We start from the raw sequence: 115,343 nt of genomic DNA, 5'->3' as shown, positions 1-115,343 counted from the left end.
CAGCGGCAAATACGAGAGAAACAACCGCTAATACGTTTCCAGCATGAGAAGCAATACGCTCTTTCTGTTGTTCTAAGTTCGGATAGTTAAGCATAACAGCAATAGCGAAAGCGATTGTAAATAAAACAGGTAACGGCATAACTTCTAGTATAAGACATACAAGTAAGGTAGCAGTTAATAAAAAGTTAATCCATAGAAGTTTAGGGCGTTTATGAACAGCAGCTTCTACTGTTGCAGCTTGCTCATCTGTTGTTTGCATTTGTTTTAAATATTGTACATCCATAATTCCTAAACGTTTTCTCTCTTTTTTCCCAAGATAGTAAGCAACGAAAACTACCCAAAGTGCACCAGCAATCATTCCTGGTATAAGTGGTGTAAAGAGCTCTGATGCGTCTAGTCCAAGTGCACTCATAACCCGAGCTGTCGGTCCACCCCACGGTGTAAGATTTGTCACCCCTGCACCTAACATAACAACACCGGCTAATATAAGTGGATTCATTCCAAGGCGTTTATACAGTGGGTACATTGCGGAAACAGTAATCATATACGTTGTCGTTCCATCCCCATCTAATGAAACGATAATAGTAAGAATTGCTGTGCCAACAACAATTTTTAAAGGATCTCCTTTTACAAATTTCAAAATCCTACTAATGACAGGATCGAATAAACCGCTATCAATCATAATTCCAAAATATAAAATAGCAAACATAAGCATAATACCAGTAGGTGCTAGTTTTTGAATTCCCTCTAACATCATAGGCCCCATGTCTGTATAAAATCCTCCAATTAAAGCGAAAGTAATTGGAATTAATATTAATGCTACTAGTGCTGACATACGTTTTGTCATAATTAAAAACATAAAGACAAATACCATTGCAAATCCAAGTAGTGCTAACATGTAATCTCCCCCTCAAAAATGATTACGCTTTCAAAATAAAATAAAAATTCAGAAAAAGGTTTTTTGTTTATCATAAAAGCATCTATTTGAATGGTAAATAATTTGAAAAATAACATCATTAGAAGCATAATTTTTATTTTGGTCATTTTGTTTACGGTAGTTAATTTGAATTTTTAAAAAGTAAGCTGCTCTCCATAAGAATGGTAGAATAAGATGACAATATTGAAGTGTGAAATAGGGAGTAGATTTATATGAAAACAAGAATGGAAGAGATTTGTAGTTCTTATGAAGGAAAAGTAGAAGAGATTTTTGTTAATGAATCTTCTTACGTATATGAGTGGGAAAAATTAATGATGATCCGAAAAAATAACGGTGAGCTTGAAAAGGTTGCAGTCGGCATCAGTGGAAATATAAGATTAGTAAATGTAGTTGTTGGGCAGCAAATTCATACAGATACATTATTAGTTAGGTTGGAAGATGATTTATTAATTACAGGTTGTGAATAATGAGAGATGTGTAGATATGACTACACATCTTTTTTGTTCTATATATTGCAAAAGACACATTGTTTTTTCACAAATCGCACACAAGTTTTTGATATGCTCCTTGTAGAAGATAGGGTTAGGGAGGAAATAATACAATGAGAACAAAGTATGTGATGTTTGCTATATGCTTATTCTTTGTCTTTACAATTGTAGGATGTGGTAAGAAACAAGCAGAGGCAGTGGCAATTGATGAGAAGCATGATAAGTGTGATATTTGCCAAATTGGAGTAATGGATAATCAATTTGCAACGGAAATTATTTTAGAAAATGGAAAAGCATTAAAGTTTGATGATATCGGTTGTATGTATAAATGGATGGAGATTAATCCAGGCGAAAAGACGAAAGAAAAATTTGTTCGAGATTATGATTCGAAAGATTGGGTTTCGTTAGAAGACGCTACTTACGTATATGATAAAACAATTACAACACCAATGGCTTATAATGTCATTTCATTTAAAAACAAAAAAGATGCAGAGAACTTTGTATCTAACTATAAGGGGAAAGTTCTTTCGTATAAAGAGCTAGCAGAGCATAAATGGGAAATGAATAAAGAAATGATGGGGAACCCGAAAAAGGGAAATCACGGCGGGCATCATTAATACTAGAAAAAGACAACTGTATGGTTGTCTTTTTCTAGTATTACTCAGGTGTAAATATAGAAAAGGTGTAAAATTTTTAGAAGAACGGTTACAATGGAATGTAGTGACCTAAAGCAATCATTTACCCCGTATTAACGGGCAGTAAAACTCCCACCTCAGAATTAGGCAGGAGCAAAGAAGTCAGGTGGGAGATCAACAGCCCGTAAATACCCGATTGGTTCAACTAATAATCAGTGGGGTGAACCCTCCCACTGATTAAAGTTTCACTTTATGTACTTTTTAGAAATGTATACAAATGCGGTGAAAACGTGCTAAACTAATTGCTTCATAATGTTAATGATGAGGCCATCAGGCGTATCATTCCAATAGGTTGAGAAACATCATATAAGTTTAAGATAATCCAATTAAAGAAGGAATATAAAGTGCTTATGGATAAATGTACTCAAGAAGAGTTATTGTATGTGATGGAGGAATGGTTAAGAAAACATTATCTTTCATAGGAGCTGTAGTTGTGAGAAAACAAAAAATTTTATTATGTATGTTATTAGGACTTTTAATGACGGTAGTGGCTTGCGATAAGCAAGAAGAGCCAGAATCGAAACCGGTTCATGTGAAAAACGAAAAGAAACAAGAGAAGCATAAAGAACAGGAAGAATCTAAAGAAGAAAAAAGTATAAATTTAATGGACAAACAGTTGCTACTTTCTGCCACTCTTGGAGACACAGAAACAGCTATGAAGTTGATTCAAGATGGAGCCAATATAAACGTAGAAGGTGACAACGGAGAAACACCCGTCCTTGCAGCAACGTACCAAAATCATGTAGAGACAGTTAAAGCATTAATTGGTGCAGGTGCTAATATTGAAATTAAAGATGAGAAACAAAGCAATCCGCTTCTTTATGCAAGTAGAGAAGGATATACAGATATTGTAAAGGTATTAATTGATGCAGGAGTTAATACGAAAGAAACGACTAAGTCAGGTGGAACAGCACTTATTTCTGCATCTGAGCGTGGTCATGTAGAGGTCGTAAAAGAATTGTTAGAGCATACAGATATTGATGTCAATTATAAAAATGCTCGTGGTGGAACAGCTTTAGTAGAAGCAATCGTATTAGGAAATGGTAGTGAAAATCACAAGAAAGTAATTCAAATGCTTATTGACCACGGGGCAGATGTAAATACGGCCAATAAGGAAAATATTACGCCAATGCAATTTGCTGAAAAAAGAGGTTTTAAAGACATTGCAAATATGTTGAGGGCAGCTGGTGCAAATGAAGTAGTACAACCACAACAACCAGTAGAATAAAAAGTGAAAAATAATCCCATTTAGATAGACAGAATGAAGAAATCAGTGAGTATGATGGATTCAGTAATGTGTATTTGAATGGGATTTTTGTTTTGGAAAAATCATTTGAAGAGAGGGATAGATAAGGAGTTTTAAGGTAATAGTGCAGGTATTGTTGCATTATGGACAATATTAATAAGAAAAGAAACATACTTCTGAAAATAACTTTAATTCAAAAAGTGATAAGAAAATTAAACAACCTTAATTATAGAATATGAAAGGTAGTTGGGAGTTTGTTTGTACTATTCCTATGTAATGATTAGTGTAAAAAGGAATAGGTGAATATTAACATTCGATTAACAGCTAATTAACAATCTATCAAAACTGACTTAATAAATGCGTAATATAGTAAAGGTAACAAAATAACTAGGGTAGAGAACATTTGAGAACACCCGCTTACATATAACGTGCCACTTTCTTAGGTGTGCTCTATTCCCTAGAGTTCAAATAAGGAGAAAGGTGTTCTATGTAAGTAGGTGTTTTTAGTTTGGATAAAAATAGAAAAGCTAGGTGGAATGAATGTTTAAGGAACCTTATATTGCGATGATAAAAGATTGGAAAGGATATAACACATACAAAAAGCTACCGAAAACAGTTTTTCTTATGACCGGTTCAATGCTGGAATTACCAGAGCGTGTATATGAATTACAGAAACATGGACATGATGTCTTTCTTCATTGTGATTTTATACAAGGTTTAAATACGAATACAGAGGAAGCACTTTCGTATATTCAAGACGTTATCGGAGCACAAGGCATTATTTCAACAAAAGGATCGACAATTCGAAATGCCAATAAAATTGGATTAAAAACGATCCAACGTATTTTTATTGTCGATACTTTATCTCTTACAAAATCAATTGAAAATTGTAAAACGACTAAACCGAATGCAGTAGAGATTATGCCTGGTATTATGCCTTCAATTATTAAACAGTTAGCAGAGGAAATAGAATTTCCTATCATTGCAGGCGGATTGATTCAAACGCGAGAAGATGCAGAAATTGCTATTCGTTCGGGAGCGAGCGCGATTTCGACGAGTCACTATGAAGTATGGATACAAGAAGAAAAAAGGAGTGCAATCTTGTGATTGAATTGAAAAATATTTCAAAGGTATATCAAAATGCAGAGGAGACAGCGGTTAAAGGTGTATCGGTTCATATTAAGAAGGGAGAATTTTTTGTTTTAGTTGGCCCTTCAGGATGTGGAAAAAGTACATTATTAAGAATGATTGCTGGTTTAGAAGAAATTTCTTCGGGGGATTTAATTATTAATGAACGTGTTGCAAATGATTTAGAGCCGAAAGATCGTAATCTATCAATGGTATTTCAAAATTATGCACTATATCCACACTTATCTGTAGAAGAAAATATTTTATTCGGACTTAAGGTAAGGAAAGTACAAAAAGAAGAGCGACAAAAGAGATTAATGGAAGCTGTGGAAATGGTAGGACTGAAAGAGTATGTGAAAATGAAACCAGGCCAATTATCAGGTGGACAAAGACAGCGTGTTGCGCTTGCTAGGGCGATTGTGAGTCAAGCGCCGATTTGTTTAATGGATGAACCACTTTCGAATTTAGATGCGAAATTACGTGCGCAAATGAGGATTGAAATTAGAGAAATTCAGCAGCGTTTAGGAATTACAATGATTTACGTTACTCACGATCAAATAGAAGCGATGACTATGGGAGATCGTATTATGGTCTTAAATAAAGGGAGCGTACAGCAAGTTGGAACACCGCTTGATATATATAACAAACCAGCGAATGAATTTGTTGCAAGTTTTATAGGGTCTCCTTCGATGAATATGAATGATGGAGAAGTAGACAAAGAAAAAGGTGTATTACATATAGGGCAATTGCAAATCCCATTATCTATTGGACAATTAAAGCAATTACCAGCAGGAACTGTTCGAGTAGGCATGCGTCCAGAACATATTGCATTGTCCGAGGAAGGACAAGAAGTTACATTGCAATCTGTAGAAGTGTTAGGGAATGAATCTATATTAAACTTCGTGATAAACGGAACAACTTGGAGTGCGAAAGTCATCGGACAGTTACTCCTGAATAAAGGTGACAAAGTAAAATTATTATTCTCGGAAGAAAAGTTATGCTTCTTTCATCAAAATACGAATGAACGCTTAAAAGTGGTAGCTGAAGAAGAGCTGAAAGTGGTGGCGAAATAATGATCGAAGTGAGTAAGTTACCGGTTCAAACAAAAGTGTCAAAAAAGAAAAATTTATGGGGGAGAACAAAAGATTTAAGAATAGGATTATTGTTTTTAGCGCCATCTATTTTGCTATTTTCAATTTTTCTGTTCTATCCATTGTTTAGGACGATTTACTATAGTTTTTATTTAACCGATATACATGGAGAAGCTAATCTTTTCGTTGGCTTAGAAAATTATCAATATTTATTCTCTGATCCTGCCTTCTACAAAAGTATAAAATCAACTTTACTATTTGTTTTATATACAGTGCCTACGAGTATTATATTTGCTTTGTTTCTTGCATTGATTGCAAACGGAAAGGTAAGAGGTATTGGGTTATTTCGAGTTCTGTTTTCTTCGACAATGGGAATATCAGTAGCTGCTAGTGCAGTGATTTGGTTATTTTTATTTCATCCAAGTGTCGGGTTATTCAATAATATATTAGCTTCTATGAATCTTCCTGCAATTGCATGGTTAACGAGTCCGGACTGGGCACTATTCTCTGTATCAGTTACAACGGTTTGGGTGAATACAGGATTTGCATTTTTAGTTATATTAGGTGGTTTACAAAATATTGATACGTCTTTATATGAGAGTGCATCTATAGATGGTGCAAGTTATCTATATAAGCTTCGTCGTGTTACATTACCGATGCTATCACCAACTTTATTCTTTATCGTGACAGTAACGTTAATTAGTGCGTTCCAAAGCTTTGGACAAATTGATATTTTAACGCACGGTGGACCGAATGATGCAACAAATTTAATTGTATATTCGATTTATAAAGAGGCATTTGTAAATCATCAATTTGGGACAGCAAGTGCACAAGCGATGGTACTATTTGTTTTCATTTTCATTGCTACATTACTTCAATTTAAGTTTGCTGAGAGAAAGGTGCATTATAAATGATTGTTAAACAGTGGAAACAAAATTTCCTGCTATACATGCTGCTCATAATTAGTGCAGTAATGGTATTTTTTCCTGTGCTGTATGCGTTTTTAATAAGTTTTATGACACCAGACGATATTCAAATGAGAAGGATATTTCCAACTCAATTTACTTTTGATAATTTCATTAATATTTTTCAAAAAGTACCACTTTTTACATATTTATATAACAGCTTAGTTGTATCGACAGTTGTTATGATTGGACAACTTATCGTGTCAAGCTTAGCGGCGTATGCTTTTGTCTTTCTTCAGTTTAAGGGAAGAAATCTTATTTTTTTCCTGTTTATTTCAACGATGCTTATTCCGTGGGAAGCAACGATGGTACCTAACTTTTTAACGATTCAAAACTTTGGCTGGATCAATAGTTTCGCTGGGATGACAGTGCCGTTTTTTGCAACAGCTTTCGGTATTTTCTTGTTACGCCAACATTTTATGACACTTCCAAATGAACTGAAAGAAGCTGCTTTTATTGAAGGGATTGGAAATGTAAGGTTTTTATTCAGCGTTGTAACTCCATATTGTAAAACGAGTTTTATTACGCTTGGCGTATATAGTTTTTTAACAACATGGAATATGTACTTATGGCCACTTTTAGTGACCACTGATGAAACGGTAAGAACAGTTCAAATTGGTGTGAAGCAGCTTCAATCTCAAGAAGTTGCAACTGATTGGGGAAGCGTAATGGCTGGCGTTACGGTTATCGTTATACCAACATTGATTCTATTATTTTTAGGGCAAAAGCAATTACAACAAGGATTAACAAAAGGTGCAATTAAATAACTAAGAGAAGGTGAGATTAAAATGAGTCTAGTTAAAAAAGGTGCTGCTCTATTAATGGTAGCAACAATGGCATTATCTAGTGCTGCTTGTTCAAATAGTAAAACAGAGGGAAAACCTGAAGTACAGGCAAAAGTAGCACCAGTTGAAAAAAATGGTGATAAAACTGTAATTCGTTTTTGGCATGCGATGGGTGGAAAAACACAAGGCGTACTAGATGGGCTTGTTGCAGACTATAATAAGTCACAAAATAAATATGAGATAAAGGCAGAGTTCCAAGGGACATATGAAGAGTCTTTAACGAAATTTAAAACGATGTCTGCTACGAAAGAAGCACCAGCTCTTGTTCAGTCGAGTGAAATTACAACAAAATATATGATTGATAGCAAAAAGATTACGCCAATTGATAGTTGGATAAAAAAAGATAAGTATGATACTTCAAAATTGGAAAAAGCAATTACAAATTATTATTCAGTTGATGGAAAAATGTATTCTATGCCATTTAATTCATCTACACCAGTATTAATTTATAATAAAGATGCTTTCGCAAAGGCGGGCTTAGATCCAGAGAAAGCTCCGAAAACGTATGCGGAATTACAAGAAGCAGCGAAAAAGTTAACGATTAAAGAAGGCGGAAATGTAAAGCAATATGGATTCTCAATGTTGAACTATGGTTGGTTCTTTGAAGAATTGTTAGCGACACAAGGCGCTTTATATGTAGATAATGAAAATGGTCGTAAAGATGCTGCAAAGAAAGCAGTATTTAACGGTAAAGAAGGACAGAAAGTATTTGGGATGCTAGATGAGTTAAATAAAGCTGGTGCATTAGGAAAATATGGAGCAAGTTGGGATGATATTCGTGCTGCGTTCCAGTCTGGCCAAGTTGCTATGTATTTAGATTCTTCAGCTGGTGTTCGTGATTTAATTGACGCATCTAAGTTTAATGTAGGCGTTTCGTATATTCCATACCCAGAAGATTCGAAACAAAATGGTGTTGTTATTGGCGGAGCATCATTATGGATGACGAATATGGTTTCAGAAGAAACACAACAAGGTGCTTGGGACTTTATGAAATATTTAACGAAGCCAGACGTACAAGCAAAGTGGCATACTGCAACAGGTTATTTCTCTATTAATCCGGACGCATATAATGAACTATTAGTGAAAGAGCAATATGAAAAATATCCACAGTTGAAAGTAACAGTAGATCAATTGCAAGCGACGAAACAATCTCCAGCAACACAAGGTGCTTTAATTAGTGTATTCCCAGAATCACGAGATGCAGTTGTAAAAGCATTAGAGGCAATGTATGACGGAAAGAATAGTAAAGAAGCGCTAGATGAAGCTGCAAAAGCAACAGATAGAGCAATTAGTATTTCAGCTCGTACCAGTGAAAAATAAGAGAAAGCCGTATCCTTAAAAGGGATACGGCTTTCTCTATAGGGAGATAAGGGATCAAAAAAATGAAGAAGTCTTATCTCTTTTATATGAGTAAAGGGTCTAGAATGAATCTTGTCCTTTTCATTATTTGTTTAACTCCATTGCAACTTGTTTACCATTTACGAAAACCTCTGTCACTGCTACTAAAACTTCCATCACTTTTTTCATTTCTCATCTCTCCTTGTTTTTTGTTTTATTTCTTACTTTTAGTATAAGGAAATATAGCAATTGCAACTATCGAATTGAATGACAAGAGACTTACATTGTTGTAAGGATAATCGCTTTGTTTGTAATAAAAGTGATTTTGAATATGATTTCGGAAATTTCTGTCGTTTTGAACTATAATTATAAAGAGAGTGGTTTAGAAAGAAGGGGATAATATGAAAAGAATTCTTGTTATTAGTGATATTCATGGGGAAATAGAAAAGTTCGAACAGTTATTAGAAGAAGCTCAATACGATGCAAAACAGGATCAACTAATTTTATTAGGGGATTATGTAGATCGTGGTCCAAATGCGCGTGCAGTAATTGAAAAAGTAAAAGAGTTAAAAGAAGATGGAGCCCTCGTTCTAAAGGGCAATCATGAAGATATGATGATCAAGGCGTTAACGACTGATGAGGAACGTTCATGGAACCATTGGGTAAAAAGGAATGGTGGAGATAAGACATTATACAGCTATGGATTTGTAGAAGAAGATATTATGGTTAATGAGAAGGACTTCCGAAAACCGATTTTACAATCTCGTGTATTAGAGGAACATGTAAAGTTTATTCAAAAATTAGACCATTACATTGAAACAGAAGAGTATATATTTGTACATGCTGGTGTTGAGCCATTGAAACGAGTTTCTGAATGTGAACCATATACGTTAATGTGGATCCGTAATGAGTTTCATAGTGAGTATAGTGGTGAAAAGGTTGTTGTATTTGGCCATACGGAAACAAAAACGCTTCATGGAAATGATAATTGTAATGTCTATTTTGGAAATAACCGTATTATAGGAATTGATGGTGGTGCTGTATATGGTGGCCAGCTAAATTGTTTAGAATTGCCGAGTAAAAAGGTGTACGTAGTAAAAAGTTGAAAGAGATAAGGAGAATCTTATTTCTTTCAACTTTTTATTAAGCAAAATTTAAGGAAGAGTTTTTATAATAAGTCTTTCAAATTTTATATCAAAAAAACGTTAAAATGTAATTATAAATAGAATTGAACAATATGGTGGAAGGTGAGAATATGCGCTTACTCGTAGTAGAAGATAATGCTTCTTTATTAGAGTCCATTGTCCAAATATTATGCGATGAATTTGAAGTAGATACGGCATTGAATGGAGAAGATGGATTGTTTTTAGCGCTTCAAAATATATATGATGCAATTTTGCTTGATGTGATGATGCCAGAAATGGATGGATTTGAAGTGATTCAAAAAATACGTGATGAAAAGATTGAAACACCTGTCTTATTTTTGACAGCGAGAGATTCTTTAGAAGATCGCGTGAAAGGGTTGGATTTTGGCGGGGATGACTATATCGTTAAGCCGTTTCAGGCCCCAGAATTAAAAGCAAGAATTCGTGCTTTATTAAGGCGAAGTGGTAGTTTAACAACGAAGCAGACTATTCGCTATAAAGGGATTGAACTGTTCGGAAAAGATAAAGATGTTCAAGTAGATGGACAAAGTATGAAGCTAACATTAAAACAATATGAGCTTCTAGAGTACCTTGTTCAAAATAGCGGAAAGATTTTAATGAGGGAACAAATTTTTGATCGTGTCTGGGGATTCGATTCAGATACGACAGTAGCGATTGTAGAAGTGTATGTACATCATTTACGTAAAAAATTAGAGCCATTCGGTTATCAGAAAGATATTCAAACCGTTCGTGGTATTGGATATATATTAAAAGAACAATGAAAAAGGGAAGTATGTTTCAGAAGACGCGTATTCGATTGACTATATTGAATTCATTAGTATTTATCATTTTGATAGGCGTATTAGGTAGTATCATTTATTCTTACACATATAAGCGTATTTATAGTGGAGTAAATGAATCGATAGAAAAAGCCGTTCAACATAGAAAGAATGCAGATGATAAAAAACTACCTAAAAAAATTAGAGGATATCCTCCAATTGGGGATCCAAGGATAATGGAGTTAACTTGGCTTGGAAACACGGTGGAGATAGATATTGAAAACGGCAAACGTCGTTTTATTTTTGAAGACAATTTGGAAAAGTTTTCTCCAAAGAAATTAGGAACTTTGCAAGATATAGAAGTACAAGGACGATATTTTAGAATATTTGCATTTCAGAAAGATGCAAAAATAGTTCAAATTGCAAGGGATATAACGGCTGAAAAAGAAATGTTACATACTTTATTTTTAATTCTTGTGATAGGGTGTAGCATAGGAAGTCTATGTGCAATAGGAATCGGATTTTTCTTAGCTGGCAGGGCACTCGTACCTATTCAAAATTCATGGGAAAAACAGCAACAATTTGTGTCGGACGCATCACATGAATTAAGGACACCGCTTGCGGTTATTCAATCCAAAACAGATATATTATTTCAGTCACCATCTGCGACAATAGAAGAAAAAGCGATGGATATTTCTACGATTTCAAAGGAGTGTAGACGATTATCTAAGCTTGTAGCTAATTTATTATTGTTAGCACGTTCAGATTCTAATCAAATTGAGATGGATAAGAAAATATTTGAATTGGATAAATTGTTAGAAGAAATAGTAGAGCCATATAAGGAAATTGCTTCCTACCAAGAAAAAGAGATGATATTGAAAGTAGAGCATGACATATCATTTATGGGTGATAGGGAGAGAATTCATCAAATGATGGTCATATTGTTAGATAATGCGATGAAGTATACAAATGAGGGAGGACATATACAAATCGATTGTACGCAAACGAACAGTTCGATTCGTATACGAGTGAAAGATGATGGGATAGGAGTGAAAGGTGAGGACATTCCGAAACTATTTGATCGTTTTTATCAAGGAGATAAAGCGAGAAGTGCGTCAGAGGGAGCGGGATTAGGCCTTTCAATCGCGAACTGGATTGTAGAAAAGCATTATGGGAAAATATCAGTAGAGAGCCAATGGGGAGAGGGCACTTGCTTTGAAGTGATTCTTCCTAAAAATCAAAGAATATAAGTGAGAAGACGACCTTGTTTTTACAAAGGCGTCTTTTTTTAAGGGAAAGTTAAGAAACTATTTATAACATGTATTATATACAGAAAGTTTGTCCCCTAAAGAAGCGATTATAAAAAGGTATTTGAGCAGATTATATCAATCATAATGTTATTTCGATTATGTATAGGGAATGATGGAAAAGAAAGTGTAAGAGGGAGGAATTAATTTTGAAAAAGAAAATGATGATGGTATTCACTATTGGAGTAATGAGTTTAAGTATATTAGGGGGTGCCTCTCCTTCTGAAACATCAAAAGGAAAGACAGATTACAAGCAGCGCAGCAAAGAACAATTAAACAATGGAAAGATACATGCTGTGCATACAGAAGAAAAAGCGGAGAAATTAGGGATTGAAACGGCAGGGAAAGAACAAATTACGCTAGAAAAAGAAATCCATGAGACGGAAGTAGGAAGAGAAGCGAAGCAGCTAGGAATTTCGATTGAAGGAAAAGATGTTGGAACTCTTTCAGAAGAAATCTATGAAACAAAAGTGGAGCAAGAAGCGTTAAAGCTAGGCATATCTATAGAAAATACATCAATTGTAAATTTAATTAATCAAATTAATACGATTAAAATTAATGATGAGGCGGATAAATTAGGTATTTCGACAAATGGAAAAGAGATAGAGGACATTGCAGAAGAAATCTATGGAACGAAAGTAAGAGAGGAAGCAGGGAAGTTAGGTATTTCACCAAAAGGAAAAGAGATAGAAGTGTTAGCGCAAGAAGTGTATGAACAAAAAGTACAGGAAGAAGCAAAAGAATATCATATCGATTTGTATGGGAAAGATATATATCAAGTATTAAGCGAAATTAATGAACAAAAAGTGTTACAAATGGCAGATGAGCTTAATATGGATAAAACGAATATGAACGTTCAAGAATTAGCAGAAAAAATAAAAAAGGATCAGCCTGAAAAAGGAAAAGAACTAAATTTTGTACCAGTGATTCGAACGGATGCGGACGCGTTTTATTCTTATTTAACGAACTAAAAAGGGAGTGAAAGTGATACGGAAGTTTAAGTGGTATATATGTATGGCTTTACTCGGTATAGCAGTATGGGGGATCTATACAAATGGAATTACAAAGTATGTGGAGAAATTAACATTCTTCAATATACAAAGTGGAAAACAAGTGGAGTTTAATCGTGATGAAAAGGTTATCTTATCGAATGTACCTTTCATTCAGCAATTACCAGAGCTAGATAGAGGCTGTGAAGTGACTAGCTTAGCGATGATGTTACAATATGCAGGCATTACAGTGGATAAGATGAAATTAGCAAATGAAATAAAGAAAGTTGATTTTATGAACGATGGTGTACGTGGGAATCCGAATGAAGGATTTGTAGGAAATATTTATACCTTTTCTGAATCTGGATATGGTGTATATCACGGACCACTTTTTCAGTTAGCGAAAAAATATTTACCTAATAAAGCTGTGGATTTAACAGGGAAGAGTATAGAAGAGCTTTATAAGAGTGTAAAAGCAGGACAACCGGTAGTTATGATTACGAATGCAACATTTGCGCCATTAGATGAAGATGAATTTACTACATGGGAAACAAATAACGGAGATGTTTCTATTACATATAATGAACATTGCGTTGTACTTATTGGATATGATCAGGAATCTGTATATATTCGGGATCCACTTAAGGATAGCTTAGATGTAAAAGTGCCGAGAGAAAAATTTGAACAGGCATGGGTGCAAATGGGGAGTCAGGCGATTAGTTATATGAAAAGCTCCAAATGAATTAGTAAGGAAAGAGATGTAAGGAATTGTAAGTAGATTTTTTGTACAGAAATAAGAGAACTTGAGCTTATTCTATAAGCTCAAGTTCTCTTATTTTTTATGATTAAATCTTTAGAAGGAGTGAATATGTAAAAATGCATAATTGACAAAAATATTACATGTTATCATTATATATTGTTTTATATATGTCAATTGTATAAAATTACACAAGTATTCACATTACATAAAGGAGGCTTATTATGCGAAAAATATTTAACTGGGTTAAATGTATGAGTATCAAGAAAAAATTAATCATTTCATTTTTTCTTATTTTAACTATACCAGGACTTATTATCGGTGGTGTTTCATATCAAACTGCCAAAACAAATTTTGAACAACAAATCACAGGTAAAGCAAAGGAAAATATTTCGATTTTAAATACTGTTATTTCTCAAAATATAGAAGAGAAATTTGTTGATGCAGCATACTTTGCGGACATCTTAACAGAGGATACATATCCAAACGGACAAGAAGAAATAGTAAGAACGAAATTAGCGCAATATATAAAACTTCATCCAGAAGTAGAAGGTATTTACATTGGAACGCAGACGGGAAAGTTTATAAGAGAACCATTTATCCAAATGTCTGATGGGTATAATCCAACAGATAGAGATTGGTATAAAGAAGCACATGAAAATAAAGGGAAAGTAATTGTTACTGCGCCATATCAATCAGCATCTACAAAAAATATGGTAGTGACAATTGCTAAAGAAGTAAAAGATGGTAAAGGTGTTATAGGGATTAACTTAAATTTAGATAACATTTTAAAAATCTCCAAAATGATTAATATTGGGGAAAAAGGTTATGCAGTTATTTTAGATCAAAATAAGCAAATTGTTAGTCATCCATCTAGAAAACCAGGTGCAAAAGTTACTGATCCTTGGATTAAACCAATTTATGAAGATAAACAAGGAAATGTTGCTTATACAGAAAAAGATGATAAAAAGAATTTAATCTTTGCAACAAATGAGAAAACGGGCTGGAAAGTAGTTGGAGTCATGTTTGATGAAGAAATTACCCAAGCTGCGAATCCAGTTTTTTATAAGACTTTTATTGTCATTGCTATCGCTATTGTATTTGGCAGTGTATTAATTTATTTCATCACAAAGTCTATTACAAGACCATTAAGAAAAATAGCTGACTCGGCATATAAAATTAGTAAGGGAGATTTGACCGAGAAAATTACAATTCATTCCAAGGATGATATAGGGAAATTAGGGAATTCCTTTAATGAAATGTCTGCCTCTTTACAAGATGTGATTACTCAAATTAGTTTTTCAGCAGAGCATGTCGCTGCATCGGCTGAAGAGTTAACAGCGAGCGTACAGCAAGCAAATGATGCGACAGATCAAATTACAATTGCAATGGAACAAGTATCAGGTGGGGCTGAATCACAAAGTCAAGGTGTTGAAGAAGGTGCGGCTACATTACAACAAGTAAATACAGCAATTCAAGATGTAAACGGAAGCGCGGAATCGATTTCTATCTCCTCATTGCATGCGAGAGAGCGAGCTAAAGAGGGGGAAGACTTGGTTGAACAAACTGCAACACAAATGCAGTCTATTTCTAGGTCGGTATCCGAGTCGGACGCTATTATTAAACTTCTTGATGAGAAATCAAAGCAGGTAGGAGCTATTTCTGAAGCAATTCAAAATATCGCTACTCAAACGAACCTTTTAGCTTTAAATGCGGCTATTGAAGCAGCAAGAGCAGGTGAACAGGGCCGAGGGTTTGCTATTGTAGCAGATGAGGTTAGAAAATTAGCGGAGCAATCAGGAGAATCATCTGGAGAGATTGCGAATTTAATTGCAGAAATTAAGGCTGATATTGAACATACTGTTAAGGCGATGGATAATGTGAATGGAGAAGTTCAACAAGGTCTTGATGTTGTAACAAAAACGAAAGTAAGTTTTACGGAAATTTTAAGTTCTACTACACATATTGTTTCTCAAGTGAATGAAATGGTAGAAACAACGAAGAGAATTGCTGGAGATGCAAATGAAGTGACAAATGCTATTGATGAAATTGCAGCGGCTGCAGAAGAAAATACGGCTAGTATGCAAAGTGTTGCTGCTTCAACAGAAGAACAAGTGAATTCAATGGAAGAAATTAGTTCAGCTTCGCAAAACTTAGCTGAGATGGCCGAAGAACTACAAGCGATGACTAGTAAATTTAAAGTATAATAACAGCAGATAAGTAAGGTGAGAATAATATCACCTTACTTATTTTTCTATTCAGCAATTAGGGGAGTCATTAACGGGATGAAAAAAAGGAAAAGACTATGGAATTTATGGAAAACGATTACATTGTTAGTTTGTACAGTTGTAATTTTTTCTTTACTTGTGACAGATATATTAATTAGTCACAATGTAGAACGGACAACGGAGGATAGCCAAGCAGAGAAAGCAAAAACAATTGCACACATTGTGGCGAATGATTCAATTGTAATCGATGGTTTAATTGGGAAAGCAGATACTTCTGCAATTCAAACGTATACAAATAGAATATTAAAAAACACAGGTGTTCAATTTATTGTAGTTATGGACATGAATGGAATAAGAAAGTCACATCCAAATCCTCAAAAAATAGGTCATCATTTTATTGGGGGAGATGAAGGACCTGCATTGAAAGGAAAGGAACATGTATCGCTGGCAGAAGGAACTTTAGGTATTTCAATGCGAGTGTTTGTACCTGTATTTTCTGAAACAGGTGAACAACTTGGAGCGGTGGCTGTTGGTATTTCAGCAGATAATGTAAAAGAGAGAGTTAAGGAAAGTAGACATATCATTTATATTGGAGTTGGAGTTGGGGTACTAGTCGGAATGATAGGAGCAATATTGCTAGCTAGACATATAAAGAAAAGTTTATTCGGCCTTGAACCTCATAGGATAGCGAAAATTCTTGAAGAAAGAAATACGATGCTACAATCTGTAAAGGAAGGTATTATTGCTGTAGATAAAGAGGCTAGAGTAACGTTAATTAATAATGAAGCGAAACGTCTATTTAAAAAAAGCGGACTTGAAGAAGATTTTATCGGTAAAGATGTTGAGTTGTATATGCCAAATTCACGTATAAAAGAAGTATTGCAAACGGGAGAAGTACAATTAAACGAAGAACAAAATATTTACGGAATTACGATTGTGACGAATCGAGTTCCTTTATATGTAAAAGGAGAAATAGTTGGTGCAATTGCAACATTTCGTGATAAAACAGAGATTAGAAAACTAGCAGAGGAACTAACTGGTATTAGACTATATGCAGAAGCATTACGGGCACAATCTCATGAGTTTATGAATAAGATGCATGTCGTATTAGGGCTTACACATATGAAACAGTATGAAGAATTACAGAAGTATATAAGCGGCATGGTATCAGAGCATCAATATGAAATTGGTGGAGTTATGAAAAGAATAAAAAGTCCAGTATTTGCTGGTTTTTTACTAGGTAAGCTCAGCTATGCTAGAGAGAAAAATATAAAATTAATTATAAGTGAAGATTCTTATATGCCGGAAATAGATGATGAAAGTATTACTCATGAACTTATTACGATTGTCGGAAATTTAATTGATAATGCATTAGAGGCAGTTACGAATTGTGAAAAGAAGCGAGTTGAAGTTAAGATACAACATGAGGATATACTAACTATTACAGTACAAGATACGGGAAAAGGTATACAAGAAAAAGAAATAGAGGAATTATTTACGAAAGGTTATTCCACAAAGGGAGATAACCGCGGTTATGGTTTGTATCTTGTAAAAGAAAGTATACAGCGAATAAATGGGGAAATTCATATGCATTCATTAGTAGGTAAGGGAACAACGATAACAATTGAAATACCTAAAGGTAGGGATGAGAGGCAAATATGATTAAAGTTTTAATTGTAGAAGATGACCCGATGGTAGCAATGCTAAATACGCATTATTTAGAGCAAGTAGGAGGATTTGAACTTGTTCAAGCAGTTAACTCAGTAAAGTCGGCGATCGAAATATTAGAGAAATCACGAGTAGATTTAGTATTACTTGATATTTTTATGCCTGAAGAGACTGGTTTTGAGCTTTTAATGTATATCCGGAACCAAGAAAAAGAAATCGATATTATGATGATTTCAGCTGTACATGATATGGGAAGTATTAAAAAAGCATTACAATATGGTGTAGTAGATTATTTAATTAAACCATTTACATTTGAACGATTTAAAGAGGCATTAACTATATATCGAGAAAAACTTACTTTCATGAAAGAACAACAAAAAATTAGTCAATCGGAATTAGATTCGTTAATTTTACAAAAAGAAAAAAGGGAGCCTACTGTTACTAAAGAGCTTCCGAAAGGATTAACGAAGCAAACGTTGCAATTAATTTGGCAGAAGATCGAGTCGCTGAATGGACGAGCGTTTACAACAGATGAAATGTCACAATTAGTTGGGATTTCAAGAGTTTCTATTCGGAAATATGTAATGTTTTTAACTGACATTGGAGTGTTAGAAAACGAAATGATGTACCAACATGTGGGGAGACCTGTAAGTAAACTAAGATGTGTTGATCAAAAGAAAATAGAGTTTTACGTATAAGCGACTTATTATAAGTCGCTTATACTTTTTTTAATTACAAAATCAATTACAAAACTTACAAAAACTATTTTTACTATTGAAAGCGTTTTAATATTGTTATTAAGAAAACGAGGGGGTGCCATATGGGAATTCAAAAGAATGTGGAAGCGGTATCATTTTCTGGAGGAAATGAAGTACAAAGAGAATCTTTCGCTTCTAAAATTATGAATGTAAAAATCGGTGTTATACCTTTACCGTTATATGTAGTATTGGCTGCTATTATTTATGGGGCATCTGTATATAATAAATTGCCAGCAGATATGATTGGTGGATTTGCAGTTATTATGATCATGGGGATTTTCTTAGGCGATATTGGGATGAGAATTCCAATTTTAAAAAATATCGGCGGTCCAGCAATACTTTCGTTATTTATTCCATCATTACTTGTATTTTTTAACTGGATGAATCCAGCTTCAATGGAAGCTGCGACTATGTTAATGAAAAAATCGAACTTTTTATATTTATATATTTCTTGTTTAGTAGTCGGAAGTATTTTAGGAATGAACCGTAAAGTGTTAGTACAAGGTTTCGTTCGCATGTTTATTCCTTTAGTAGTAGGGACGTTAGCTTCTGTAGCAGTAGGGTTATTGGTCGGTTCATTATTTGGATTTGAAATGAAGCACACATTCTTCTTTATCATCGTACCAATTGTCAGTGGTGGTATCGGGGAAGGGATTTTACCATTGTCGCTAGCTTATAGTGATATTTTAAACGAATCATCAGCAACGTTTGTATCACAGCTTATTCCAGCAGCTATTATTGGGAATATGTTCGCAATTGTGAGTGCAGGGTATATGAAGCGTTTAGGTGAGAAGAAACCGGAGCTTAGTGGTAACGGTGTATTAGTGAAAACAGACAATCAAGCAGAATTATTAAAAGAACAAAATACAGAGAAGCCAATTGACTTCTCATTAATGGGAGCAGGTTTATTAATCGCGTGTACGTTCTTCATCTTCGGAGGATTTGCTTCTAAGTTCATCGGTATCCCTGGGGCAATCATTATGATTTTCTCAGCAGCACTTGTGAAATACTTTAAATTAATGCCCGCAAAAATGGAGCAAGGAGCATTCCATTTATATAAATTTATTTCGAAGAATTTAACTTGGCCGTTAATGGTTGGACTAGGATTGCTATATATTCCGCTAAAAGACGTAGCAGCAGTTCTTTCAGTAGGATATGTTGTCGTATGTGCATCGGTTGTTCTTACAATGGTAGCATCAGGTTTTCTTGTAGGGAAAGTGATGAAAATGTATCCAGTTGAATCAGCAATTGTAACTGGATGTCATAGCGGTTTAGGCGGAACTGGAGATGTTGCTATTTTATCAGCTTCAAATCGAATGGAATTAATGCCGTTCGCGCAAATTTCGACTCGTTTAGGCGGGGCAGCAATGGTTGTAACAGCGACAATCTTATTAAAAATGTTTTCATGATCAAACAAGCTAGCTATATAAATATAGCTAGCTTGTCAAATTAAGGGGAGATTATAAGTATGTTAGAAAATCAAATTAATGAGAGATCATTGTTATTGCATAAAGAATTAGTAGGAAAAATTGAGATTACAAGTAAAGTAGAAGTAAATTCAGCGGATGATTTAAGTCTGACATATACACCAGGTGTAGCGGAGTCTTGCAAAGCAATCGCAGCAGATGAAGAAACAGTGTATGACTATACAGCACGTGGAAATATGGTGGCAGTTGTCTCAGATGGAACAGCGGTACTTGGTTTAGGGAACATTGGACCAAAAGCAGCTATGCCTGTTATGGAAGGAAAAAGTATATTATTTAAAAAATTTGCGAATGTAGATGCTTTCCCGTTATGTTTAGGTACGACTGATGTGGATGAAATCGTTACCCTTGTGAAAAATTTAGAGCCTACATTTGCAGGGATCAATTTAGAAGATATTGCAGCACCGCGTTGTTTTGAAATTGAAAAACGATTAAAAGAAGAAACGAATATTCCTGTATTCCATGATGATCAACATGGAACAGCTATCGTCGTCTTAGCAGCTGTTATTAATGCATTAAAAGTTGTTAGCAAACAAATGGATCATGTGAAAATTGTTATTAACGGTGCGGGTTCGGCAGGAATTGCAATTGGAAAATTATTATTAAAGGCTGGTGCACAGCACATTACATTAGTTAGCTTAGAAGGTATTGTTTGTGAAGGTGAAGCATGGATGAACGAAGCACAAATTGAAGTTTCAAAAAAGACAAATCGAGAACATGTGCGTGGAACATTAAAAGAAGCGATTCATCAGGCTGATATCTTTATCGGTGTATCTGCCCCTAACGTATTAACGAAAGAACTTGTACAGATGATGAATGAGAAAGCAATTGTGTTTGCAATGGCGAATCCAATTCCAGAAATCTTCCCTGAGGATGCATTAGAGGCTGGGGCAGCTGTAGTAGGAACCGGGCGCTCGGATTATGCGAATCAAGTAAATAATGTATTGGCGTTCCCTGGAATATTCCGAGGTGCGTTAGATGTGCGCGCGACTGATATTACAGAAGAAATGAAATTAGCGGCAGCATATGGGATCGCTAACATCATTACGGACGAAGAACGTAATGCGAATTATGTAATCCCGAATCCATTAGATAAAAGAGTTGTTCCAAGTGTTGCGGAAGCTGTAGCGAAAGCAGCCATTGATTCAGGTGTGGCGCAAATTATGAAAATACCAAGTTATTAATAGCTAAAAGCAGTGCCTAAAAGGCACTGCTTTTTTGAGATAAGAAATCAAATAATGAAGAAGTGTAAAATTATTTATTTATGTTTCTTCACTATTTATTTAATTCCATTGCAACTTGTTTACCATTTACTAAAACCTCAGTTACTGCTACGATCACTTCTATCATTTTTTTCATCTCTCATCTCTCCTCGTGTCATTTCTTATTTTAAGTATAAGAGAAGAGAGTTACTTCAACTATCGAAGTACATGACGTAGAAATTACATTGTTGTAAGAAAGTGTTTTAGTTTTGTCACTTTACTCAGCAGTAATTACAAACTGATCATAATATTTTTCATTCACATATATATTTAATACCCATAAACCAGAGGAAGGTAGCGACATAGTAAGCGGGAGTTCGTTTGTAGTAGAATCAATCGTGTTTGAAGTAGTCCAAGTTGGTTCGGAAGATTCTTGTTGAAAGAGTAAGGGTGTTGGAGTTACTGATCCTTGCTTTAGTGCAATAATAGATAGTTTTCCAGTTGGCATTTCTGGATCTAAAAAGTACCACATTATTTCATTTTTTTCGTTTGCGATAATAGGGCTATCAGCCATTGCAATTTTTTCTTCAATTCCTTTTAAAGGTATTTTTTCTTGTATGAAGGAGGGGGTTTCTTCCCAATTTACATCTTTTAAAACGCTAAGGTGAAAGAAGGAAGGTGCATTAACTTGAGTGGATGACGTTGCGATAGCTTCTTTTTTAGGTTTTTTTAAATCAGGTTGCGCTTGTGTGCATCCAGCGATGAGAATGGAGAAAAGTAACATAGTTCCGATTTTTTTCATGGTGCCACACTCCTAATTTTGATTGTTAGTGTAATTGTATTTGCCAGAAAGCGGGACAATTCCTTTAAAACGTCAAAAGAGGTCGTAAGTTTTGTACGACCTCTTTTGACATTTTTTATATTTGTTCAGTTGAAAAGGTAGCTTCATTTTCTTTTTGCGGCATCGTTAAGAAAATAACAGAAAGAACGATACATAGGCCGCCTAGTAATTGATAGGCTCCAAAGGATTCATTCAGCCAAGCGATTGAAACGATAGCTGCTACAAGTGGTTCAATGCTAGATAAAATGCTTGTTTCAGTTGCGGCTAAATATTTCAAACTACCGATATAAAGAAGGAAAGAAAGAGTGCCACTTATGATGATTAGAATAAGCATTGAAAAAGTTTTTAGTGTAAAAGTTTGCGAAAGCTGAGTCCATTCAAACGAGCGATTACAAATAAGCAGGGCAATGCCTCCGATTAACATCCCCCATCCAATTACTACAATTGTTCCACATTCTTTAATAAGAGAAGCTGGATGAAGGGTATAAAATGCAAATCCAATTGCTGTTAATAGGCCAAAAATAATCGCTTCTTTCGATAAAACAATATTTTCAATGGAACCGTTCGTAATAATAAAGTACGTACCCGTTAGTGCAGTTATAATTGCGAGTAGTTGTATGGGAGCAGGGGATTTTCGTTGTTCAAATGCGACATACATGGTAATAAGAACAGGACCTAGAAATTGAAATAGTGTCGCTGTGACCGCATTACTAATATGAACTGTTTCGATAAAGGCATATTGCGCACCGAGCATGCCGAGAATAGAGAAAATAATAAGTTGTATAGAATATCTAGGGTGTTTCCAAATTTGAAATATGTTTTGTTTCTTTATCAGTAAGAAAGATAAAATAAATATTCCTGCAAGCAACAAGCGAATTGTTAAAAAATCAACTGATGATACGTTAGTATGTTGAAATAGCCACTGAATCATAGGGCCAGATAATCCCCATAAGGTAGCTCCTGTAATAATCATAATGAGTCCAATTCGTCTACTGTTGTTCATGATCATGCATCTCCTCTCGAGTATTTGATTTTTTGTGTGTGACATGATAAAAGGAATTATATATAACTTCTGGTACTGTAAAAAGTATCAGATTTTAGTTTTATTAAGGGGTCAGATATTATGTTAGAATTAACGCCTAATTTAAATATGAATAGTAAAAAGGCATTGTACGTGCAATTGTATGAGTATATAAAAAAAGAGATTAAGGATGGAACGATTTCCGCTTTTACAAAATTACCCGCAAAGAGAAAGCTGGCGGGCTATTTACAAGTGAGTAAGAATACAATAGAAGCGGCTTACGAGCAATTACTTGCAGAAGGTTACATTGAGTCGATATCAAGAAAAGGTTATTTTGTATGTGAATTTGAACAAATGATGGATGTAGAAGGAAGTGAAGCAGAAGTAGAAGAAATACCGTTTCGGGAGGGGAACTATACATTCGATTTCACCCAAACAGGGGTTGATACGAATACTTTTCCTTTCCCTACGTACCGCAAGCTTATAAATGATGTATGGCAGCCGCATAATAATGACTTGCTTTTTCTTGGACACCCTCAAGGGGAATTAAGCTTAAGAGAGGAAATTGCGAACTATTTGTATGAATCTAGGGGTGTGCGTTGCTCAGCTAGTCAAATTGTATTAGGGGCGGGAACACAAATATTAGTGAAGTTACTTTTTCAATTGTTGAAGGGAAGTAATTATGCTGTTGAAAATCCAGGGTACCATAGGAAAATGATCGTTTTTGAACAGGGAGAAAAGAAGGTTCAAATGTTGTCTTTAGATAGGGACGGAATTTGTATGGCAGATTTAGAAAATAGCGATGCAAATGTTGTATTTGTAACGCCCTCTCATCAATTCCCATATGGAATGATTATGCCTATTACGAGAAGGACGCAGCTTTTACAATGGGCGAAGAAAGAAGAAGACAGGTATATTATTGAAGATGATTACGATAGTGAATTTCGTTATTCAGGAAGGCCAATTCCGGCACTACAAGGGTTAGATACAGATGGGAAAGTTATTTATATGGGGACGTTATCAAAAGCTTTGTTGCCCTCATTACGGATGAGCTATATAGTATTACCGAAGAATTTAATTAAAAAGTATCAAAAAGAATATTTGTTTTATACACAAAGTGTTTCAAGAATGGATCAAGAAGTGATTAGAAAGTTTTTACATGAAGGTTATTGGGAAAAACATATTCATAAAATGCGTGTTGTCTACCGAAAAAAGAGGGATCGACTCGTCTTTGAGATAGAGAAGTATTTCTCTAATCGTGTTGAGGTAATAGGAGAAGATTCGGGATTACACATTTTATTAAAAGTGCATAATGGAATGCGAGAAGAAGAATTAATTAAAGCAGCTGCAAAATATAGTATTAAAATATATCCTGTTTCGACGTACTACAAAGACGATACTGCACCTGAAAATGTAGTTTTACTTGGATTTGCGATATTATCAGAGGAAGAAATTGCGAAAGCGATTCAATTATTACATAAGGCATGGTTTACAAGAAAGTAAAAAAACATCCTCCAAACATGAGGATGTTTTTTATTATTTATTTTCATCTAAGAATAAGACCATATGCTCTTCGTCCCAATATTGTCCGTTATATTTTAATGAACGTTCTTGTACACCGAATGTTTTAAATCCTAATGATTCATAAAGTTTTTTTGCCCCATCGTTGCCAACAACAACATCAAGCATAACTTGTTCCACCTCTAAAGATTTAGCAAGTTCAAGACATTCTTTAATAAGTGCTTTTCCTGCTCCAAGTCCGCGTGCTTTTGGAGACACATATACAGAACCGATTTTAGCTTTATGTTCTTGTTTTACATATGGTTTCGTTTCCAGCGTTGCAACCCCGATTAATTTTCCATCTTTAAATGCACCTAGCGTATAGTTTTCATCTTGTGCTAATTTTTGTGCTTTATATTCAATCGCACACTCTTTATTAATAATATCTTCATAAGAAGAGCTGAAAGCTTCAGGGTTTTGCTTTAATCCTTCTACACGAAGTTCTAAGTAAATTTCTGCTTCGTTTTTTGTTAATACATGGATATCCAATTATATCACCCTCCAAATCTTTGACAAATGTATCTTTATTTTATATTGAAATAAGAATAATTTCAAAAGCTTAGCTTATATAAGCTAATTTTATGAACAAAATAACACCAGTAGTTTTTACTACTACTGGTGTTTTCACACACATATTATTCAAAAGGTAGCTCGATTATAAAGTTTGTTCCTACGTCTAATTTGCTTGTTACTAGAATGGAACCGTTATGCAATTCTACAATTTCTTTAGCAACAGCTAGCCCGATACCTTTTCCTCCAGTAGCTCTTGTTCTGGATTTATCAACACGATAAAAACGATCAAAAATATGCGGAATATCTCCTTCAGGAATACCTTCTCCTTCATCTTGTACACTTATTGTAAAAGAATTTGTTTCTGCGAGTACGCGTATCGTAATAGTAGTGTTTTCTAGTGAGTGTTGATAAGCGTTGTGTAATAAATTTAACATAACTTGTTCCATACGTCTTTCGTCTATGCAAACTTCTAAATCATCTTTGCAATATACATGAAGTTGCATTTGTTTATTTGTTAATGTTGTTTTTGTTTTTTCAACCATTCGTTCTAAAAATGGTCTAAGAAGTACTTTTTGTTTTTTTATAACAAACTGGTGTTGTTCTAATTGCACCAGCATAAATAAATCTTGGACGAGATCGGTTACACTATCTGTTTCATCCTCGATGATTTGCAAGTATTCTTCACGCTCTTCTTTCGTTAAAGAGTCTCTCTTTGCCACTTTCGCATAACCTTTCATATAGGTTAATGGAGTTAATAATTCATGAGCAACACTAGCGAGAAACTCACCTCTTTCTTTTTTCATATAAGTCAGTTCACTGGATAAATCCTCAATCGTTTTTGCTAAGCTTCCAAGTTCATCATTCCGTTTAATACCCAATTGAATTGGCTTATTTAATTTTGACATTTTTTCTGTTGCCCTCTTCATTTTGATAAGTGGTTCTGTAATGACACGAGAAAAAATAAAGACAGAAATAGTCGTTAAAATAATCGTCAAAACACTAATAATAAGAAATTGCTTCATGAGTTTAAGTAACATGTTTTCTAAGAAAGATGTTTTTAATAACATATATAACTTTCCTTGAAACTCTGTTGTGTGAATTGGGCTTACCGTTGTAATGAATTTTGATTTTTTCCAGTTCTTTTCGACAATTAATCCGTCTTTGGGGATAGGTTCTGTTTTACAAGTAAGTTGCTTTTGCATCGCCTTTGTTACGGGTTCTGAAGTGGAAATGATTTTTCCATTATTGTCCGTTATAATGATTGCTATGTCAGAGTTAGAAATTGATTCTGATTCAACTAAGTGTTCAGCCTCATCCGCGATATCGAAATCTGGGTATATAGGACGATTAGGATTTTTATTGTATTCAGTGCGTTCGATGTTTTTCTTTTCTTGAGCATGTGCACTCCACTTAGCACGTCTTGTAATTTTGTTACTATAGCGATTACCTTTTTCTAAAAGAGCGAGTGTTTCCTCTTCAATGCGCATTTTGGAAATACTTTTGTAAAAAGATACGAAAGCAATTGTTTCAATGCATAAAGCTAATATTAAAAAGTATGTCCCGATTTTAAGTGAAAGTTTACTCATTTTCTCACCATACCTTATTCATAATAAAGGGTCAGTGGTATACTAGTTTCCACTGACCGAAGTGATTATTCACTTTTCCATTTATATCCGACCTTATAAACAGTTTCTAAGTAATTTTCAACTGGAAATCCTTTTTTCCGTAATTTATCGCGGATATTACGAATATGTGAATCGATTGTTCTATATTCAATATCTGTTTCATAGCCCCAAATTTTCTCGATTAAATCATCTCGGCTATAAGCACGGTTTGTATTTTGTAAAAATAGTCCAAGTAACGAAAACTCGATAGGTGTTAGTGAGATTTTCTCATCATAAACTGTGACAGTATGTTTCGTTTTATCCCACTCAATACCATTGAAGCTGACAAATCCATCTTTCTTTGTACGACGTAATATAGCCTCGATTCTTGCGACTAATACATGTTCATCAAATGGTTTTGTAATATAGTCATCTGCGCCCATAGTAAGACCTTTCACCATATCGTAATTTTGATTACGAGCTGTTAGCATTATAATTGGAACGTTGGAGATTTGACGAATTTGATAGCAAGTATCCCATCCATCCATATTCGGCATCATAACATCTAACAAAATAATATCGAAGTCTTTTTGTTCTATTAATTTTAGTGCTTCAAGGCCAGAGGTAGCTTTCATACAAAAATAGCCGCGAGGGCTTAAGAACAGATCTAATAATCGTAACATACGTTCTTCATCGTCTACTAATAAAATTTTTACCATAATCTTGTGCACCCCAAACTGTTCATTCTACTTGTATAGTTTACATGAAAATAATAAAAAACTCTTTTTATGTGATTGAGTGGAGGAGTTATTTTTCGCTCAGAGTAATTGACATAAAAAATGCACTAGTTTTGCACAACTATTTTTTATAATAGAAAACGTAGCGACACAAAATACCCTATGTTGCGACATAACGTCATGTCATTTTATTTATAAAATGACAATTCCATTCTATTGTGTATGTGAGATAGAGAGGGTTTTCGTATTCACCTCGCATCGGATAAGAAAAATTTCCTATCTCACACTTTTTTTAAAAGGAGATCATACACATGAATCCAAAAGAAGAAATTTCAAAAAAAGAAAAGCAAGATCGTAATACGGTTGTCATGTGCATTGCCGTATCTATGGTTATTATTATAAGTTGTGTAAATAAAATTTTGGGGATTTTATAATATATAAAAGCTCATTGCTCCTTAAGAAGCAATGAGCTTTTTTTGATTATTAGGGGAATAGCTCTATATAATGAACCAAGGTAAAATTGCTAATCCAGAAGTTATAATTGCTGTAGTAAATATTAAAAGCATAGCTCGTTTGTTTTGTTTCATGTCACATTCTCCTCTACATATCAAGTACATGCGATCAGCGTGGGATGTAGTTCCCCACTGAGTAAAGTTTCACTTTATATTTTTAGTATAATGAATGGAAAGGTTTGGTACGATCGATAAAGGTGACATGAAGATTACATTGTTGTAATGAAAAAAGTATCTTTCTTAATACAAAGATGCTTTTGGAAAAATGCCCTACTGAGTAAAGTTTCACTTTATATTGAAGTATTAATCATTTAAGAACAGAACCATATGTTCCTCGTCCCAATATTGACCGTTATGTTTTAAGGAACGCTCTTGTACACCGTAAGTTTGGAAACCTAATGACTCATATAGTTTTTTTGCTGCATCGTTACCGACTACAACATCGAGCATAAGTTGTTCTACGTGTAATTTATCGGCATTTTCAATAATTGCTTTAATAAGAGCTCGTCCTGCTCCAAGGCCACGTGCTTTAGGGGAAACAAAAACGGAACCGATTTTTGCTTTATGTTCTTGTTTAATGAAAGGCTTTGTTTCTAAAGTAGCAATGCCGATTAAATCTTTATCTTTGAAGACCCCTAGAGTATACTTATCCGGATTGCTTAATCGTTTTGCCATAGCAGCTACAGGATCCTCATGTTTCAAAACATCTTCATAAGAAGAGCTAAAAGCTTCCGGGTTCTTCGTTAAACCTTCCATACAAACTTTTAAATATATTTCTGCGTCCTCTGTCGTTAATAAGCGAATTTCCATTGTTGTAACCTCCTTGGGTGATTTTAAATAAAATAAATCCATTATTTTTATAAGAATGTGTATGCGTTTTGTTAGCAGTCTCTTTTAATGTGTAAAAGAATGAAAAGATATATGCTACAATATTTGTTTTAATATGTAATGAAATTATATATTAACTTTATTAACTATTCAAGTGTTTAATATATTACATTTTTATAACTAAAATAACTCCTCAACCGAGGAGTTATTTTAGTTATTCGATTGATAACCATCAATTCGATGTGGATGTGTGTAAATATTGCAGGATTCATTTCTAATAAATCCTACGACTGTAATGCCTAAATCATGGGCGAGTTGCAATGCTAGTTTTGTTGGGGCGGACTTAGATAGAACAATTTCACATCCGATTTTTGAAACTTTGAGTAAAATTTCGGATGAAATACGCCCGCTAAATGCAATGATTTTTCCTTTAACAGATATATCGTTACGCAAACAATGTCCGTATATTTTATCTAATGCATTATGTCTTCCAATATCCATTCTTGATAGGAGAATATTGTTCCGATCACATAGCGCGGTATTGTGAACACCGCCGGTTTGGCGAAATGTAGTGGAAGATTGTTGTAAAGTATTCATTAAGTGAAAACATTCTTCAGGAGTAATTGTCACATGTATATTATGTAAATTTTTTGCTTTTGCGGCATCGTTAGCGAAAATAAAACCTTGTCTACCTTTTCCGCAGCAAGAAGTGATGTATCGTTTATTATATAAATTTTGATAGAGCGGATTTACTTTGGATGATGTTACATGGACAATTCCGTTATCTTTTTGAACCCATAGTTCTCCAACATCTTTATAGGAAGAAATAATTCCTTCAGAAATTAAAAAACCAATTACCATATCTTCGATGTAATTTGGTGTACATACGACTGTTACATACTCTTCACCATTTAATTTAATAGTGATAGGAGATTCTGTAACGATTTCATCAATTTGTTTTGAAAATGTACCAGAGTGATAGCGTACAATTGTATAAGTCTCTTGCGTAGGCCCCATATGAAATTCCCCTTTTATATGTATTTTCTCCCACATTCATCATAAAACATTGAAAAAATAAAAACATCTATTAGAAGGAAGGTATCAGATTATTTTGGTTATTATTGTATATATACGATATAATAGAAATGTAGAATAGTGAAATTTTCAAGCTTTCGTATTGATACCTTATAAACATCTAGAATCGACTTCATAAGAAAAGTATTTGGGCAGGGCGTTTCAAAAATATGTACAGTACTCTATTTATGAAAACGGATTCATAAATAGAGTACTGTACAGTTGGTTGTAAGGAGAGGGGAAACTATGGCAGAACAGACAGTCCGTGTAACCGTAGATGGTAAAGAGTTTTCAGCATCAGGTGAAAAGACGATACTACAATTATTTAACGAGAGTAATTTGGAACATCCTCAAATTTGTCATGTACCAGAAGTAGATCCAATTCAAACTTGTGATACGTGTATTGTAGAAGTAGATGGGAAGTTAATGCGTGCTTGTTCAACGCAAATAGAGAATGGTATGCATATTGAAAGACAGTCACAGCGTGCAAAAGAGGCGCAGACTGAGGCGATGGATCGAATATTAGAAAACCACTTATTGTATTGTACTGTATGTGATAACAATAATGGTAATTGTAAGGTCCATAATACAGTGCATATGATGGGGATTGAAGAACAGAAATATCCGTATGAGCCGAAGGTAAGTGCTTGTGAAGTGGATATGTCACATCCGTTTTATCGATATGATCCAAATCAATGTATTGCTTGTGGACAGTGTGTAGAAGTATGTCAAAACCTACAGGTTAATGAAACGATATCGATAGACTGGAGCTTAGATCGTCCGCGTGTTATATGGGATCATGGTGTAAGCATAAATGACTCATCTTGTGTCAGTTGTGGGCAGTGTGTAACAGTATGTCCATGTAATGCATTGATGGAAAAATCAATGTTAGGTGAAGCTGGATTCATGACAGGATTAAAACCAGATGTGTTAGATCCGATGATTGATTTTGTAAAGGATGTAGAGCCTGGATATAGTAGCATTTTAGCAGTTTCAGAAGTAGAGGCTGCGATGCGTAAGACGAAAGTTAATAAAACAAAAACAGTTTGTACATTTTGTGGTGTCGGTTGTTCATTCGAAGTATGGACGAAAGATCGCCATATACTAAAAGTGCAACCTGTTTCAGATGCACCGGTTAATGGTATTTCGACATGTGTAAAAGGTAAATTTGGATGGGACTTTGTAAACAGTGAAGATCGCATTACGAAGCCATTAATTCGCCAAGGAGATATGTTTGTTGAAGCTTCATGGGAAGAAGCACTAGAAGTTGTGGCTTCTAACATGCAGCATATTAAATCAGCATATGGCAGCGATGCATTTGGGTTCATTTCTTCTTCGAAAGTAACGAATGAAGAAAATTACCTTATGCAAAAACTAGCTCGTCAAATATATGGAACAAATAATGTAGATAACTGCTCGCGTTATTGCCAATCTCCAGCAACAGATGGTCTATTTAAAACTGTCGGTATGGGCGGCGATGCTGGAACAGTGAAAGATATAGCTGAAGCAGGTCTTGTCATTATCGTTGGTGCGAATCCAACAGAAGGACATCCTGTACTTGCGACACGTGTAAAACGTGCTCATAAATTACACGAGCAAAAACTGATTGTAGCAGACCTTCGTAAACATGAAATGGCAGAGGGTGCGGATTTATTTATTCACCCGCGCCAAGGTACGGATTACGTATGGCTTGCTGGGATTACGAAATATATTATTGATCAAGATTGGCATGATAAAAAGTTCATAGCTGAAAACGTAAAGAATTTTGATGAATATAGCAAAATGGTAGAAAAATATACGCTGGACTATACAGAGAAAATTACAGGGATTACGAAAGAAAATCTGAAAGAAATGGCTCGTATGGTATATGAAGCAGACGGTACTTGTGTACTTTGGGGAATGGGCGTAACGCAAAATACAGGAGGAAGTACAACGTCTGCTGCAATTTCAAATTTACTGCTTGTTACGGGTAACTATCGTCGTCCTGGTGCAGGTGCATATCCATTAAGAGGACATAATAACGTACAAGGTGCTTGTGATATGGCAACATTACCAAACTGGCTTCCTGGTTATCAAGCAGTATCAGATGATACGCTTCGTGCTAAGTTTGAAAAAGCATATGGTACTACTATTCCGAAAGCACCAGGATTAAATAATATTGCAATGTTACTTGCGGCAGAAGAAGGAAAACTACGTGGTATGTATGTCATGGGTGAAGAAATGGCTTTAGTCGATTCAAATGCGAACCATGTACAACATATTTTAGCGAATTTAGATTTCCTCGTTGTTCAAGATATGTTCTTATCAAAAACAGCTCGTTTTGCTGATGTTATTTTACCAGCAGCACCAAGCTTAGAAAAAGAAGGAACATTTACGAATACAGAACGCCGTATTCAAAGATTATATGAAGTGTTGAAACCGCTTGGTGATTCCAAGCCAGACTGGTGGATTTTACAAAAAGTTGCTCGTGCACTGGGCGGGGATTGGAATTACGAAAGTCCAAGTGAAATTATGGACGAAATCGCATCACTTGCACCGCTATATTCTCAAGCAACGTATGACCGCCTAGAAGGTTGGAATAGTTTATGTTGGGGTAGTCATGATGGTAGCGATACACCTCTATTATATGTAGATGGATTTAACTTCCCAGATAAGCTCGCTCGTTTATCATTAGATGAATGGATACCGCCAGTTGTAGCGCCAGATGAGTATGATCTACTTTTAAATAATGGACGCATGCTAGAACATTTCCATGAAGGGAATATGACGAATAAGTCGGCTGGTATTTTATCTAAAGTATCTGAAGTATTCGTTGAGATTTCACCTGAACTCGCTATAGAACGCAATGTGAAAGATGGTGGTCTTGTGGAATTAGCATCACCATTTGGAAAAATTAAAGTACAAGCACTTATTACTGATCGTGTAACGGGGAAAGAGCTATATTTACCAATGCATGCAACGATAAATGAAGAAGCGATTAATATTTTAACTGGGACGGCAACAGACCTTTATACGTGTACACCGGCGTATAAACAAACGATGGTAAAAATGCGTGTATTACGTGAAAAAGGAAATCGTCCGTTACCACCTTCAAACCCGCGAGATAAAAATCGTAATCCGCAAAATGGTGTTGAAATCGAGCAAAAGTGGCAAAGAAAACAATACGTATCACTTGTGGACTAGGGGGCGGAGATAGTGGCAAAAGAAATTACTTTAATTAAAAAGAAAGTTGTAACAGAGGAAGAACAGAAACAGCAAGTAGCAGATGCACTTCTCAATGAGCTATCTAATAATCGTGAAGCAGTGGAAGAAACGATGCAGCTGTTAGCACAGTTGCAGAAGGCTGGTATATTAGATGCGGCGATTAGTTTACTTGCTGCGAAGGAAGATGTTTCAAAGATCGCTGTGGAGCAATTAAATCGTGAACCAGTTAAAAATGCACTCAACAATATGATGGGGGCAGGAGAAGCATTATCTTCAGTTGATCCGGAAGTAACGAAACAAATTACATCCAGCTTAGTTACGGGATTACAATTTGCAACAGATGAATTAAATAGTGGTAAAAAAACAAAAGTGATGGATTTCTTTAAAGTGTTAAAAGATCCAGATATCAATAGAGCCATTACATTTGGTTTTAGTTTCTTGAAAGCATTTGGACAAGGGTTAGAGAAAAAATAGAGTAGATGAAAAAAGTGATGGGGAGTAACCATCACTTTTTTCATTGTATGTATAAGAGTGTTCATGTTAAGCGGAATATATTATTATTAAAAAGATGGGTTAGAAATGGAAATATGGAATCCATCTCAAATATCGTTTTAGAATGTGGAGGAATATATGCAACACCGTAAAAGACTATCTATACCAGGGGTAATGGGACATTCCTTTCAAACAGTTAAATTTGCTTTTTGGAATGTATTAACCTTTCAACTTGCTTATAAATTATTAGCAGCGATTGTATTCGTCCCGCTATTTGGGATCATTTTTAATAAGTTGTTGTATTTTGGTGGGTATGCAAATGCGACGAATGATGAATTATTAGCGTTTTTAAAGACACCATACGGCATTTTGGCAATCGTAATTTTATCATTGTTAGCGCTGTTTCTTATCTTTACGGAATTTGCGGTGCTTATTATTATTTCGTACTTTGCTCATAAAAGGCAAAAGGTGAGATTACGTCCAATTTTGTATAAAACAGTAACGTATTTACCTACTCTTTTCACATATTGCTTACCGGGATTTATTTTATATGCTGTCGTATTATTACCTCTTTTAAATATGGGATATGAAACAGCATTAATCCCGCAAATTCAAATTCCTAACTTCATTACAGGAGAACTGTTTAAGACAACGATGGGACAAGTGGGTTATTACACATTCTTTGCTGTAGTTGCGTATTTGAACCTTCGCTGGATTTTTGTTCTACCTATTGTTGTTTTAGAACAAAAGCCATTTCGCGTGGCAGCACGTAAAAGTGCAAAGTTAGTAAAAGAAAGCTTTTTTAAAGTACTATTCTTTTTAGTAGGATTTTTTATTTCGATAGGAATTGTCTATGTCCTATTTTTAGGAATATATTTATTATGTCTATGGGGTGTTTATGAATTTACAAACCCAAAAGGGACATTTGCATTATTAGCGGAATCAACAATGTCTGTATTTCTAACGAGTACATTGTATTTATTTAGCTTTATCGTGACACCATTTTATATTATGGCGATTACGAGATTGTATCTACAAAAGGTTCCAGTTGAAGATGTTTTATTAGAAGAAGGATTAGATTATTCGAAAACGAAAGCAGATAAATGTTTCTTCCAAAAACATCGTTGGAAATTTATTGGCGTATATATTGTAGGAATTATTACTGCGGGAATGGTTGTTGCCTTCATTGTGACCTTTATTACAAATACGTATAAAGAACCAATTATTATGGCTCATCGCGGTTATATTTCAAAAGGTGTGGAGAATACGAAAGAAGCTTTGCAGGGCGCTATTGATGCGAAAGCAGACTATGCTGAAATTGATGTACTGCAAACAAAAGACGGTGAATTAGCAGTTATACATGATTTGAAGTTGAAACGCCTTGCTAATGCTAATGTTCAAGTATCAGATTTAACGATGGACGAGTTAAGACAACTTACTCTGAGTCAAGATGGGTTTTCAGGACAAATAAGTACACTTGATGAGATTATTAAGCTGGCAAAAAGCAAAATCAAACTCAATATTGAAGTGAAGCTTCATGGGGGCGAAAAAGACTTTGTAAATAAAGTATTAAAAACGATTAAAGATAATGAATTTGAAAAGCAATGTGTCATTCAAACGTTACACTATCCACTTATAAAAGAATTTAAGCGTGCAAATCCAAATATAAAAGTAGGATATATACTGTATGCAAGTAGAGCTCACTTAAAGAATGTGAAGGCTGATTTTTATGTAGCAGAAGAATACATGCTAAATAAGAAATTAGTAAAAGAAGCAAGGAAGTTAAACAAGCCAATTTATGTATGGACGGTAAATGATATGGAAAGTTTAAAGGGATACTATAAATTAAACGTAGATGGTATCATTACCGATTATCCTGAAGATGCACGTGAAACAATTAAGATGTTAAAAGAGCAAGAAGAGGAAGAAAGTGATCTGTTTGATAAAATTACTGAAACAACAGATGATTTATTTTCCAAGTTATTTATAAGTTATCCAGCTGCTAGCTAAATGCTAGCAGCTGTTTTTTATAAAAAGAATATATCTCTAAAGTATTGTGTAAATTAATAACTGTATATGTATACGACATCATTGGGGTTTCTTACATTGTTACATTATTGTCGAATAATAAATGATTGGTACTTATTTTGAAGGAGTATAATAAAAATAGAGTGATAGATAAGGGGATGAAACGAGAATCCTAATAGAATCAATGTTTTATATATTTACACTATTCTAAATATATAAACTTTAAAAAAATGATATGTTAGCGTTTTCATAACTTTTAAGTTATGCTAGAATAAGGACATAAGTTATTAATTATTACAAAAAGAAAAAAGACTTTCTTTTTTCTGTTAATTATAAGGGGGCATTTCATTATGCGTATTGGGGTACCAGCAGAAATTAAAAACAACGAAAACCGTGTGGCAATGACACCAGCAGGTGTTGTACATTTAATTCGTAACAATCACGAAGTATTCATTCAAAAGGGTGCAGGTTTAGGATCTGGTTTCACAGATGCTCAGTATGTTGAAGCAGGAGCGAAAATTGTTGATACAGCTGAAGAAGCTTGGAACATGGAAATGGTTATGAAAGTTAAGGAACCAATTGAAAGCGAATACAAACACTTCAGCGAAGGTTTGATCTTATTCACATACTTACACTTAGCTCCAGAACCAGAATTAACAAAAGCATTAATCGAAAAGAAAGTTGTTTCTATTGCATATGAAACAGTACAATTAGAAAACCGTTCTCTACCATTACTTGCACCTATGAGTGAAGTAGCTGGTCGTATGGCTGCACAAATTGGTGCACAATTCCTTGAGAAAAACAAAGGCGGTAAAGGTATCTTACTTGCAGGTGTTCCAGGGGTTAAACGTGGTAAAGTAACAATCATCGGTGGTGGACAAGCTGGTACAAATGCTGCTAAAATTGCAGTTGGACTAGGTGCGGATGTAACAATCATCGACTTAAGTGCAGAACGTCTTCGTCAATTAGATGATATTTTCGGAAATCAAGTAAAAACTTTAATGTCTAATCCTTACAATATTGCAGAAGCTGTAAAAGAGTCTGATCTTGTAATCGGTGCAGTATTAATCCCAGGTGCAAAAGCTCCAAAACTTGTAACAGAAGAAATGATTAAATCAATGGAACCAGGTTCTGTTGTTGTAGATATCGCGATTGACCAAGGTGGTATTTTCGAAACAACTGACCGTATTACAACTCATGATAACCCAACTTACGAAAAACACGGCGTTGTTCATTATGCAGTTGCAAACATGCCAGGTGCGGTTCCACGTACATCAACTCTTGCATTAACAAACGTAACAGTACCATATGCAGTGCAAATTGCTAACAAAGGCTACAAAGAAGCTTGCCTAGGCAACTCTGCATTACTAAAAGGTATTAACACATTAGATGGCTATGTAACATTCGAAGCAGTTGCAGAAGCTCACGGTGTAGAGTACAAAGGTGCTAAAGAATTATTAGAAGCAGAAACAGTATCTTGCTAATAGAAGCATTATACAAAACAAAATCGAACAATATATAAACCAACATGATAAGAGCTAAGAGTGAATATCTCTTAGCTCTTCTTGGCAAAAGGGGGCATACATCGTGGCCAACCTATTTAAAAAGAAATCCGTTACGCAATTGTTAGGGGAAAGTAAAAGTAAAACTTTAACGAAAACGCTAGGGGCATTTGACCTAACAATGCTAGGGATTGGTGCGATAATTGGTACAGGAGTACTAGTATTAACAGGATTAGTAGCAGCAAGAGATGCTGGTCCAGCAGTTATTTTTTCATTCATGATTGCAGCGATCGTTTGTGGATTTGCAGCGTTGTGTTATGCAGAAGTTGCATCTACACTTCCAGTTTCAGGTAGTGTGTACACATATTCATATGCGACAATTGGTGAGTTTATTGCCCATCTAATGGGATGGACATTATTATCCGTATATGTCGTAACAACTGCCGCAGTAGCTGGTGGATGGACGGGTTATTTTAATAACTTAGTAAGTGGATTTGGATTAGAAATTCCAACAGAGCTGTTAAAGATTCCATCACAAGGTGGGATTGTGAATTTACCAGCAGTAGTTATTACATTAGTTTTAACTTGGTTACTATCAAGAGGTACGAAAGAAAGTAAGCGTGTGAATAACATAATGGTATTAATTAAAATTGGTATTGTTATTTTATTCATTGCAGTTGGTGCGTTTTATGTACAACCAGAAAACTGGACACCATTTGCACCATACGGTATTAGCGGAATCTTTGCCGGCGGAGCAGCAGTATTCTTTGCTTTCTTAGGATTTGATGCATTAGCAACTTCTGCTGAAGAAGTAAAAAATCCACAACGTGATTTACCAATTGGTATTATTGCTTCGTTAGTTATTTGTACAATTATTTATGTTGTAGTTTGTCTCGTTATGACAGGTATGGTTTCTTATAAAGAATTAGATGTACCAGAAGCTATGGCATATGTATTAGAAGTTGTAGGACAAGATAAAGTAGCTGGTGTAATCGCAGTTGGAGCTGTAATTGGTATTATGGCTGTAATCTTTGCTTACATTTATGCAACGACACGTGTATTCTTCGCGATGAGCCGTGACGGTTTATTACCAAAATCATTTGCGAAAATCAATAAGAAAACAGAAGCACCAGTATTCTCAACTTGGTTAACAGGTATTGGTAGTGCTTTAATTGCTGGATTTATCGATTTAAAAGAATTGTCGAATTTAGCGAATATTGGAGCGTTATTAACATTTGCGATGGTAGGTGTGTCAGTTATTATTCTTCGTAAAACACATCCAAACTTAAAACGTGGCTTTATGGTACCACTTGTACCAACGCTACCGCTTATTTCAATCGCATGTTGTCTATTCTTAATGTTTAACCTGCCATTAACAACATGGATTTACTTCGGTATTTGGTTAGCAATTGGAGTAGTTGTATACTTTGTTTATTCGAAAAAGCATAGTCATTTAAAAGACGATGGAAGTTCGCAGGATAATTTAGAACAAGCTAATTAAAAGCTTAATTAAAAGGGATATAAGTATAGTAAGCCTTGTGCGTCTAGGGAGCGCACAAGGCTTTTTCTTTTGTGCAAAGTGTACATTCTTTTTTGTATGAGAATGTAATGGATGCGGAAAATATGTGTAGATCTTTTAAAAATGTGAACGAAATGTTCAAAAAAATGTATGAGATTTCATTGACACATATGAATAGGCGCTCATATAATAAAAGTATAAGATATATGAATAGTTGTTCATATGTTCAAATAAAGAGGTGAGCTATAATGGCTGGAAATAAAGTAGAAACACCACAAGAGACATGTTCTCAAACGATAATTCATGAAGAAGTTGTGGATCAAGTAAAACAAACAATTCCAACTGATGAAAGTTTAAGTAAAGTAGCAGAATTATTTAAAGTATTAGGTGATCGTACACGTACGAGAATATTACATGCGTTATTTGAGGCTGAAATGTGTGTTTGTGATTTAGCGTATTTATTAGGAATGACACAATCATCGATTTCACATCAGCTTCGTGTGTTAAAGCAAGCGAAACTGGTAAAGAATCGTAAAGAAGGAAAGGTCGTTTATTATTCGTTAGCTGACCAACACGTCATTCATATCTTCGAGCAAGCGTTTGAACACGTAAACGAGGAAGAATAAAAAAGAACGCGAGGAGGGAGAACGATGGCTGAAGCATTAGTGAAAAAGAAACTGATGTTAGAAGGTTTAGATTGTGCGAACTGTGCAATGAAAATTGAAAAAGGCGTTGGAAATATAGAAGGAGTAAATTCTTGCTCTGTAAATTTCGCGACAAAAACAATGGTTTTAGAAACAGCGCAAAATAAAGAAAGTGAAGTTGTTACAGAAGCAAAAAAACTCGTTACAAAATTAGAACCGCATATTAAAGTGCAAGAAGAAAAAAACACAAAAGTAGCAAAAGAAGTGTTTATATTAGAAGGTTTAGATTGCGCGAACTGTGCGATGAAGATTGAAAATAAAGTTAAGGAAATGCCGACTGTTTCAGCAGCAACTGTTGATTTCGTATCAAAGAAATTACGAGTTGAAGTAGCAAATAAAAGAGAATTAGAAGCGACTGTAGCGAATATAACAAATGTCGTTCAAAAGTTAGAACCAGATGTGAAAGTTGTTCGTGAAGAAAAGGGTGGTCATGACCACGGACATAGTCACGATCATGGTGAAGCAAATGTGAAAAAGATGGTAGGCCGATTAGTGGTCGGCGGAATTTTGACAGCAATTGCTGCATTAGCTGGCTTACCACAAATGATAACAATTCCGTTATTCGTCCTTGCATATTTATTAATCGGTGGAGATATCGTTTGGAGAGCGGTAAGAAACATAACTCGTGGCCAAGTGTTCGATGAAAACTTCTTAATGGCAATTGCAACGCTAGGAGCTTTTGCGATTCAGCAATATCCGGAAGCAGTTGCAGTAATGTTATTTTATCAAGTAGGGGAACTATTCCAAAGTATTGCGGTAAACCGTTCTCGAAAATCAATTACTTCATTAATGGATATTCGTCCTGATTACGCGAATGTAAAGATTGGAAATGAAACGAAACAAGTATCACCAGAAGATGTACAAATCGGCGATTATATTATCGTGAAACCTGGTGAGAAAGTACCATTAGACGGAAAAGTAGTTGAAGGAACATCAATGGTAGATACTTCAGCATTGACTGGTGAATCTGTACCACGTGAAGTTGAAGTTGGAAATGATGTACTAAGTGGTTTTGTGAACCAAAATGGTGTATTAACAATTGAAGTTACAAAAGAATTTGGTGAATCAACTGTATCAAAAATTTTAGACTTAGTTCAAAATGCAAGCAGTAAAAAAGCGCCAACAGAAAACTTTATTACGAAGTTCGCGCGTTACTACACGCCAGTTGTAGTAATTACAGCAGCGATCATGGCGTTTATTCCACCACTTATTTTAGAAGGAGCTACATTCTCTGATTGGATTTATAGAGCTCTAGTGTTCTTAGTAATCTCTTGTCCATGTGCGTTAGTTGTATCTATTCCTCTTGGATTCTTTGGAGGTATCGGTGGTGCATCTAAAAGTGGTGTGTTAGTAAAAGGAAGTAACTATTTAGAAGCTTTAAATGATGTGAAATATATTGTTTTTGATAAAACAGGAACATTAACAAAAGGTGTCTTCAAAGTTACAAAAATGGAACCGAGCGAAGGCATTACAAATGAAGAATTATTAGAGTATGCAGCATTTGCTGAAGTATATTCTAACCATCCAATTGCACAATCGATTCGAAATGCATACCGAAAATCAATTGATGAAAAAATAATTGATGATTATAACGAAATTTCTGGTCACGGTACAGTCGTAAAGGTACAAGGGAAAGAAATTTTTGCAGGTAATGCTAAATTAATGAGAAAAGAAAACATTACATTTAAGCAACCAGAAACAGTAGGTACATTAGTTCACGTTGCTGTAGATGGAAAATATGCAGGTTATATTGTTATCTCTGATGAAGTAAAAGAAGATTCAAAACAAGCAATTCAAAAGTTAAAAGAACTAGGTATTAAGAAGACAGTTATGTTAACTGGTGATGCAAAACTAGTTGGTGAAGCTGTTGGGAAAGAATTAGGTTTAGATGAAGTTCACGCAGAACTATTACCGCAACAAAAAGTAGAAGAAATTGAAAAAATTGATGCAGCGAAACATGGAAAAGAAAAAGTTGCTTTCGTTGGTGATGGTATTAATGACACACCGGTATTAGCAAGAGCGGATGTTGGTATTGCAATGGGTGGTTTAGGTTCAGATGCAGCAATTGAAGCAGCAGACATCGTTATTATGACTGATGAACCTTCAAAGATTGCAACAGCTGTAAACATTGCAAAACGTACACGACGCATCGTATGGCAAAATATCATCTTTGCATTAGGGGTAAAAGGTTTAGTTTTACTACTTGGTGCCTTCGGTATTGCAACAATGTGGGAAGCGGTCTTCTCAGATGTTGGTGTGACACTACTGGCAGTGTTAAATGCAATGCGTGTACTACGAGTGAAAGATTTATAAAAAGAGAGGACGCAACCCGCGTCCTCTCTTTTTAGGTTATTCTGTTGAAATTGACTCAATAAAATAATAACAAATCTTATTTTATTAATGAATAACGTAATATTAAAATTTGCAAATAAAATATATTCGTCTTGTTATTTTAATATATTTTTTACAAATATCCATATAGTATTGAAAAAACAGAGAAGGGGAAACTTCTCTGTTTACTTTTGTATGTTTTTTTCAACTTGTTCTCGAACTGTTTGAATGTAATTCATTTTATGATCCCAGCACTCTTGGCTTAAATCGACAGGGTATTCTTCAGGGTTTAAAGTTCGCATATATTCTTCCCAAAATAGAGAGAGGCTCTGTTCATTATATTTTTGAATATCTAATATACTTGGTAGTTCATATGTTCTTTCACCGTTAACGAAAATGTCTTTATGCAGTTCGCGAGCTTCAAAGTTTGTTACAAATTTACTTATATACGTGTGAACAGGATGAAACATTTTTAAGCGTTCTTCTTTTCCTGGTTCTTCATAATCTAATGCAATATAATCGCCTTCAGCATGATCGTTTACTCGATTGATAATGCGATAAATTCGTTTAAGTCCTGGAGTAGTAATTTTTTCAGGGTTAGATGAAATTTTAATTGTATCATTTAATTTTCCATCAGTATCTTCAATCGCAACTAGTTTATAAACAGCTCCTAACGCTGGTTGTTCAAAGGATGTAATCAATTTTGTTCCAACGCCCCATACATCAATTTTTGCTCCTTGAGATTTCAAGTGCATAATTGTGTATTCATCTAAATCGCTAGAAGCAATAATTTTTGTATTTGTAAACCCGGCTTCATCTAGTAGTTTTCTTGCCTTTTTAGATAAATAAGCCATATCACCACTATCGAGGCGAATGCCATAAAAATTGATGCGATCCCCAAACTCTTTCGCGACACGAATTGCATTTGGCACACCAGATTTTAATGTGTCATATGTATCAACGAGAAAGACACATTTTTTATGAGTTTCAGCGTATTTCTTAAAAGCAACATATTCATCGCGATAAGCTTGAACAAAAGAGTGCGCATGTGTACCGGCTACAGGTATCCCAAAGCGTTTTCCAGCCCGTACGTTACTTGTAGAGGAGAAACCGCCAATAAAGGCAGCGCGTGTGCCCCAAAGGGCTGCATCGAACTCGTGGGCACGTCGTGTGCCGAACTCTAAAAGTTCATCGTTATTTGCAGCGTGCTTCATACGAGCTGCTTTTGTTGCAATTAATGTTTGGTAATTCACAATGTTTAACAGTGCAGTTTCAATAATTTGTGCTTCACCAAGCGGTGCATCAACACGTAATAAAGGCTCGTTATTAAACACAACTTCACCTTCTTGCATACTACGAACCGTACCAGTGAATTTCATATTTTGTAAATAATGAAGAAATTCTTCTTCAAATTGTAATTCTGCTAAATAAGCGATATCGCTTTCGGTAAAGCTGAAGTTTTCTAGGTACTCTACAATTTTTTCAAGACCAGCAAAAACAGCATAACCGTTCTCGAATGGAAGCTTTCGAAAGTATAAATCAAACACCGAGCGGCGATTGTGAATACCATCTTTCCAATATGTATAAGCCATATTAATTTGATATAAATCTGTATGTAAGGCATAGCTATCGTCTTTATAATAAGTCATCGCGAAAACACCTCCATAATTTGGTTATAGTATACCAATTTTTCACCCATCGTAGCAAAGAATGGATATAAAAGAAGAGTCAAGAGGGAAAAAAATGAAATAATGCATATTTTTTAGAAAATTAACATTTATCAATTTATATTTCTCAAGATTTTATGTATTATTAAAGTAATGGGGGTAAATGAGAATGGAGGAGGACAATGCAACAAACATTAGAAAAAATAGGCAAACAAGTCTTTTACAAACGGCTACAGCAAAAAATGACACAAGAAGAATTATGTCAGGGCATTTGTTCTGTCTCATACTTAAGTAAAATCGAAAATGGAAAGATCGAAGCATCAGAAGAGATTCTACAATTGCTCTGCGCAAGATTAGAAATTGCCGTGACGGATTTGAGAGATGTAGAAGAAGATGTGAAGGGGAAGCTGGATGAATGGTTAAATGCATTAGTTCATTTGGACAAGCCACAAGTAGAACGCATATATGAAGAATTGCAAGGTGAAATGAAGCATGTTTTGGATTTTGAAATTATAAATTATTATAAACTGCTTTATACGCGTTATTTAATTATGAAACGAGATTTTCCTGCTGTTGAAGAAGAATTAGAGAGATTGAAGAAAGTGTACAAGAAATACTCACCTTTTCAGAAGTTATTGTATACGTACAGTAAGGCATTGTTACTTAGTCTGCAATATAAGCATAAGGAAAGTTTGAAGTATTTAATTGAAACGGAAGAAATGGCTAAAGAGCAAGGTTATTATGAAACTGGTATATATTATAACTTGAGCCTTGCGTATAGTCACCTAAATATACCCCATTTAGCCATGCACTTTGCTAACATTGCCATGGAAGGGTTCCGTAACGAATACAAATTCCGTTATGTAATAAATTGTCAAACGATTATTGCTTTAAGTTATGTGGAAAAAGCACAGTATGAAGAAGCTCTAAAGATTTATGAAAGTATATTAAGAGAAGTGGATTCTTTTGCGGAAAAAGACATGATTAAAGCTATGACTTTAAATAATATGGGAGAATTATACCATTATAAGAATGAGCATGATAAATCAAAAAGCTATTTTCTTCAAAGCTTCCAATTACAGCAGACTGTCAATATGAATTATATTGAAACAATTTATGGTTTGGCTAAACAATCTATTCATCTTAAATGTTATGAAGAAGCACAGAAATGGATAGAAAAAGGGATTGAGTGTTCACGTAGTGATGAAAAATATAATAAAATGATTTATTCATTCTGTATATTTAAGTATAAATATTTTGGCGAATCCCAAGAGTTTAAGAGATTTTTAGAGAATGAGGCTATTCCATTCTTTAAGAGTGTGGGTAGTATGAAAGAATTAAAAAATGCCTATTTAGAATTAGCAATGTACTTAGAGAATGAATTTAAGTACGAGGAAAGCAATAAATATTATAAAGAAGTTATTAAAGTTTTGGAAGAAAGGGAGGAATTGAATTGAAAAAACGTATATATGGTGTAGTAGGGCTTGGGCTAGTAGCAATTCTTTCTTTCGGGGTTAATTATTCAAATCCAGATATATATGGAGTAAAGTCTTTGAAAGAAGGCTCAGTAAATTACTCTAATCCAGATATTTATGGATTAAACTCTTTAAAAGAAGGTAGTATAAAATATTCTAACCCAGATATTTACGGTTTTAATTTTTCAGAAGAAAAGGTTATAAATTACTCTAATCCAGATATTTATGGTTAAGATAATATTGAAAAAACCCCTTTCCAACCGGAAAGGGGTTTTTCAATATTTGTTCCTCAAAATTCTACAAAACTTGAGAAATAAATTAATTGAATTTTTAGTATATTAATAGTGGAAACATAATGCTAATATGAAACTACTCTTTTTCAAAAAAATTTATTAGGGGGAAGGTTCATGAAAAAGAAAAGTTTAGCGTTAGTGTTAGCGACAGGAATGGCAGTTACAACGTTTGGAGGGACAGGCTCTGCTTTTGCAGATTCTAAAAATGTGCTCTCTACGAAGAAGTACAATGAGACAGTACAGTCACCAGAGTTTGTTTCTGGGGATTTAACTGAAGCAACTGGTAAGAAAGCAGAATCTGTTGTGTTTGATTACTTAAATGCAGCAAAAGGTGATTATAAGTTAGGGGAAAAGAGTGCGCAAGATTCTTTCAAAGTGAAACAAGCGAAGAAAGATGCTGTAACTGATTCAACAGTATTACGTTTGCAACAAGTTTACGAAGGAGTACCTGTATGGGGTTCTACGCAAGTAGCTCACGTAAGTAAAGATGGTTCTTTAAAAGTATTGTCTGGAACAGTTGCACCTGATTTAGACAAAAAAGAAAAGTTGAAAAATAAAAATAAGATCGAAGGCGCAAAAGCAATTGAAATTGCGCAAAAAGATTTAGGTGTTACACCGAAATATGAGGTAGAACCAAAAGCGGACTTATATGTATATCAAAATGGTGAAGAAACAACGTATGCATACGTTGTAAATTTAAACTTCTTAGAGCCAAGCCCAGGAAACTACTACTATTTCATTGAAGCAGACAGCGGTAAAGTATTAAATAAATATAATAAATTGGATCATGTAGCAAATGAAGATAAATCACCAGTTAAGCAAGAGGCACCTAAACAGGAAGCGAAACCAGCTGTAAAGCCTGTAACAGGAACAAATGCAGTGGGTACTGGTAAAGGTGTATTAGGAGATACGAAATCGCTTAATACAACGTTATCTGCATCATCTTACTATTTACAAGATAATACGCGCGGAGCAACGATTTTCACATATGATGCGAAAAACCGAACTACATTACCGGGAACGTTATGGGGAGATGCGGATAATGTTTTCAATGCAGCGTATGATGCAGCGGCAGTAGATGCTCATTACTATGCAGGTAAAACATATGATTATTATAAAGCTACTTTTAATAGAAACTCTATTAATGATGCAGGAGCACCATTAAAATCGACAGTTCATTACGGAAGTAAGTATAATAATGCGTTCTGGAACGGCTCACAAATGGTATACGGAGATGGTGATGGTGTAACATTCACTTCATTGTCTGGTGGAATTGATGTAATTGGCCATGAATTAACGCATGCTGTTACAGAGTATAGCTCAGATTTAATTTATCAAAATGAATCAGGAGCATTAAATGAAGCTATTTCAGATGTATTTGGTACATTAGTAGAGTATTATGATAACCGTAACCCTGATTGGGAAATTGGTGAAGATATTTACACGCCTGGTAAAGCTGGAGATGCACTTCGCTCTATGAGTGATCCAACGAAATATGGTGATCCAGATCATTATTCTAAGCGTTACACAGGTACTGGTGATAACGGTGGCGTTCATACAAATAGCGGTATTATTAACAAAGCGGCTTACTTACTAGCGAATGGTGGTACGCATTACGGTGTTACTGTAAACGGTATTGGTAAAGATAAAGTAGGAGCGATTTATTACCGTGCAAATACGCAATATTTCACACAATCTACTACGTTTAGTCAAGCTCGTGCTGGATTAGTACAAGCTGCAGCTGACTTATATGGTGCTAGCTCTGCAGAAGTAGCAGCAGTTAAGCAATCATATAGTGCTGTTGGCGTAAACTAAGGCTTTAAGGGATAGTTATAATAAAATACCTCAAAAATAAAGAAGGAGCATAGGCTCCTTCTTTATTTTTTTCTCCATTTTTTCCACAAATAAAACAACCCAATAGCGCCCGCGATTGTTACAATCCACTTCGCTTCATTTGTTCCATTGATAACATGATATGCCGAATATACTTCAATCAATAAAGCCGGTATTTTACCTATTGTACTGGCAATACTGAAGGATAGTAATGACATTTTACCTAGAGCTGCAAATAAAGTAACGATACTGGATGGGATAAAAGGTATCAATCGGAATGATAGGACGAGTAGAAAGGCCTCTTTACCTTTTACATAAAGGAGGCGTTCTACCTTTGGATACTTATTTACTTTGCTGTGAGTGAATTTCTGAAGGCCTATACGATAAATATAAAACGAGATAATAGCCCCTAATGCCTCACCTGCGATCGAAATAATGGTTCCGTTTGTTACACCAAAGAGCTGTATGTTAATAGCGGTCAAAAAAATACTAGGGATAAAACCTAAAAGACTGATGATGATGTTAATTAAGATACTAAGTGGAATTGCGATTGAATAATAGTCTGTTAAGAAGTTTTGAATTGTTTCAGCCATTGTTTAAAATCCTTTATCTTTTTTTGCATTACACCATATTTCCATTGTGTAGGCAAGTACAAATTTACATAATGTAGAAAACGTTGATAAAACACCATCCGTATACCTTATATAGGTATTGGGTATATGAAATCAGGGGTATATTTTAATAACTTAAAAAACACCAAATGAACCCTTTATTTAAAAGGTTTATTTGGTGTTTTTATAGGTATTTAAACTCGGGAAATAATTATAAAAACATAGGGGTATATTTATAAAAGGTCAAAAATAGCGGTTTTATGAAAAATAGGTGAGGAATTTAAAAAATGTGTATGTTTTTTCAGTGTGAAATTGACTTTTAGTGGAGTTACGATAATAATCATGAAAGAGGTGATATGATGAAACGAATAAGTAGTCTTTTCTTGAGTAGTTTATTGGCACTAGTGCTGATCTTAAGTGGATGTGCAGGAAAAGAACAAAAAACAGAGAAACAAACAGGGAATCAATCGACATCAGTAGAAAAAATTAGTGATAATATTTTAGATGAAATGGAAGGACCACCTAAAAATGGTCATACGATTGAAAGACATGTAGGTAAATCAGAAGAGGATTTGAAGAATCGTTTGAAGACAGATAAAGTATCAGCAGCAAGTACATACTATGATAAGGAAACAGCGACGAAAGCTGTAAAAGATAGTTTGAAGCAGCATGATAAGGAAATTCAAGATTGGTTAAAAAATTCTAAAGAGGCCCGTCTCGTATTGAATACAACTCATTCATTCCCGGTTGGAAAAACGGTAATAAAGAAAAATATGAATGTAAAAGACAAGTTAGTAAAAACAGTTACTGTTTTAGCGATAGATAAGTCAGGAGATTTAGGGTATAAGATCATTACTTCTTATCCATCTGATAAATAAGAAGGGGGAGTAAATATGTATACGACATTACAATATTTTCTCAAATCGTACTGTACGTTAAGTATCCATGAAGATGAAATAGTAGGCGTGATGGAAGAGTTTATAGAGCAAGAAGATGAAGAAATTGTTTTGAAATTACGCGATGAATTATTATATATGAAGAAAAAGGATGCCTGGGAAGAGGCGTGCGTATTAGCTGCTAGGCAAGGAAATCGTATGTGGTCTTTAGAAGAAACGAAAGATCATCTTACAACCTTTTTAGTATTATTGCAAAAGAAAAAGGCGTGATTTACTCACGCCTTTTTCTTTTTTGAAATGTGTTCTTTTAATGGGGGCTTATTGTTTTGGAGCACTTTTATATACGCTTTTTGAAATTTGGCCATTAGATATTACTTCACCGTTTTGTGTTACTTTTTTATACGTAACTGCTGTTATTTTATCATTAGTTCTACTAATTACTTGAGAAGAAACTTCAACATTTTTACCAGTATTTGTACCAAAAATACGTGTAGTAATACTACCTCCATTTGAAAATGCTTGAATATAAATATGATTGCCTGTATTGTTTTTAAATTTTAAATCCGGACCATAATCTGCCACTGCTGCATCTTGCCCAAGTGGTAAATAATTTACGGGCATAGAATGATTGCTTCGAGAAACAATTCCTAAATCTGCTCTTAAAGCTGCGCTATATAAAGTACTACTAACTTGGCAAACGCCTCCGCCTGCACTTTGTATAACCTTACCTTGTGAATATACGGCTGCGGATTTATAACCATGTGCAGCATCCGTTACGCCAACGCGGCCATTAAAACTAAACGTTTCATCAGGTGCGACAATAACGCCACTTAAAGTATTAGCTGACTTATTTACGTTAAAGGATTGATTCCCGTTACGACCAGCCATTGGAGTCGAATATTCAGCGATTACTTCTTTAATTCCCATTTTCTGTATATCTTCTGTAGAGCGTTCAGGTTTTAATAGTGTAACTGGTAACGTAATGTCAGATGTGCCAGAAGTAATGGCCTGTTTCGTTAAATCAGTTAGCTTTCCTTTATCGATTTTTTCTCCATTTTGACTTTGGCTAATATTTACTGTAGTGCCTTCAATACTTAATTCTGCATTAACAGGATTTTTTAATGTTTCATTATATTTATCCTTCATAAAGCTTTCATAAGCAGTTGTATTTAATTGAGGTGTTAATTTATAGTCGCGTTTTAATTCACCGTTTTCAGCCTGCTTCCGCATTTTGTAACGATTTATTGCGTTTCCTTCTTGCTCTTTAAAGATTTTGTCGATAATATCTTTTTCTTTATAATTTATCCCTAAATCTTTCCATGTATAAGTTTGTTTATCATTTTGGAATATGTACGTAAGTGATTTTTGATCTAGTTCAGTTATTTTTTGATTAATAATAGCTTGAATATCTTTTTTATTTTTTCCATCGAGAGAAATACCTTCAAATGTAGTATTTGGTAATGCAGTAGTATCTAATTGATTATTTAGTTTGGATACATATTGATATCCACTAACACCGCCTACACAAAGTAATATGCCTCCAGCAATTGCAGAACCGATCAGTATTTTACTTAGCTTCATTTATTTCCCCCCAGAAATTTTTGTATAAATATATGTATTACATTTTTTGTATAAAAATGATGAAAATAACATTATGTACGTACTAGTATACTATTATTTTCACTATGTGTGTAATGTTTTTATAAAAAATGTTACACTGTTGTAATAATTGTCTCTTTTTGTCACAATATGCATGAAAAATATGTTGAAAATTATAATAAAAAGGCTGTCTAGAAAGTTCTAGCAGCCTTTTTATTATAATTTTTTATGTTCATTTTTATTCGTAACACCGAGATGTTCTTGTAGTGTTGTCGATATATTATTGACGCTTTTTTCATTTGGAACGTAATAATAAATACCACCTATATATTTATCAGTACCTTCTACTTGCAATTTGTCCATTTTTAAGTTTGAACCCATTGAATTTTTTGCAATTGTCATCATATCATCAAAAGTTAAATTTGTTTTTAAGTCTTTATCAACAGCGTCTAATAGACCACCGATTTTATTAATGGAATTAAGAGATAATGCCTTTTCAGCAATAGCTTCTAAAACAAGTTGTTGACGTTGACCTCGCATATAATCACTATCGATATGACGAGTTCTAGCTAGTGCCAGTGCTTCTTCTCCATTTAAATGTTGACGTCCTTTTTTAAGGTGAATTGCATCAGCCTCATCTTTACTATTTTGTTCTGTGAATTCAACTGGAACATCGACAGTAATACCACCAAGGGAATCAACAATTTTGATAAATGATTTAAAGTTGAATTTTACATAGTAGTCAACTGGAACATCTAAAAAGTTCTCTACGGTATCAATCGTGCTGTCCACACCACCGAATACGTGCGCATGTGTAATTTTATCGTATTTCTCACGTGATTTAATGTAGACACGTGAGTCACGTGGAATACTAACAAGTTTAACAGATTTATCGTTTTTATTAATTGTGGCAAGTAATAGTGCATCTGTACGAGTTGCTTTCCCATAATTCTTGTCCCTAATATCACTTTCATCAACACCCATAATAAGTATGGAAATGTTGTCAGTCATAGGTTTAACGGCTTTTTCACGTTTGCTGGATTTATCTCCGCGACCCAGCTCAGAATAGGCATTACTTAAAATTGATTTTGCTTTACTGTATATATGGAAGGAGTATCCCCCTGCTCCAAGTGCTATAATCAGTAATGGAATAAGAAGGAACCAAAGTAGACGTTTTTTCTTTGAGCGTCCTTTTTTGGCTCGAGTATCTTTGTTCATATCGGATTTCATCATTTTTTCTCCTTTAAAACTATCAAAGTGTATACATCTAGAAGCGCATTTAAATACATAAAAAATATTGTACGCTAAATAAAAGCGATTGTACATGTATAAAAAATAGATGTCTTGATTATTTATCCGGTAAATACCCAATTGGTGAAGGCTAATAATGAGAGTAGGGATAGCCGAATCTGATTAAAGTTTCATTTTATAAGACACCTATTCGTTATTGTATACAAAAGATAGGGATAAGAAAATGATAAAATTTTACCTAATTACAACATAATGCTTACGATAATTGCAGATAAAATACTAACGAGAGTAGCTCCATATAGTAATTTAAGGCCAAACCTTGCAACAACGTTTCCTTGTTCTTCGTTTAATCCTTTTACCGCACCTGAAATAATGCCGATAGAAGAAAAGTTGGCAAAAGAAACGAGGAAAACAGAAATAATACCAACTGTACGGGGAGAAAGGCTATTAGAGATTTTACTAAGGTCCATCATTGCTACAAATTCATTCGTTACAAGCTTCGTTGCCATAATGCTACCAGCCGCGACAATTTCAGAACTTGGTACACCGATAAGGAATGCAATAGGCGCAAAGACGTAGCCGATTAATTGTTGGAAAGTAATGCCGAATATAATGAGGAATAGATCATTAATGCAGCTAATTAATGCGACGAATCCGATAAGCATAGCGCCGACAACGATAGCTACGCGAAAGCCATCTAAAATGTATTCTCCAAGCATTTCAAAAAAGCTTTGCTTTTCGCCTTTAATCTCTAAAATATCTTCGTCATCTTTAACGTCGTAAGGGTTAATGATAAGTACGATAATAAAACCGCTAAATAAATTGAGAACGAGTGCGGTTACTACATATTTAGGTTCAATCATTGTCATATAGGCACCTACGATAGACATAGATACGGTTGACATGGCAGATGCACAAAGTGTATAAAGACGGTGTTTTGGAATTTGAGCTAATTGTTTTTTGACTGTAATAAAAACTTCTGATTGACCGACAATGGCAGAGGCGATAGCATTATAAGATTCTAATTTCCCAAGACCATTTATTTTGCTCAGGAAGTAACCGATCCAACGAATGAAAAATGGTAGTATTTTGAAATGTTGTAGTATACCAATTAAGACGGAAATGAAGACAATTGGTAATAAGACAGTAAGGAAAAAGGGCATTTCACCTTTATTGGCAAGGCCGCCAAATACGAAGTTTATACCATCAGCAGCATACTCGAGTAGCTTTGTAAACAAACTGGAGATGACCCGAATAAGTATGAGACCGATTTCTGTATTCAATAATAAATAGGTTAAAATTAACTGTATAAGAAGCATGATGAAAATAGGTTTAAATTTAATATGCTTCTTATTGTTACTAGCGATATAAGCAAGGAAGAAGACGACGATAAGTCCTAAGAAAAAAGTAATAAATTTCATAGTAAGCCCCCTAAAAGAGATATTCTGCTATATATGTTTTTCATTTCAAGGGAGAATATGCATCTTTGGTAAAGAAAGGAATAAAGAAATCATGAATATAAGTAGAGTGCACCACGTTGCAATTATTTGTTCGAATTATGAAGTGTCAAAGGATTTTTATACTAGGATATTGGGTTTTAAAGCGATAAATGAAGTATATAGAAAGGAAAGAGATTCTTATAAGTTAGATTTATGTGTAGGAAAAGAGTATCAAATTGAATTATTTTCATTTCCGAATCCTCCGAAGCGTCCGAGCTTCCCAGAAGCGGCTGGACTTAGGCATTTAGCATTTGCTGTTACAAATATAGAAGAAGCCGTGCAACATTTAAGTCAATGTGGCGTTGAAACTGAGGCGATACGTATTGATGACATAACCGGGAAAAAATTTGTTTTTTTCCAAGACCCTGACGGTCTACCGTTAGAATTGTATGAGGTTTGAAATTGGTGAATTTTATATAGGGTTGCTTTTGAGTAAATGAAGAAACTAAAGTGAAACTTCTTTTTAAAAGGAGGTGTAACTTTAGCTAAGAAAGCTAAAGGGTATATGTGGATATTTTAAAATTACTGATGGTAGCCATCCTTATTGGATTAACAGCATTTTTTGTAGCTGTTGAGTTTGCAATTATTAAGGTGCGTAGCAGTCGTATTGATCAACTCGTTAGTGAAAAACGACGAGGGGCATTGGCAGCGAAAAAAGTAACTTCGAACTTAGATGAATATTTATCAGCATGTCAGTTAGGTATTACAATTACCGCTTTAGGGCTTGGGTGGTTAGGCGAGCCGACTATAAAACATTTACTTGAGCCGTTGTTTTTAAAACTAAACTTATCTCCTGCAATTGCAAGTACCGTTTCATTTATTATTGCTTTTGCAGTTATTACGTTTTTACATGTTGTTATTGGTGAACTTGCTCCCAAAACGTTCGCCATACAAAGAGCAGAGCAAGTTAGCTTATTATTATCGAAGCCACTTATTTACTTTTACCGAATAATGTATCCGTTTATTTGGGCTTTAAATGGTTCGGCAAGGCTTGTAACAGGGTTATTTGGTTTACATCCAGCTTCAGAACATGAAGTAGCTCATTCAGAAGAAGAATTACGATTGATCTTATCTGAGAGTTATGAGAGCGGAGAGATTAATCAAAGGGAATTTAAATATGTAAATAACATTTTTGAATTTGATAATAGAGTAGCAAAGGAAATTATGGTGCCTCGTACGGAAGTTATAGGTTTATATGAGGACGAACCATTTGAAACACATATTAAAATAATCGCACAAGAAAAATATACGAGGTATCCTGTATTTGGTGAAGATAAAGATGAAATCATTGGGATGGTTAATGTAAAGGATTTATTTATTCGTTATATGGATGGTAATCGGGACGAGGAATGCTCCATTACGCCATATACAAGACCAGTTATTGAAGTGTTAGAAAATATTCCTATACATGATTTACTATTACAAATGCAAAGAAAACATATTCCATTAGCTGTGTTGTATGATGAATACGGAGGTACAGCAGGAATTGTTACATTAGAAGATATTTTAGAAGAAATTGTTGGAGAAATCCGAGATGAATACGATGAAGATGAACACCCGCCTATAGAGCATATAAGTGAAGGGTGTAAAATTGTAGAAGGAAAAGTGCTTATTAGTGAAGTGAATGATTTATTTGGCATTCACTTAATCGCTGATGATGTAGATACAATTGGTGGCTGGATTATGGTACAAAAGCAAATCGTTGCTGAAGGAGATATTATTGAGAAACACGGCTTTTCTTTTAAAGTTCTGGAAAAAGATATGCATCAAATTAAACGAGTGGAAATAAAGAAGGTAGAAGAATGATTTTCTATAAAAGTTATATATAGAAAATTAAATGTTTGCGCTTTCAAAAAAGGTGCTATATAGTGAAGGTGGACACTGAAAAATTCTTCTACATGATACTCGTGTTTTTAGAGGGCGAATTTTTTAAATAGGGATTTAGAATGAAAAGTATAGGTGATGAAAATGATAGCAACGAAGGATATACGTATAGAAAAAGACTTTTTAGGTGAAAAGGAAGTACCAAGTATAGCTTATTACGGTGTACAAACATTACGCGCTGTAGAAAACTTCCCGATTACAGGATATCGCATTCATCCGTCACTCATTACGGCAATGGCAATTGTGAAAAAAGCGGCGGCACTTGCAAATATGGATACTGGATACTTAGCGAAAGATATTGGACATGAAATTGCGGAGGCAGCGCAAGAGATTGTTGATGGAAAGTTCCATGATCAATTTATTGTGGATCCAATTCAAGGTGGTGCTGGAACTTCTATTAATATGAATACAAACGAAGTAATCGCTAATCGAGCGTTAGAACGTATGGGATATGAAAAAGGCGAGTATGCAAAAATTAGCCCAAATACGCATGTAAACATGGCTCAATCAACGAATGATGCGTTTCCAACGGGGATTCATATTGCAACTCTTATGATGTTAGAAGAACTTCTTATTACAATGGAAGAACTTCATGCTGCTTTTCGTGCAAAAGCAAAAGAGTTCGATCACGTCATTAAAATGGGACGTACACATTTACAAGATGCTGTGCCGATTCGTCTTGGTCAAGAATTTGAAGCGTATAGCCGAGTGCTTGCGCGTGATATAAAAAGAATTAAACAGTCTCGCCAACATTTATATGAAGTGAATATGGGGGCGACAGCTGTTGGTACGGGATTAAATGCAAACCCTACGTACATTGAACAAGTGGTTAAACACTTGCGAACATTTAGCGGATTCCCACTTGTTGGTGCAGAGCATTTGGTTGATGCAACGCAAAATACAGATGCATACACAGAAGTATCTGCAGCATTAAAAGTATGTATGATGAATATGTCTAAAATTGCGAATGACCTTCGTATTATGGCATCTGGTCCACGTGTTGGATTGGCGGAAATTCAATTACCAGCTCGCCAACCAGGTTCATCTATTATGCCGGGTAAAGTAAATCCTGTTATGGCAGAAGTAATTAATCAAGTGGCTTTCCAAGTAATTGGTAATGATCATACAATTTGCTTAGCGTCAGAAGCCGGACAATTGGAGCTCAACGTAATGGAGCCGGTGCTTGTATTTAATTTAATTCAATCTATTAGTATTATGAATAACGGATTCCGTGTATTCCGTGAATATTGTATTAAAGGAATTACAGCAAATGAAGAATTGCTGAAGCAATATGTTGAGAAAAGTGTTGGAATTATTACAGCAGTTAACCCTCATATTGGTTATGAAGCAGCATCTCGCATTGCACGTGAAGCGATTGAAACAGGAAAATCTGTTAGGGAGTTATGTTTAGAACATGGTGTACTGACAGAAGAAGAATTGGATATTATTTTAGATCCATTCGAAATGACGCATCCTGAAATTGCTGGGGCTTCTTTATTAAAGGATAAGAAGATGTAATGTGAAAAACACCGATCCATTTGGATCGGTGTTTTATTTTTAAAAGATATTAAATACAGCGTTTAATTGAAGTAAGCTAATGATAGCTAAGAAGATTAAACTGTATTTCATTGCTGTTTTAAATAGGGCAGATTCTTTACCAACTAGTCCAACTGCTGCACAAGCAACTGCTACAGATTGAGGTGAAACCATTTTTGCCATTGTACCACCTACTACGTTTAAGGCAACAAGAGTAGAAGGAACGATGTTTAATTGATCTGCAGTTACTGCTTGAAGCGGTGCGAATAATGAACCACTTGATACTACTGATCCTGTAATGAATACGCCGATCCATCCTAAGATTGGAGAAAGAATTGGGAATGCATTACCAGTAGAAGAGAATGCAAGTCCAAGTGTAGATGACATACCAGAGTAGTTCTCTACGTAAGCTAAAGCGATAACGCTACAGATTGTATATACTGGAGCTTTTAGTTCTTTTATTGTTTCAACCATTAATTCTTTAATCATTTTACCTTTAACGCGGTACACGATAAGTGAAACGATAATTGCTAATACGATTGCAGTAGTTGTAGATGAGAATACATCAAATTTGAAAACAGCTGCGAAAGGTGTATCAGCTTTTGTAATTGGTGTAGTTTTCATAACAGCATTATGAAGACCAGGGAATTGAATGTTAAATACTAAGTTTGCTAGTGCACCATCCGGAGCAAATAACGCTTTAATTGGTTTTAAATTAAAGATTGTTACGAATGCAGTTAAGAATACGAATGGAGACCAAGCATATAAAATTTGATTGAATGTATGAGATTCTTTTTCTTCTTGTTTTTCTTCTTTAGTAGAAGATTTTGGCTGCCAAACACGTAAGAATAATGCAAGAGAGATCATACTTACAACGGCTGCGAAAATATTAGTAAGTTCTGCACCTAAGAAGTAAGTTACAACGAACTGAGTAATTGCGAAAGAAATACCACTTACAAGAATACCTTGCCAAGTTTCTTTAATACCTTTAATTCCATCGACCATTGAAACAAGTAAGAAAGGTAATACAATACTAATGAAAGGTAGAATAAGAACAGTTTGACGACCGATAGTTAATGCATCAAGTTCAGTTAATTGTGCTGGTACTGTAACTGGGATACCCATAGCACCCATAGCACCACCAGCGATGTTAGCTACTAAACAAATACCTGCTGCTTTTAATGGATTAAAGCCCATACCTACAAGTAGTGCAGCTGTAATAGCAACTGGAACACCTAGACCAGCTGCGCCTTCTAAGAAAGCACCGAAAGAATAAGCAATTAATAATACTTGTAAACGTTGATCATTTGTAATGCTTGAAATGCTATCACGAATGATGTTGAATTGTTCTGTTTTAACAGTTAATTTGTAAAGGAAAATTGCTGCGATAACGATAGTACATATTGGATAAAATCCAGATAAAATACCGAATCCGGCAGATGCTACAGCTACTGTTGCTGGCATTTTATAAACGAATATAGCAAGAATAATAGCGACAATCACACTGTAAAGACCAGCGATATAACTTTTCATTTTTAGTCCCATTAAACAAATGATGAAGCAGAAAATTGGAAGTGCTGCGATTAGAGCAGATAACCAAATATTGTTTAATGGGTCATAAATTTGTGTCCAAGTACTCATAATAATGACAACTCCTATCTATTTTATGTGAAGAAATTCACATTATTTGTGAAACTATTCACAATCAACTTACAAGCTTAGTATATTCTCCTTCAACACTATTGTCAACGTAAAAAAGTATAATTATTCCATAATAGTGTTAAAAGAAATGCTTTGTTCATAAAGTAGACAAAAAGCCCACCCAATTCTATTTGAGTGGGCGGGATAAATTATTTGCATATTCTTTTCTTTCAGTTGTATATACATTATTGATTCTACAGTTCTATAGTAGAGACCGTCTTTGTATCGAATATGAGAAAGTATGTTGAAGTGTGTAATATTTGCTAGGTTGGTACAGCTTGCCTTATTTGATCAAGTCAGAAAGGGAAAATAAATATATTTAATAGGAAGGATTTCATCACAGTTTAAGTTATTGAATACTATTTAAAAAAGCAATAAGTTAAAATTTAATGTTATGATATCTCTTTTTACTGAAAATTCCTTTTAGCATAACAAAGAGGTTAAATATAACCCCAAAACGTTACGATAGGTTATCAATTATAGACGGTATTTTACAATATAATTACTGTACGTTGCAATGAGGTGAAAATATAACAAAAAGCCTGATAAAACAACGTTTGCAAGCAAAGTATTTGCAGCCCGTTATTTTGCTTTTTCGTTATATCATATAGTATAATATTCAAAATCAGCAAGGAATTTTTCCTGAGTTCTTTGCTGGTTAAGGTGGAAAAAATTTTCAGCTTTATAGGTTGATAAAGTTATGTCGTAACAGGAAATATAAGAACAGATATATAAATAAATAAAAAGAAAATAAAAACGAAAATGAGGGGAACTTTATGAGCCAAAATCAATTCGAATGTCGTATTTCAGAAGAAGATGTACAAATGTTAAGAGCGTTAGCGCATCCGTTGCGTCTACGTCTAGTAATGGAATTAATGCAACGTGGAACATGTAATGTAACACAATTACAGGAAGTGTTAGAAATTCCGCAATCAACAGTTTCACAACATTTAACGAAATTAAAACAAAATAAAGTAGTACGCTTTGAACGACGAGGACTAGAAGTGTATTATCAAATTCATAATGATAAAGTAAGTGAAGTAGTAAAAACATTATTTTCTTAAAATTTGAATATTATGGAAAAAAGACGTGTGGGATATACGTCTTTTTTTATTTGTTAGAAAGGTGATATAAGAAAGAATGTTAATATGTAAGGAAAAAAGGCTAACCATTAAAATGTTGCTATATGGAATATATTCTAAAAGGAAAAGAAAAGATAGAAAGGAGTGTAATAAGTAAAAGGAGGGATAGTAGAATGGATGTAAAACGTGTGAAACAAATTTTATCTTCTTCAAGTAGAATCGACGTTACATATGAAGGCGTACCGGTATGGATTGAGAGCTGTGACGAGCAGAGTGGGGTTGCTCAAGTGTATGATGTATCTAATCCTGGAGAAAGCGTTCACGTGAACGTGACGGCTTTAGAGGAGAAGTAATAGAAAAGACGCTTCTAATTTTAGAAGCGTCTTTTTTGTGTTATTCCATCATACTTGCAACTTTTTTAGAGCAGAGAAGAAGTACAAACCCTAAGACGATAACAATAATACCGATACTTGCAAATACTTCAAGATATCCTAATGATTGTGTAAAGGAAGCCAGTTTACCAGCTAACCAGTTAGCCATACCTGAACCTGCTAACCATACACCCATTAATAATGATGCTAATTTAACAGGTGCAATTGCACTTACCATTGATAGACCGATTGGTGATAAGAATAGTTCTCCAATTGTATGGAACATATAAGTGATAACGATGAATAATAAGTTTGCTTTAACAGTTATATCAGCTTCACTACTTCCAGTTTTTAGAACCGCTAATGTTAAAACAAGGTAACCTATACCTAGTAAAATCATACCAAATGCCATTTTTGTTGGTATTTTTAAATCGCCACGCTTTGATTTAGAAAGTTTTAACCATAGCATAGATACGAATGGTGCAAGTAGTACGATGAACGCTGGATTAACAGATTGGAACCAAGATGTTGGAATTTCCCATCCAAAAATTGTACGATCAACAAATTTATCTGTATAAAGTGTTAAAGAACTACCAGCTTGTTCAAAGCCTGCCCAGAAGAATACTACGAAACAAGTTAAAATTACAATTGCCCAAGTGCGGTTTTTTTCTTGTTTTGTTAAAGGTTTCTTTTCGATTGCAGGTTGATTTTTGTTTTTTTTACCAACAACTGTTGTTCCTGCTGTACCAAGATAGCGAGGAGCTAATAAGTTGAAAACAATTTGTCCAATAATCATACCGATACAAGCTGCTAAGAATCCGTATTTATATCCCATAACCATAACGCCATCAACGCTTGTTTTAAAGAAATCTTCTGCTAAAAATCCACAAATAAGTGGAGCGAAGAAAGCACCTACGTTAATACCCATATAGAAGATAGTAAATGCACTGTCACGACGTGAATCATTTTCACTATACAATTCACCTAACAGTGTAGAAATATTTGGTTTGAAGAACCCATTACCAATAACTAATAGTATTAATCCTAGAAATAGTCCTGTTTTTGTATTCATTGAGAATAGTACAAAGTTGCCGATTGCCATAATAATTCCGCCGAGAGTAATGGCATGACGTCTTGTAATATAATGATCCGTTAGCCATCCACCTATAATTGGCATGAAATATACTGCCGCTGTAAAAGTACCATATAATTGCACTGCAAACGCCTTATCAAATCCTAACCCGCCACTAACAGCAGCAGTCGTTAAATAAAGAACTAAAAGGCCACGCATTCCATAATAACTAAATCTTTCCCACATTTCTGTTAAGAACAACAAATATAATCCTGGTGGATGTTTTTTTGGTGATTGTTGCTCTCCAGCTTTGTCTAATTTTAAAGCTGCATCCATTTTTGTTTCCCCCTAATCCTGTATAACGGATATTTATGTAATCATTTTAATTTACAAAATATTTAGAAGTCAATAGAATTATATGGAAATAGAAAGAAAATTTCTAAAAAAGTTCTATTTTACTTCGACCGTTACTGTATTTTGCCCTGAAAACAAGATGATAAGCGTTTTCAAATGTAATAATTGAATTCTAAAAGAAAATAAAATAGTGATTAATCAGAAAATTTAGATTAAAATATTTATTATGATATAGAGAAAATATATTCTATTTACTTTTATAATATAACATATTGGGAATAAAAATACAAAATGAAATAATGTGACATTTAAGTGAATTGAAAAATAACCAGCTCCATAGAAGGGGAGCTGGTTAGGGAAATATTATTTAACAAAGCGTTTTTCGATATCATCTAATAGTAGGTTAGCAGCCATTACACCACCAGCTGTATTCCAAATAACGTCGTCAACTTTGTATGCTTTACCATTTTTTACTGCATTTAAATTTTTAAATAGAGGATCATTTATATATTCTTTTTCTAATTCAGAGCCTTTTTTCTCGTTTCCTTTATCGAATGTGAAGTAGAATAATACATCACCATCCATTGCAGAAATACGCTCTTTAGATACGTTACGCTCTGCGAAGTCATCTTTATTTTGATCGCCAGGACGTTTAAAGCCAAGTTCTTTTAAAATAACACCAGAGAATGTATCACCATGATAAATACGAACATCACCAGGCATGAAGCGAACCATAGAGATTTCTTGATTTACCTTATCACCTAGTTTAGCTTTTAAATCTTTCATACGTTTATCGTAATCAGCTAAAACCTTTTGGCCATCTTTTTCTTTATTTAATGCTTTCGCATAAAACTTGAAGTTATCTTTCCATTCACCGCGTAATGTTTCAGAGAACACAGTAGGTGCAATTGCTTTTAGTTGCTCGTACACTTTTTCGTGACGCATTTTGTTACCGATAATTAAGTCTGGTTTTAAAGAAGCGATTGTTTCTACGTTCACTTGTCCTTCATCACCAACAACTTTTACATCTTTCATTTTATCTTTAATATGTGGATACCATGGATCACCAGTCCAAGATTTTACAGCCCCAACTGGTTTTACACCTAATTCAAGTAAAGCTTCAGTACCTTCATTTGTTAAAATGACTACACGTTTTGGATTAGCAGGAACTTCTGTTTTACCCATTGCATGTTCCACAGGAATCATTTCTTTTTTCGTATCTTCTTTTGATTCTTCTTTCGTATTTGATTTTCCACAAGCACTTAAAAGCAGTGAAAAGGCTAATAAAAATACAAATACTGTAAACGATTTCTTTCGCATGAAATTCATTATGTACCCCCTACATAGTGAGAATTTTTTTCAATAGCAAGCATGATATTAAGCCTTTATCTTTAGATTGTCAATACATACGGTTGAAAATAATTCTCATTTCCGTTGACAATGAGAATTAAGTTGAAATACACTTACAACGTATCATTATACATTGAAGGGGAAACGCTGCATGTTATTAAAAACAAATCGAGCAAAATGGATTGGATTATTTGTTGGGATCATTGCAGTCATTACTTGTATTTGGGGAAGTATTATTTTCGGATATACAAATACAAGTTGGAAATTAGCGTTAGATGCTTTTTTCCATTTTAATGGGTCCAATGAACATATTATTATTCAAAATGTGCGTCTACCAAGGGCATTAATTGCAGCGAGTGTTGGTGCTAGTTTAGCCATTGCAGGTTGTCTTATGCAAACTTTAACGAAAAATCCACTTGCTTCTCCAGATTTTATTGGATTAAATTCAGGTGCTGCTTTCTTCATAGTTGTAGCAATTGTTATTTTTTCCGTGACATCATTATCAGCTTTCACGTGGATTGCCTTCTTAGGGGCAGCAATTGCAGCTGTACTTGTATTTGCTTCTAGTTCTTTAGGAAAAGAGGGGACAACGCCTCTTAAATTAACGTTAGCAGGGGTCGCAATTAGTGCGTTATTTTCATCATTAACACAAGGATTACTTGTGTTAAATGAAAAGGCGCTTGAAGAAGTATTATTTTGGCTTGCCGGATCTGTGCAAGGAAGAAAGTTAGAAATTTTACAATCAGTATTCCCGTATTTATTAATAGGCTGGATTGCATCTATTATGATGGCAGGGAAAGTAAATACATTAATGATGGGGGAAGACGTTGCAAAAGGACTTGGTCAAAGAACGATTTTAATGAAATCATTCGTACTACTTATTATTGTCCTGTTATCTGGTGGTTCAGTTGCGGTCGCTGGTCCGATTGGATTTATTGGTATTGTTACCCCGCATTTTGCCAGATTTCTTGTTGGAGTAGATCACAGATGGAGAGTACCGTATAGTGGCTTGTTAGGTGCAATACTATTGATTTTAGCTGATATAGCAGCAAGATATGTCATTATGCCACAAGAAGTACCAGTAGGGGTTATGACAGCATTTATCGGGGCCCCATTCTTTATTTATATTGCACGTAAGAGAGGGCTTAGCAAATGAAGAAGTATATTCCGTTCCGTATAGGAAAAGGCGAGCTCTCGTTTTTAATGTATAAACGAGCTTGTCTCGTCTTATTCAGTTTACTAGTTGTTTTAATTGGATTATTTTTTGCGAGTGCAGGTATGGGAGACATGAAAATTGCTCCTTATGATGTATGGCAAGCGATTACTGGAAATGGCGATGCGATGTCAAATATGGTTGTAAATAAGTTTCGTATGCCTCGTATTTTAATTGCTATCCTTGTAGGAATCGCACTTGCTGTAGCAGGATGTATTTTACAAGGGCTCGTTCGAAATCCACTTGCTTCTCCGGATATCATCGGGATTACAGGTGGTGCAAGTGTTGCAGTTGTATTATTTTTAGCTATATTTAGTGATAAAAATAATGCGCTAACTGTAAGCATTCATTATATGCCGTTAGCAGCTTTTATTGGGGCAACGATTGTAGCACTTTTTGTATATTTATTTGCATGGAGAAATGACGGATTATCACCGATTAGTCTTGTTTTAATTGGTGTTGGTTTTTGGGCATTAACGAAAGCGGCAACGACTTTGTTTATGTTGTTAGCGCCAATTTACCAAGCGAGTCAAGCGAATGTATGGATTACAGGCACTGTTTACGGTTCTTCTTGGCAAAATGTCATGGTACTTGCGCCGTGGGTTCTCATTTTAACGGTAATATCGTTTATAGCTGCTAGACATTTAAATGCACAAGAGCTAGGGGATGATATTGCGGTAGGGCTTGGTGTTCCTTTAACGAAGTCACGCATATTTATGTTATTACTTAGTACAGCTTTAATTGGTGGAGCCGTTGCCTTTGCTGGAGGAATTGGATTTGTCGGTTTAATGGCACCTCATATTTCACGAAGACTAGTTGGTTCTTTATACGGTGCATTACTCCCAGTTGCGGCTATTGTTGGTGCAATTTTAGTACTTGCTGCAGATTTAATTGGGCGTACAGTTTTCACCCCACTTGAAATTCCAGCAGGGGTATTTACATCAGCAATTGGTGCACCTTATTTTATTTATTTACTTTATAAAAGTCGGAATTCATAAAGGAAGATGAATATGCAAAAAGCATTGGAGACGAAACGTTTGACGTTGTCTTATGGTGAAACAATTATTATTGATGAGTTGAATTTAGAAATTCCAAAAGGTGAAATTACAATCTTCATTGGTTCTAACGGTTGTGGGAAATCAACTTTATTGCGTTCATTAGCTAGATTATTAAAACCAACAACTGGTGACATTTTGTTAGATAATCAAGCCATTCAAAGTATGCAAACGAAGCAAATTGCTCGTCAAATGGCAATTTTACCGCAAGGACCGCAAGCGCCAGAAGGGCTTACAGTATTACAACTTGTAAAGCAAGGACGTTATCCGTATCAAACATGGCTGAAGCAATGGTCAGAAAAAGATGAGGAAATGGTACAGAATGCACTTGCAGCAACAGGTATGACAGAATTTGCTGAGCGTGATGTGCATGCTCTTTCAGGTGGACAACGCCAACGGGCTTGGATTGCAATGACGCTTGCACAAGATACCGATATTATTTTATTGGATGAGCCTACTACCTATTTAGATATGACTCACCAAATTGAAGTGCTAGATTTATTATTCGAATTAAATGAAACAGAACAAAGAACAATTGTTATGGTACTACACGATTTAAATTTAGCATGCCGTTATGCAGATAATATTGTAGCCATTCAAGATAAACAAATATATGCACAAGGTAAGCCAGAAGAAGTAGTAGATGAGAAACTAGTACGTGATGTATTCCGAATGGAATGTCAAATTAGTACGGATCCGTTATTTGGGACGCCACTTTGTATCCCACATGGAAAAGGAAGACGTGTACGTAAAGAAGTTGCTCATGCAATGAGATAAAGAAAAAGACGATGAGGAATCATCGTCTTTTGTATTTTCGGCAAGAGAATAAGAGAAAGAGGGGAATACGTAAACGACGTTCATATTCTTCCGCGCTTTGAAAATAAGTTTGATTTGGTGTAGCTTCTTTTAAATTTGTAATTGTAAATCCAGCTTGTTGTAATAGTGTAAAATATTCTTCCGTTGTGCGGTGATATTTAATAACTTCTTGATCAATCCAAGGTTCAACGCGTTTTCCTGTTTTAAAATAATCATCGACGAGCCAGCTCGTTCTCTTTCCGCTCGTTTGCAAGCTTTCAAAGGAAGAAGTAATAACAGGGTGTTGGACACTAAAAGTAAAGGTTCCATTTGTTTTTAACGTTTCGTACACATTTTGAAAAATGATAGGAAGATGTTCGATATAATGTAAGGCGAGTCTAGATGTTACTAAATCAAAAGTAGCAGGAGGGTATGTGTAGTCTTTGAGGTTTAAAAAATGGAAGATCCCATTTTTATTTTCTAGTTGTTTTTTAGCTTTTTCATACATAAGTTCGGAGCCTTCAATACCAGTGTAAGAGTGGCAGTCTTTTTCTAATAATTCCTTGCCAAATTTTGCGTCACCGCAGCCTAAATCAAGGATTTTCTTTCCTTTCACATCACCAATGAGTTGAAAGAAGGCTGGTTTTTCTAGTGATTCATTTGGGCTATTTTCTCGGTATCTTCGTTTCATATATTGTTTAAAAAATGCTTCGTTATTATATACATCAGATTCAGTAAATACCATGATTGAAGCCCCCTTACATATTTTTTTAATTCTACCAAATATGAAAAGTAAATGATAGATTTCTTGTAATGAATCGTATATAATCTAGAATTGTAAGCGGTTACTTTAAACTATTTTTCTATAATAAATTCTGAAAACGTGTTAAGCTAGTAGAGGGATTATTAGAACTATTAAGACAATAATTCGCTTACATGAACGATGGGAGGCTTCACGATGTCTAGTAAAACACTTGCGAAATTTTTAGAAGAAAATTTAGAGGATTTAAAATCAAAGGGGCTTTATAACGTAATTGATCCGCTTGAAAGTTCAAATGGACCGATCATTACAATTGGCGGAAAAGAATATATTAACTTATCTTCAAACAACTATCTTGGATTAGCAACAGATAGCCGTTTGCAAGAAGCAGCAATTGGTGCAATTCATAAGTACGGTGTTGGGGCAGGAGCGGTTCGTACAATTAACGGTACTTTAGATTTGCATATTAAATTAGAAGAAACAATTGCAAAGTTTAAACATACAGAAGCAGCGATTGCTTATCAATCAGGATTTAATTGTAATATGGCAGCAATTTCAGCCGTTATGGATAAAAATGATGCGATTCTTTCAGACGAGTTAAACCATGCTTCTATTATTGATGGTAGTCGTCTATCAAAAGCAAAAATTATTGTTTATAAACATTCTGATATGGAAGATTTACGCCAAAAAGCAATCGCGGCGAAAGAATCAGGTCTTTACAATAAATTAATGGTAATTACAGACGGTGTCTTTTCAATGGATGGAGATGTTGCAAAACTACCAGAAATTGTTGAGATTGCGGAAGAATTAGATTTAATGACATACGTAGACGATGCACACGGTTCAGGTGTACTTGGAAAAGGTGCAGGAACGGTAAAGCACTTCGGTCTGTCTGATAAAGTTGATTTCCAAATTGGTACATTATCAAAAGCAATTGGGGTAATTGGTGGGTATGTAGCAGGGAAACAAAACTTAATTGACTGGTTAAAAGTTCGTTCACGTCCATTCTTATTCTCTACAGCATTAACACCAGCTGATGCAGCAGCTTGCATGAGATCAATTGAAATCTTAATGGAAAGCACAGAGTTGCACGATCGTTTATGGGAAAATGGTCGCTATTTAAAACAAGGGTTAAAAGAACTTGGCTTTAACATCGGGGAAAGTGAAACGCCAATTACACCTTGTATTATTGGTGACGAAGTATTAACACAAGAATTTAGTAAACGTTTAAATGAAGAAGGCGTATATGCAAAATCTATCGTGTTCCCAACTGTAGCTAAAGGAACCGGACGCGTTCGTAATATGCCTACAGCAGCTCATACGAAAGAAATGTTAGATGAAGCAATTCGTAAGTATGAAAAAGTAGGGAAAGAAATGGGCATCATTTAAGTAACGACATCTTTTGAATAGCTTGCAAATGAGGAGTGGGGAAAATGAAAAAAATTCTAGTAACCGGTTCTTTAGGGCAAATTGGTTCTGAACTAGTAATGAAACTTCGTGATGTATACGGCGCATCAAATGTTATTGCAACAGATATTCGTGAAACAGATAGTGAAGTAGTAACGTCTGGTCCATTTGAAACGTTAGATGTAACAGATGGACAAAAACTACATGATATTGCAAAGCGTAATGAAGTAGATACAATTATTCATTTAGCAGCTTTACTTTCAGCAACAGCAGAAAAAAATCCGTTATTTGCATGGAATTTAAATATGGGCGGACTTGTAAATGCATTAGAAGCAGCTCGTGAATTAAACTGTAAATTCTTCACGCCAAGTTCTATCGGTGCATTCGGTCCATCAACGCCGAAAGATAATACACCACAAGATACAATTCAACGTCCTACTACGATGTATGGGGTAAACAAAGTAGCAGGAGAATTACTATGTGATTATTATCATCAAAAGTTTGGCGTTGATACGCGTGGTGTCCGTTTCCCAGGCTTAATTTCTTACGTAGCTCCTCCAGGAGGCGGAACAACTGACTATGCAGTTGAAATTTATTATGAGGCGATTAAAAAAGGCACATACACCTCATACATTGCAGAAGGAACATACATGGATATGATGTACATGCCAGATGCTTTACAAGCGATCATTTCATTAATGGAAGCTGATCCAAGTAAACTTGTGCATAGAAATGCATTTAATATTACAGCAATGAGCTTTGAGCCAGAGCAAATCGCAGCATCAATTCGTAAACACATTCCGACGTTTACAATGGACTACGCCGTAGATCCAGCTCGTCAAACAATCGCTGATAGTTGGCCAAACTCTATTGATGCAACAGCAGCAATGAAAGAATGGGGCTTTAAAGCAGAATACGATTTAGACAAAATGACAACGGACATGTTGGCTAAGTTAAAAAAAAAGCTCACAGCTGAGTTAGTGATGAATTAATAGGAAGGGTCGATTCTTAGGAATCGACCCTTTTTATTTGTATTTTAGGAATATACAAATAATTACAAGTGTGATAGAATGAGGTAATTTGTGTGTAAAGGGGAGACTGGAAGTGGAGAAATGGGAGTTAGCAAAGGAAATTTACAATACGTCACGTTTAACGGGAACATTTAAACTTCGATCAGGACAAGTATCAAATCAATACTTTGATAAGTACTTATTTGAATCTAATCCAGCATTGTTAGTAGAAATTGCTAAACAATTGAAAGAGCTCATTCCTCCTGAGATAGAAGTGCTCGCAGGCTTAGAGATGGGAGGAATTCCAGTAGCAACAGCATTATCTTTACAAACGGGTATACCAGTTGTATTTGTAAGAAAAGAAGCGAAGAAGTACGGTACATGTAAGTTAGCAGAAGGCGTTGATATTATTGGGAAAAATGTTTGTGTTGTTGAAGATGTCATTACGACAGGCGGTCAAATATTATTAAGTACGAAAGAGTTAAGAAAACTCGGTGCGAAAGTAAATCATGTTCTGGGCGTAATCGAACGAACAAAAGAGGGAAGAGAAAACTTATTAGAAGATGACTTACAGCTACATTCTTTATTTACAATGGATGAGTTAATTGAAGGAGAAAAGCAACATGCAAAGAGTTGATGTCGTATACGCACTCATACATGACGAAGAAACAGATAAAATATTAATGGTACATAATGTAGAACAAAATGTTTGGTCATTGCCGGGTGGGGCTGTTGAAAAGGGTGAAACGTTAGAGGAAGCTTTAGTAAGGGAAGTAAAAGAAGAGACAGGTTTAACTGCTGTGGCAGGTGGACTTGTTGCGATTAATGAAAAATTCTTTGAAGAGCCAGGGAATCATGCGCTATTATTTACATTTCGAGCGCATGTAGTAAAAGGTGAACTTGTTGCAGCAGATGAAGGAGAAATTTCCGCAATAGAGTGGGTGGACAGAGCAATTGCAAATGAACGATTCCCATTCTACGATGGAGGATTCGATTCATTATTAGAAGTAGCCATTCCATATAAGTTTCAACCAGAAACAAAATGATTAAAAGAAAAAACAGGAGCGTTGTTGCTCCTGTTTTTTCTATTCAATCGTCTTCAGTAATAACTTTTTCAGTAGTGGTTTAATCTTCAAACGTAAATCTTCAGCGTGATTTGCAACTAAGAAGTGATGGTTATAAATGTTCTTCATTAATTGATAAGTTGCTTCTTTCGCTTCGCCTTCTTCGATGAAGATACCGATTACTTCCATTCCGCTTTTACGCGCGAGTTTAACAGCTTCATGCGTATCTAAAATACCGTCTTGTTGATAGTCTAAAGCAGAAGGCTCACCGTCTGTGAAGACAAGTAAGAATTTATGCTTTTCTGGTCTTTTTGCAAGCTTTTCAGAAACGATCCGAATGATATATCCATCGCGGTTATCTTCTTCTTCGCGAAGCTGCATAATTTCGGGACCAACGTTTGGTAACGTTGAGTTTTTATACGTTACAACTTCATGGATAACGTTCGGTTTATCTTCAGGTTTCGCACTAGAAGCATCTTCCCAAAATCCGCTAATAGCGTGCGGGATTTTTAAAGATTTTAACGCTTCATGGAATAGAACCACACTCTTTTTCGTTTCTTCCATCTTGTTATACATAGAACCAGAACAGTCCACTAACAGTTGGAATGCAACGTCAAGCTCTTGCGATTCTTGTCCTTTTTTATAAAACATGCGCGGCTGCTTTTCAGTATAAATACGAAGGAATTTCTTACGAAGTCTTCCGTAATATTTATCACTATTTGCATTCGTCTTATTTTCAATCGTTTTTTCGATAATTTTCTTTAATTCTTTTACATCTTTATTAACCACTGATTTGATGGCTTGGTAATCCTTTTTCTCGTCAGGAGTTGATTTGCGAGCTTCTTTAAATGTATGAGAAGCACCAACGTTATACTTACCGTATGCACCATCATTTTGACTAGAAGCGTGTGAAGCTCTTGCTTCTTCTGTATCAGCACCATCAAAGTTAGATTGTGTACTTTTTTGAGAAGTACCTTGTACAGAACCAAGTGCTTGGTCACCATCTTCTGATTCGCGAGCAGTGTCACCCATCATATTTGTTTTTGTACCGCTTTCTAATTCAAAGCGTAAAAAGTTCTCGTTTTCATTGTTTTTATTTTCACGATGCCATGTCGAGAAGCTTTCATTCATTTTATTTTTATTTTCATCATCAACGATTTGCGTATCATCATTTGCTAATTTTTCAGGACGGCTGTCTTTCTCATCTGCAATAACAGATAAGTAGAGCGGAGCATGTCCGAAATAATTGTTAAGCATATCACTTTCAAGAAGCTCCTCTAAACGATAGCGAATTTTCTCAACGATATACATAATATCTTCTGTATTACGAGCTTGGAATGTTTCATGCAGAATAGCTTCAATTTGCTCGAAATATTCATTATTAAACATTTCATATTTATCGCTCGTTAATGAAAGATAGCATAGACAAAATAGACGATCACCGTGATAGTTACGAACGCGATTGATTTCATTTTGTGAGCTAAAGTAATTGCGATACATTTCTTTTCTTCTTTTAAAAACATGCTTTGTGCCAGGGCGTAAGTTTTTTACGATTTCCTCAACACGTAAATCTTCTAATAGAACAAATAATTGTGTTAAAAACTTTTTTAAGGGTGATTCTTGTAATTCAATTGCATAAGAACGAATTAAAGTCATGTCCGAGTAATGTTTATTACCAAGTGCTTTTAAAAACACTTCGCTTTTTAATCCGATTACTGTATCCTCTTCTTTTCGATCATCCCAAAAGTGACTAATGACAACCTTTTTTTCAATTTCGTCGTAGTATGCTTTATAGCCATACTCAAGGTAGGCATCGTCTTCTTTGAGAAGAGCATACATTAAGTTTTCCATTTGTAGAAACAGCGACGCATCAATTTTTTTGTCACTAAAAATTTGTCTCATAAATTATCCCTCAAAGAAATAACTTTCTGCTAATTCACGGACAGTCATTTGTTCTGTTTCATCGTTTAATTTTGCGATAATACTACGTTCAATTGCACGCATAACAGGAATATATACACCTAAATCACATGCATCGATAATGCCACGAATACTTGCTGCTTCTTCACTTACGCGGCCATCACGAGCTAAAGGCATAAGATCGCTTGCAAATGCAACGAACTTTTCAATTGTTGCAACATCTTTTAGTTTTGATTCTGCTAATAATAGTTCTTTTAATGTATCACCTTGGATGTAAGGAACTTCAATAATAACGAAACGGTTTTTTAACGCTTCGTTTAGTTCACTTGTTCCAACGTAGCCTTCATTAATTGCTGCGATTACACGATACTCATCATCACCGTATACAACTTCTTGTGTAAATGGATTTGTAATCATTTTACGGTAATCTAATGCACCGTGAAGAAGTGGTAACGTTTCAGGTTTTGCCATATTGATTTCATCAATATATAGGAAATGGCCGTTCTTCATTGCTTTCATAAGAGGACCATTAACGAATGTAACTTCAGATGCGCCATCTTTCGTTTGTAGTGTGTTGTATCCTAAAATACCTTCTACATCTAAATCGACAGAACAGTTAATGCTATGCATTGGTTTTTGGAATAAAGAAGAAAGTGTTTCAGCTAGTACTGTTTTACCACTACCAGTCGGCCCTTTTAATAGAATGTTTTTGCCAAGAAGAAGTGCTGTAATGGCATCTTCGATAATGCTATTATCAGATGCTTTATATATTTTTGTACCGATCAAATGTGCATTTTCACCAGCTTCTTGTTTATTCTTTTCGTGAATTGTAGAAAGTTGCTGTTTTAAATCAGCATGTATATGAAATTGTTCTAACATGTATGTCCCACCTAACATTATTTTCATAAAGTAATACATCTTATGATAACTTGTTTTAATATGGTATGCAAAGAAAAGGAGAGGGGACAAATATAAAAGAAAAAGCAATCAATAATACATTGATTGCTTATAGTAAAGGAGAAATGAGCCTCATAAAAGATTCTAATATTCGTTTTTTGATACTTCTCTTTTGGAAAGCGTTCCATTTAATTTCAGTAGAATGCTTAAAGTCATCTTCAAAATCACGTTTAATATCATGAACAGTTTCTGATTCATACAGTACGCTAATAATTTCGTAATTCAATTCAAAGCTGCGTACGTCCATATTTGCTGTTCCGATTGTTGCGATTTTATCATCAACAAGTACAATTTTTGCATGCATAAAGCCATCTTTATAACTATAAATGGAGGCACCAGCTTTTAAAAGTGGAGTGAAGTAGGACTGAGATGCTTGGTCACTAATAATACTATCACTTTTACCAGGATATAAAATGCGTACATCTATGCCAGATATTGCACTTAAACGTAGTAATGTTAAAGTTTCTTGATCTGGAATAAAGTATGGTGTAGCAATCCAAATAGATTTTTTTGCCGAGCCCATAACAGCTAATAATGTATTGCGAATGCTTTTATCATCTGAGCTTGGTCCGCTCGCTACAATTTGCACAGCACCTTCTGCATTTGAAATTTCTTTACCAGGGAAGTATTGTCTATTCATAAATGGATCCCAAGAATAAGTATTCAATCCACTAGATGCATAGAGCCAATCCTCTAGAAAGATTGCTTGTAATTTATATAGCGCTTTTCCTTCTATTTTTAAATGACTGTCACGCCAAATGGGAAATTTTTTTGAACGACCAAGATATTCATCACCGACGTTGAGTCCACCAGTAAAACCGATTTCTCCATCTACAATGACGATTTTACGGTGGTTACGATAATTGACGGTTTCAAGTAACCAAGCTGAAAAAATAGGATCAAATTCAACAATTTCAATTCCAGCTTCTTTCATAGGTTGTAAAAACCGTCTTCTTAACGTATTACTTCCGAGTCCATCATAAAGGAAGCGTACAATCACACCATCTTTTGCCTTTTTGATTAACGCATCCCGAACTTTTGTACCAATCTCATCAGATTTATAAATATAGTATTGAATATGTATGTGATGTTTTGCTTGCTCGATCGCTTGCAAAATTTCTGAGAATGTTTGATCTCCGTTTGTTAAAAGTTTGGTAGTCGTTCTATCTGCTGCAGGCCCGCCTCCAAATTTTTGTACGACTTCTGTTAAATGGACAGAGCGTTCACTTAATGGGACTTTGAGTGATAACTCTAGTCGTCTTCCTTCTAATATTTCACGGAATAACTTTCTTTGCTCTTCTGAACGATGGAGATGCTTTTTTCTTCTCCAACGGCTACGCCCGAAAATAGAGTATAAAAGCACACCTATAACGGGAAGAAGTGCTAATACTAAAAACCAGGCTAAGGTACTTTGAGGAGATCTATTTTCGATAAAAATAACGAATGAAATTCCTACAATTGTGATGGACCAGAGAACGCCGACAAATGTATATAACGAAATATAAGATGTATTTAATAGGAAAAGAACGATAGATACAATTGTAAATATTAATAGTAATTGGATGATAGGTTTCTTCATTTCTATATAATTCCTCTAATCTTTCTTCAATATAGATTTCCTAAATAGCAGATGTACTGTGACATTTTTATTATAAAGTGTTTTCTATTTTTTACAAAATGTAGGTATCTCCCCATACTTTCCGCATTTGTCCTACATACAGTGTATTGTTACGTTTTTAAAGAGAAAAGGAAGGTGAATAAAATGTATGGTCGTCCAATTGGAGGATTTGGTCACGGTGGTGGTTTCGGTCACGGAGGTTTTCATGGTGGTTTTGGACATTCACCATTTTTTGGTGGAGGTTTCTTTCCAGGGTTTGTAGCAGGAGCATTACTCAGCCCTGGATTTGGTTATGGCGGATATGGTTATCCGTATTACTCGGATTATTCTTATTATACAGGTTACCAACAAGATCCATATTATTCTTACAATACCTATTAAGATGAGAAAATGGAAAAGGAGAGGGGAAATATGAATTATATAGAAAATAACGGATTGTATTATCATAATCATCATCACCATCACGGAGGTGGATGGGGCTGGGGTGGCGGCTCATGGGGCGGTGGATTTTTCCCTGGAAGTTTTGCTGGAGGTGTGTTAGGTGGGCTTACAGCTGGCGCACTAACGGGTGCAGCAGGTGGAGGCTACTATCCAGCGCCGTACCCAGTAACTTATCCAGCGCCATATCCAGCGCCATATCCAACACCATATCCGGGGTATCAACAAACAACATATCCGTATTAAATAAAAAAAGAGGCTATCCTCTTTTTTTATTTAATAAAGTATTTATTTATAAAATACTTCCAAAATTAAGGTGAAAATATGTTAATATTTTGTTATTGTAATTCAAAAACATATATAATAATTAAAATTTACATATGTTTTTGAATAGAGTTAGCTAATTATAGCGATAAGAAACTACTATTTATAATTGAAACGGTATTATATTGCTTTTTATTACAAATAATATTATGTTATTTTAATCGACATATTTCAAAATTTGATTTATGTAAAGGACGATTATTAGGAAATGAAATATCTCTATTTCTATAAAAAGAAACAAGTTATGTTTTAGTCAGATAGGAAGCAAGGAGAGATGCGCATGCTAGAACAAAGAGGTCATGCATTATATGAATCTTCATTGCGAGATTTAAAGTTAGCATTAGATGAGTCTTCAATTGTTGCGATTACAGACCGAAAGGGTCTTATTACATATGTAAATGATAAGTTTTGTGAAATCTCCAAATATACAAGAGAAGAGTTAATAGGGAAAGATCATCGTATTTTAAATTCAGGATATCACCCGAAAACATTTTTTCAAATGCTATGGAAGCGTATTTTGAGCGGAAAAGTATGGAGAGGTGAGATTCGAAATCAAGCAAAAGATGGTACATATTATTGGGTTAAAACAACAATTGTTCCATTTTTAAATGAAAAAGGAGAGCCATATCAATTTATCGCGATCCGAAATGATATTAGTAGTAGGAAAGAAGCAGAACAGAGGTTGCGGTTAAGCGAAAGTCGTTATAGGGAGCTTGCTTATCATGATGCTTTAACGAGTTTACCGAACCGTTTACAATTAATAACGACTGTTAATGAGTTGATTGCAGATAAAAACGAGTTTGGTATGATTTATTTTGATTTGGATCGTTTTAAATTAGTAAACGATACGCTAGGTCATATGATAGGAGATTTACTTTTAAGCGAAGTTGCTTCACGGTTGCATTATGTGCTAGGAGAGAAAGATGTTCTGGCTAGGCTGGGTGGCGACGAATTTGTGTTGTTAACAAAAAATCATAAACAAGATGAGATGAGGCAGCTAGCGACATCTGTGTTGTCATGCTTTCAGGCACCATTTATGCTTGAAGGTCATGAAGTATACATTTCAGCTAGTCTAGGACTGTGCTCATATCCGCAAGATGGACAAGATGTAGAAACGCTATTGAAGAATTCGGATTTAGCTATGTATAGCGCGAAAGAACAGGGGAGAAACGCCGCGTGTTTCTTTACAGATGAGTTACGTGCGAAAATAAATCGTAGAATGAAAATTGAATTTGCTTTGCAAAAGGCAATTCGTGATGAAGAGTTAGATGTGGTGTTGCAGCCTATTATTGATTTGAAAACGAAGAAATATACTGGTATCGAGGCTTTAGTACGTTGTACGACAGAAGAAGGTCCGATTTCCCCAAGCGAATTTATTCCTATAGCTGAAGAATCTGGACTTATTATAAAATTAGGAGACTGGGTGTTAGAAAAGTCATGTCGCTTGTTTAAAACATTGCCTGAGTATGAAGAAGGACTAAAGTTATCTGTGAATTTATCCATACAACAATTAATGCAAAAGCGTTTTATTATATCTGTACGCAGTATTTTAAGGAGAACTGGTTTTCCTGCAAATCGTTTAATTTTAGAAATAACGGAAAGTATTGCTGTTCGTCATTTTGATTATATTATTGCTACATTACAAGAATTAAGAAATATGGGTATTTTAATTGCTTTAGATGACTTCGGAACAGGCTATTCTTCCTTATATTATTTAAAACAACTACCGTTGGATATAGTAAAAATTGATCGTAATTTTATTCGTGAATTTCATTATGATCATGCACAACCAGAGCGGACGATTGTAAAATCTGTTATTGAAATTGCCCATAGTTTAAATTTAGCAGTAGTTGCTGAAGGGGTAGAAACAGTAGAGCAAGAAAGCTTATTAAAATCGATGGGCTGTGATTATGTACAAGGATTTTATTATGCAAAACCTTTATCTGTAGCAGAGTTAAAGGAAAAGTTAATTATAGACTTCTAATAAAAAAGAGAAGCCAGAAGCTTCTCTTTTTTAATTCATTTTTTGTGAGTCTTTCATTAGTACAGGATAAAGAATAAGGCCTAATACGAACAACCCGATTCCTAAGAAGAACGTTTTTAAATCAGCAGTTCCCGTTTTGATAACCCAAATAGAGTATACAAATGCTAATGTCGTAATGATCCCGTCCTTTATTCGAGAACCGGGCAGTATATCATACGTTTCTCCTGTAATAACTAATTTGAATTGGTACAGCGTAGAAACAAGGTATGGAATTAAATAAGCTAATGTTGCTACAACGATAGCGAAATTATAAGCTTCTGATACAGTACCAGAAATCGTTGAGAATAAGAAAATTTGCGTCATCACATTTGTAATAAATAATGATTTTGAAGGACTACCTTTTTTATTTGTTTTCGCGAAAAATTTAGGGAAAAGCCCATTTTTTGCTGCCTGATAAGGAACCTCTGAACTAACAACAATCCAGCCAACTGTAGATCCAAATAAAGATACAAGTGCAAGTAAAGCCATTATATATGCGCCTTTATTGCCAATTGCTAAATTTAATGCGTCTACTAATGGTTTTTGAGAGTCTTTTAAAGCATCTTGAGAGAGAGCTCCCATTGTAAGTAGAGTAATTGACATGTAAATAAGAAGAGCGATAATTAATCCGAAAATAGTCGCTTTTTTAACATCACGCTGAGATTTCGCACGGTTAGAAAGCATGACAGCAGATTCGATACCGATAAATGCCCAAAGTGTTGCAATAGCAGCTGAATTGATTTGTCCACCTAACGAAATGGATTGTCCCGCTTCATTCATAAATGTTTGACCGTCTCCAAAATTTGAGGCGTTGAAAATGAATAATGTGATTACAATAAACATTGTAAATCCAATAATTTTTGCAATAGTAGCAAGAAGATTCATATTGCCAGCTCGATCAATATTTTGAGAAAGAATATATTGAATTCCCCATAGCATAAGGCTACATACGAGGAAAGTTAATCCTTTTCCGAGTTCTAGTGAAAATCCGTTCGTTGAAAAGAGAATTTGCTTACTTTGTAAAACTGGAAAGAATGTTGATAAATATCCAGCAAAGGAAATAATAACAGATGCTGTTGCAGCCCAGTTCGCTGCCCAATATCCCCATGCCATACTATACCCTGCAACTTTACCCGCCTTTTTTGAAGGGAACATTGCTTGAGCATAGCTTTGTGGCCCTGCTTTTAATTCTGGCTTTCGGATTGCCAAATTTCCAAATACGAGTGCAATCATAAATACGCCAAGGCCTGTAATACTCCATGCAAGTGTAGAACCCATTGGACCTGATACTTGTGCTAAATTTGCTGGGAGCATAAATACGCCACCGCCAACCATATTCCCGATAACAAAAGCTGTTAAAACCCATAATCCCCATTTTTTCGTTTCCATTTTTGTTAACTCCTTTGTAGTAAGATTTGCTTAAACATCATTTTTTACTAGCTTTTTGGCAATAAAAAAAGAGCCATGTAGATAAAAAATACCTACATGGCTCTTTCGCCTAACGTAGGTACAACGGGAATAACCCTTGTACCTACGCGTAATTTTTCCGCTAGGTTTCAAGGGTTACGTATGATGATGATGTTTTTGTGCAAATGTAACTACAATTGTTGTATAAGTAAGCATAGTTCTTTGCTCCCTTTCTCCTCTGATTTTGAAGTTAGTATACTACATGTTTTTTTGAATGAAAAGAAAAATATAAAAATTTTTATAAAAATACGTTTTAGAGATTAAATATTTACCTGTATTTTTCCTATACTGGAAAATAAGTGAGAGATTGGCAGAAGAGTGTAGCATGGTATAATACATATAGAATTAGAAGGTGACAAGGGGCTATTGTAGATGATGAGTAAGTATGAACAAATTTATACAGCAATCAGCAAGTCTATTGATAATAAACAATTAAAAGAGGGATGCAAAATCCCATCAGAAACTGAATTAATGAAACAGTATGAAGCGAGCCGTGGTACTGTAAGAAAAGCAGTGGATTTATTACAAGAGCGTGGATATGTTCAAAAGATACATGGAAAAGGTGTTTTTGTTTTAAAGCGTAAAAACATTGAATTCAACTTTGGTGGCATTGTAAGTTTCCAAGAAGAAAATGAACGTTTAGGGCGCCATTGTATTACAGAAGTCGTGGAAATAGAGAAAATAAAAGCGACAAAAGAGATTGCAAAGCTATTAAATGTGAAAGAGAAAACAGAAATAGATCATATTAAACGCGTACGAAATATTGATGGAGAAAAAGTAATTTTGGATATTAATCATTTTGTATCGGAACATATCCCTGGATTAACGATTGAAATTGCAGCGGGGTCCATTTATAAATACATAGAGAAAGAATTAGGTCTTCATATTAGTTACTCACAGAGGGTAATTGAGGTGCAGCCATGTACAGAGGACGATAGAAAGTATTTAGATTTAAATGGAACAGATTATGTTGTCGTTGTGAAAAACTTTACGCATTTTTATGATGGAAGTCAGTTCGAATATACAGAATCACGTCACCGCTTAGATATTTTTCATTTTTCGGATGTGGCGCGGAGAAAATAAGGAGATGGGACGAAATAACGTTTCATCTCTTTTTTTATAAAAAAAATCACAAACTCGTATATACGAGTGTTGACTAACTTATATATACGAGTTAATATGTAGTTGTAAACGGTATCAAAAAAAGAAAAGAGGGACGGGAATATGGGGAAAGACTATCGTAAAACAGCAGAGGAAGTGTTGCAGTATATTGGTGGGAAAGACAATATTGAACAAGCTGCGCACTGTGTAACGAGACTCCGTATCGCTTTAAAAGATGAAAGTAAAATAGATAACGATAAATTACAGTCTGTTTCATTAGTAAAGGGAGCGTTTCATAACGCTGGGGTATTTCAAATTGTAATCGGTCCAGGAGATGTGGATCGAGTATATGCCGAATTGATAACGCTTGCAGGTATGAAGGAAGCGACAGTAGCTGACGTAAAAGATTCCGGGAATCAAAAGCTAAATCCAGCTCAAAAGTTTGTAAAAGTATTTTCAGATGTATTTATGCCGATATTACCAGCAATTGTAACAGCTGGTTTACTAATGGGAATTAACAATCTATTAGGGGCAAAGGACTTATTTTTTGAAGGTAAAAATTTATTAGATGTGTATCCAAACTTAAGTGGGCTTTGGGATTTAATTAATATGATGGCGAATACAGCATTCGTATTCTTACCGGCACTTGTCGGGTGGTCAGCAACGAAGCGTTTTGGTGGTAGTCCAATACTAGGGATTGTTATGGGATTAATGCTTGTGCACCCAGCCTTATTAAATGCCTGGGACTATGGAAAAGCAGCGACTGGTTTAGATGGTCAAAAGATTGAGTACTTCAATATTTTAGGACTGTTCCAAATTGAGAAGGTAGGATATCAAGGTCAAATCTTGCCAGTTTTAGTAGCAGCATTTGTATTAAGTAAAGTAGAAATCTTCTTAAAGAAACATGTACCAAATGCAATTCAATTATTAGTTGTACCCATTACAACGATTGTCGTAACAGGTGTGTTAGCATTAGGGATTATTGGTCCGGTTACACGTCATATTGGAGATTTATTAACAGCTGGATTAGTAGGTGTATATGAAACAGTACCAGTAGTTGGAGCAGTATTATTTGGAGCATTGTATGCACCACTTGTAATTACAGGTATGCATCATATGTTTATTGCTATCGATTTACAATTAATTGCACAACACGGTGGTACATTCATTTGGCCAATGATTGCTCTTTCTAACATTGCGCAAGGTAGTGCGGCACTTGCGATGTTCTGGATTTCTAAAAATCAAAATGATAAAAGTATGGCATCGACATCAGCAATTTCGGCATATTTCGGTATTACAGAGCCAGCTATGTTTGGTGTGAATTTACGAAATAAATTCCCGTTCTATGCAGCGATTATAGGATCTGCTGTGGCGGCGATATTCATTACATTAAATGGTGTATTAGCACCTGCTATCGGAATTGGCGGATTACCAGCATTTATTTCTATCATTCCGAAATCGATTCCAATGTTTATTGTAGGAATGGTTATCGCAGTTGTCATCCCATTCACGTTAACGTGGTTATTTGCAAAAAGAGTGAAACAGAAGTAGGAGGAAGTTAAACATGAAGGATTGGCATAAAAGTGTAGTTTATCAAATTTATCCGAAGAGCTTTAATAGCTATTACAATAAAGAAACCGGTGATATAAAAGGGGTTACAGAAAAACTAGATTATTTAAAAGAACTCGGAGTAGATTATATTTGGTTAACACCGATATACCAATCACCACAAAATGATAATGGATACGATGTAAGTGATTACTATAGTATTGATCCATCTTACGGAACGATGGAAGAGTTTGAAGAGCTTTTAGAAGAAGCGAAAGCGCGTAACATTGAAATTATGCTCGATATCGTTGTAAATCATAGCTCGACGGAGCATAAGTGGTTTAAAGAAGCGAAAAAAGATAAAAATAGTCCATATCGCAATTACTATATTTGGCGTGATGAAAAAAACAATTGGCAATCTAAGTTTGGCGGGTCTGCTTGGAAATATGATGAGAAGACAAAGCAATATTTTTTACATCTATTTGATGAGACGCAAGCGGATTTAAATTGGGAAAATGAAAAGCTTCGTGAAGAAGTATATGATATGATGCGCTTTTGGCTAGATAAAGGGGTAACTGGATTCCGATTAGATGTTATTAATTTAATTTCAAAAGATCAACAGTTCTTAAGTGATGACGGAAGTACGGCGACAAGCGATGGCCGTAAATATTATACAGATGGCCCGCGTGTTCATGAATATTTACAAGAGATGAACCGAAATGTTTTTGAAGGGAAAGATGTCCTTACAGTTGGAGAAATGTCATCTACGACAATTGATAATTGTATTAAATATTCAAACCCTGATCGTAATGAACTAAGCATGACGTTTAGCTTTCATCATTTAAAAGTAGATTATCCGAATGGTGATAAGTGGACGAAGGCTGATTTTGATTTCATTAAATTAAAAGAGATTATGTCTAATTGGCAAATTGAAATGCAAAAGGGCGGAGGATGGAATGCGTTATTCTGGTGTAATCATGACCAGCCGCGTATTGTGTCACGCTTCGGTAATGATGAGAAGTATAGAAATGAGTCTGCAAAAATGTTAGCGACAGCTATGCATATGTTGCAAGGAACGCCTTATATTTATCAAGGCGAAGAAATCGGTATGACGAATCCTAATTTTGAGTCTATTGAACAATATCGTGATGTGGAATCGTTAAATATATATGATATAAAGCTGGAAGAAGGATTATCAAAAGAAGAGATTATCGGGATTTTAAAACAAAAATCTCGTGACAACTCCCGTACACCGATGCAGTGGAATGAAGATGTGAATAGTGGGTTTACAACAAGTACACCTTGGATTTCGGTGGCTGAAAACTTTAAAGAAATAAACGTAGAGAAGGCATTAGAAGATAAGGAATCTGTATTTTATTATTATAAAAAGTTAATTGAACTTCGAAAAACGTATGATGTAATTACAGAAGGAGAATATGCTATTTTGGATGAAAATGATCCTGAAATTTGGGCATATACTCGTACTACAGAAAGTGAAGTGCTACTTGTTATAAATAACTTCTATGGAGAAGAAATAACGTATTCTGTACCAGCTCATGTTCAATTAGATGGAATGAAACAAGAAGTACTACTGTCGAATTATAAAGATTCCAGCAAGGATATTGCAAAACTTAACTTAAGACCATACGAATCAATTGTATATCGATATACGAAATAAAAGGTTGTATGCCTGCGTGGCATACAACCTTTTATTTTAAGACACCACTATACAAAATATTTACGTCTACTTCTGGTTTAAACTTTACTTTTGCATAATCTTTATTCCACTTTTTTTTCTTCCATAAATCAGGGTGATACGCGATAAGGTGTCTACCAATCCCAAAAGCATCACAATTTGCTTTTTGTAGTTTATTTGTTATTTTTTTCGCTTCTTTTGTAAGTTGCTTCGATAATTCTTTATTTAGCTTTTTTCTTTCATCCATTTTATAAAGGTTATCTCTTGGAGCTTCAAGCGCTATAACTTTTAACTGAAGCTTAATATGAGCATAAACATTTCCTTTTTTATCTGTTGTTATTTTTAAATCTCGTTTTAATTTCCGATTGCTCACTTCCATTGTTAAATAGTCAGATGTCTTCTCGGATTCATCGCTAGTAAGTTTTTGAGTTATACGGGCACTTGTTCCCATTTTTCCGGTTAATAACACGAATAAAACAGATTGTTTCAAAGGTAAATGTCCAGTTAATTTATCATTGTTAAATAAAGCTAATCCGTTTGTAATTACTTCCTTTCCTTTTATTTTTATAGAAGGAAGGGTAAAGTCCTTACCGGGATCTAACATTTTTGTAGCAGCTGTCTCTAAAGTTTCTTTTGGAAATACACTCATATCTTCTAAACTTTTCACTTTTTTCTTTAGAAAATCTCCAATTAGTAAATTTCCTACTTTCTTTTTTTCTAGTATCTCGGATGTTTCACCATCTACTGCAATAAGTTTTACTAAAGCAGTTGGGTTTGTTGGGTCCCGAAAGCTGACATCTAAATAAGGTAGTACACCTTTTTTTAGAATTTTGGTTCCTAGTAATTGAACACCATATTTGAAATAACGAATATTTCCCGTTACATTTTTTTTCAGTGCATCGCTCGTATCTCTTATGTTATGCCCGGTTGCAGAATGTATTTCATTCTCGAATGAAGCTTGTTCTCCGCTTGAACTTTTTACGAGCTCAATTGTTTGCTGGAGTTTATTCTCTTCCGTAATATCAGATCCAATACTATAAGCTAACCTTGCTTCCCTTAATGGTTCTTGATCCCAGCAGCCAGAAAGGAATGCACTAGTACATAATATAAAAAGTAGTTTAACTCTTTTTTTGAACATACTGTTCTCCTTTCTTATTTCTTATTACTGAATAAAGTAGAAATAAAAGAGGGAGGACAACGATGAAAATATAGGTGAACTTATCAGTGAAAGTTGCAATTACTTTTAATTCTTCAGGTGTATCGATAAATAAAGCTACACTAAAGGCAATAATACCAACGATTGGGACAGCTTTTTTATGATTAGCAAGATTGAATATATGTCCAATTCCTATAGAAGCAGCGCAGTAATAACTAGCGATAGAAGCTACAACTGTTATCATCCAAATTGGTATGAATAGTAAATCAGTTCGGTCTATAATCCCGATATGCAAGGAGCGTAATAAGTAAGCGACTGGTTCTGGAATAAGCTCAATTTGTTTTGGACTAAATACGATAAAGCAAATCCAAACAGTAAAAGTATAAAAAAGGGTTACAAATCCGTTAGCGATAGAAATTGCTTTTAGTTTGGCTACAGAACTCCCGTTTACTTTTGGGAAAGCGATAAGAATAATTTCAAAACCATACATAGCTGTAATTGTTTCTTTTGATGCTTGAATAATATTCCACCATCCGGCTTCTGTAATTGGAAAAATATAAGAAAAATCAGCTCGTGAAAACCCTAGCGCAATTAAAAGAGCCATGGGCAAAATGAGAATAGAAGCCATGACATAAAATCGTACGATGACTTTAAATGTATTATAGGCTATATAGCAGCAAGCTATCGTAAATAGTAAGAGAATTGCGTACCAAGGGGTCGCTTGCAAAACCCATACTTTAATGACATTACAAGCGTTTAACATAACCGTCATACCGATAAGAGTAAAATAAAAAACATAAGCAAAGCCTAATAGTTTTCCAAACTTATTACCAAATAGCATACAAACACTTTCATACATATCTGCATCAGGAAATCGTTTTAAGAAAAGCCACATAAGTAAAATAATAAGCTGAATTGCAAGCCCAGCGATGAGAGCGGAAATCCATCCACCACCTTTTGCTATCGGATGAAGACGGTTTGGTAGAGAAAGTATACCGACCCCAATTTGGCATTGAATAACGAAAAAGGTAAATTGAACAAGTGAAATTTTACTTTGCGTGTTTGTCACCGTCCTCCTCCTCTCTCGTTACATGTTGTCGTTGCATTTTTTTCGGTTTTGGATCATGTGGCCGTTCCCAAAATGACCAAATTGGTAGTCTTACAAAAGAATCTTTCATATCTTTAATCCGCATTGGGGCAACAGGAGAAAGATATGGTGTATGAAATGAATGTAGCTGACATAAATGAACGAAAGTTATAATGAGACCGAACGATATTCCTACATATCCGAATAGGGCAGCAAGGAGCATTAATGGAAAACGAAGAATTCGAACAGCTGAACTCATATCGTTTGATGGAACGAGAAAAGATGAGATTGCAGTTAAAGCTACAACGATAATCATTGTGTAAGAAACGAGTCCGGCTTTTACAATCGCATCACCAATTACTAAACCGCCTACAATACCGATTGTTTGTCCAACTCGGCTCGGCAAGCGAATACCAGCTTCCCGCAATAACTCGAAAATTAGCTCCATTAAGAGGGCTTCGAAAATAGGAGGAAGAGGTACTTTCTCTAATGAAGCTTTAATTGTATACACAAGTTCAAGTGGCAATACATCAGGATGAAAGGCTACGGTTGCGATATATATAGCTGGTAAGAGAAAAGCAATCAAGAAACTCACTAAGCGAATCATTCGGACGAAAGAACCGACAATCCAGCGGTTATTGTAATCATCTGGTGATTGATAGAAAGCAAATAACGTAACAGGAACGATAAGAGCTGTTGGATCTCCATCAGAAAAAATAGCAACTCGTCCTTCCATTAAATTTGCTGCGACTCTATCTGGGCGCTCTGTATTTAATTGCTGCGGAAATGGTGAGAAAGACGTATCCTCTATAAATTCTTGTATATATCCTGGAGGCATAAGTGCATCTGTCTTAATCGTTTCTAATCTTCTTTTTACTTCTGTAACTAAATCGTCATTCGCTATGTTTTGCATATAAGCAATTGCCACTTTCGTGTGCATCTCTTCACCAAGTGTGAAATATTTAACGACGATATTTGGGCTTTTTATGAGCTTACGAATCGAAGCTAAATTAGTTGCTAAATCTTCTACAAATCCAGTATGTGGACCGCGTACAATCCCTTCATTATCAGGCTCTGCTATATCTCTCTTTAAAGATAAAGCTGTTTCAAAAATACAAAAACTATCGACGTGTTCATGAAAATATAATGATTTTCCTTGTAATAAAAGTTGCACACCGTAATTTAAATTTGTTTCTTTTTTCATATTTAATGTGGCAAAAGCTTTATCTAGAGACAAATCCGACCGAGTTAATAAAGGCTCAAGAGCTAATTGGTGAATCAAATTTGGGTCTGCTAAAGATTCGATATATAAGATTGTTCCTTTTCCATTTTGGAAAGGAAGATCTAATTTTTTTATATCGTCTGAATGACAGAGCTTATTTTCGATATAATTAATGTTTTCCGGAAGTGATGGAAACATATGCTTTTGGCCCGTACTCTCTTGTTGTTCTTTTTGCTCTGTCATAATTTCCACCTCTTTTAGATAAAGTTACTTCTGTTAATTTTTGCTTTTTGTGAGAAATTTATGCTTGGATTATTTTTGACAAAGTAGCTTGAAAGTTACGTTACGTCATCTTTTATACTTTAGAAAATAGGATATAGGGGATGATATAAATGACTTTGAGGCATATGTGGGGATGGAAAGAAGTTTTATATTTATTTATGTTTGTATTTGTTATTGTTCCAGTAACTGTCGAATCCCTTTTTTATAAATATATTTTAGAAGTAATAGGTAACTCACTATATGCTGGAGTATTAATGGGCTTTATAATGGCAGTGATATTTACTACTGTAGTTTATCTTTTTTGTATCAAAAGATATAAACTCTCGTGGAAAGATATTGGAATTCGGAAGCTTTCATGGAAAGATCTTTTATGGACAGTTGGAGCGGTTATTTTCTTAATTGTAGCTAGTATTGCTGTATTAGTGATAATGGAGAAAATGGGTATTTCCTTTGAAAATAGTAAAACGGAGACGGTCCAAAATGATAAATCAATCTATTCATTCTGTATCGCCGTAATTGGAGCAGCAATTATATCACCAATGTATGAAGAGATTTTATATCGAGGTGTTTTTTATACATTTTTTCGTAATAGATATGGCATATGGAGCGGTATGTTTATTAGTTCCATAATATTTACCGTTGTCCATATCCCTACATATAACACATTACCGGTGAATTTTTTGAGTGGAGTAGTATTTGCATGGTTATATGAGAAAACAAATTCTATTTTATCAGCTATGATTGTCCACGCATTATTCAATTTCATAGCAGTACTTTTAACATTTATGTCGAATTAAGAAGATATATAGGAGGGATACATATGGAAATAGCTGTAGAACGTGTTTTTACGAAAGAGATTGTAAAAAGAGCAGCGAGTTTGTTTCATGTAACAGTGGACGAAAAGCCGCTTGGAGATTTTGAGAATTATATTTTTAAGGCGAAGGGTGATAATGATGAAGATTACGTATTACGTTTAACACATTCTTCTCATCGCTCTAAACAAGAGGTAGAGGCTGAACTAGATTTTTTACGATATGTTGCGGAGAATGGGGCAAAGGTAGCGGGACCTCTTTATTCAGCGTCTCAAAATCTTGTAGAAGAAATTGGAGCAGAGGATGGGACTTCCTTTTTCGCTTCTTTATTTACATATGCAAAAGGGGAGCAAGTAAAAGGTGAAGAATCACCCTATTGGGGAGATGCTTACTTTGAAGCATGGGGAAAAGCGATTGGTCAACTGCATCGTCTAACAATGAACTATCCTAAAACGAATCATCGTGATACGTGGGAAGAAGATGAGAGTGGGATTGTTAATGAATTAGAAGATGATCAAGTAAAAAAGATTGCTACTGTATTAATGGATGAGATAAAGGCTCTTCCAATTGAAAAAGAAACGTTCGGCCTTATGCACGGTGATATTCATCCAGGTAATTTTCATTATGATGGAAAAGAGCTAACGATCTTTGATTTTGATGATGCGGCCTATAATTACTTTATACACGATTTAGCGATGGTGCTCTATTACTCTGTTCTATTTACACCGTGGACAGCGGAAGAGAAGACAGACTTTGCTCGTAAACAGCTACAAGTGTTACGGAAAGGCTATGAGTATGAGCACAGACTGGCGGATAGTTGGTATGAATCATTACCACTATTTTTACGTTTGCGTGACATAGGTCTATACGGCACACTCCAAAAGAAGTTTAAGGGGAAAGATATGCCAGATAACTTCCAAAAATTATCTGAAGAGTTATATGAAAGAATTATAAGCGAAGAACCAATTGTGAATATATAATACATTTTGTTCAAAACAAAGTATACAAAATAAATGTATACTTTGTTTTTTTATACAAAAATATGTTTGTTTTATTAAAATAATATTGTCATAGATTCGGTATACATTTATAATTTTTATATATTCTGAATATTCTTGATAAAAAGGAGGGGGAATATTGGAAGCTTTCGTAAATTGGTTAAACAATATTGTTTGGAGTCCAGCACTTGTTTATTTATGTTTAGGAGTAGGTTTATATTTTTCTATTCGAACGAGGTTTTTACAAGTAAGGCATGTAGGAGAAATGGTGAAGCTGACATTTAAAGGAGAAAAATCAGAGGCTGGTGTTTCTTCATTCCAAGCGTTAGCACTTTCGTTATCAGGGCGCGTTGGGACAGGGAATATCGCTGGGGTAGCTACAGCGGTTGCCTTCGGTGGACCAGGGGCTGTATTTTGGATGTGGGCAGTAGCCTTTTTAGGAGCAGGATCAGCTTATGTAGAATCAACACTCGCGCAAATATATAAGACGAAACATCAAGGACAGTTTCGCGGTGGACCTGCTTATTACATTGAAAAAGGTTTAGGAGTTAAATGGTATGCATTAGTATTCGTTGCAGCGACAATTCTTGCAACGGGGCTTTTACTACCAGGTGTGCAAGCAAATAGTATTGCGGTAAGTTTAGAAACAGCTTTTGGAATTAACACTTCATTATCAGGCGCTTTATTAGTAGTCGTATTAGCTCTTATCATTTTCGGTGGAGTAAAGCGAATTGTTAACGTAGCGCAAGTTGTCGTACCGTTTATGGCTGTTGGGTATATTTTAGTAGCTTGTGTTATTGTCGTTATGAATATTGAAAAATTGCCAGAAGCATTTATGTTAATTATAAGAAGTGCGTTTGCATTAGAAGCAGCATTTGGTGGTATTATCGGTTTAGCAATTTCTTGGGGAGTAAAACGTGGTATTTATTCTAATGAAGCAGGGCAAGGAACTGGACCACATGCAGCAGCAGCTGCTGAAGTATCACATCCAGCTAAGCAAGGCTTAGTGCAAGCATTTTCCGTTTACATTGATACATTATTTGTTTGTTCAGCAACAGCATTTATGATGATTATTACAGGCATGTATAACGTATTTGATGCAAGCGGAAAAAACTTTATCGTAAATAAATTAAATGGTGCACAGCCAGGACCGGGATATACACAGGCAGCAGTAGAATCTGTTTTTCCTGGATTTGGAAACGGTTTCGTTGCAATCTCGTTACTATTCTTTGCATTTACAACAATTATGGCGTATTACTACATTGCAGAAACGAATATCGCGTACTTAAACCGTGATAAAGACCGTCCTTGGTTGTCTATGGTACTAAAATTTGTCTTTTTAGGTGCTGTATTCTACGGCTGTATAAAAACAGCAGCAACGGCTTGGGCTTTAGGTGATATCGGTGTAGGAATTATGGCATGGGTAAATATCATTGCGATTTTATTGTTACAAAAACCTGCATTAGTTGCATTAAAGGATTATGAAAAGCAGAAGAAGGAAGGAAAAGATCCAGTATTCGATCCAGGGCCATTAGGCATTAAAAATGCTGATTTCTGGGAGCATGAATACGGAAAAGATAAGAAAGAAGAAGTATCTTAATGGAATAGAAATGAAAAAGCAAAGGGGAAATCCCTTTGCTTTTTTTATGGACAAAATGAGGCTGTAAGTTATTTTTTTGCCTATTTTTGAATATAAAAAGAATGTACATGCTTTGTTAGGGGAAGGGGGGAGTATGTTGATAGAGTTTCGTAACGTAAATAAATATTATGGCAATTTTCAAGTATTAAAAGATATTAATGTGCAAGTGAAAAAAGGTGAAGTGGTAGTAGTTGTTGGGCCTTCAGGATCAGGAAAAAGCACGTTGCTTCGTTGTATAAATCAGCTAGAGACAATTACAGATGGAGAGTTAATTGTACAAAATACGGAGGTACACAATGCAAAAACAGATATGAATGAATTACGCCGAAATATTGGGATGGTCTTTCAGCATTTTTATTTATATCCACATAAAACGGTTCTTCAAAATATTACACTAGCACCTATTAAAGTAAATAAAATTTCAAAAGAGGAAGCAGAAAAAACAGCGATGTTTTATTTAGAGAAAGTAGGAATTCCAGAGAAGGCTAACGTATATCCACATCAATTATCCGGAGGACAACAGCAACGGGTGGCAATTGCTAGAGGACTTGCGATGCAGCCAGAAATTATGCTATTTGATGAGCCTACGTCTGCTCTGGATCCAGAGATGATCGGGGAAGTACTTGATGTTATGAAAACGCTAGCTAAAGAAGGGATGACGATGGTCGTTGTCACGCATGAAATGGGATTTGCGCGAGAAGTAGCCGATCGGATTTTATTTATGGATGATGGCAAAATCATTGAGGATACAACACCGGCGCAATTTTTTGCAAGTCCCGAACAAGAAAGAGCACGTTTATTTTTAAGTCGAGTGTTAAATCATTAAAGGAGGAATTTTATGCTTAAAATGAAAAAGTTGTTTACGTTAATCGTATTTTCATGTTTATTCGTACTTGTCGTTGCTGGGTGCGGAAGTAAAAAAGATGAGGCGAAAGAAACGAATACGAAGCAAGGCGGGGCTGTTGAGCAAATTAAGAAGCGCGGGAAATTAGTAGTTGGGGTGAAGAATGATACGAACTTATTTGGATTGAAAAACCCTTCAACAGGGCAGGTAGAAGGATTTGATGTTGATGTTGCAAAGGCGCTTGCGAAAAAAATTCTTGGAGATGAAAAGAAACTAGAATTAAAAGAAGTAACGTCTAAAACGCGTATTCCACTATTGAAAAACGGCGATATTGATGCAATTATCGCAACGATGACAATTACAGAAGAACGTAAAAAAGAGGTCGATTTTTCAGATGTATATTTTAAAGCAGGACAATCGTTACTTGTGAAAAAAGGGAGCGATATTAAAAGTATTGATGATGTGAAAAAGGGCGTGAAAGTGTTAGCTGTCAAAGGTTCAACATCTACAAATAATATTCGTCAAAAGTCACCAGAAGCGACTGTATTAGAATTTGAAAATTACAGTGAGGCATTTACGGCGTTAAAAGCAGGAAAAGGTGATGTGTTAACGACAGATAATGCAATTCTTTACGGCATGGCAAAACAAGATTCCAATTATGAAGTTGTCGGGAAAATTTTTACGGATGAACCGTACGGAATTGCAGTGCAAAAAGGTGCAGATGATTTAACGAAAGAGATTAATAGCTTGATAAAAGATATGAAGGCGAATGGGGAATACGATAAACTGTATGAAAAATGGATTGGACAAAAACCAGAAAAGTAGATAGTAAAAGTGAGAGGATGAGAGTACTCATCCTCTTCTTGTAAAGAAAGAGGGGAGAATATGTGCCTGATTTTTCTATATTAACGAATAACATTGATATGTATTTAGAAGGCTTTAAATATACAGTGATGTCTAGTGTAATCGCATTAATAGGCAGTTTTATTTTAGGTGTAGTATTGGCGATAATGCGTATTGCACCCATTCGTATTTTAAATTGGTTGGGTACTGCTCTTGTAGAGTTCGTAAGAAATATTCCACTCGTATTAATTGCATTTATATTCTATTTCGCTTTACCTGTTGTAGGAATTACTTTAAATGGTTTTGTAGCAGGAACAGTTACGCTTACCGTATATACTGCAGCGTTTATTGCGGAAGTCATTCGCGCTGGTATTTTATCAGTCGCGAAAGGCCAAATGGAGGCAGCACGTTCTTCAGGATTGACTTATACGCAAGCGATGTACCATGTCGTTTTACCCCAAGCGATGAAAATTGTAATCCCTCCTCTAGGAAACCAATTTCTCAACTTAGTAAAAAACTCTTCCATACTCGGAATTATTGCTGGTGCTGATTTAATGTATCAAGGAGATTTAATTTCAACGAAGACGTTTGTTACGTTCGATGTTTATATATTTGTCGGGATGTTTTATTTAATATTAACAATTCCGCTCAGTATGCTAGTGCGTTATTTAGAAAAACGCTTAGCAAAGGAGGCGGTGTAAATGGATTTTAAGGGAGCTCTAACGGGTGATCATATTCTCTTTTTATTAAAAGGATTACTCATCACATTAGAGGTAGCACTCGTAGCGATTGTACTTAGCTTTATTATTGGTAGTGTAATAGGGATATTGCGCTACATGAAAATACCTGTCGTCTCACAAGTATTGGGGATTATCGTTGAAGTCATTCGAAACTTACCACTACTTTTAATTATATTTTTCACATATTTTGCACTTCCAGAAGCAGGATTGAAATTAGAAATTATAACAGCTGTAATTGTTGCGTTAACAATATTTGAAGCAGCAATGATATCTGAAATTGTTCGAAGTGGCCTATTATCTATTGAGAAAGGACAGATTGAGGCTGCAAGATCTTCAGGGTTAACGTATGTGCAAGCGCTTTGGCACATTATTTTACCGCAAGCATTAAGAAGAATGGTTCCGCCGCTTGTTAGTCAGTTTATTTCATTGCTAAAAGATACATCATTAGCAGTCGCTATATCACTACCGGAGCTTATGCATAATGCTCAAATTATTAGCGGACAAAATGTAAATTATATGATTCCAACGTTTATAGTAGTAGCTTGTATGTACTTTATTGTAAACTATAGTTTATCAATTTTATCCAGAAGGTTAGAACTTCATTAACTCTTACAATATATGTAAGGGTTTTTCCTTGTTTATCCTTATTTTCCTCTAATTAGAATCTAAACTTCACGATAATTCGATTTTTTATATTATTTTATCAGAAAAGTTTTAATTTTATATAGAAAATGTAATCGCTTTCGTGTATATTTTTATTATCAGAAAATTTTAACAAGATATAGGGGTATTGGTAGGGGGAGGATTTAGATGCAGCAACCAACGAATGAGAAATTACATCGTACGATGAAGAGTAGACATTTATTTATGATCGCACTAGGTGGTGTAATCGGGACGGGCTTTTTCTTGGGTTCTGGTTACACCATTAATCAGGCTGGACCAGGGGGAGCCATCCTTTCATATTTAGTGGGCGGATTTATTATGTATTTAACAATGCTATGCCTTGGAGAGTTAACGGTAGCAATGCCAGTTTCAGGATCTTTCCAAAAGTATGCGACGAAGTTTATTGGACCAGGAACGGGCTTTATGATCGGCTGGCTATATTGGCTTGGTTGGGCAGTAACAGTAGGACTAGAATTAACGTCAATCGGTTTAATGATGAAGAGATGGTTTCCGAATGTTGATGTTTGGGTATGGTGTCTCGTCTTCGGCGTTATTTTATATGCGTCAAACGCAATTTCAGCGAAAAGTTATGCTGAATTAGAATTTTGGTTCTCTAGTATTAAAGTAATTACAATTCTTGCATTTGTTGTTCTTGGTGGTAGTGCATTATTAGGGTTTATATCATATGACGGAAAAGAAGCAGCACCTCTTTTCTCTAACTTTGTAAGCGAAGGCGGGTTATTCCCGAATGGACTAGCTGCCGTATTACTTACAATGATTACAGTTAACTTCTCGTTCCAAGGGACAGAGTTAATCGGGATTGCAGCGGGAGAAAGTGAAAATCCAGAAAAAACAATTCCGCGTGCCATCCGTAATACAGTATGGCGCATTATGTTATTCTTCATTTTAACAATGACGATTTTAGTAGGATTAATTTCTTGGAAAGAAGCAGGCGTAATTGAAAGTCCATTTGTAGTTGTATTTGATAAAATTGGTATTCCATACGCAGCTGATATAATGAACTTCGTTATTATTACAGCGTTACTATCTGTAGCGAATTCAGGATTATATGCGGCAACTCGTATACTATGGTCACTTGCAAATGAAGGAATGGCACCAACATCTTTCCAAAAAGTAAATAAGCGTGGGATTCCAATTACCGCATTAGTTGTAACGATTGCTGTAGCTGGCCTTTCTTTATTCACAAGTTTCCTTGCAGAAGATACAGTATACATGTACTTATTATCTATAGCTGGTTTATCAGCTGTTTCAAGTTGGATCATTATTGCTCTATCGCAACTTCGATTTAGAAGTCAGTATATAAAAGGTGGAGGAAAGTTAGAGGACTTAAAATATAGAACACCGCTATATCCAATTGTTCCTATTTTAGCTTTAATTACAAATAGTATCGTTGTTATTAGTTTAGCGTTTATTCCAGAACAAAGAATGGCGTTATATTGTGGTATTCCATTTATCATTTTCTGCTACATATATTATTATATAAATAAGAAACGGCAGAAACCGATGAAAGTGGAGATGGAAAAAGCAAATGAAACTAACAATCAAACACGATGATATTGAGGCAGATTTATCGTATGGTCCATTAGCGATTGGAAAAGAAAACGGGTATTCACCGTTACAATTACTCGTTTCTTCTATCGCAGGATGCAGTGCAATTGTCTTTCAAACCATTTTAGAAAAGAAACGTATTCCATACGATACGTTTACAATTGAAACGGAAATTGGTAGAAGTGAAGCACTATCAAAACCAGTTGAAAGTGTTCATTTGCACTATAAAATTAAAGCACAAAACATTACAGAGGAGCAGTTGGACAAGGCGTTGCAGCTTGCAGTGAAAAATTGCACAATTGTTCAGTCTGTAAAGGATAGTATAAAAGTTACGGAAACGATTGAATTAATAAAGTAAAACATAAAAACGTGAGAATACGGCTCTCACGTTTTTATATTTGTAATAAAGGGGGGATATGATGGATTGTTTAGGTTGTAAATTAGCAAACGAAGAGGAAAAAATATATAAAATATATGAAGATGACTATGTAACATGCTTTTTAGATCATGCACCTTTCTATCCAGGACATACTTTAATTGTGCCAAAACAACATGTTGTAGAAGTAGATGAATTAGATGATATTGTAGCAAAATCCATTATGGATGCTTCTAAGCTTATTACAAAAGCGATTAAGTTATTATATAAACCTGACGGGGTTACAGTTTGTCAAAATGGTGGAATATTTAACGAGCTAACACATTATCATATGCATGTCGTACCAAGGTATAAAGAACGATCATTTGCTGAGTTTTATATGGTACAACCTGGAGAGAAGCAGAATCATAACTTGAAAGAGACACAGAATTTGTTAAAAGAAGCGATAGAGCAAATGCTGCTTACTGAAAAGGCGTAGCAGTCAGGAAAATTCTAATATTAAAAAGCCCAATTTCTCAGTTAAAATAGAGAAATTGGGCTTTATTTATTTTATTATTAAATTTTATTTATAAATAGATTTTGTGGTGTCACAAAGTATATGGCTCATTCGTTATATAGAGTGAGAGGAGGAATCATATGAAAGTTACAAACAATGATTATGAAAAGATGGAAGAGCTATACGAGTTGTATGAACAAAAAGTTTATTATGTAGCGTATTCTATTTTAAATAATATTCAGCAGGCAGAAGATGCGGTTCAAGAGACGTTTATTACTCTTTATAAGAACTTGGAAAAGCTCCATAGCTTGGCTACTCAAGAGCTTAAACGCTATATTTTGAGGGTCGCGAAAAATAAGGCGATTGATAGTTACCGGAAAAATAAACGACATGAAACATTTTTAGAAGAATATGAAAGAGAATCAATAGAAGCAGTAGATGAAAATGTTGAAGAGTGGGAAAAACGTGTAATGTCCGAGGTTCAAATTGATGCATTGTTAAAAGAGTTAAATGAGTCTAATAGACAGGTGTTTAAGTACAAAGTCTTCTATAACTTAACGTATCAAGAAATTTCAAGTGTCATGGGGATAACGGAGGCTAATGTCCGCAAGCAATTTGAACGCGCTCGAAAACGAGTCCAAAATATGATAGGAGGTATACAACATGACGAATTCAAAGAACTCCAAAGAAATATATGAACTTGCTGAAAAAATTGCTTTAGATGATTTTGATAAACTCGAAGAAAAACATGAATTTTCACATACATATACGCGCAAAAAGAAATTGTTTATGGAAGAAATGAAGCTGAAGGGCGAGCGACCACAGAAAAGGAGTAAAAGACATCGTATGTTAATCGCTGCTGCCTGTTTATTAATTGGTATGCCAACAACTGTTTTTGGTGCAGTGAAAGTCTATAATATGATTGTTCAAAAACAAAATTACGAAGTAAATGTTTCCTTAACAAATAAGGATTCGAAAAAGAGTGATCAGTGGTATAAGCTGAAAATAGGTAAATTGCCAGAAAATATGGAAGCAATTGATGATAGTGCTATGAAATATTCATTTAAAGATAACTATGCAATGGGGGGATTTTCATTCGCTCTTTGGAGAGTAGGGGGGAATTCAGATTTTTCAACTCTGTACTCGAAAAGTTATGAAGAAAAAGAGATAAATGGTAAGAAGGCAGTAATTGTCCATAAAGACAATGGAAATAAAGATTTAATGTTTGATAGAGTGATTTTTCTCTATTTTGAGGAAGAGGGAATTATGTTACAAAGTTATATTGGAAACGATATAAACGAAGAACAAATGATGGATGTGTTAGGGAATATTTCACTTGAGCCTACGTCAAAAGAAAAGGCATCATATATAACGGATTATGATAAAAAGTATTTTAGTGAAGCAGAGGAACCTAAAGAAACTAAAGTGATTCCTTTGAAAAAAGATAGTAAACGTCTATTTCATATAGGGCAAAAGGTTCCAGTAACGATATCTATGGATAACAGCAAAATTGAATATGTGATAGAAAAAGTTGAAGTCTTTGATTCAATTAAAGATTTTAAACAAGAGAACTTTTATGAAATGGGCTTAGGGATACTAAGCGAGAATCAAGCTTTGGATCAAGCTGGACAATTGAAACCATATAGAAGGGATAAATATAAGCTAGGAAATGGTAAAGATTCAATTGATCAATTAGTAGAGTCAAAATTAGTTCATCCTAAATTTGTTTATCTAACAACAACAGTGAAAAATATTGGGAAAAAGTCGACAGAAGAAATCTATATGACTCCATCCATACAAGTGCTTAAAAGTAAGGGGAATGTATGGAACTACGCTGAAAAAGATGGAATTGCCGAGAAAAATATTATGACGGGTGAAGTGGATTATTTAGAACCGCATGGAGACGGAAAGAGCTTTTATAATATTGGCAGTATCCGACCAGGAGAAACGGTAAATGTTAAATTAGGCTATTTTGTAGATGAGGATAAACTAGATTCAATCTTCCTTGATGCTTTCCGTTATAGTGGTTTTAGTGGAACTGAAAATATGAATGCGAAAAATCGTTGGTGGTTTGATATTCGTCAATAGTAACAAAGAGAATAAAAAGCTGCTTATATTTAGCAGCTTTTTTCGTCTTCATACATATGTAAGATTTCTTTCGCACGTATACGTAAACCATCTATCAATTCTTTCGGTTCTAAAACTCGTGCATCTTTCCCAAGTCTATAAAATAAAGGTGTAATAAAGTTAATCTCACCTTTATCAATTGTTGAATGTATATATCCTGTCCCGTCCGCGTTTGTTATAACGAATTCTTCAAGGTAAGGCACGCTTTTACATTGGCGCACACCTTCTGTCGTTAATAAGACATGTAACTGCGTAGGAATGTGTACGACGTTAGAGCTAGAGTCAAACCATTCTTCTAAATTCATGAACGTACTTTCATTTTCTTCTGCTGATAATATAGAAAGAATACGATCAACGCGATACAGTAATACTTTTTTTCTACTGAAGTCATAGGACGGTAAGTACCATAGTCCGTCGTGAGCATATACACCGATAGGGTGAACATGCTTTGTTTTTATCCCCGATTTAGATTCGTATTGAAAGTGTAAATTTTTATTTTCAATAGCCGCAGTTAGTACTTCGTTTAAAAGAGGTGTATTAACCGTTCTCTTCGGATTCCAAAAAGCGATATAGGAACGTATTTTATCAACTTTCGTTTTCGCATCATGTTGTAGAGAGCTATACAGTTTATGTGTAACGGAATTGATTTCTGTGTTAAAAGGTAAGTCTCTGTAGTAACTTAAAGATTGAAATGCAAAAAAGATGGAGACTGCTTCTTCTTCCGTAAATAAAATAGGGGGAATGACTCTATTCGTTAATACTTTATAGCCTCCGTTACGACCTTGTTCAGCATAGATGGGTAATCCCATATCACTTAAATCTACTATGTATCTATGGACAGTACGAACGGAAATATTAAATTCATCAGCTATTTCTTGCGCTGTAAATGTCTTTTTGGCGGAAGCAAATATAAGAATATCTAATAAGCGTTTAGCTTTTGACAAATGTATCACCTTTTTTCTTTTTAACATGACATAAATTGTCGTGTTTTATTGTTAGTATATTGTTTACATCATATGTTATCAATATGAGATGAAAGGAGGAAAAGATATGTCACGTGAAATTGTTTTATTTATTGCGGCGAGTTTAGATGGATATATTGCTAAAGAAGATGATGATTTAGAGTGGTTAATGGAAACAGAAGGAGAGGGAGATAACGGTTATACAGAAATGTATGAAACGATTGATACAATAATTATGGGAAAAAGAACGTACGATTATGTAGTAGAGCATATGGACACATTCCCGTATGTAGATAAAAAATGTTATGTTTTCTCTAACTCAGAAAAAGGTTCAAACGAACATGTGGAGTTTGTAAATGAAGGTGTAGTGGAGCTTACGGAAAAATTGAAAGGGCAGGAAGGATCTAAAATATGGATGGTCGGTGGAGGGAGTTTACTAAGAGAGTTCTTTAAGAATAATCTAATTGATGAATATGTTGTTACGATTACACCACATATATTAGGTTCTGGAGTGCCGTTATTTCAAGACAAGAACCCAGAAATCCATTTAACTTTAACGGATACGAAACGTTTTGGGCAATTTGTAAACTTATATTATAAAGTAAAATGATAAAGAAACACGACTACCATCAATAGTCGTGTTTCTTTATAGATGGCAATGAAATTGTAAAACAAGACCCGTGATCAACTTCGCTCGTTACAGTAATATTTCCGCCGTGTAGTTCTACAATTTCTTTCACGATAGATAGCCCTAAACCAGTCCCACCGGTAGCTCGTGATCTAGCTTTATCAACTCGATAAAAGCGTTCGAAAATGTGAGGGAGGTCTTCAGGAGGAATACCTTCGCCTTCATCTTCCATTGTAATGGAGATACGTTTATTTTCTTCTATAACAGAAATATGAATTTGAGAATGTTCTTTTGAATGTCTATAAGCGTTATTTAAAATGTTCACTACAACTTGTTCAAATCGTTGTTCATCTAAGTTTACTAGCAGTGTAGGAGGACAAGAGAAAGAAACTGTAATGTATCTTTCTTTATACATGGCGTTTACTTTTTCAGATATGCGAGTAAGGAAAGTGTGTAAATGTACTTCCTTTACTTGAATAGAAAAGTTATGTTGTTCCATTTGTGCAAGTGAAAATAAATCTTGAACTAAGTTTGTAATGTAATCAGACTCATCTTTTATAATAGATAAATACCGTAAACGTTGTTCGGGAGATGTGGTTTCTTTTAAAGCAATGTCAGCGTAGCCTCTTACGTATGTTAAAGGTGTTCGTAATTCATGAGCAACACTTGCTAGAAATTCACTTCGCTCTGTTTTCATATAATGTAAATCATTAGCAAGCGTTTGAATTGATGAGGATAGTTCACCAATTTCATCATTTCGAGTAGTTGTTAACGAAACGGATAAATCGCCTTTACTCATTTTTTCAGTGGCATGTTTCATGTGTAACAATGGTTTTGTTAATAACCGAGATAAAAGAAAAATGGTAATGACTGTGAGTAGAAACGTGATGGCACCAGCAATAATGAATTGTTTCGTTAATCCATTTACCAACTTTTCAATGGATTCTGTCCCAAGAAACATATACACATACCCCTCATGTTTTCCAGCTACTATGATGGGACTGACCGTACATATATAATTAGATGTTTTCCAGTGATTCTCTATAATCGCTCCGTCATGATTTGTGCGTGTTTGCATGCTACTAATGTGATTTTTTATAGTTGTGTTTATTTTGTTAGATTTAGCTAGTACTTCTTTATTTGTATTTGTAATAACGACAGTAGTTTCAGCTTCAGATTCCATTAGTGCAACGTGAGAGATTGTTTGCTCATCATAATATTTTTCAAGTACATCACGATGGCTGTTTCCACGTTTTAATAAAGCAGTCATTTCTTCATTTACTCTAGTGTTTACGAGACTATAATAGAGCAAAACAAATAGAACACTTTCAATTAAAAGTGTGACAATTAAAAAATAAAATCCGAATTGAATAGAGATGCGTTTCATCACTTTGCTCCTTAATGTTCGATATCAATCCATCGATAACCAACTCCGTACACAGTTTTTAAATGATTATCAATAGGGAAATTTACTTTTCGTAATTTATCACGCAAATTACGAATATGTGAATCGACTGTTCTATCTTCTGTATTTGTATTTAATCCCCAAATTCGTTCAATAAGCTGATCGCGGCTCAATACGTAGTTCACATGACGTAAAAATAATCCGAGTAAAGAGAATTCAATTGGTGTAAGAAGAAGCTCTTCATTATGAACAGAAGCGGAGTGCTTTGCTTCATCCCATAAAATGCCGTGATATTGGATTTGCGCGTGTTGATTCGTTCGCCTTAAAACAGCTTCAATTCTTGCGAAAAGCTCTTCTTCATGGAAAGGTTTCGTTACGTAATCATCCGCTCCGAGTTTTAATCCTTGGACGACATCGATGGTTTGATCACGAGCGGTAACCATAATAATAGGAACGTTACTAAATGAACGGATTTTTTTGCACGTTTCCCATCCATCCATCTTTGGCATCATAATATCGAGTAAAATAAATTTAAAGTTTTGATTTTCTATATGTGAAATCGCTTCTTCTCCGGATCGTGCACATATGCAGTTATATCCAATTGGAGTAAGATAAAGCGTTAATAATTCAAGCATTCTCGGTTCATCGTCTACGAGCAGTATATCAATCATAGAGAGCCCTCCATATATAATCTTTACTTAAATTGTAATGCAAAATCATGAAGAAATGGTGCAGATTGTAATGTGTCTGCATAATTTCTTCAGAATTACTTGTTATTGTTTAGTTGAACTTCTACTTTAGGTAATGATATTGGCTCAATAAAGACTAATACGGAGGCGATATAATGAAAAAAGCAACCCGCATTTTGGGTGTAACGATAATTACAGCAGTTGGTCTTGCCGCATGTGGACAAACGAATAATATGGATCATACAAAACATGAACCTAAAAAAGAGAAAGAAACAGAGCAGAAGGAAATGAAAATGAATCAGGAAGTAACTGCGCCGAAAGAAATGAATCAAGGTGCATCGAATGATTTATTAACGACAAGCTTAAAAAATGTAACGAGATTAAATACAAATAATCCTCTGCAAATGGCAGTATTAACTTCACAAACGATATGGCCAGCAACGCATAAAGAGAATCAGCCAGGCGCTATTATTTTAGTACCAGTAAACGAGTGGCAATTAGGTATTGCAAGTGCAGACCTTATTCATCATCCGAATAACGGACCGATTCTATTTATAGAAAAAGAAAAGGTACCTGAAATGACGTTAAAAGAAATAAAACGATTAAATCCGCTCGGAACGAAAGATGGAACGCAAATTATGGTGATGGGGGATGTCGATGCATCTATCCTTGAGCAATTAAAAGAGTATAAAGTAAAGCAAATAAAAGAAACGGATCCAGCTACATTTGCAAAAGATGTGGATAAAGAATATGCCGATATAACAGGAAGTTACCCAAATAGCGTTATTGTCGGTTCGTTTGAAGAAGAAGGACGTTTATATACAACACCAGCTGTAAACTGGATTTCTCATATGCCAGAACCGCTTTTATATACAGAGAAAGATAAGGTGCCAGAAGCGACGATAGAGGCATTAAAGATGAGAAAAGATAAAGCGAATATATATGTATTAGGACCAGAAAAAGTTGTTTCAAAAGAAGTGGAAAAAGAGTTAAGCAAATATGGAAAAGTAACGCGTATTAGTGGAGAGACTCCGGTAGAGAATTCTATTGCATTTGCGAAATTTAAAGATGAAAAAACAAAATTTGGATGGGGGTTCACGAAACCGGGACATGGTGTATCATTTGTTTCAAACAAAACACCAGACTTAGCAGTTGCAGGAGCACCATTTTCACATATGGGTAAACATGCACCTGTTATCTTATTAGAGGAAGGAAAAGCTTCACAACCAGTGTATGATTTCCTTGCTACTATTCAACCGAAGTTTAAAGATGACCCAACACTTGGACCGTATAATCACGGCTTCCTATTAGGAAGTACGAGTGATATTTCATTTGAAACACAAGGAGTATTAGATGAGAGATTAGAGATTGTGCAAGAAAGCGGTCAAGGTCACGGTGGACATTAATGAAATGAGAAAAGATGCTACTAAGGTAGTGTCTTTTTCTTTAGGAAACTTTTACATAGCACAAAATCCTCTACTCGTTATATAATAACCTTCGTGCAGTCGGCCTTGATTTTCTTACGGAGAAAATCAAATGATAAAAGAGTAGAGGAGTGGTACTTTGTTTCAGACGATAAAAAATGACTGGTTTTCCAATGTAAAAGGGGACGTGTTATCAGGGATTGTCGTTGCTTTAGCATTAATTCCGGAAGCGATCGCTTTCTCCGTTATTGCAGGCGTGGATCCGACCGTTGGATTATACGCAGCCTTTTGTATTGCAGTTACCATTTCATTTGTTGGCGGAAGAACTGGGATGATTTCAGCTGCAACAGGTGCAATGGCATTATTAATGGTAACGCTCGTTAAAGATCACGGTTTACAATATTTATTTGCTACAACAATATTAACAGGTATTGTCCAAATTATTTTTGGCGTGTTCAAACTGAGCTCATTTATGAAGTTTGTTCCGAAATCAGTTATGAGTGGATTTTTAAATGCACTTGGGATTTTAGTTTTTACAGCACAATTGCCGCAGTTTAAAAATGCAACTTGGCAAATGTACGCGCTTGTCGCATTAGGACTTGCAATTATATATTTATTTCCACGTATTACGACAGCTGTACCGTCCACACTTATTGCAATTATCATCGTGACAAGTATTGCACTTATGAGTGGATTACAATTAAAAACAGTAGGGGATATGGGAAGCCTGCCGAAAGAATTACCGTTCTTTAGTATTCCAGACGTGCCTTTTACACTTGAGACGTTAGGGATTATTTTACCGTACGCAGTTATGCTTGCAATTATCGGTTTATTAGAGTCATTATTAACAGCTTCAGTTTTAGATGATATGACGCATACGGAAAGTAATAAGCATAAGGAAGCACGCGGTCAAGGTATTGCAAATATTGTCGCTGGTTTCTTCGGAGGTATGGCAGGATGTGCAATGATTGGCCAATCTGTTATTAATATTAAATCAGGTGGACGAGGTCGCTTATCGACGTTTGTAGCGGGCGGATTTTTAATCGTATTACTATTCGTTTTAGGTGATTATGTTGTTCATATTCCGATGGCAGCTTTAGTTGCAGTTATGATTATGGTTTCAATCGGAACATTTGATTGGAACTCTGTAGCAACGATTCATAAAGTACCAAAAGGGAATGCATTCGTTATGATTGTAACAGTAGTGGTCGTTCTTATTACTCACAATTTAGGATTAGGTGTAGTCATTGGTACAGTAATTAGTGCTGTGTTATTTGCATTCAATATGGCAAAGATTCACGTGAAACATTTATATATTGAAAATAAGAAAATATACGAAATTCACGGTCAACTTTTCTTTGCATCTACAGCAGATTTTATAAATGCTTTTTCATTTAATGAAGATGTGAAAGAAATTGAGATGAACTTTACTCATGCACATGTATGGGATGATTCAGCAGTGGCATCAATTGATAAAGTTATTATGAAGTATGAACAAAGTGGTGTGAAAGTAAGTATAACAGGATTAAATGAACGTAGTGCAAAACTTGTTACAAATTTAGCTACTTATAATAAAAGAATTGCTAGTTAGAAGCCTCCTTTTTAGGAGGCTTTATTATATAATACGAGTAGGATAACGAAAAGGGGATTCAGCATATGTATAAACAAATTATATTAGCATGTGATGGTTCTGAACATGCACTTCGAGCGGCAGAGCACGCGACACATATTGCAAAATTTAACGAAGAAACAAATGTTGAAGTGGTGTACGTTGTAGATAATAGAACAGCAAAGTCAGATATTATACAAGGTCAAACAGATTTAGAAACAGTATCAGCTAGTCGAAAAGATAAATTAAAAGAGATTGAAGGTTTATTAAAGAAAGAGAATATTTCTTATAAAATTACGATATTACATGGCGATCCAGGAGATACAATTGTTCAATATGTAAATACAGGAGATATAGATCTTGTTATTGCGGGGAGTAGAGGGCTAAATACATTACAAGAAATGGTGCTTGGTAGTGTGAGTCATAAAATAGCAAAGCGTGTGAAATGTCCGGTGATGATTATTAAATAAATTGAGTGAGATATTCTGTAGTGTAAGCAGGGCCTTGATATAATTCAAGGTCTTTTTTGACGTATAAAAGGGGAGAGTGTGGACATAATAGATACATAAGTTTTAGAAAATATTAACTTACAAATTTGTAAGTTTGTTGTTAGGAAAATCGATGTTATGACAATTATTCCATTGGTAAAATAAAAGTATCGAAGGGGAGAGAGGGAGGATGAAAAAGATGAAAGCACTTCAAGATTTATCATATAGCCAAGGTGTCGGTCTTATTTGTTTAGGGGGATTTGCTGCATCTGTTACGTTAGCTGTTGTAATAAAGATAATTCATCAAATCTTTTAATCTTAGAGTCGGGAAGGAATTGGTTGTTATAAATAGTAAGAGAAGAACTATAAATAAAAAATAGCTCCTGGCAATGAGATACATGCCAGGAGCTATTTTATTATTTCTCTGTTTCTGCTTTATCGCTTGTTACGCTAACTTTACCCCATTTATATTGATCTTCTGGTGTATATTTATAATCTTTTACGCGATTATTTACACCTTTTAAGTCAAATTTATAATGAAGTGGAATTAATGGCACTTCATCATGAATTAATTTTTGCCATTTATCGTATACATCTTTACGGTACTTTTCATTAGCAGCTTCTGGAGAAATACCTTGTTTTAATAATTCTGTGTTTTTGTCAGTAGCCCAACGTGGGTAATTGAATGCTGCATCTTTAGCCCAAATACCAGAAGGGTCTGGGTCAGATCCAGTTCCCCAAGCTGCTGCGAAAAGATCAACTTTTGGATCATCTTTTTTAATCATATCGTAGAATGAGTTAAATTCATGTAAGCGACCATCAAGAAGCTCTACTTTTAGGCCGATGTCTTTCCAAGATTGAATAAAGAATTTTGCAAGTGGTTCACTTACATCGCTACCACTCATTGATAAGAAATTAGCTTTAAACTCTTTACCATTCGGATCTTCACGGAATCCATCTCCGTTCGTATCTTTATAGCCCGCTTCATCTAATAACTTTTTAGCTTTCTCTACATCTTTATCATAGGAACCCGCTTTATTGTTATGATATTTTGGTAGGGATGGTGGGATTGGTGAGTTAGCCGGATAACGTAGGCCGTGATATAATTTTTCACCAATTTCTTTTCGATCGATAGCATACGCCATTGCTTGACGTACACGAACATCTTTAAATTTCTCTTTATCCATTACTACTTCTTCTTTTTCTTTATCCATATGGCCTAATTTAAAACCGATATAACTATAGTATAAATCAGTTTTACCGACTAATTGCGCATTTTTTAATTTACTTACATTTGGATACTGATCTGCACTTACTTCAGCAATGTCAATATCACCATTTTTTAAGGACGCGTTAACAACGGACGGGTTAACAACTTTTAAAACCATGCTTTTCAGTTTTGGTTTTCCACCATAATAATCATCAAAACGTTCAAATTCAACAGCTTCACCTGGCGTAATTTTCTTCACTTTAAAAGGTCCGAAACCAATTGGATTTTTACGGATTTTATCAGATTCTGCTAATTTATCGATTGGTACATCTCCTAAGTATTTCTTATGAAGAGGGTATGTCCAAAGCCCAGTTTTCACTGAAGGGTTTGGTGTTTTAAACGTAATCGAAATTGTTTTTGGATCAGTTACCTTTATACCTGAAATTTTTTCGGCTTTTCCATTATGGTAATCTTCCATACCTTCAATCATTTGCATTTGAGTGTCATAGCGAGAACCGGCATATTGTTTGTTACCAATCACTAGATAAGAGTATTCTAAATCCTCAGCAGTAACAGGGTTTCCATCATGCCACTTTACATTATCTTTAATTTTTAGCGTAATTGTTTTTTTATCTTTAGAAATTTCATATGTAGCAGCGCCATCATTCGTGTATTCCCAGTTTTCGTCATTTGATAATAGAGATTCATCGAAAATTGTAATGACTTGGTTATCAGGATCCCCTTCATATACAGCGAAATTTAAAAGTCCTTCAAATGGTGTGTTAGAAACAAGACCATATGTTAATGAACCATCTTTAATTTCTTTTTTATCATTTTTAACAGATGCACTAAATTTATTTGTATCTACTTTTTTTGTGCTGCTCGTTTTTTCACTACCACCACTGCCCCCACATGCTGAAAGTAGTAATGTTGAAACCGCAAGTGTACTTAATACTTTGAAAAACTTTGGCTTATTTATCATTTCTTCCACCCCTTATCCTTTTCTTTGTCTTGCGTCGGCCGAACGACGTAGCGCCTGACCAATAAAATTTATACACAGCATCAATGTTAAAATCATGATTGATGCGGGTAACCAAATCCACCATTTCTCTTGTAATACATCTGGATTTCTAGCATAACTAACAAGTGTACCAAGGCTTGGTGTACTCTCTGGTAGGCCAAAACCTAAGAAAGTTAAACCAGATTCAATACCGATGTTTCCAGCAAGATTTAATGTAACGCTAACAATGATAATTGAACTTAAGTTAGGTAGTACTTGGAAAAGAATGATTTTCCAGTTTGGTGTTCCTAAAGTTTTAGATGCAGAGACATAATCTAGTTCTTTTTCAGTTAATACTTTTGAGCGAATTAATCTGGCCTTTCCGGTCCATAAGAACACGCTCATAATTAAAATGAAAGTGAAAATATTGAATGTAGGAACAAGTGTAATAAATACAATTACAAGCATTAAAAATGGTAAAACCATAACAAAGTCGATAATGCGCATAATGATATTATCAATAGTTCCTCCAAAATATCCGGCAATTAATCCAATTGAAAGACCAATTAAACAAGAAAGGACAGTAATTGCTAATCCAATTGTAAATGAGTTACGCGTACCAATAATAAGTTGACCGAAAATATCGCGTCCTCCGTAATCTGTTCCTAACCAATGTTCAGCAGAGGGAGGAGCATAAATAGCGAATAAATCAACTCGTACAATATCTTCTTGTTTCATAATAAAAGATGTTGCGTAGACTGCTAGTAATAAGATTGCTAGGAAAACAAGTGAAAACATTGCCAATTTATCTTTACGAAGTTCTCGCCACATAATAGAGAAACCAGAAGGGCTTTTTTCGTAATGAATAACTTCCGTTTGTTTTTCAGGGTTTGCTAACATAACGTCATCTCCTTTCTTTAATCAATACGAATACGTGGATCGACGATGCTTAGAATAATATCTGAAAGGAGAGTTCCAAGTAACGTTGCAAATCCAGTAAACATAACGAGTGCAGTTATTACACTAAAATCACGTTGAGAGATAGATTGTATAAATAGTTGTCCAATTCCTGGATAGCTAAAAATACTTTCTAAAAAGATGGCACCTCCAACTAATCCCGTAATTTCATAGCCTAAGAAGGCTGCAATTGGTAAGAATGAATTTCGTAAAATATGTCTAGAATAGATTTTTGATTCTGGAACACCTTTTGCTCTTACTGTACGCACAAAATCTTTATGTTTCGTATCAATAATTTCGCTTCGTAAATATTGAACAGTACCAACTGTTGCAATTAATGCCCCGGATAAAGCTGGTAGTAGCATGTGATTCAATTTGCTTAAATAGTAAGCAAATGTACCTGTTGCAACTTGAGGATCTACGCTACCGCCGGTTGGGAATATTGCAAACTTAAATCCGAATAGGAAGAGCATAACGAGTGCAAATATAAATAGTGGTGTAGCAAAACCTAGATAGTTGTAAATGGTAATGAGTCGATCAGCCCATGTATCATTCCACCGCCCACTTATAACTCCCAGTGGTATGGCAATTAAATAAGTAAGAATAAGAATAACAAGTGCTAAAGATACTGTATTTCCAAGTCGTTCTCCAATTAATTCGGTTACTTTCATTTTATGTGCATAGGAGATACCAAAGTCACCTTGCACTGCATTTTTAATCCAGCGAACATATTGTGTTGTAACTGGGTCATTTAATCCAAGCTTTTCACGTTGTTCTTCAATTACTTTTGGATCCGCTTTTGGATTTATTGCTCTACCGGTTAAGGCATCGCCTGGCATTGCCTTAGCTAATAGAAAGACAAGTATACTTAACACGAATAATTGCGGGATCATCACTAAAAATCTCCGTAATATAAACTTCCACATGTTTTATCACTCCCTTATGGTAATGCCACCCGGTGCGTTGGCGAGATTGGTTTTAAATCATAAGCCCGACCGTTTTCATTGAAATAATTTTCGTATGATTTCTCGTATTCAGAGCTTACTTGTTGACGGAGCTTACGCTGTCTCTCTCTGTTTTCAGGACGAATATCAGGAATTGCTGATATTAGGCGCTTCGTATAAATGTGTTGTGGATTACTATAAATTTCTGCACTAGTTGCTTCTTCGACGATGCGCCCGCGATACATAACACCGATACGGTCACACATATGACGAATTACACCTAAATCATGACTAATGAATAAGTATGTTAGTCCGAGCTCAGCTTGTAAATCTTGCAAAAAGTTTAATACTTGTGCCTGTACAGAGACGTCAAGCGCAGATACTGGCTCATCCGCAATAATAAGCTTCGGCTTTAAAGTAAGAGCGCGTGCAATACCAATCCGCTGCCTTTGACCACCGGAAAATTCATGTGGATATTTATAAATAGACTCTGGATTTAGACCAACTTTATCGAGATATTCTTGAACTGCTCTCCGTTCTTCATCAGGCGAGAGCTTTTCAAAATTTCGAAGAGGCTCAGCAATAATGTCGAGAACACGTTTCTTCGGATTTAATGATGAATATGGGTCTTGGAAAATCATTTGAATATCTTTTCGTTGTTCACGTAACTCAGAGCGACTTAACTTTGTTAAATCTCTATTATTAAAATGAATGCTACCCTCCGTTGCTTTCGTTAAATGCATAATTGCTTTACCCGTTGTTGATTTACCACTTCCTGATTCACCAACAATCCCGTATGTTTCACCCGGTTGTAATTCAAAACTTACACCATCTACAGCGCGTACGTAATCTAATGTGCGCCCGAAGAAACCACCTTTAATTGGAAAGTGTACTTTTAAATCTTCTACTTTAAGCAGTGCCATGAGTTACGTCATCTCCTTTCTTATCTTGGAAGTTAAAATGCTTGTAGCAAGTACAACGTACCCAATGGTCTGGTTTTACTTCATGTAAAATGGGATTTTCTTCATGTTGATCAGGTCTAATCCACGGAATTCGTGCTTGGAATCGACAGCCTGTGCGAGGTAACTTAGCTAATGTCGGTACAACACCTTGAATAACATGTAATTTTTCCTTTTCAGCATACGCAGATGGAATGGAGTTTAATAGAGAACGAGTATATGGGTGAAGAGGGTTGTTAAAAATCTCTTCAACTTTTCCTGTTTCTACAACTTGTCCAGCGTACATAACGACGATACGATCGGCTGTTTCTGCGACAACACTTAAATCGTGAGTAATTAAAATGATGCCCATTTTCGTTTGTTCTTGAATAGATTTTAGTAAGTCTAAAATTTGTGCTTGGATAGTTACATCAAGAGCCGTTGTTGGCTCATCTGCAATAATAAGTGCTGGGTTACAAGCAATTGCAATTGCGATAACAATTCTTTGTCTCATTCCGCCAGATAATTCGTGTGGGTATTGTTTATATGTAAGTTCTGGTTTTGGAATACCAACTTGATGAAGTAGCTCTAAGGTGCGTTCTTTCTTTTCAACTTTTGAAAGGCTTGTGTGGTAGTCTAAATTTTCTTCGATTTGTTTTCCAACTGTCATAAGAGGATCGAGTGCTGTAAGAGGTTCTTGGAAAATCATGCCGATGTTTGATCCGCGTACTTTATTCATCTCTGCGGCTGACATCGTTAGTAAATCCTTATCTCTATAGTTAAGCTGCCCTTGTAATTTTGTATTTGCTTCATTATGCAGTCGCATAATGGAAAGGGCAAGTGCACTTTTTCCGCAACCTGATTCACCGACTATCGCGACAATTTCATTTTCATGGACAGTTAACGAAACATCATCAACTGCGGCATGATATTGATCTTGTATACGAAAGGAAGTCTGTAAGTTTTCAATGCGAAGAAGTGGATTCTTCATGGCTATCCCTCCATCTTTTCTGAAAAGACTAAATATTTTGTATGTTGTTGTTATTTTAATATAAATTGACAATGTTTGACAAGCATAAGTTGAGAAAATATTCAAAAATCTTTTTATATAGAGATTGGATGCATGTATATAAGTAGTTGGAGTGTTTTGAAAACGCTAACATATATAAGAGAGGGAAATAAATCTTTTGTAAGAAAAAAGTATTATATGTAGAAAAAAGAGAGGCGTTCTCGAAAGAACAGCCTCTCTTTTTTTGATAAGAATAATATTAGTGCTTAAGCTTGCTTTTGTTTTACTGACCCTGTCTTTAAAGTAAGAGCAAGGAAGAACATTGCAAGTACACAAGATGCAAGTAATAAGATGAATCCCCCATCCCATCCGAATGCATCGACGATAAAGCCCATAGCGGCACTAGCGAAAGCTGCTCCGCCTAAGTAACCGAAGAAGCCAGTTAATCCAGCTGCAGTTCCAGCCGCTTTCTTTGGTGCTAAGTCAAGAGCGTGTAGACCAATTAACATAACAGGTCCGTAAATTAAAAATCCAATTGCAACAAGTGCGATACTATCAACCATTGGATTACCAGGAGGGTTTAGCCAGTACACAAGAACGGCGATAAATACACCAACCATAAATAAAATACCAGCAGGTGCGCGGCGTCCTTTAAATAGTTTATCACTCATCCAGCCGCAAAGAAGTGTACCTGGAATACCAGCCCATTCATATAGAGCATAAGCTGTACGTGAACTACTATGAGTAAAGCTTTTTTCTTCTACTAAATAAGTAGGAGCCCAGTCTACAACACCGTAACGTACGAAATATACGAAAACGTTCGCAATCGCGATGTACCATAAAAATTTATTGTTTAGTACGTATTTAAATAAAATTTCCTTTGCTGAAAGTTCACGTTCACGATCTTTTATCTTCTCATCTGGTGGATATTCTCCAGTATGTTCTTCAATAGAAGGTAATCCACAAGATTGAGGTGTATCTTTCATCGTAATTAATACATAAACACCAACTAAAATTGAAAGAATACCTGGGAAGTAAAAAATACTCTTCCAGTCATTCGCAAAGAAGTATAAGCCTAATGTTACAAGAGAAGGCATAAGCGCTCCGCCGACGTTATGAGCGACGTTCCAAATAGACATTTTTGTACCACGTTCACTAATAGAGAACCAGTGAACCATTGTACGACCACAAGGAGGCCATCCCATACCTTGTACCCATCCATTTAAAAACTGAAGTACAAACATAAGTATAATACTCGTTGTAATGAAAGAAAATGAGCCGAAAATAATATTAATGATACCTGATAAAAATAGCCCAGCTGCTAAAAAGTAGCGAGGATTACAACGATCGGATACGATACCCATAAGAAATTTACTTAATCCGTAAGCGATAGAAACTGCTGAAAGGATAACCCCAAGTTCCCCTTTACTAAAGCCTTGTTCAATTAAGTATGGCATTGCTAGTGAAAAGTTTTTTCGAACAAAGTAATAACCTGCATAGCCGATGAAGATACCTAAGAATACTTGTAAACGTAGTTTACGGTATTCACTGTCAACGCGGTCAGCTGGTAAGCGTTCCGCGTGGGGCGCAGGTTTAAAGAATTGTGTAAAAAACATAAAATGAAAATCCTCCCCAAATTAATTCGAAGTGTCGTAAGTCAGAGAGAATATAAAAAGGCCATGAAATATAAAAAAGTTTCCTTTTTTATGATTCATAGCCGTGTACTCCGATTCTCCGTGACTGTCAATATTAACTTCGTCGAAAATTATACAACTTTGTGACAAAAATGTAAACGTTTTTATAAATAAAAAGTGTTGACGGATTTTATTCGTCGGATTAATATTTAAATAGGTTAAATATTTTATTGTTTAAATAAGAGGTGGATAACATGCCAAATGATATGACGCATATCGATAAAATTCAAGCTCTTGCCTTTTCGATTGGAAAGAAAATGCAGACAGAGTTATTAGAACAAATGCAAGCAACAGGACTTACACCACCGCAGTTTTATATTTTAAAGATTTTAGATCATTATGGAGCTTCAAGGGCGACAAAATTAGCAAAAAAGATGTATGTAAAGCCTAGTGCAATTACAGTGATGATCGATCGCCTAATTGACCAAGAGCTTGTAGAGCGCTATCACGACAAAGATGACCGCCGCGTTGTCATCATTGAGTTAACAAAAAAGGGGAAAGCCAGGGTAGAAGAGGCAATGGTCGCTCGTAATGAGCACATTGCAAAATATTTCTCACATTTAGAATTACAAGAAAGAGAAGATTTGTTACGCCTCTTTGAGAAGCTCGAAACAATTATTTGCGGGACACAAGAGAAAAAGGAGAATAACTAAGAGGAATTGAGGAGATTACATGGAGCAACAAGAAAATATAAATAGAAAGTTGTTGTTAATCGGTTTAATCATTGCCATGCTATTTGCTGCATTAGATGGAACAATCGTTGGTACAGCAATGCCGCGTATCGTCGGTGAACTAGGTGGATTAAGCTTAATGACGTGGTTAACAACAGCCTATATGTTAACATCAACAACAGTTGTACCAATTGCAGGTAAATTAGCGGATTTACTTGGCCGTCGTAACGTATATATAACAGGGCTAGTTATCTTTATGGTTGGCTCAGCTTTATGTGGTATGGCAAATGGTATGACAGAATTAATTATTTTCCGTGGTATTCAAGGTCTTGGTGGCGGTATTATGATGCCGATGGCTATGATTATTATCGGAGATATGTTCACGGGGAAAGAACGTGCGAAATGGCAAGGTATTTTTGGTGCGTTATACGGTCTTGCTTCTGTAATTGGGCCACAAGTTGGTGGCTGGATTGTAGACGCAGTAAACTGGAGATGGGTATTCTACATTAACTTACCAGTTGGTATTTTAGCAACAATCTTTATTGCAATGGGATTAAAATCACATAAACAAACAGGACCAATTAAAATTGATATCGCTGGAATCTTCACGATGATTCTCGGTGTTGTCAGTTTATTACTTGCATTAACGTTTGGCGGGAAAGATTACGCATGGGATTCTTGGCAAATTATCGGGTTATTTGCATTAGCTCTAATTGGTATTGTTAGCTTTGTTATCGTTGAAACGAAAGCAGAAGAACCAATTTTACCGATGCATTTCTTTAAAAATCGTACATTTACATTACTAAATGCGATTGGATTCTTTATGAGTATCGGAATGTTCGGTGCGATTATGTTCGTACCATTCTTCATGCAAGGAATTGTAGGAGTAAGTGCTGCTGAATCAGGTACAATTATGACGCCAATGATGATTACTATGATTGTGATGAGTATTATCGGCGGGCAACTTGTATTAAAAGTTGGTGTGAAACCACAAATTATTACAGGAATGCTTATAATGGCTGGAGGATTCTGGTTATTAACAACGATGGATATGCACACAACTAAATTGACTGCTACTTCTTATATGATGGTTATCGGTTTAGGAATGGGTCTTGTAATGCCGACATTAACGTTAGCGTTACAAGAAAGCTTCCCGAAAAAAGATCTTGGTGTCGTAACATCATCAAGTCAGTTCTTCCGTCAAATCGGTGGAACATTTGGTATTACAATTTTAGGATCAATTATGAATAACACTTCAGGTACAACATTAACAAAAAATTTAGTACCTGTATTAGATACGTTCCCGAAAGAAGCGGGACAAATGGTAACGAAATTTAAAGATATGATTCATACGGACCCACAAGGTTTATATTCAATGCTATTTAGCCCAGAGGCATTAAAACAAATGCCAGAAGCATTCGCTAACAGCATTGTACCAATTTTGAAAAACTCTTTAGTAGACTCTCTTCATACTGTATTCTTAACAGGATTAGTATTCATTGTAGTGGGTGCTATCTTTACGATTTTCTTACAGAAGATTAAACTGTCAGATCGTAAAAAGGATGCTGAAGAGCCAGCTGCAGAGGAAAAAGAACAAACTGTATCATATTCGTAATGAAAAAGCATCGCCTTATGGCGATGCTTTTTTGAGTATAACCTTAAAAGCTTTTTCTTGAGAAATGATTGACGTATTTCTAGAAATACGTTATATTATTTTCTGTAAACGGTTACATGAAACGGAGAGAGAAGAGAATGAGTACGATTAAAGACGTTGCAAAATTAGCGGGAGTATCTGTTGCGACCGTTTCCAGAGTGTTAAATAAAAATGGATATGTTCATGAAGATACGTTAAAGAAAGTAGAACGAGCGATTGAGATGCTAGACTATAAGCCTAGTACAGTAGCGCGTTCACTGTATAATAAAAAATCTCGTTTAATTGGCTTAGTTGTTCCAAATATCGTGAATCCATTCTTTCCAGAAGTTGCACGTGCCGTAGAAGATGTAGCGCATAAGCAAGGGTATACAGTTGTACTTTGTAACTCTGATGAAAGTTTAGAGAAAGAAAAGCAATATATTGATGTACTTAGGCAAAATAATGTAGATGGATTTATTGTAGCGACAAATCCACAAAATAGTGTGAATTACATGAACTTGTCAGTACCAGTCGTTGCAATTGACCGTATGTTTAATGAGCGTATACCTGCTGTGTATGCAGATAACTATGCGGGAAGTCAGGCAGCGACAAAGTTATTAATAGATAAAGGCTGTAAACGTATTGCGCATATTCGTGGACCGCGTGACGTAAGTACAGCTAATGAACGTTTTGAAGGCTTTGTAGACGTTATTACGCAAAATAATCTTTCTTATATGATTGCAGAGAGTACATTTGATCCAGCTAATAGTGAGCGTGTAGCGGTGGAACTATTAGAAGAATACCCGCATATTGATGGAATTGTTGCTGGGAATGATTT

103 protein-coding genes and 1 pseudogene (2 of these 104 cut by a window edge) are annotated in these 115,343 nt (G+C 35.1%); 71 read left to right on the top strand and 33 right to left on the bottom strand.

The features are described from left to right. Positions 1-898, bottom strand: partial view of a CitMHS family transporter gene (locus AC0L0O_RS24895; protein ID WP_473786176.1) — the 5' portion only. The gene continues 407 nt to the left of window position 1, outside the view; the window shows 898 of its 1,305 coding nt (coding positions 1-898); the start codon lies at positions 896-898; its stop codon lies beyond the left edge, outside the window. A 251-nt stretch (positions 899-1,149) separates the two neighbouring features. Here AC0L0O_RS24895 and AC0L0O_RS24890 point away from each other — a divergent pair, with 251 nt between their 5' ends. The 19 genes and pseudogenes from AC0L0O_RS24890 (at position 1,150) to AC0L0O_RS24800 (ending at position 21,032) form a co-directional block, all read left to right on the top strand. After that, entirely contained in the window at positions 1,150-1,404 is a 255-nt protein-coding gene (locus AC0L0O_RS24890) for a hypothetical protein (RefSeq protein ID WP_000857645.1), read from the top strand. 134 nt (positions 1,405-1,538) lie between these two features. After that, positions 1,539-2,042, top strand: a complete 504-nt coding sequence (locus tag AC0L0O_RS24885) for a nitrous oxide reductase accessory protein NosL (protein WP_001259394.1) — start codon at positions 1,539-1,541, stop codon at positions 2,040-2,042. A gap of 436 nt (positions 2,043-2,478) precedes the next feature. Continuing rightward, positions 2,479-3,348: an ankyrin repeat domain-containing protein gene (locus tag AC0L0O_RS24880; protein WP_131370560.1), complete on the top strand. Its 870-nt coding sequence runs from the start codon at positions 2,479-2,481 to the stop codon at positions 3,346-3,348. Positions 3,349-3,906: 558 nt separating this feature from the next. Next, a complete protein-coding gene (locus tag AC0L0O_RS24875; RefSeq protein WP_000472011.1) occupies positions 3,907-4,473 on the top strand; it encodes a glycerol-3-phosphate responsive antiterminator in 567 nt (188 codons plus the stop codon). After that, positions 4,470-5,567, top strand: a complete 1,098-nt coding sequence (locus AC0L0O_RS24870) for an ABC transporter ATP-binding protein (protein ID WP_042511750.1) — start codon at positions 4,470-4,472, stop codon at positions 5,565-5,567. Before AC0L0O_RS24875 ends, AC0L0O_RS24870 begins: the two co-directional genes overlap by 4 nt. After that, the gene (locus tag AC0L0O_RS24865) at positions 5,567-6,499 is read left to right on the top strand and encodes a carbohydrate ABC transporter permease (RefSeq protein WP_000573810.1); all 933 of its coding nucleotides are present in this window, start codon (positions 5,567-5,569) and stop codon (positions 6,497-6,499) included. Before AC0L0O_RS24870 ends, AC0L0O_RS24865 begins: the two co-directional genes overlap by 1 nt. After that, on the top strand, positions 6,496-7,317 hold the full coding sequence (locus AC0L0O_RS24860) for a carbohydrate ABC transporter permease (RefSeq protein ID WP_473786175.1): 822 nt from the start codon (positions 6,496-6,498) through the stop codon (positions 7,315-7,317). Before AC0L0O_RS24865 ends, AC0L0O_RS24860 begins: the two co-directional genes overlap by 4 nt. A gap of 21 nt (positions 7,318-7,338) precedes the next feature. Beyond that, positions 7,339-8,715 (top strand): ABC transporter substrate-binding protein, encoded by a 1,377-nt coding sequence (locus AC0L0O_RS24855; protein ID WP_473786174.1) that lies wholly within the window; start codon positions 7,339-7,341, stop codon positions 8,713-8,715. Between the two features lie 419 nt (positions 8,716-9,134). Continuing rightward, positions 9,135-9,839 (top strand): metallophosphoesterase family protein, encoded by a 705-nt coding sequence (locus AC0L0O_RS24850; RefSeq protein WP_000821964.1) that lies wholly within the window; start codon positions 9,135-9,137, stop codon positions 9,837-9,839. 149 nt (positions 9,840-9,988) lie between these two features. After that, positions 9,989-10,660, top strand: a complete 672-nt coding sequence (locus AC0L0O_RS24845) for a response regulator transcription factor (protein ID WP_001238610.1) — start codon at positions 9,989-9,991, stop codon at positions 10,658-10,660. Further along, positions 10,657-11,907, top strand: coding sequence for a sensor histidine kinase (locus AC0L0O_RS24840; RefSeq protein ID WP_001984707.1), 1,251 nt, complete (start codon positions 10,657-10,659; stop codon positions 11,905-11,907). Before AC0L0O_RS24845 ends, AC0L0O_RS24840 begins: the two co-directional genes overlap by 4 nt. 206 nt (positions 11,908-12,113) lie before the next feature. Continuing rightward, entirely contained in the window at positions 12,114-12,935 is an 822-nt protein-coding gene (locus tag AC0L0O_RS24835; protein WP_000728561.1) for a hypothetical protein, read from the top strand. Between the two features lie 43 nt (positions 12,936-12,978). Continuing rightward, entirely contained in the window at positions 12,979-13,695 is a 717-nt protein-coding gene (locus AC0L0O_RS24830; protein ID WP_001196187.1) for a C39 family peptidase, read from the top strand. A gap of 239 nt (positions 13,696-13,934) precedes the next feature. Beyond that, a pseudogene (locus tag AC0L0O_RS24825) lies at positions 13,935-14,978 on the top strand (cache domain-containing protein); the annotation flags it as partial. Next, positions 14,970-15,917 carry a methyl-accepting chemotaxis protein gene (locus AC0L0O_RS24820; protein ID WP_411372974.1) on the top strand — a complete coding sequence of 316 codons (948 nt, stop codon included), beginning with the start codon at positions 14,970-14,972 and terminating at the stop codon, positions 15,915-15,917. The pseudogene AC0L0O_RS24825 and the gene AC0L0O_RS24820, both read left to right, overlap by 9 nt. 78 nt (positions 15,918-15,995) lie before the next feature. Then, positions 15,996-17,600 (top strand): sensor histidine kinase, encoded by a 1,605-nt coding sequence (locus AC0L0O_RS24815; RefSeq protein WP_000746413.1) that lies wholly within the window; start codon positions 15,996-15,998, stop codon positions 17,598-17,600. Next, the gene (locus AC0L0O_RS24810) at positions 17,597-18,304 is read left to right on the top strand and encodes a response regulator (protein WP_428889479.1); all 708 of its coding nucleotides are present in this window, start codon (positions 17,597-17,599) and stop codon (positions 18,302-18,304) included. Before AC0L0O_RS24815 ends, AC0L0O_RS24810 begins: the two co-directional genes overlap by 4 nt. 122 nt (positions 18,305-18,426) lie before the next feature. Further along, positions 18,427-19,773, top strand: coding sequence for a 2-hydroxycarboxylate transporter family protein (locus tag AC0L0O_RS24805; protein WP_053565281.1), 1,347 nt, complete (start codon positions 18,427-18,429; stop codon positions 19,771-19,773). A 59-nt stretch (positions 19,774-19,832) separates the two neighbouring features. After that, positions 19,833-21,032 (top strand): NAD(P)-dependent malic enzyme, encoded by a 1,200-nt coding sequence (locus AC0L0O_RS24800; RefSeq protein ID WP_000892421.1) that lies wholly within the window; start codon positions 19,833-19,835, stop codon positions 21,030-21,032. Between the two features lie 295 nt (positions 21,033-21,327). Here AC0L0O_RS24800 and AC0L0O_RS24795 read toward each other — a convergent pair whose 3' ends face one another. Then, complete coding sequence (locus tag AC0L0O_RS24795) at positions 21,328-21,852, bottom strand: DUF4871 domain-containing protein (protein ID WP_000719676.1); 525 nt, start codon at positions 21,850-21,852, stop codon at positions 21,328-21,330. A gap of 115 nt (positions 21,853-21,967) precedes the next feature. Beyond that, entirely contained in the window at positions 21,968-22,894 is a 927-nt protein-coding gene (locus AC0L0O_RS24790) for a DMT family transporter (protein WP_001066064.1), read from the bottom strand. A gap of 120 nt (positions 22,895-23,014) precedes the next feature. Here AC0L0O_RS24790 and pdxR point away from each other — a divergent pair, with 120 nt between their 5' ends. After that, complete coding sequence (pdxR, locus tag AC0L0O_RS24785) at positions 23,015-24,415, top strand: MocR-like pyridoxine biosynthesis transcription factor PdxR (RefSeq protein ID WP_473786173.1); 1,401 nt, start codon at positions 23,015-23,017, stop codon at positions 24,413-24,415. A gap of 33 nt (positions 24,416-24,448) precedes the next feature. On the opposite strand, the gene AC0L0O_RS24780 is transcribed toward pdxR, so the two are convergent. The 3 genes from AC0L0O_RS24780 to AC0L0O_RS24770 all read right to left on the bottom strand — a co-directional run bounded on the left by AC0L0O_RS24780 (position 24,449) and on the right by AC0L0O_RS24770 (position 27,308). After that, positions 24,449-24,961: a GNAT family N-acetyltransferase gene (locus AC0L0O_RS24780; RefSeq protein ID WP_086420790.1), complete on the bottom strand. Its 513-nt coding sequence runs from the start codon at positions 24,959-24,961 to the stop codon at positions 24,449-24,451. 146 nt (positions 24,962-25,107) lie between these two features. After that, entirely contained in the window at positions 25,108-26,571 is a 1,464-nt protein-coding gene (locus tag AC0L0O_RS24775; protein WP_000041003.1) for a sensor histidine kinase, read from the bottom strand. A 65-nt stretch (positions 26,572-26,636) separates the two neighbouring features. Continuing rightward, entirely contained in the window at positions 26,637-27,308 is a 672-nt protein-coding gene (locus AC0L0O_RS24770; protein ID WP_000238949.1) for a response regulator transcription factor, read from the bottom strand. A 329-nt stretch (positions 27,309-27,637) separates the two neighbouring features. Here AC0L0O_RS24770 and AC0L0O_RS24765 point away from each other — a divergent pair, with 329 nt between their 5' ends. Further along, the gene (locus AC0L0O_RS24765) at positions 27,638-27,760 is read left to right on the top strand and encodes a hypothetical protein (protein WP_001068388.1); all 123 of its coding nucleotides are present in this window, start codon (positions 27,638-27,640) and stop codon (positions 27,758-27,760) included. 381 nt (positions 27,761-28,141) lie between these two features. On the opposite strand, the gene AC0L0O_RS24760 is transcribed toward AC0L0O_RS24765, so the two are convergent. Both AC0L0O_RS24760 and fdhD read right to left on the bottom strand, forming a co-directional pair. Further along, a complete protein-coding gene (locus AC0L0O_RS24760; RefSeq protein ID WP_000405869.1) occupies positions 28,142-28,648 on the bottom strand; it encodes a GNAT family N-acetyltransferase in 507 nt (168 codons plus the stop codon). A gap of 228 nt (positions 28,649-28,876) precedes the next feature. Further along, entirely contained in the window at positions 28,877-29,683 is an 807-nt protein-coding gene (fdhD, locus tag AC0L0O_RS24755) for a formate dehydrogenase accessory sulfurtransferase FdhD (protein ID WP_000529224.1), read from the bottom strand. A 303-nt stretch (positions 29,684-29,986) separates the two neighbouring features. Here fdhD and fdhF point away from each other — a divergent pair, with 303 nt between their 5' ends. The 7 genes from fdhF (at position 29,987) to AC0L0O_RS24720 (ending at position 41,502) form a co-directional block, all read left to right on the top strand. Then, positions 29,987-32,923: a formate dehydrogenase subunit alpha gene (gene fdhF / locus AC0L0O_RS24750; RefSeq protein ID WP_473786172.1), complete on the top strand. Its 2,937-nt coding sequence runs from the start codon at positions 29,987-29,989 to the stop codon at positions 32,921-32,923. A gap of 12 nt (positions 32,924-32,935) precedes the next feature. Beyond that, the gene (locus AC0L0O_RS24745) at positions 32,936-33,418 is read left to right on the top strand and encodes a helical membrane plugin domain-containing protein (protein ID WP_001040523.1); all 483 of its coding nucleotides are present in this window, start codon (positions 32,936-32,938) and stop codon (positions 33,416-33,418) included. A gap of 156 nt (positions 33,419-33,574) precedes the next feature. Next, positions 33,575-35,446: a glycerophosphoryl diester phosphodiesterase membrane domain-containing protein gene (locus AC0L0O_RS24740; protein ID WP_473786171.1), complete on the top strand. Its 1,872-nt coding sequence runs from the start codon at positions 33,575-33,577 to the stop codon at positions 35,444-35,446. 368 nt (positions 35,447-35,814) lie between these two features. Then, positions 35,815-36,948, top strand: a complete 1,134-nt coding sequence (ald, locus tag AC0L0O_RS24735; protein WP_001219742.1) for an alanine dehydrogenase — start codon at positions 35,815-35,817, stop codon at positions 36,946-36,948. Positions 36,949-37,051: 103 nt separating this feature from the next. After that, positions 37,052-38,467 carry an amino acid permease gene (locus AC0L0O_RS24730; RefSeq protein ID WP_001284877.1) on the top strand — a complete coding sequence of 472 codons (1,416 nt, stop codon included), beginning with the start codon at positions 37,052-37,054 and terminating at the stop codon, positions 38,465-38,467. Between the two features lie 266 nt (positions 38,468-38,733). After that, positions 38,734-39,111 (top strand): ArsR/SmtB family transcription factor, encoded by a 378-nt coding sequence (locus tag AC0L0O_RS24725; RefSeq protein WP_000918377.1) that lies wholly within the window; start codon positions 38,734-38,736, stop codon positions 39,109-39,111. 24 nt (positions 39,112-39,135) lie between these two features. Continuing rightward, positions 39,136-41,502 carry a heavy metal translocating P-type ATPase gene (locus tag AC0L0O_RS24720; RefSeq protein WP_000796585.1) on the top strand — a complete coding sequence of 789 codons (2,367 nt, stop codon included), beginning with the start codon at positions 39,136-39,138 and terminating at the stop codon, positions 41,500-41,502. A gap of 203 nt (positions 41,503-41,705) precedes the next feature. Here AC0L0O_RS24720 and AC0L0O_RS24715 read toward each other — a convergent pair whose 3' ends face one another. Then, positions 41,706-43,169 (bottom strand): nicotinate phosphoribosyltransferase, encoded by a 1,464-nt coding sequence (locus AC0L0O_RS24715; RefSeq protein ID WP_428889484.1) that lies wholly within the window; start codon positions 43,167-43,169, stop codon positions 41,706-41,708. Positions 43,170-43,369: 200 nt separating this feature from the next. Here AC0L0O_RS24715 and AC0L0O_RS24710 point away from each other — a divergent pair, with 200 nt between their 5' ends. From AC0L0O_RS24710 to AC0L0O_RS24700, 3 genes are all read left to right on the top strand, one after another. Beyond that, positions 43,370-44,644, top strand: a complete 1,275-nt coding sequence (locus AC0L0O_RS24710; protein WP_001187926.1) for a helix-turn-helix domain-containing protein — start codon at positions 43,370-43,372, stop codon at positions 44,642-44,644. Then, a complete protein-coding gene (locus AC0L0O_RS24705; protein ID WP_000746250.1) occupies positions 44,641-44,895 on the top strand; it encodes a Phr family secreted Rap phosphatase inhibitor in 255 nt (84 codons plus the stop codon). The genes AC0L0O_RS24710 and AC0L0O_RS24705 overlap by 4 nt, the downstream gene beginning before the upstream one ends. A 174-nt stretch (positions 44,896-45,069) precedes the next feature. Continuing rightward, the gene (locus tag AC0L0O_RS24700; protein WP_428889486.1) at positions 45,070-46,770 is read left to right on the top strand and encodes a M4 family metallopeptidase; all 1,701 of its coding nucleotides are present in this window, start codon (positions 45,070-45,072) and stop codon (positions 46,768-46,770) included. 62 nt (positions 46,771-46,832) lie between these two features. Here the strand turns inward: AC0L0O_RS24700 and AC0L0O_RS24695 are convergent, their stop codons facing one another. Beyond that, positions 46,833-47,381, bottom strand: coding sequence for a TVP38/TMEM64 family protein (locus AC0L0O_RS24695; protein ID WP_000852196.1), 549 nt, complete (start codon positions 47,379-47,381; stop codon positions 46,833-46,835). 377 nt (positions 47,382-47,758) lie between these two features. Between AC0L0O_RS24695 and AC0L0O_RS24690 the strand changes: the two genes are divergently transcribed. Continuing rightward, positions 47,759-48,277: an RNase A-like domain-containing lipoprotein gene (locus tag AC0L0O_RS24690; protein ID WP_428889488.1), complete on the top strand. Its 519-nt coding sequence runs from the start codon at positions 47,759-47,761 to the stop codon at positions 48,275-48,277. Between the two features lie 15 nt (positions 48,278-48,292). Further along, complete coding sequence (locus tag AC0L0O_RS24685; RefSeq protein WP_000288796.1) at positions 48,293-48,565, top strand: hypothetical protein; 273 nt, start codon at positions 48,293-48,295, stop codon at positions 48,563-48,565. A 48-nt stretch (positions 48,566-48,613) separates the two neighbouring features. On the opposite strand, the gene AC0L0O_RS24680 is transcribed toward AC0L0O_RS24685, so the two are convergent. From AC0L0O_RS24680 to AC0L0O_RS24670, 3 genes are all read right to left on the bottom strand, one after another. Next, positions 48,614-49,876 (bottom strand): VanW family protein, encoded by a 1,263-nt coding sequence (locus AC0L0O_RS24680; RefSeq protein ID WP_000777372.1) that lies wholly within the window; start codon positions 49,874-49,876, stop codon positions 48,614-48,616. Positions 49,877-50,110: 234 nt separating this feature from the next. Beyond that, positions 50,111-51,127: an LCP family protein gene (locus AC0L0O_RS24675; protein ID WP_001984694.1), complete on the bottom strand. Its 1,017-nt coding sequence runs from the start codon at positions 51,125-51,127 to the stop codon at positions 50,111-50,113. A gap of 260 nt (positions 51,128-51,387) precedes the next feature. After that, the gene (locus AC0L0O_RS24670) at positions 51,388-52,566 is read right to left on the bottom strand and encodes a NupC/NupG family nucleoside CNT transporter (protein ID WP_000668841.1); all 1,179 of its coding nucleotides are present in this window, start codon (positions 52,564-52,566) and stop codon (positions 51,388-51,390) included. A gap of 91 nt (positions 52,567-52,657) precedes the next feature. Between AC0L0O_RS24670 and gloA2 the strand changes: the two genes are divergently transcribed. The 3 genes from gloA2 (at position 52,658) to aspA (ending at position 56,046) form a co-directional block, all read left to right on the top strand. Beyond that, entirely contained in the window at positions 52,658-53,044 is a 387-nt protein-coding gene (gloA2, locus tag AC0L0O_RS24665) for an SMU1112c/YaeR family gloxylase I-like metalloprotein (RefSeq protein ID WP_001027458.1), read from the top strand. A 107-nt stretch (positions 53,045-53,151) separates the two neighbouring features. Beyond that, positions 53,152-54,450: a hemolysin family protein gene (locus tag AC0L0O_RS24660; RefSeq protein WP_000353297.1), complete on the top strand. Its 1,299-nt coding sequence runs from the start codon at positions 53,152-53,154 to the stop codon at positions 54,448-54,450. 162 nt (positions 54,451-54,612) lie between these two features. Next, positions 54,613-56,046 carry an aspartate ammonia-lyase gene (aspA, locus tag AC0L0O_RS24655; protein ID WP_000562145.1) on the top strand — a complete coding sequence of 478 codons (1,434 nt, stop codon included), beginning with the start codon at positions 54,613-54,615 and terminating at the stop codon, positions 56,044-56,046. Between the two features lie 39 nt (positions 56,047-56,085). On the opposite strand, the gene AC0L0O_RS24650 is transcribed toward aspA, so the two are convergent. Then, positions 56,086-57,705 carry an L-lactate permease gene (locus AC0L0O_RS24650; protein ID WP_000109109.1) on the bottom strand — a complete coding sequence of 540 codons (1,620 nt, stop codon included), beginning with the start codon at positions 57,703-57,705 and terminating at the stop codon, positions 56,086-56,088. 836 nt (positions 57,706-58,541) lie between these two features. Between AC0L0O_RS24650 and AC0L0O_RS24645 the strand changes: the two genes are divergently transcribed. Together AC0L0O_RS24645 and AC0L0O_RS24640 are read left to right on the top strand one after the other, a co-directional pair. Then, entirely contained in the window at positions 58,542-58,829 is a 288-nt protein-coding gene (locus AC0L0O_RS24645; RefSeq protein ID WP_000081429.1) for an ArsR/SmtB family transcription factor, read from the top strand. Positions 58,830-59,020: 191 nt separating this feature from the next. Next, positions 59,021-59,200 carry an acid-soluble spore protein H gene (locus AC0L0O_RS24640; RefSeq protein WP_000382683.1) on the top strand — a complete coding sequence of 60 codons (180 nt, stop codon included), beginning with the start codon at positions 59,021-59,023 and terminating at the stop codon, positions 59,198-59,200. A 40-nt stretch (positions 59,201-59,240) separates the two neighbouring features. On the opposite strand, the gene AC0L0O_RS24635 is transcribed toward AC0L0O_RS24640, so the two are convergent. After that, entirely contained in the window at positions 59,241-60,626 is a 1,386-nt protein-coding gene (locus tag AC0L0O_RS24635) for a peptide MFS transporter (protein WP_001984673.1), read from the bottom strand. A 381-nt stretch (positions 60,627-61,007) separates the two neighbouring features. Then, the gene (locus AC0L0O_RS24630; protein WP_001010261.1) at positions 61,008-61,973 is read right to left on the bottom strand and encodes an ABC transporter substrate-binding protein; all 966 of its coding nucleotides are present in this window, start codon (positions 61,971-61,973) and stop codon (positions 61,008-61,010) included. A gap of 172 nt (positions 61,974-62,145) precedes the next feature. On the opposite strand from AC0L0O_RS24630, the gene AC0L0O_RS24625 reads away from it, so the two are divergent. The 3 genes from AC0L0O_RS24625 to AC0L0O_RS24615 are packed head-to-tail and all read left to right on the top strand — an operon-like array spanning position 62,146 to position 65,039. Next, positions 62,146-63,150 carry a FecCD family ABC transporter permease gene (locus AC0L0O_RS24625; protein WP_000925216.1) on the top strand — a complete coding sequence of 335 codons (1,005 nt, stop codon included), beginning with the start codon at positions 62,146-62,148 and terminating at the stop codon, positions 63,148-63,150. After that, positions 63,147-64,205, top strand: coding sequence for a FecCD family ABC transporter permease (locus AC0L0O_RS24620; protein ID WP_000760047.1), 1,059 nt, complete (start codon positions 63,147-63,149; stop codon positions 64,203-64,205). The genes AC0L0O_RS24625 and AC0L0O_RS24620 overlap by 4 nt, the downstream gene beginning before the upstream one ends. 12 nt (positions 64,206-64,217) lie before the next feature. Then, entirely contained in the window at positions 64,218-65,039 is an 822-nt protein-coding gene (locus AC0L0O_RS24615; protein WP_001167965.1) for an ABC transporter ATP-binding protein, read from the top strand. Between the two features lie 19 nt (positions 65,040-65,058). Here the strand turns inward: AC0L0O_RS24615 and AC0L0O_RS24610 are convergent, their stop codons facing one another. After that, the gene (locus tag AC0L0O_RS24610; RefSeq protein WP_428889493.1) at positions 65,059-65,802 is read right to left on the bottom strand and encodes a class I SAM-dependent DNA methyltransferase; all 744 of its coding nucleotides are present in this window, start codon (positions 65,800-65,802) and stop codon (positions 65,059-65,061) included. 213 nt (positions 65,803-66,015) lie between these two features. Between AC0L0O_RS24610 and AC0L0O_RS24605 the strand changes: the two genes are divergently transcribed. From AC0L0O_RS24605 to AC0L0O_RS24590, 4 genes are all read left to right on the top strand, one after another. Continuing rightward, positions 66,016-67,206, top strand: coding sequence for a glycine C-acetyltransferase (locus AC0L0O_RS24605; RefSeq protein ID WP_000095906.1), 1,191 nt, complete (start codon positions 66,016-66,018; stop codon positions 67,204-67,206). 44 nt (positions 67,207-67,250) lie between these two features. Further along, positions 67,251-68,216 carry an L-threonine 3-dehydrogenase gene (locus AC0L0O_RS24600; protein ID WP_000723139.1) on the top strand — a complete coding sequence of 322 codons (966 nt, stop codon included), beginning with the start codon at positions 67,251-67,253 and terminating at the stop codon, positions 68,214-68,216. 112 nt (positions 68,217-68,328) lie between these two features. Then, positions 68,329-68,871, top strand: coding sequence for an orotate phosphoribosyltransferase (gene pyrE, locus AC0L0O_RS24595; RefSeq protein WP_128295327.1), 543 nt, complete (start codon positions 68,329-68,331; stop codon positions 68,869-68,871). Further along, positions 68,858-69,280: an NUDIX hydrolase gene (locus AC0L0O_RS24590; protein WP_001189952.1), complete on the top strand. Its 423-nt coding sequence runs from the start codon at positions 68,858-68,860 to the stop codon at positions 69,278-69,280. The genes pyrE and AC0L0O_RS24590 overlap by 14 nt, the downstream gene beginning before the upstream one ends. A gap of 39 nt (positions 69,281-69,319) precedes the next feature. On the opposite strand, the gene AC0L0O_RS24585 is transcribed toward AC0L0O_RS24590, so the two are convergent. The 3 genes from AC0L0O_RS24585 to AC0L0O_RS24575 all read right to left on the bottom strand — a co-directional run bounded on the left by AC0L0O_RS24585 (position 69,320) and on the right by AC0L0O_RS24575 (position 73,754). Beyond that, positions 69,320-71,200: a vWA domain-containing protein gene (locus AC0L0O_RS24585; RefSeq protein WP_001248859.1), complete on the bottom strand. Its 1,881-nt coding sequence runs from the start codon at positions 71,198-71,200 to the stop codon at positions 69,320-69,322. A gap of 3 nt (positions 71,201-71,203) precedes the next feature. Further along, positions 71,204-72,097 (bottom strand): ATP-binding protein, encoded by an 894-nt coding sequence (locus AC0L0O_RS24580; protein ID WP_000892978.1) that lies wholly within the window; start codon positions 72,095-72,097, stop codon positions 71,204-71,206. A gap of 127 nt (positions 72,098-72,224) precedes the next feature. Beyond that, entirely contained in the window at positions 72,225-73,754 is a 1,530-nt protein-coding gene (locus AC0L0O_RS24575) for a cardiolipin synthase (RefSeq protein ID WP_001984717.1), read from the bottom strand. Between the two features lie 183 nt (positions 73,755-73,937). On the opposite strand from AC0L0O_RS24575, the gene AC0L0O_RS24570 reads away from it, so the two are divergent. The 3 genes from AC0L0O_RS24570 (at position 73,938) to AC0L0O_RS24560 (ending at position 76,539) form a co-directional block, all read left to right on the top strand. Then, positions 73,938-74,174 (top strand): hypothetical protein, encoded by a 237-nt coding sequence (locus AC0L0O_RS24570; protein ID WP_000274352.1) that lies wholly within the window; start codon positions 73,938-73,940, stop codon positions 74,172-74,174. 30 nt (positions 74,175-74,204) lie between these two features. Further along, the gene (locus tag AC0L0O_RS24565) at positions 74,205-74,477 is read left to right on the top strand and encodes a cobalt transporter (RefSeq protein ID WP_473786170.1); all 273 of its coding nucleotides are present in this window, start codon (positions 74,205-74,207) and stop codon (positions 74,475-74,477) included. Between the two features lie 358 nt (positions 74,478-74,835). Continuing rightward, entirely contained in the window at positions 74,836-76,539 is a 1,704-nt protein-coding gene (locus tag AC0L0O_RS24560) for a putative bifunctional diguanylate cyclase/phosphodiesterase (protein ID WP_000893374.1), read from the top strand. A 30-nt stretch (positions 76,540-76,569) separates the two neighbouring features. Here AC0L0O_RS24560 and AC0L0O_RS24555 read toward each other — a convergent pair whose 3' ends face one another. After that, the gene (locus AC0L0O_RS24555) at positions 76,570-77,967 is read right to left on the bottom strand and encodes an amino acid permease (RefSeq protein ID WP_000448461.1); all 1,398 of its coding nucleotides are present in this window, start codon (positions 77,965-77,967) and stop codon (positions 76,570-76,572) included. 450 nt (positions 77,968-78,417) lie between these two features. Here AC0L0O_RS24555 and treR point away from each other — a divergent pair, with 450 nt between their 5' ends. From treR to treC, 3 genes are all read left to right on the top strand, one after another. After that, on the top strand, positions 78,418-79,128 hold the full coding sequence (treR, locus tag AC0L0O_RS24550) for a trehalose operon repressor (protein ID WP_000987227.1): 711 nt from the start codon (positions 78,418-78,420) through the stop codon (positions 79,126-79,128). A gap of 141 nt (positions 79,129-79,269) precedes the next feature. Next, positions 79,270-80,697: a PTS system trehalose-specific EIIBC component gene (gene treP, locus AC0L0O_RS24545; protein ID WP_000513955.1), complete on the top strand. Its 1,428-nt coding sequence runs from the start codon at positions 79,270-79,272 to the stop codon at positions 80,695-80,697. A 13-nt stretch (positions 80,698-80,710) separates the two neighbouring features. Next, on the top strand, positions 80,711-82,372 hold the full coding sequence (gene treC, locus AC0L0O_RS24540; protein ID WP_000656125.1) for an alpha,alpha-phosphotrehalase: 1,662 nt from the start codon (positions 80,711-80,713) through the stop codon (positions 82,370-82,372). A gap of 31 nt (positions 82,373-82,403) precedes the next feature. Here treC and gerKC read toward each other — a convergent pair whose 3' ends face one another. From gerKC to gerKA, 3 genes are read right to left on the bottom strand one after another with little or no spacing between them, the layout of a single operon-like run. Then, positions 82,404-83,528: a spore germination protein GerKC gene (gerKC, locus tag AC0L0O_RS24535; RefSeq protein ID WP_000474029.1), complete on the bottom strand. Its 1,125-nt coding sequence runs from the start codon at positions 83,526-83,528 to the stop codon at positions 82,404-82,406. After that, the gene (locus tag AC0L0O_RS24530; protein ID WP_000185786.1) at positions 83,509-84,615 is read right to left on the bottom strand and encodes a GerAB/ArcD/ProY family transporter; all 1,107 of its coding nucleotides are present in this window, start codon (positions 84,613-84,615) and stop codon (positions 83,509-83,511) included. Before AC0L0O_RS24530 ends, gerKC begins: the two co-directional genes overlap by 20 nt. Continuing rightward, entirely contained in the window at positions 84,596-86,098 is a 1,503-nt protein-coding gene (gerKA, locus tag AC0L0O_RS24525; RefSeq protein WP_000139256.1) for a spore germination protein GerKA, read from the bottom strand. Before gerKA ends, AC0L0O_RS24530 begins: the two co-directional genes overlap by 20 nt. Before the next feature lie 149 nt (positions 86,099-86,247). On the opposite strand from gerKA, the gene AC0L0O_RS24520 reads away from it, so the two are divergent. The 12 genes from AC0L0O_RS24520 (at position 86,248) to AC0L0O_RS24465 (ending at position 97,205) form a co-directional block, all read left to right on the top strand. Beyond that, complete coding sequence (locus AC0L0O_RS24520; protein ID WP_000175235.1) at positions 86,248-86,934, top strand: CPBP family intramembrane glutamic endopeptidase; 687 nt, start codon at positions 86,248-86,250, stop codon at positions 86,932-86,934. 23 nt (positions 86,935-86,957) lie between these two features. Next, on the top strand, positions 86,958-87,929 hold the full coding sequence (locus AC0L0O_RS24515; RefSeq protein ID WP_000401671.1) for a phosphotransferase enzyme family protein: 972 nt from the start codon (positions 86,958-86,960) through the stop codon (positions 87,927-87,929). 157 nt (positions 87,930-88,086) lie between these two features. Beyond that, entirely contained in the window at positions 88,087-89,547 is a 1,461-nt protein-coding gene (locus tag AC0L0O_RS24510) for an alanine/glycine:cation symporter family protein (protein WP_000387165.1), read from the top strand. 136 nt (positions 89,548-89,683) lie between these two features. Next, on the top strand, positions 89,684-90,412 hold the full coding sequence (locus AC0L0O_RS24505; protein WP_000569229.1) for an amino acid ABC transporter ATP-binding protein: 729 nt from the start codon (positions 89,684-89,686) through the stop codon (positions 90,410-90,412). Between the two features lie 12 nt (positions 90,413-90,424). Beyond that, on the top strand, positions 90,425-91,255 hold the full coding sequence (glnH, locus tag AC0L0O_RS24500) for a glutamine ABC transporter substrate-binding protein GlnH (protein WP_000916480.1): 831 nt from the start codon (positions 90,425-90,427) through the stop codon (positions 91,253-91,255). Between the two features lie 62 nt (positions 91,256-91,317). Further along, positions 91,318-91,974, top strand: coding sequence for an amino acid ABC transporter permease (locus AC0L0O_RS24495; RefSeq protein WP_001112693.1), 657 nt, complete (start codon positions 91,318-91,320; stop codon positions 91,972-91,974). Next, positions 91,975-92,619: an amino acid ABC transporter permease gene (locus AC0L0O_RS24490; protein WP_000345993.1), complete on the top strand. Its 645-nt coding sequence runs from the start codon at positions 91,975-91,977 to the stop codon at positions 92,617-92,619. A gap of 204 nt (positions 92,620-92,823) precedes the next feature. After that, complete coding sequence (locus AC0L0O_RS24485) at positions 92,824-94,251, top strand: amino acid permease (RefSeq protein WP_001187102.1); 1,428 nt, start codon at positions 92,824-92,826, stop codon at positions 94,249-94,251. Continuing rightward, positions 94,226-94,603: an OsmC family protein gene (locus AC0L0O_RS24480; protein WP_000778822.1), complete on the top strand. Its 378-nt coding sequence runs from the start codon at positions 94,226-94,228 to the stop codon at positions 94,601-94,603. Before AC0L0O_RS24485 ends, AC0L0O_RS24480 begins: the two co-directional genes overlap by 26 nt. 61 nt (positions 94,604-94,664) lie before the next feature. After that, positions 94,665-95,099, top strand: coding sequence for an HIT family protein (locus tag AC0L0O_RS24475; protein WP_000340505.1), 435 nt, complete (start codon positions 94,665-94,667; stop codon positions 95,097-95,099). 158 nt (positions 95,100-95,257) lie between these two features. Further along, complete coding sequence (locus AC0L0O_RS24470; protein ID WP_000869286.1) at positions 95,258-95,815, top strand: RNA polymerase sigma factor; 558 nt, start codon at positions 95,258-95,260, stop codon at positions 95,813-95,815. Beyond that, the gene (locus AC0L0O_RS24465; RefSeq protein ID WP_000185088.1) at positions 95,781-97,205 is read left to right on the top strand and encodes a hypothetical protein; all 1,425 of its coding nucleotides are present in this window, start codon (positions 95,781-95,783) and stop codon (positions 97,203-97,205) included. The genes AC0L0O_RS24470 and AC0L0O_RS24465 overlap by 35 nt, the downstream gene beginning before the upstream one ends. A gap of 29 nt (positions 97,206-97,234) precedes the next feature. Here the strand turns inward: AC0L0O_RS24465 and AC0L0O_RS24460 are convergent, their stop codons facing one another. Then, positions 97,235-98,188, bottom strand: coding sequence for a helix-turn-helix transcriptional regulator (locus AC0L0O_RS24460; RefSeq protein WP_000030275.1), 954 nt, complete (start codon positions 98,186-98,188; stop codon positions 97,235-97,237). A gap of 106 nt (positions 98,189-98,294) precedes the next feature. Between AC0L0O_RS24460 and AC0L0O_RS24455 the strand changes: the two genes are divergently transcribed. Next, positions 98,295-98,816: a dihydrofolate reductase family protein gene (locus AC0L0O_RS24455; RefSeq protein WP_473786169.1), complete on the top strand. Its 522-nt coding sequence runs from the start codon at positions 98,295-98,297 to the stop codon at positions 98,814-98,816. A 19-nt stretch (positions 98,817-98,835) separates the two neighbouring features. On the opposite strand, the gene AC0L0O_RS24450 is transcribed toward AC0L0O_RS24455, so the two are convergent. Then, complete coding sequence (locus AC0L0O_RS24450) at positions 98,836-100,221, bottom strand: sensor histidine kinase (RefSeq protein WP_000822546.1); 1,386 nt, start codon at positions 100,219-100,221, stop codon at positions 98,836-98,838. 11 nt (positions 100,222-100,232) lie between these two features. Further along, positions 100,233-100,910 carry a response regulator transcription factor gene (locus tag AC0L0O_RS24445; protein ID WP_000565454.1) on the bottom strand — a complete coding sequence of 226 codons (678 nt, stop codon included), beginning with the start codon at positions 100,908-100,910 and terminating at the stop codon, positions 100,233-100,235. Between the two features lie 173 nt (positions 100,911-101,083). Here AC0L0O_RS24445 and AC0L0O_RS24440 point away from each other — a divergent pair, with 173 nt between their 5' ends. The 4 genes from AC0L0O_RS24440 to AC0L0O_RS24425 all read left to right on the top strand — a co-directional run bounded on the left by AC0L0O_RS24440 (position 101,084) and on the right by AC0L0O_RS24425 (position 104,765). Further along, positions 101,084-102,334 (top strand): cell wall-binding repeat-containing protein, encoded by a 1,251-nt coding sequence (locus AC0L0O_RS24440; protein WP_473786168.1) that lies wholly within the window; start codon positions 101,084-101,086, stop codon positions 102,332-102,334. A gap of 157 nt (positions 102,335-102,491) precedes the next feature. Then, positions 102,492-103,943: a SulP family inorganic anion transporter gene (locus AC0L0O_RS24435; RefSeq protein ID WP_000487877.1), complete on the top strand. Its 1,452-nt coding sequence runs from the start codon at positions 102,492-102,494 to the stop codon at positions 103,941-103,943. Between the two features lie 65 nt (positions 103,944-104,008). Beyond that, complete coding sequence (locus AC0L0O_RS24430; RefSeq protein ID WP_000277989.1) at positions 104,009-104,431, top strand: universal stress protein; 423 nt, start codon at positions 104,009-104,011, stop codon at positions 104,429-104,431. Positions 104,432-104,639: 208 nt separating this feature from the next. Continuing rightward, positions 104,640-104,765 carry a DUF4027 family protein gene (locus tag AC0L0O_RS24425; RefSeq protein WP_000738297.1) on the top strand — a complete coding sequence of 42 codons (126 nt, stop codon included), beginning with the start codon at positions 104,640-104,642 and terminating at the stop codon, positions 104,763-104,765. 100 nt (positions 104,766-104,865) lie between these two features. Here the strand turns inward: AC0L0O_RS24425 and opp4A are convergent, their stop codons facing one another. The 6 genes from opp4A to glpT form a co-directional block, all read right to left on the bottom strand. After that, entirely contained in the window at positions 104,866-106,638 is a 1,773-nt protein-coding gene (gene opp4A / locus AC0L0O_RS24420) for an oligopeptide ABC transporter substrate-binding protein (RefSeq protein ID WP_473786178.1), read from the bottom strand. A 15-nt stretch (positions 106,639-106,653) separates the two neighbouring features. Beyond that, a complete protein-coding gene (locus AC0L0O_RS24415) occupies positions 106,654-107,559 on the bottom strand; it encodes an ABC transporter permease (RefSeq protein WP_000880737.1) in 906 nt (301 codons plus the stop codon). 17 nt (positions 107,560-107,576) lie between these two features. Then, complete coding sequence (gene opp4B, locus AC0L0O_RS24410) at positions 107,577-108,542, bottom strand: oligopeptide ABC transporter permease (protein ID WP_042987798.1); 966 nt, start codon at positions 108,540-108,542, stop codon at positions 107,577-107,579. Positions 108,543-108,556: 14 nt separating this feature from the next. Next, the gene (locus tag AC0L0O_RS24405) at positions 108,557-109,483 is read right to left on the bottom strand and encodes an ABC transporter ATP-binding protein (protein ID WP_001196373.1); all 927 of its coding nucleotides are present in this window, start codon (positions 109,481-109,483) and stop codon (positions 108,557-108,559) included. Further along, positions 109,470-110,489, bottom strand: coding sequence for an ABC transporter ATP-binding protein (locus AC0L0O_RS24400; RefSeq protein WP_000795376.1), 1,020 nt, complete (start codon positions 110,487-110,489; stop codon positions 109,470-109,472). Before AC0L0O_RS24400 ends, AC0L0O_RS24405 begins: the two co-directional genes overlap by 14 nt. A 284-nt stretch (positions 110,490-110,773) precedes the next feature. After that, on the bottom strand, positions 110,774-112,123 hold the full coding sequence (gene glpT, locus AC0L0O_RS24395) for a glycerol-3-phosphate transporter (RefSeq protein ID WP_000466375.1): 1,350 nt from the start codon (positions 112,121-112,123) through the stop codon (positions 110,774-110,776). A 272-nt stretch (positions 112,124-112,395) separates the two neighbouring features. On the opposite strand from glpT, the gene AC0L0O_RS24390 reads away from it, so the two are divergent. The 3 genes from AC0L0O_RS24390 to rbsR form a co-directional block, all read left to right on the top strand. Continuing rightward, positions 112,396-112,854, top strand: a complete 459-nt coding sequence (locus AC0L0O_RS24390) for a MarR family winged helix-turn-helix transcriptional regulator (RefSeq protein ID WP_001132360.1) — start codon at positions 112,396-112,398, stop codon at positions 112,852-112,854. Positions 112,855-112,873: 19 nt separating this feature from the next. Then, positions 112,874-114,487, top strand: a complete 1,614-nt coding sequence (locus AC0L0O_RS24385; protein WP_000437634.1) for an MDR family MFS transporter — start codon at positions 112,874-112,876, stop codon at positions 114,485-114,487. 116 nt (positions 114,488-114,603) lie between these two features. After that, positions 114,604-115,343, top strand: the 5' portion of a protein-coding gene (rbsR, locus tag AC0L0O_RS24380) for a ribose operon transcriptional repressor RbsR (RefSeq protein WP_003287021.1). Its footprint extends 253 nt past the window's final position; the window shows 740 of its 993 coding nt (coding positions 1-740); it begins with the start codon at positions 114,604-114,606; the stop codon falls past the right edge of the window.

Source organism: Bacillus sp. GS3m_15504, assembly GCF_055825275.1.
This window is presented reverse-complemented; position numbering and strand designations above follow the sequence as displayed.

Excerpts from the sequence above, each read along its gene's own strand:
- AC0L0O_RS24675 (WP_001984694.1), bottom strand. The coding sequence starts at position 51,127 with ATGATGAAATCCGATATGAACAAAGATACTCGAGCCAAAAAAGGACGC.
- treR (WP_000987227.1), top strand. The coding sequence starts at position 78,418 with ATGATGAGTAAGTATGAACAAATTTATACAGCAATCAGCAAGTCTATT.
- gerKA (WP_000139256.1), bottom strand. The coding sequence starts at position 86,098 with ATGACAGAGCAAAAAGAACAACAAGAGAGTACGGGCCAAAAGCATATG.
- AC0L0O_RS24480 (WP_000778822.1), top strand. The coding sequence starts at position 94,226 with ATGAAACTAACAATCAAACACGATGATATTGAGGCAGATTTATCGTAT.
- AC0L0O_RS24680 (WP_000777372.1), bottom strand. The coding sequence starts at position 49,876 with ATGAAGCTAAGTAAAATACTGATCGGTTCTGCAATTGCTGGAGGCATA.
- AC0L0O_RS24465 (WP_000185088.1), top strand. The coding sequence starts at position 95,781 with ATGACGAATTCAAAGAACTCCAAAGAAATATATGAACTTGCTGAAAAA.
- pdxR (WP_473786173.1), top strand. The coding sequence starts at position 23,015 with ATGTTAGAATTAACGCCTAATTTAAATATGAATAGTAAAAAGGCATTG.
- AC0L0O_RS24600 (WP_000723139.1), top strand. The coding sequence starts at position 67,251 with ATGAAAAAAATTCTAGTAACCGGTTCTTTAGGGCAAATTGGTTCTGAA.
- AC0L0O_RS24685 (WP_000288796.1), top strand. The coding sequence starts at position 48,293 with ATGTATACGACATTACAATATTTTCTCAAATCGTACTGTACGTTAAGT.
- AC0L0O_RS24700 (WP_428889486.1), top strand. The coding sequence starts at position 45,070 with ATGAAAAAGAAAAGTTTAGCGTTAGTGTTAGCGACAGGAATGGCAGTT.
- AC0L0O_RS24560 (WP_000893374.1), top strand. The coding sequence starts at position 74,836 with ATGCTAGAACAAAGAGGTCATGCATTATATGAATCTTCATTGCGAGAT.
- AC0L0O_RS24855 (WP_473786174.1), top strand. The coding sequence starts at position 7,339 with ATGAGTCTAGTTAAAAAAGGTGCTGCTCTATTAATGGTAGCAACAATG.
- AC0L0O_RS24805 (WP_053565281.1), top strand. The coding sequence starts at position 18,427 with ATGGGAATTCAAAAGAATGTGGAAGCGGTATCATTTTCTGGAGGAAAT.
- AC0L0O_RS24640 (WP_000382683.1), top strand. The coding sequence starts at position 59,021 with ATGGATGTAAAACGTGTGAAACAAATTTTATCTTCTTCAAGTAGAATC.
- AC0L0O_RS24615 (WP_001167965.1), top strand. The coding sequence starts at position 64,218 with ATGCAAAAAGCATTGGAGACGAAACGTTTGACGTTGTCTTATGGTGAA.
- AC0L0O_RS24625 (WP_000925216.1), top strand. The coding sequence starts at position 62,146 with ATGTTATTAAAAACAAATCGAGCAAAATGGATTGGATTATTTGTTGGG.
- AC0L0O_RS24485 (WP_001187102.1), top strand. The coding sequence starts at position 92,824 with ATGCAGCAACCAACGAATGAGAAATTACATCGTACGATGAAGAGTAGA.
- AC0L0O_RS24580 (WP_000892978.1), bottom strand. The coding sequence starts at position 72,097 with ATGTTAGAACAATTTCATATACATGCTGATTTAAAACAGCAACTTTCT.
- aspA (WP_000562145.1), top strand. The coding sequence starts at position 54,613 with ATGATAGCAACGAAGGATATACGTATAGAAAAAGACTTTTTAGGTGAA.
- AC0L0O_RS24585 (WP_001248859.1), bottom strand. The coding sequence starts at position 71,200 with ATGAGACAAATTTTTAGTGACAAAAAAATTGATGCGTCGCTGTTTCTA.
- AC0L0O_RS24800 (WP_000892421.1), top strand. The coding sequence starts at position 19,833 with ATGTTAGAAAATCAAATTAATGAGAGATCATTGTTATTGCATAAAGAA.
- AC0L0O_RS24590 (WP_001189952.1), top strand. The coding sequence starts at position 68,858 with ATGCAAAGAGTTGATGTCGTATACGCACTCATACATGACGAAGAAACA.
- AC0L0O_RS24695 (WP_000852196.1), bottom strand. The coding sequence starts at position 47,381 with ATGGCTGAAACAATTCAAAACTTCTTAACAGACTATTATTCAATCGCA.
- AC0L0O_RS24880 (WP_131370560.1), top strand. The coding sequence starts at position 2,479 with ATGTACTCAAGAAGAGTTATTGTATGTGATGGAGGAATGGTTAAGAAA.
- AC0L0O_RS24690 (WP_428889488.1), top strand. The coding sequence starts at position 47,759 with ATGAAACGAATAAGTAGTCTTTTCTTGAGTAGTTTATTGGCACTAGTG.
- AC0L0O_RS24715 (WP_428889484.1), bottom strand. The coding sequence starts at position 43,169 with ATGACTTATTATAAAGACGATAGCTATGCCTTACATACAGATTTATAT.
- AC0L0O_RS24385 (WP_000437634.1), top strand. The coding sequence starts at position 112,874 with ATGGAGCAACAAGAAAATATAAATAGAAAGTTGTTGTTAATCGGTTTA.
- AC0L0O_RS24830 (WP_001196187.1), top strand. The coding sequence starts at position 12,979 with ATGGCTTTACTCGGTATAGCAGTATGGGGGATCTATACAAATGGAATT.
- AC0L0O_RS24470 (WP_000869286.1), top strand. The coding sequence starts at position 95,258 with ATGAAAGTTACAAACAATGATTATGAAAAGATGGAAGAGCTATACGAG.
- AC0L0O_RS24490 (WP_000345993.1), top strand. The coding sequence starts at position 91,975 with ATGGATTTTAAGGGAGCTCTAACGGGTGATCATATTCTCTTTTTATTA.
- AC0L0O_RS24740 (WP_473786171.1), top strand. The coding sequence starts at position 33,575 with ATGCAACACCGTAAAAGACTATCTATACCAGGGGTAATGGGACATTCC.
- AC0L0O_RS24475 (WP_000340505.1), top strand. The coding sequence starts at position 94,665 with ATGGATTGTTTAGGTTGTAAATTAGCAAACGAAGAGGAAAAAATATAT.
- AC0L0O_RS24890 (WP_000857645.1), top strand. The coding sequence starts at position 1,150 with ATGAAAACAAGAATGGAAGAGATTTGTAGTTCTTATGAAGGAAAAGTA.
- AC0L0O_RS24445 (WP_000565454.1), bottom strand. The coding sequence starts at position 100,910 with ATGATTGATATACTGCTCGTAGACGATGAACCGAGAATGCTTGAATTA.
- AC0L0O_RS24610 (WP_428889493.1), bottom strand. The coding sequence starts at position 65,802 with ATGGTATTTACTGAATCTGATGTATATAATAACGAAGCATTTTTTAAA.
- AC0L0O_RS24440 (WP_473786168.1), top strand. The coding sequence starts at position 101,084 with ATGAAAAAAGCAACCCGCATTTTGGGTGTAACGATAATTACAGCAGTT.
- AC0L0O_RS24850 (WP_000821964.1), top strand. The coding sequence starts at position 9,135 with ATGAAAAGAATTCTTGTTATTAGTGATATTCATGGGGAAATAGAAAAG.
- AC0L0O_RS24645 (WP_000081429.1), top strand. The coding sequence starts at position 58,542 with ATGAGCCAAAATCAATTCGAATGTCGTATTTCAGAAGAAGATGTACAA.
- AC0L0O_RS24630 (WP_001010261.1), bottom strand. The coding sequence starts at position 61,973 with ATGAATTTCATGCGAAAGAAATCGTTTACAGTATTTGTATTTTTATTA.
- AC0L0O_RS24575 (WP_001984717.1), bottom strand. The coding sequence starts at position 73,754 with ATGAAGAAACCTATCATCCAATTACTATTAATATTTACAATTGTATCT.
- AC0L0O_RS24845 (WP_001238610.1), top strand. The coding sequence starts at position 9,989 with ATGCGCTTACTCGTAGTAGAAGATAATGCTTCTTTATTAGAGTCCATT.
- AC0L0O_RS24860 (WP_473786175.1), top strand. The coding sequence starts at position 6,496 with ATGATTGTTAAACAGTGGAAACAAAATTTCCTGCTATACATGCTGCTC.
- treP (WP_000513955.1), top strand. The coding sequence starts at position 79,270 with ATGGGGAAAGACTATCGTAAAACAGCAGAGGAAGTGTTGCAGTATATT.
- AC0L0O_RS24875 (WP_000472011.1), top strand. The coding sequence starts at position 3,907 with ATGTTTAAGGAACCTTATATTGCGATGATAAAAGATTGGAAAGGATAT.
- AC0L0O_RS24720 (WP_000796585.1), top strand. The coding sequence starts at position 39,136 with ATGGCTGAAGCATTAGTGAAAAAGAAACTGATGTTAGAAGGTTTAGAT.
- fdhF (WP_473786172.1), top strand. The coding sequence starts at position 29,987 with ATGGCAGAACAGACAGTCCGTGTAACCGTAGATGGTAAAGAGTTTTCA.
- AC0L0O_RS24555 (WP_000448461.1), bottom strand. The coding sequence starts at position 77,967 with ATGGAAACGAAAAAATGGGGATTATGGGTTTTAACAGCTTTTGTTATC.
- glpT (WP_000466375.1), bottom strand. The coding sequence starts at position 112,123 with ATGTTTTTTACACAATTCTTTAAACCTGCGCCCCACGCGGAACGCTTA.
- AC0L0O_RS24725 (WP_000918377.1), top strand. The coding sequence starts at position 38,734 with ATGGCTGGAAATAAAGTAGAAACACCACAAGAGACATGTTCTCAAACG.
- AC0L0O_RS24650 (WP_000109109.1), bottom strand. The coding sequence starts at position 57,705 with ATGAGTACTTGGACACAAATTTATGACCCATTAAACAATATTTGGTTA.
- AC0L0O_RS24815 (WP_000746413.1), top strand. The coding sequence starts at position 15,996 with ATGAAAAAAAGGAAAAGACTATGGAATTTATGGAAAACGATTACATTG.
- AC0L0O_RS24710 (WP_001187926.1), top strand. The coding sequence starts at position 43,370 with ATGCAACAAACATTAGAAAAAATAGGCAAACAAGTCTTTTACAAACGG.
- AC0L0O_RS24775 (WP_000041003.1), bottom strand. The coding sequence starts at position 26,571 with ATGAGTAAACTTTCACTTAAAATCGGGACATACTTTTTAATATTAGCT.
- ald (WP_001219742.1), top strand. The coding sequence starts at position 35,815 with ATGCGTATTGGGGTACCAGCAGAAATTAAAAACAACGAAAACCGTGTG.
- AC0L0O_RS24795 (WP_000719676.1), bottom strand. The coding sequence starts at position 21,852 with ATGAAAAAAATCGGAACTATGTTACTTTTCTCCATTCTCATCGCTGGA.
- AC0L0O_RS24810 (WP_428889479.1), top strand. The coding sequence starts at position 17,597 with ATGATTAAAGTTTTAATTGTAGAAGATGACCCGATGGTAGCAATGCTA.
- AC0L0O_RS24790 (WP_001066064.1), bottom strand. The coding sequence starts at position 22,894 with ATGAACAACAGTAGACGAATTGGACTCATTATGATTATTACAGGAGCT.
- AC0L0O_RS24885 (WP_001259394.1), top strand. The coding sequence starts at position 1,539 with ATGAGAACAAAGTATGTGATGTTTGCTATATGCTTATTCTTTGTCTTT.
- AC0L0O_RS24450 (WP_000822546.1), bottom strand. The coding sequence starts at position 100,221 with ATGAAACGCATCTCTATTCAATTCGGATTTTATTTTTTAATTGTCACA.
- AC0L0O_RS24765 (WP_001068388.1), top strand. The coding sequence starts at position 27,638 with ATGAATCCAAAAGAAGAAATTTCAAAAAAAGAAAAGCAAGATCGTAAT.
- AC0L0O_RS24760 (WP_000405869.1), bottom strand. The coding sequence starts at position 28,648 with ATGGAAATTCGCTTATTAACGACAGAGGACGCAGAAATATATTTAAAA.
- opp4B (WP_042987798.1), bottom strand. The coding sequence starts at position 108,542 with ATGTGGAAGTTTATATTACGGAGATTTTTAGTGATGATCCCGCAATTA.
- AC0L0O_RS24565 (WP_473786170.1), top strand. The coding sequence starts at position 74,205 with ATGAATTATATAGAAAATAACGGATTGTATTATCATAATCATCATCAC.
- AC0L0O_RS24635 (WP_001984673.1), bottom strand. The coding sequence starts at position 60,626 with ATGGATGCAGCTTTAAAATTAGACAAAGCTGGAGAGCAACAATCACCA.
- AC0L0O_RS24770 (WP_000238949.1), bottom strand. The coding sequence starts at position 27,308 with ATGGTAAAAATTTTATTAGTAGACGATGAAGAACGTATGTTACGATTA.
- AC0L0O_RS24415 (WP_000880737.1), bottom strand. The coding sequence starts at position 107,559 with ATGTTAGCAAACCCTGAAAAACAAACGGAAGTTATTCATTACGAAAAA.
- AC0L0O_RS24425 (WP_000738297.1), top strand. The coding sequence starts at position 104,640 with ATGAAAAAGATGAAAGCACTTCAAGATTTATCATATAGCCAAGGTGTC.
- AC0L0O_RS24430 (WP_000277989.1), top strand. The coding sequence starts at position 104,009 with ATGTATAAACAAATTATATTAGCATGTGATGGTTCTGAACATGCACTT.
- AC0L0O_RS24865 (WP_000573810.1), top strand. The coding sequence starts at position 5,567 with ATGATCGAAGTGAGTAAGTTACCGGTTCAAACAAAAGTGTCAAAAAAG.
- gloA2 (WP_001027458.1), top strand. The coding sequence starts at position 52,658 with ATGAATATAAGTAGAGTGCACCACGTTGCAATTATTTGTTCGAATTAT.
- AC0L0O_RS24670 (WP_000668841.1), bottom strand. The coding sequence starts at position 52,566 with ATGAAATTTATTACTTTTTTCTTAGGACTTATCGTCGTCTTCTTCCTT.
- AC0L0O_RS24515 (WP_000401671.1), top strand. The coding sequence starts at position 86,958 with ATGGAAATAGCTGTAGAACGTGTTTTTACGAAAGAGATTGTAAAAAGA.
- AC0L0O_RS24520 (WP_000175235.1), top strand. The coding sequence starts at position 86,248 with ATGACTTTGAGGCATATGTGGGGATGGAAAGAAGTTTTATATTTATTT.
- fdhD (WP_000529224.1), bottom strand. The coding sequence starts at position 29,683 with ATGGGGCCTACGCAAGAGACTTATACAATTGTACGCTATCACTCTGGT.
- AC0L0O_RS24620 (WP_000760047.1), top strand. The coding sequence starts at position 63,147 with ATGAAGAAGTATATTCCGTTCCGTATAGGAAAAGGCGAGCTCTCGTTT.
- AC0L0O_RS24455 (WP_473786169.1), top strand. The coding sequence starts at position 98,295 with ATGTCACGTGAAATTGTTTTATTTATTGCGGCGAGTTTAGATGGATAT.
- AC0L0O_RS24390 (WP_001132360.1), top strand. The coding sequence starts at position 112,396 with ATGCCAAATGATATGACGCATATCGATAAAATTCAAGCTCTTGCCTTT.
- AC0L0O_RS24605 (WP_000095906.1), top strand. The coding sequence starts at position 66,016 with ATGTCTAGTAAAACACTTGCGAAATTTTTAGAAGAAAATTTAGAGGAT.
- gerKC (WP_000474029.1), bottom strand. The coding sequence starts at position 83,528 with ATGTTCAAAAAAAGAGTTAAACTACTTTTTATATTATGTACTAGTGCA.
- AC0L0O_RS24570 (WP_000274352.1), top strand. The coding sequence starts at position 73,938 with ATGTATGGTCGTCCAATTGGAGGATTTGGTCACGGTGGTGGTTTCGGT.
- glnH (WP_000916480.1), top strand. The coding sequence starts at position 90,425 with ATGCTTAAAATGAAAAAGTTGTTTACGTTAATCGTATTTTCATGTTTA.
- treC (WP_000656125.1), top strand. The coding sequence starts at position 80,711 with ATGAAGGATTGGCATAAAAGTGTAGTTTATCAAATTTATCCGAAGAGC.
- AC0L0O_RS24405 (WP_001196373.1), bottom strand. The coding sequence starts at position 109,483 with ATGGCACTGCTTAAAGTAGAAGATTTAAAAGTACACTTTCCAATTAAA.
- AC0L0O_RS24400 (WP_000795376.1), bottom strand. The coding sequence starts at position 110,489 with ATGAAGAATCCACTTCTTCGCATTGAAAACTTACAGACTTCCTTTCGT.
- AC0L0O_RS24820 (WP_411372974.1), top strand. The coding sequence starts at position 14,970 with ATGTCTGCCTCTTTACAAGATGTGATTACTCAAATTAGTTTTTCAGCA.
- AC0L0O_RS24840 (WP_001984707.1), top strand. The coding sequence starts at position 10,657 with ATGAAAAAGGGAAGTATGTTTCAGAAGACGCGTATTCGATTGACTATA.